Genomic DNA, 115,343 nt, shown 5'->3' with positions numbered 1-115,343 from the left:
CGCAAACAACGCTATGGGGACGCGCTCTGATGGCGTCGTGGTACCTGGAACCTTCCTATCAGCGCCTCGCCGCCGACTTTGGCAGCCTTGATGCTGTGTTCGCCCTGACCGGCGAGCGCATGACCCGCGACCCGGTGTCCGAAGTCATCCGCATCGAGCGCGACGGCGTGCGCTATTACGTCAAGCGCTACCGCAGCGCGGGCAAAGGCCTGCGCCCCTATCTGGGACGCCTGCGGGTACGCAGTGAGTGGCAGAACCTCAAGCGCTTCGCCGAGTGGGGCCTGCCCACCGCCGACGTGGTGGCCCGTGGGTACGAGCGCTGCAAGGGGGCCTTCGTGCGCGGCGCGATGATCACCCGTGAATTGCCCAATACCGATGACCTGGGGCGCATGGCCAAGAACGGTGACGCGCGCCTGCAGGACCGCGCCTGGGTAGACGGCATCAGCCGCCAACTGGCCCACGGCACGCGGACCATGCATGACCATCACTTCACCCATAACGATCTGAAGTGGCGCAACTTGCTGGTGGATGACCAGGGCAAACTGTTTTTTATCGACTGCCCCAACGGCGCGTTCTGGCGTGGTTTTGTCCTGCGCTACCGGATCATCAAAGACCTCGCCTGTCTGGACAAGGTCGCCAAGTACACGCTGTCCAGCACCCAGCGTCTGCGCTTTTATCTGCAATACAGCGGGCACGCCAGGCTCCACCCGGCGGACAAAAAACAGATCCGCAAGATCGTGAAATTCTTCGAGGGCCGGGAATGAAGGACTTTATTGCTGCCGAGGACCGCGCGATTCTGGCGGCTCACCAGCTCGATAACTTCGACGCCCTGTGGGCGTTGGAGCTGGACGCGGTGGACGAGCCCAATACCGAGCGTGGCGGCTACAGCACCGTATCGCGCCTGGTGCTGGGCGAGTCGGCGTACTACCTCAAGCGCCAGACCAACCACCTGACCCGCAGTGTGATGCACCCTTTTGGCGAGCCGACCTTTGCCCGTGAGCTGCGCAATATCGAGCGCTATCAAAAGCTCGGCATTCCGGCGCTGCACGCGGCGTTCTTTGCCCAGCGCAATGTGGACGGCAAGCACCAGGCCATTCTGCTGACCCGCGCCCTGGACGGCTGGCAAGACCTCGACCATTGGCTGCGCGACTGGGACAGCCACAGCGAGGTGCAGCGCATGGCCATTCTCAAGGCCTGTGGTGAACTGGCGCGACGCCTGCACGCGGCTCATCAGATGCACGGCTGTTTTTATCCCAAGCATATTTTCCTGCGCGAATCGGCCGAAGGCTTCGATGCGCAGTTGATCGACCTGGAGAAAACCCGGCGCCTGGTATTCGGCAAGCGTGATCGCATCAAAGACCTGGAGCCGCTGCTGCGCCGCGCCAGCAGCTGGAGTCAGGAAGAGGTCTGGCAACTGCTGCTCGCCTATGTCGGCGATAAAGGCGGCGCCAAGGGCTGGAGCCAGCGCCTGGGCGCCCGCAGCGCGCACAAGGCTTCGCGCAAATGAACCTGAGCCAACTGCGTGATGCCGGTCGATCGCCGGCCTTGCCCGTGAGCGTGCAGCTGGGGAGCGACACGGTGACGCTGCAAAGCCTGTTGCGGGTGTTGCCGGGGCAGCGTTATGTCGGCGTTGCTCAGTGGCAAGGGCGGCAGGTGCTGGCCAAGTTGCTGGTGGGCGGTAAGGCCGAGCGGCACTTTCACCGTGAGTCCAAGGGCGTGCACCTGCTCGCCGACCATGGCCTGCTGACTCCGGCACTCTTGGCCGAAGGCTTCACGGCGGGCGAGGGCGGCTGGTTGCTGTTTGACTACCTCGATGGCGCGCAGAGTCTGGGCGAAGCCTGGCGGGCAGTGGAGCATGAGGCGCCCGCGTCCGATGGCCAGCAACAGGTACTGGCTCAGGCCTTGGGCGCGATTGCCCAGTTGCACAGCAAAGGCCTGTGGCAAGCCGACCTGCATCTGGACAACTTGCTGCACCACAACGGCCAGCTGTACCTGATCGACGGCGGCGGCGTGCAGGCGCAGGTGCCTGGGCAGCCGTTGGGCCGCGATGAAGTGCTGCGCAACCTCGGGGTGTTTTTCGCCCAGTTGCCGGCCAACCTCGAGCCGTTTCTGGAAGAGTTGCTGATTCATTACCTGCTCGCCAACGGCGAGCACGCGTTGCCGCTGGAAAAGCTGCTCGGTGAAATCGCTACGGTGCGGCGCTGGCGTGTGCGCGATTACCTGAAAAAAGCCGCCCGTGAATGCAGCCTCTTCAGCGCTAAGATCGGTGCCTTTGTTTTGCGCGTAGTACGTCGCGAAGCCGAGCCACGTTTGCTAGCCTTGCTGGCTGAACCGGACGCCGCCATCGACGCCGGCCATCTGTATAAAACCGGCGGCGCCGCAACCGTGGCGCGGGTAGAGGTGGGCGGCGAGCCGTTGGTGGTCAAACGCTACAATGTGAAAAACTTCGCCCACTGGCTAAAACGCTTCTGGCGCCCCAGCCGCGCCTGGCACAGCTGGCGTGAAGGCAATCGCCTGCAGGTGCTGGGCATCGCCACGCCGCAACCGTTGGCCGTGATCGAGCGACGCTGGTGCTGGCTGCGCGGTCGCGCGTATCTGGTAACCGCCTACTGCGGCAATGAAGACCTGATTGCACGGTTTTCGCCGTTCCTGCACAGCACGCCGCCGGACAGCGAACTGCTGGCGCTGGACCAGCTGTTCGCCGCGCTGATTCGCGAGCGCATTAGCCATGGCGACTTCAAAGGCCACAACCTGTTCTGGTACCAGAACCAATGGACCCTGATTGACCTGGATGCCATGCAGCAGCACCGCAGCCAAAGCAGTTTCGCCAAGGCCTACGCACGCGATCGCGCGCGGTTCTTGCGCAACTGGCCGACAGATACGGCGCTGTTCAAACTGCTGGATCAGCGTTTGCCCACCCTCTAACGCTGTTGCGCTTCGTAGGGTGTGCTCTGCGCACCGTTGCGTTATCCCTGAGGTCGCCCGGTGCGCATAGCGCACCCTACAAAGGCTTACTCGAACTGATACGAAACCCCGGCGCCGGCATACCAGCTGCGCCCCGGCGCTGCCTCGTAGTAGCGGTTGTTGCCGTCGCCAACAATCACCGACCCCACGTATTGCCGGTCCAGCAGGTTATCCAGCCGTACGAGCTGGTGCACGGTCCACGCACCGTATTGCTGCTCAAACCGCGCCCGCCAGTTGAACACGCTATAGGCCGGGGCTGGCTTGGCGGTGTTGCTGTCTTCGACATACACCTTGCTGCGGTAAAGGCCTTCGATGGCGGTGCTGACGCCATCCGCTGGTTGCCAGTTGAGCTCGGTGAAAACCGTTGTGCGCGGCACGCCGGGAAGGTTGTTGCCGCTGTCTACGGCGCGCGTGCCGCTGACAAAGCTGGAGTCGTACTGGGCCGCCAGGTAGGTGTAGGCGAGGTTGGCAGTCCACTGTTCGCTGAGCTGGCTTTGCACGCCCAACTCGAAACCGCGCCGTTGCGTGCGCCCGGCGTTCTGGTAGCTGGTGCGGCCGTTGCTATTGGCGAACACCACGATCTCGTCGTCGGTGTTTATCTGGAACAGCGCGGCATTGACCCGCGTCGCATTACCCAGCAACGCCTTCACGCCCACCTCGTACTGGGTGCTGGTCGACGGGTCGAGGTTGTAGTTCACTCCGGCCACATTGTTCGGGGCATACGCCAGCTCGCCCTGGGTCGGCGTTTCAAAGCCGCGCCCCACGCTCACGTAGCCATTGAGCTCCGGGGTAAAGGCGTAGCCCAGGCTGACAGCCGGACTGGCCTGTTCGTAACGGCGGTTGCCGCTGTCATCGCCGTTGACCAGGTAATGGTCATCCACGTCGATTTCCACGGTGCTGTAACGCAGCCCACCTTGCAGGGTCCAGTCGCCAATTTTCCAGGTGGCCTGGGCATAGGGGTCGAGGCTGGTGGCGGTGTCTTTTTCGTCGCGGCGCAGGGCGCCTTTCACGCCGAGTTCATCGCCGACAAAGTTCTGGTAACCCTGGCGGTCGTCTTCGCTCTGGTCGTAGTCCAAGCCGAACACCAGGTCGACATCGCCCACCGGTTGCAGCCAGCGCAGGCTGCCGCCGTAGAAGCGGCGATCAAAGGCCACTACGCCGCCGCCGTTGTTGTTATTGGCCGGCGAGCCTTTGGGAATCGAGAGGTACTGAATCACGCTGCGTTTGCCGGTATACGCCGTCGCTTGCAGCGTTGAGTCACCAAAGTAACGCTCGTAATTGGCACCCACTTGCTGGTGGTCGATGCTTTTGCGCGTGTTGTAAATCTCGGCATTGGCGGTGACTGAACGCGGGTCTTGCTTGTAAGCCTCCCACGTTTGCCCGAGCGGATCCTGCGTGCCGTTCTGCTCCAGGCTGCTGTAGATAAATGCCAGCTTGCTGTCGGCATCGGGCTTCAGGTTGAGCTTGGCGAACGTCTGGTCGCGGCGGGCGGCGCTGTGGTCGCGGTAGCCGTCGGTGTCCATGCGTGAAGCGTCGAGCAGGAACCCCGCCTTTTCATTGGCACCTTCGGCGCTCAGGTGGTTTTTGTTCAGGCCGTCGCTGCCAAAAATCGTCTCGGCGTCGACCTTCGGCGGGCCTTCGGGGTCGCGAGAAAAGACCTGAACCACGCCGCCGGCATTGCTGCCATACAAGGTAGAAGCTGGGCCGCGCAGCACTTCGATGCGCTCGGCGGTATCCAGATTGAAGGTGGCGGCCTGGCCCTGGCCGTCGGCGGTGCTGGCCGGAATGCCGTCGCTGATCAGTTTGAGTCCACGCACGCCAAACGCAGAGCGGGCGCCAAAGCCACGGGACGAAATCTGCAAATCCTGGGCGTAGTTTTGGCGGTTCTGTACCACCAGACCGGGCACACGGTTAAGGGCTTCCGAGGCGTTGATGCCCAATTGCCCGTCACTGATCTGCTGACGATCTACGCTATCTATCGAGAAGGGCAGGCTGAAGCTGTCGCTGGCCTGGCGTGAGCCACTGACCACCAGTGGGTCGAGTGTCAGTGAAAGGTCGGGCGCATCGCTGGCATTGGCGTGGGTAACGGCAAGCAGAGTCAGCAGCAGGGGGAACGGGGGGAGTCGGTTCAATGAATTCATCGCCGGCGTTATACAGGTCAGTAATGCCGCTGCGGTCGCGGTGTAAGCATAGTGGGCGATTATCGACCATAAAGTCACCCCTCGCCGAGCCGCTCCAGCGCTGAGTTTGCGCCAGAGCCTTGTTAACTAAATGGTTAATGACCTACTGCTTGCCAGGTGTAAGCCGTTTGAATGCGCGGCAGAATCCGCGCCCTTATCGCGGCTGGCCGAATGCCAGCGGCTCGCGAGTACAGGTTGATTGAGCAGGAGGATATAACGCATGAATGATGCACTGGCCGTAGAACGGCGACGTCCCGGGGCTTTTGCCCGTTGGCTGCTGGTAGTGGTCGGGGTGGCGATTGCCCTGGTCGGTTTATACCTGGCCGGTGGTGGCGCCTACCTGGCGGTGCTGGGTGGCAGCTGGTATTTCGTATTGTGCGGCCTGGCTATGCTAGGCGCCGGCGTGCTGATTGCCAAAGGCAACCCTAATGGTGCGTCACTCTATGGCGTGATTCTGTTGCTCTCGGTGATCTGGGCGGTATGGGAAACCGGGTTTGAATTCTGGCCGCTGGTGTCGCGTCTGTTTGTTTTCGCGGTGATCGGTCTGGTGGTGGCGCTGCTTTATCCGACCCTGCTGCGGGTTGCCCCCGAGCCACACGACGGCGATGGCCGTGGCGCTTATGTGTTGAGCGGCCTGTTGGCGGCGGCGATTGTCGCCACCTCGGCCTATGCCTTTGTGCTGAACCCCATCGTTGCGGCCGACAGCGAGGCGGCGGTGACGCCGGTTGCCAAGGGCCAGGAGCAGAAAGACTGGAAGCACTGGGGCAACACCACCCACGGCGACCGGTTTGCCGCGCTGGACCAGATCAACAAGGACAACGTCAACCAACTACAGGTGGCCTGGACCTTCCGCAGCGGCGACTTGCCGCAAAGCACAGGCTCCGGCGCCGAAGACCAGAACACCCCGCTGCAGATCGGCGATACGCTCTATCACTGCACCGCCTACGGCAAGGTGTTTGCGATTGACGTCGACAGCGGCAAAGAACGTTGGCACTTCGACCCAAAAGGTTCGGCACCCAACTGGCAGCGTTGCCGCGGGCTGGGCTACTTTGAGGAAGCAGCGCCGGCAGCCGCGCCCGCCGATACGGCAGCCGCACCTGTGGCCTGCGCCAAGCGTATTTTTCTGCCCACCATCGATGCCCGTCTGATTGCTATCAACGCCGAAACGGGCGAACCCTGCGCCGATTTCGGCAATCAGGGTACGGTCGATCTGAAGACCGACATGGGTGAAGTGAAAGACGGTTACTACCAGCAAACTTCGACGCCGTTGGTGGCGGGCAATGTGGTGGTGGTTGGTGGCCGGGTGGCGGACAACTTCTCCACCGGTGAACCGCCAGGTGTGGTACGTGCCTTTGATGTGCACAGTGGCGAGCTGGTGTGGGCCTGGGATCCGGGCAACCCGCAAACCACCAAGCGCCCGCCCGAAGGGCAGACCTACACCCGTGGTACGCCGAACGTGTGGTCGGCCATGGCCTATGACGAAAAACTCGGCCTGATCTACCTGCCAACCGGCAACGCCACGCCCGACTTCTGGGCGGGCGAGCGCACCGAGCTGGACGATAAGTACAGCTCGTCGGTGGTTGCTGTGGAAGCCGCGACCGGCGCCATTCGCTGGCACTTCCAGATGACCCACCACGACCTCTGGGACTTTGACATTCCCGCGCAGCCGCTGCTTTACGATGTACCGGACGATGCCGGTGGCACCCAGCCGGCGCTGGCGCAGATCACCAAGCAGGGTGAAATTTTCCTGCTTAACCGCGCGACCGGCGTGCCGATTGCCAAAGTCGACGAAAAGCCCGTGCCGCAAGGCAATGTTCCGGGTGAACGCTATTCGCCGACCCAGCCGTTCTCGGTGGATATGCCGTCAATCGGCAACCAGCAGCTGTATGAGTCGGACATGTGGGGCGCCACGGTATTCGACCAGTTGCTGTGCCGCATCCAGTTCAAAGGCATGCGCCACGAAGGCGTCTACACCCCGCCGGGCCTGGACCGTGCGTTGCAGTTCCCAGGCTCGCTGGGTGGCATGAACTGGGGCAGCGTTTCGGTAGACCCGACCACCAACTATATGTTCGTCAACGACATGCGCCTGGGCCTGGCCAACTACATGATCCCGCGCGAGAAGATCGCCGCCGGTGCCAGTGGTATCGAAATGGGCGTGGTGCCGCAGGCCGGTACGCCATTCGGCGCCATGCGTGAGCGCTTCCTGTCGGTGGCCGGTATTCCGTGCCAGAAGCCGCCGTTTGGCACCATGTCCGCCATCGACCTGAAAACTCGCAAGCTGGTGTGGCAGGTGCCGGTCGGCACGGTGCAAGACACCGGTCCGCTGGGCATCAAGATGCACCTGCCGATTCCGATTGGTATGCCGACCTTGGGTGCTTCCATGGCGACGCAGTCGGGCTTGCTGTTCTTTGCCGGTACCCAGGATTTCTACCTGCGCGCCTTCGATAGCGGCAGCGGCGAGGAAGTGTGGAAAGCGCGGTTGCCGGTGGGTAGCCAGTCGGGCCCCATGACCTATGTGTCGCCCAAGACTGGCAAGCAGTACATCGTGGTAAGCGCCGGTGGCGCGCGGCAGTCGCCGGAGCGGGGGGATTACGTGATTGCGTATGCGCTGCCGGATAAGCCTTGACCGCGTATCTCCGTCGGGACGCCGGTCGTCAATTCGAGGGGCGGCGGGGTTGTCTATAGCAACCCGCAGGAGAATAATTGGCCCTTCGAAGCGACTGACCGGATGAGATCGAACGCTTCCCAGCTGGTGCAAACCAGTGCTCGCGCAAGGCGGGCCTAAGCGAAAGCTAGTGGTGTCCGGATGGCTGTACAAAAAGGCGCTTAGGCGCCTTTTTGCTTTTCAGCGTTTTGTGGCTGTCGGTTTCCTTGTGTAAATCTTCCCGCATAACAGCAAAAAGCCCATACGGCCAAATCGGCTAGGACCGCCACGCAAGTCGCCTTCAGGGTATGCGCTTTCGATCACCATGTTCAGATCTTCTCGACGGCGATTTTTCCTATCATTGCGCTTTATCTCAAAGAATACGTGGTAGGGGCCCTGATGGCCCTCTACTGTCGTTGAGTACACCCAGTTCCGCCTTTCTACCGTCTGCCAAACTTGGATTTTGGGATGGTTGAGTTCGCTGAGTAATTGGCCGAGTTGCAGCGACAGGGTGTAGCGTTTTTGGCAAAAGCTGCGTTGCCGTCCCCCTGCGTCCAACAAAATTGGTCCCGCTGGATGATCTTGGGCGTTGTAGGCCTTGGTAAAGCAGTGATTGCTAAACCGCACGCCCACCGTCAACACCTTCGCGGCCATGGCGCTATCGATGTTGAGCGTCATCGGGTCAAGGTGCGAAAGATCGTAGGTTTCGCCGTTAAGCGTGATAGGTGGGAAAAAAGGCATGACCAGCCTGACTGACGTCCGTGTCGGGCCACACAACCTATAGGGCTTCTCGGTACGCCGAAGTCCGACGCCGCAGGGCTTGAGTCCGGGCAACTCCTGCCGTTACGTGCGCAAGGTCTCAGGCCCCTTCTTTGCCCCGCGCCCACCACGCTCGCACCCAGCCCAACGCACCGGCTATAATCCCCGGCTTTATCAGACAGCCCATTGATTTCCCGGCCTGTCGTCCGACTTTTCGCGCAGGCTTGGTTCTGCGTCGTTGCAAGAGGTTTCCCGTGGCATTGACGATTCTCGGCCTTTCCGGCGCCCTCAGTCATGATCCTTCCGCTGCCCTGTATATCGACGGCAAGTTGATCGCGGCCGCCGAAGAAGAGCGCTTTGTGCGCGACAAGCACGCCAAGAACCGTATGCCCTACGAGTCGGCCAAGTTCTGTCTGGAACAGGCTGGCATCAGGCCGTCTGATGTTGATGTAGTGGCCATTCCATTTGCGCCCATCAGTCTGTTCGGCAAAGCCCGCTGGCATTACGCCAAGCGTTACTGGTATGCGCCGGACCGTTCCCTCGACGCCATTCTTATGGGCAACCGTCGCTACAAGCGCTACCGCAACAAGATTGTCTGGTGCCTGGAGCAACTGGGTTTCGACCCGAAGAAAATCAAGATCGAGCCGGTGGAGCATCACCTGGCGCACGCTTCCAGCGCTTACCACTGCTCGGGCTTTACCGAGAAGACCGCGATCATGGGCATCGACGGCAAGGGTGAGTACGCCACCACCTTTTTCGGGTACGGCGAGAACGGCAAGATCCACAAGATCAAGGAATTCTTCGACCCGGATTCCCTCGGCGGCCTGTACGGCGCGATCACCGAATTCCTCGGTTTCGAAATGCTCGATGGCGAGTTCAAGGTCATGGGCATGGCGCCTTATGGCGACGCCAGCAAATACGATTTCTCGCGGTTGGCCAAGTTTGAAAACGGCGAGCTGATCATCAACACCGAGTACGCCAACGTGATTGGCCTGCGTCGCTATAAAGAGAACGGCAAGGGCTTCTATTTCTCGCCCAAGCTGATCGAGTGGCTGGGTCCCAAACGCGAAGGCGATATCGCCGATGACCCTTACATCCACTACGCCGCCAGCATGCAAGCGCTGTTCGAGAAGCTGGCGTTGCAGATGATGGATTACTACCTGGGCGATATCCTCAAGGAAACCGGCAAGATCGCCTTCGCCGGTGGTTGCGCGCTGAACGTCAAACTCAACCAGCGCATCATCGCCCGCCCGGAAGTGAAGGAGCTGTTTGTGCAGCCGGCTTCCGGTGACGCCGGTACCGCGGTTGGCGCCGCGGCGTATATCTCGCACAAGCGCGGTGTGCCGGTGGAGAAGATGGAGCACGTGTACCTCGGCCCTTCGTATTCCAACGAAGACGTGATCGCCGCCTGCGCCCGCCACCCGAGTAAGCCGAAGTGGAAGCAGATCGAGGAAATGCCGCAGCGCATCGCCGAGATCATGGTCGCCGGCAACCCGGTCGCCTGGTTCCAGGGCCGTATGGAGTTCGGGCCGCGCGCCCTCGGTGGCCGTTCGATCATTGGTTGCCCGAGCATTGCCGGCGTGGCCAATCGCATTAACGAACAGATCAAGTTCCGTGAGCGCTGGCGCCCCTTCTGCCCGTCGATGCTGGATACCGTCGGCCCGCAGATGATCAAGGTCGACCACCCGGCACCGTTCATGACCTTCACCTTCGAAGTGGCTGAAGAGTGGAAAACCCGCGTGCCGGAAGTGGTGCACGAAGACGGTACCTCGCGTGCGCAGGTGCTCAAGCGCGAGTACAACCCGCGCTACTACGACATGATGAAGGCCCTGGAAGGCCTTACCGGCAACGGCGTGTCGTTGAACACCTCGCTCAACCGCCGTGGCGAGCCGATGATCTGCTCGCCGACTGACGCCCTGAACATGTTCTTCGGCTCGGACCTGCAGTACCTGATCATGGAAGACATTCTGGTGATCAAGGAAGGTGCGGACGGGTATGACGCACTCAACTGAACTGCGTGTTCTGCAGTTCTGCCATGGTTATGACGGGCCGTTTCTGGACTGTGCCCGTCAGTACGCCAGCCTGTTTGTTGGCACGCCGTACAAAGTCACCACGGTTTATCTGACCGGTGAACCGAGCGCCGCTGTAGAGGCGGGCTCGGGTTCCGATGAGGTGATTTTTCTCGGCTACCACAGCGCCGATGTACGCGGCCTGAAGCTGGCTGCCATTGCCGATATCAAGCGAATCGCCCGCCAACGCTCCTTTGCGTTCTGCATCGCCCACCGTTTCAAACCGGTGTATGTGGCGTTGCTCGGTACCGACCTGCCGGTGATCGGCGTGCACCATGCCTTCGGTGATTACCGCCGGCGTTCCCGCTTTCTGTTTGCCAACTGGTTCAAACGGCGCCTGAGTTTGCTCGGGGTGTCCGATGCTGTGCGCGACGATATCCGCGAGTCGTTGCCCGGTTGGCCAGCTGAACGTATCGAAACCTTGTACAACCGCGTCGATCTGGCGGCCATTCAGGCTGAATTGCTGGACCGTGAACAGGCCCGCGAGGCGCTTGGCCTGGCCAAGGACAGTTGGGTGGTGGGCAATGTCGGGCGCCTGCACCCGGATAAAGACCAGGCCACCCTGCTGCGTGGCTTTGCCCAGGCTTTGCCGCAATTGCCGCCCAACAGCCTGTTGGCAATCATGGGCAGCGGCAAGCTGGAAAGCGCGCTCAAGGCCTTGGCGCAGGAGTTGGGTGTGGCCGGGCAGGTGCGCTTTCTGGGCCAGGTGGCTCATGGGCGCCGTTATTTTCGCGCCTTTGATGTTTTTGCCCTGAGTTCCGATCACGAGCCCTTTGGCATGGTGTTGCTCGAAGCCATGGCCGCTGATGTGCCGGTGATCTGCACCGACTGTGGCGGCGGCGTCGAGGTGGTGGCTGGCGTGGGCTTGCTGTTTCCCTTGGGCGATGCCAGCGGCTTGGCTCGGCAGTTGGCCCGCCAAGCCGCCGAACTCGAACGCTTGCCAGAATGCCGCGAGCGCATGGCCGCACGCTTGCACGAGCGCTTTACTGATGAAGCGGTGCGCGAGCGGTTCTGGGCCTTGCCGCTGATGGCCGGGCGACCATGACTCCCAAGCTCTGGGCTGAACGTGCGCAGGCGCTGGACCGTTACCGTTGGCGCTTGCTGCGCGAGCGCTACGGTGTACTGGGCAGCGCCGTGCGATTCGCCCGCGAGGCCTGGGCGGACCTGCGCTTTGGTCTGCGTGCCAGGCGTTGCCTGGCCTCCCAGGTAGTTGCCGAGCCTTGCGACTTTCTGCTGTTGCAATCGGCCCCCAAAGTTATCGCCTTTGCGCGCAAGAAGTTGTTTATCCAGGCCCTGCGCGAGCGCGGCCATCATCTGCTGGAAACCGCGCTGCAAGCGCCGCCGGTGGTGTGCCGCGAGCGCATGCTGCAACAGCCACCGCAGTCTGTGCCGCTGCGTTACTTCGGTTATGCCGCCTACGCGCAATGGCTGGTCAGCCACCATCAGCCCGGCGTGCTGCTCAACGACCGCAATGGCAGCCTGTACTCCCCCTTTTTACGTCTGGCCATGCAGGCCCGTGGTCGGCCGCTGGTGCATCTGGCCCATGCGTCGACGGTGGAGCGCTCGCGGCGCCTGGGCATGAATGACTATGACTTTTACCTGCTGTTTGGCCGCAGCTCGCTGGAGGCTTTGCAGGCCCGCACCCTGCGCTTTGGCGACTCCACAGCGGTGCTGGCCGGCTCGCATATGATCGACGGCGCCTACGACTTGGCGCCGGCAGATGGCCAACAACAGCGTTTGCTGGTGCTGGGCGTGGGCCCGGACAAGGAAAAAGAGGCGGGCTACCAGCGCACCTATGACTTGTTGCGTGACTGGGCGGCGGCCAATGCCGATTGGCAGGTGCTGATCAAGCGCCACCCTCGCAGCCAGGGCAATTACTGGCAAGCCGCGGCGGGGCAGTTGGCCAATGTGCAATTGCTGGCGGCCGAGTGCACGCTGGCCGAGGCCCTTGAGCAGGCCTCGGTGGTGGTCAATATCATGTCCAACGCGGTGATCGAGGCAGGCCTGGCCGGGCGTCCGGTGCTCTATGTCAACCTCAGCGGCGACCAGGATATCTTCGCTCAGGAACGCTTCTTCGGCCCGCGCATCCACACCCTGGCAAGCCTGCAAAACGGCATTGCTGCCATCGCTGCCGATTACCCTGCGCACGTCACTGCGGCCCGCGCATTTGCCCTGTTTCATCTGTCCCATGGCTCCCATGGCCTGATGCAGAACGTGCGTGTGCTGGAGTGCCTGCTGCACGGTCAGCCGCTGCCCGACGATATCGAATGCGCCCCCTTGAATGGCTCGGATGGACCATGACCAACTTTCTGTTTTTCTCCCTGGCCAAGCACCAGAGCATCTACTTTCAGCGCCTGCTCAATGAGACCGAACTTGACGGCAAAGTGGTGGTGCCCGCACAGATGCCGTGGCCACGCCCTTGGCAGCTGGGGCAAATCCTGTCGCGCATTGACTGGGCGCACTTGGTAGAAGAAAAGTGCCAGGAGCGTCGGGTAAAGAATAAGTACCAAGGCGGCCTGTACCGGTTGTTGCTGCGCCTGGAACTGGCCTGGGTGGGGCTGCGTGCCCACGCCCTGCTCAAGCGAGAACAGCCCAAAACGCTGGCCATGTGGAACGGCTCGCACCGCTACTGCCAGCTGTTGCGCGCGCTGAAGCCAGCGGAATGTGGCACGTTCTTTTTTGAGAATGGCCTGCTGCCGGACACCACCACGCTGGACGCCAAGGGCGTCAACTTTCATAACTCGGTGCCGCGTGATCAGGCCTTCTACCTGAATTACCCCGCTGCTACCGATGACGAAAACGGCGACGTCGTGCTGATTCCGCGCAAGCCACGCCACACCAATCTCACGCCCATCGAACTGCCGCCCAGCTATATTTTCATGCCGTTCCAGGACGACCGTGATACCCAGGTGCGGCTGTTCTCGCCCTGGGTTGGCAACATGCGCGAGCTGTTTGCCCTCGGTGAGCGTATTGCCGCCCAAACCGGCAAAACCGTGGTGTTCAAGGAGCATCCCTCCAGCCGTGAGGTGTACCCGGATTTGCACCAGCGCACCCACGAGCGCCTGCTGTTCGCCAACGGCAATGCCACGCAGCAGTTGATCGAGCAGAGCGAGTTCGTCATCACCCTCAACTCGACGGTCGGCCTGGAAAGTCTGTTGTTGGCCAAGCCGGTGCTGACGCTGGGGCAGGCCTTCTTCAACGTGCCGGGTGTAGTGATGCATGCCGACTCGGCAGACGAGCTGCTGGCCGCGGTCAAAAGCTTCCCGAACTGGCCGCTGGATGCCGGGGTGAAGCGCAATTTCCTGCGTTACTTGGCCCATGACTATTGCATCAAGGGCGGTTGGCAGAAGGCCGACGCCGAGCACCTGCAGCGGGTGGCCCGGCGGATGTTAGGACAGGGCTGAGTGTGGGTGTGCAGCGCATGCCAGAGCCTGGCGTCGCATAATCCATCGCGAGTTCGCAAAAACAGACTGAACCGCAGCCGCCAAGGCCCCTCGAAAACTACAGGAATGCATCGACGGTCGATGCATCAGGATGACGAGGGACGCCTTGGATGGGCGAGTTCTACCTTTCTAATAAAACGGTGCCGTTCGAGCGTTTCGACGAGCATCGCAACAGTTGCTCCGGGCCCGTCTTTATCCTCGCCTCCGGGCCTTCCACCAAGGCCTTCGCGCTGGAACAGTACGGGCAGTACCCGATGATGGCGGTGAATGGCTCCATTTGCCGATTCACCAGCGCCGGCATGGCCCCGGACTATTACCTCTGTGACGACAGCAGTTTTGTGCGCAACCGCCTGCCCATGATGTTGCAGGCGGTAGAGCGCGCGCGCCATTTGCTGCTGTCGCTGCGGGTGATCGAAACCCTGTTGGGCACGGTGCCCGATGCGTTGGAAGGGCGTTCCGTGTTTCGTCTGGAGCGCGCCGGGCGCTGCGATGCTGCCCACCGTCATCTGAGCCCACGGCAGTTTGCGCGGTTGTCGCGCGATGATGGCGATATCGAATGCAATTATTCGTGGCTGCGGCAAAAACCCAACCGTATCGGCTTCAGTCGTAACCTGGGCAAGGGCTATTTCAACGCGCGCACGGCGCCTTATGGGGCCATCCAGTTGGCCTATCACCTGGGCTTCAATCAGGTATTTCTGGTGGGGCTGGAATTGAGCTCCGCTGCCGGGCGCTTTTACGAGCGGGAGGAGGAAGCGGTGCCCAGCCGCCTTGATGGCGATTTCGAGGAATACATTCTGCCGAGCTTTCAGCTGCTGGCTGAGCGGGTGATCAAACCGCAGTTTCAGGTGTACAACCTGACCGGCAAAAGCCGCCTGCCCGAGCGGCTGATACCGAAAGTGGACCGCGATCAGTTGGACGCATTGCTGGCGCGCGCATAGGCCGCCAGCAGTTCTTCCCAGGGGAAACCGTCCACTTTGCGCCGCTGCAAATAGCTGCGCAGGTGTTCGAAGTTGCGCCGCACCAAACGTTTGCCGAGCGGTGCGCGCTTGAAGCGCATATCGAGAAAGTCGATCAGGCCGAAGTCGCCGTCCCCGGTCAGCAAAATATTGCCCAGGTGCAGTGAGCGAAAGTAGATGCCGCGCTGGTGCAGTTGGTGGATATAGGCCCCCAGCTGTGGCAGCAAGGCCAGAAACCGGGCCTTGTCGTGGCGGAACAGACCGTCCAGCGGCTCACCGGGCAGTGGATGATAGAGGCAGGCACTTACGGCTTTGTCGCGGTCAATCCAGACGCATTCATCAATCACCGGAGTGGCAATGCCGGCCTGTTGCAGGCGTTGGGCATTGCGGCTGAAACGCTGCGCCGAGGGCAGCAGACGTGCCAGCAACGGCGTGCGCCGGCTGCGCATGATCTTCAGCAGACGGCCATCGGCCAGGCGCACCACTTTGGGGCCGAAACTGTCTTTTTCCAGAAGCTCGCCGTGGCTGAGCCAATCTTGTAATTCGTTCGCTGCTACAATCCGCATCTTTTCTCTCAAGCCAGTCGTATGAGGCGTGCCGAATGGCCAAAACCAGTGAGCAATCCAGTCTGAAAATCTACTTGCGACTGCTCAAGTATGTGCTGCCGTACTGGGGGGCGTTCGCCATCAGTATCGTCGGCTTTGTGATCTTCGCGTCCAGCCAACCGATGCTGGCCGACATGCTCAAACACTTTCTCGATGCGCTGGACCCGGCCAAAGACTCCAAGTTTTTCGGCATTTCCCTGGTGCTTGGCGTACCGATCCTGATTGTACTCATTGCGATCTACCAGGGCATAGGCTCATTTCTGGGCAACTACTACCTGGCCAAAGTCTCGCGCGGGTTGGTGCATGACCTGCGCGTGGCGCTGTTCAACAGCCTGCTGACGCTGCCCAATCGTTATTTTGACAACAACAATTCCGGGCACCTGATTTCGCGCATCACCTACAACGTGACCATGGTCACCGGGGCCGCCACTGACGCCATCAAAGTGGTAATCCGCGAAGGCCTGACCGTGGTGTTCCTGTTCGGTTACCTGGTGTACAGCAACTGGAAGCTCACCATGGTGCTGCTGGGCATCCTGCCCATCATCGCGGTGCTGGTCACCCGCGCCAGCAAGAAATTCCGCAGCCAGAGCAAGAAGATCCAGGTGGCCATGGGCGACGTCACCCACGTTGCGTCGGAAACCATCCAGGGCTACCGCGTGGTCCGCAGTTTCGGCGGCGAGACCTACGAAAAGCAGCGCTTCCTGAACGCCAGCGAAGACAACATGAACCGCAGCCTGGGCATGACGCGCACCCAGTCGATCTACACCCCGAGTCTGCAGTTGGTGATCTACATCGGCATGGCGATTCTGATGTACCTGGTGCTCTATCTTCGCGGTGATGCCTCGCCCGGTGAGCTGATCGCCTACATCACCGCCGCCGGCCTGTTGCCCAAGCCAATTCGTCAGCTGTCGGAAGTCAGCGCCACCATCCAGAAAGGGTTGGCCGGCGCCGAAAGCATTTTCGAGCAACTCGACGAAGCGCCGGAAATCGACACCGGCACCATCGAGATCGAGCGTGCCAGTGGTCACCTGGAAGTGCGCAACCTGACGTTTCAGTACCCTGGCACCGAGCGCGTGGTGCTCAACAACATCTCCTTTGTGGTCAAACCGGGGCAGATGGTGGCGCTGGTCGGGCGCTCCGGTAGCGGCAAGTCGACCCTGGCCAACCTGATTCCGCGGTTTTACCACCATGATCAGGGCGAGATTCTCCTCGATGGCCTGGAGATTGAAACCTTTACCCTGACCAACCTGCGTCGTCATATCGCCCTGGTAACTCAACACGTCACCCTGTTCAACGACACCGTGACCAACAACATCGCCTATGGCGATCTGGCCGGTGCGCCGATCGAGCTGGTGCGTCAGTCTGCCGAAGATGCCTACGCCGCCGAATTTATCGAGAAGATGCCCGAGGGCTACGACACCCTGGTGGGCGAGAACGGCGTGCTGCTATCCGGTGGCCAACGCCAACGTTTGGCCATTGCCCGTGCGCTGTTGAAAAACGCGCCAGTGCTGATTCTCGATGAAGCCACCTCGGCGCTGGATACCGAGTCCGAGCGGCATATCCAGGGCGCGTTGGACAAAGTGATGCAGGGCCGCACCACGCTGGTGATTGCCCACCGCCTGAGCACCATCGAAAAAGCCGACCTGATTCTGGTGATGGACCAGGGTGAAATTGTCGAGCGCGGCACCCACAGCGAGCTGCTGGCCCTCAACGGCTACTACTCACGCCTGCACGCCAAGCAATTCAAGGACGGCGACGAAGCCGAAGCGGAGCTGCTTCCGGCATGATCAACCGTGTGTGGCGGGGCTGGCGCGAACGCGGCTGGACCCCGATCGAGGCCGATGCCTATGCCGCCGCCTGGGCCAGGTTTGGCGGCAGCGTGGCGACGCATCCGCAGGTGATCGAGCGGTTGGCCGGTCTGGCCGCCATCCCTGTGCGTTATCTGGGTTGGTTCGCAGAGGGTGAGCTGGTCGCGGCGCTGCCGTGCTGGGGGCACCACCTGGCGCTGTCCAAGGACGTGCTCAAGGCCCGTGGCAAGCGCGGGCTGTTCGACCTGGGCAACGCCGAAATAATTCTGCCCGTGGCGCCTGGCGCGCAGGTGCCGGTGCGCCAGCGCATGCGCTATGTCTCGGAGCTGAATGCCGGGCGCATCAGCACACTCAAGGCGCAGCCCGAAGGGCTGGCGCTGGCCCGGGTGCCGGAAGAGTATTCAAAGAAATTTCGCTACAACCAACGCCGTGAACAGCGCTTGCTGGAGGAAGCGGGCGGGGTGATCCGGCCCATGCTCGAACTCACCGCCGAGGAGCAGGCCAGCATCTACGCCGATCTGTTCCAACGCCGCTGGGGCTTTGAAGCCACCGGCAAGGAGCACCTGGCCGAGGTGTTCGCCCTGATGCGTGAGTTTATGACTGGCTCGCTCATTTACCTGAACGACCTGCCCGTGGCCATTCAGGTGCTCTACCAGGTGCAGGCGCCAGAGTGGGTGAGCCTGGAATACATCAACGGCGGGGTAGATCCGCAAAACCGTGAATTCAGCCCCGGCAGCGTACTGAGCTTTATCAACACTCAAGATGCCTGGGCCACCGCCCGCGCCTTGGGCAAACCCCTGCGTTACTCCTTCGGCCGCGCCGACCGCGAGTACAAGGATCGTTGGTGCCATACGGTGCCGGTCTTTCAGGTTTAAGCCGCCATGAGTGCACGCAAACAGCAGTTGCTGAAAACCCATCGCCGTAACAAACGGCTGTTCCTGCTGGCGGCGCTGGTCGTGCTGGCCTTGCTCGGCGTGCTGGTGGCCTGGTGGCTGGTGCCGTTGCTGCTGGTGGCGGGCTGGGTTGCCCACGAAGCCTGGTTTGCCGATCATCTGTTTTATGCCCCCGGCGATGACTATCACTACCAGTTTCCCTTAGGCACTCCGACGCAAGCGGTAACGCTGACTGCCGGCAAGGCGCAGCTGAGCGCCGCGCTGGCGCCGGGAGAAACGCTGATTCTTGCCGTGCACGTGCGCGCCAACTGGTTGGGCCGCTGGCTCGACCCCTACGTGCGTGTGGGTGACGACCGCCAGGATTTCGAGCGCGGTGTCGCGGGGCGGCGCTACCTCAATCTGTCCGGCCAGGCGCTTGCCCTGGCAGAGGGGCAATTGACGATCGAAGGCCATTTCTGCCGCCTGGCAGCGCAAGCGGAACTGTTTTGCCTGAGCAATCCGGACTACGCCGAGCAGGCCGTTATGATTCTTGCGCCCCACGCCGACGACGCCGAACTGGCCGCCTTTGGTCTGTACAGCCGCAGCCGCAATGTCAGCATCGTCACCCTCACACAGGGCGAAATCGAAGCCGAACACTATCAGCGGCTGGGCCTGCCCGGCAGCGAGGCGGCCCGGCTCAAAGGCCGGCTGCGTGCATGGGACAGCCTCGCCGTGCCGCTATGGGGCGGCGTGCCGGCCAGCCGTTGCGTGCAACTGGGTTACTACTGCCTGCAACTGCCGGCCATGGCGGCTGAGCCGGACAAGGCCTTTGGCTCGCGCGAGTCGGGCGAGAGTGACGTGCGCAGCGTTCGCCAGCACAACCCGCTGCTGCTGCCTGCCGATAGCGATGGCGTGCCGAGCTGGCGCAATCTGGTGGCCGATCTGGTGCAGGCGTTGGAGCACTTTCGCCCGCAAGTGGTGGTCACCCCGCATCCCGAACTCGACCCGCATTCCGACCACGTCGCCACCACCCAGGCGCTGCACCAGGCCATTGCCCTGAGCAGTTGCAAGCCGCACACGCTGCTGCTGTACGCCAACCATCTGCACGACAACGACCGCTGGCCCATGGGGCCGGCCGGCAACGGTATTGCCCTGCCGCCAGCCATTGAAGCCTTGCCGGCGGACCCGCTGTGGAGCCCGCTGCTCAGCCCCGCCGTGCAGTTGGATAAAGCCATGGCGTTGGGCATGCAGCATGATCTGCAAGGCCGGCCGCCGCTGAAAAAGCGTGTACGCCGCCTGATTCAACAGCTCCTCGCCGGGCGCCGCTGGCCGGCCACCGGTGAGGACGAGTTTTTCCGCAAGGCGGTCCGTCGGCATGAGCTGTTCTGGGCCCGTCGTTTACCTGATTGAGGCGTCGCGCTCGGCCATGGGCCGGAGCGGGTACCTCGCTGTGCTATATTTTTTTGCCGCGTTTTTAGCGTCCCCGGAGAGTCCATGAAGTTGTCCATGCCCCGTTTTGATCAGGCTGCTGTGTTGGTGGTCGGTGATGTCATGCTCGACCGCTACTGGCATGGCGGCACCTCGCGGATTTCCCCGGAAGCCCCGGTGCCGGTGGTGCGCGTCGACCAGATCGAAGACCGCCCAGGTGGTGCCGCCAACGTCGCCCTGAACATCGCCGCACTGGGCGCGCCAGCCCGCCTGGTAGGCGTTACCGGTGAAGACGAAGCCGCCGAGAGCCTGAGCGCCAGCCTGCAGGCGGCCAAGGTGCAGGCGCACTTCCAGCGCATTGCTGGCCAGCCGACCATCGTCAAGCTGCGGGTCATGAGCCGTCATCAGCAACTGCTGCGCATGGACTTCGAAGAGCCCTTCAAGACCGACACCGTGGCGCTGACCGCGTCCGTTGAAAGTCAGCTCGAGGGTATCAAGGTGCTGGTGCTGTCGGACTACGGCAAAGGCGCTTTGCAAAACCACCAGGAGCTGATTCAGGCCGCGCGGGCGCGCAATATCCCGGTGCTTGCCGACCCCAAAGGCAAAGACTTCGCCATCTACCGAGGCGCCAGCCTGATCACCCCGAACCTGAATGAATTTGAAACCATCGTGGGCCGCTGCGCCGACGAGGCCGAGCTGGTGGCCAAAGGCGCCGAGCTGATGCGCGAACTGGAACTGGGTGCCTTGCTGGTAACCCGTGGCGAGCACGGCATGACCCTGCTGCGCCCCGGCCACCCGGCCCTGCACCTGCCGGCACGTGCCCGCGAAGTGTTCGATGTGACCGGCGCCGGCGACACCGTGATTTCTACGCTGGCTGCCTCCATCGCCGCCGGTGAAGAACTGCCGCAGGCCGTGGCCCTGGCCAACCTCGCCGCCGGCATTGTGGTCGGCAAGCTGGGTACCGCTGCCATCAGCGCCCCGGAACTGCGTCGCGCCGTGCAGCGTGAAGAAGGCTCCGAGCGTGGCGTGCTGAGCCTCGACCAACTGATCACCAGCATCGAAGACGCCCGCGCCCACGGCGAGAAAATCGTCTTTACCAATGGCTGCTTCGACATTCTGCATGCCGGCCACGTGACCTACCTGGAACAGGCGCGCGCCCAGGGCGACCGTCTGGTACTGGCCGTCAATGACGATGCGTCGGTAAGCCGCCTGAAAGGCCCGGGCCGGCCGATCAACTCGGTAGACCGGCGCATGGCCGTGCTGGCCGGTCTGGGTGCGGTGGACTGGGTGGTGAGCTTTAGCGAAGACACCCCTGAAAACCTGCTGCGTGCGGTGAAACCGGACGTGCTGGTCAAAGGCGGTGATTACGGCGTGGAGCAGGTGGTGGGCGCCGATATCGTCAAAGCCTATGGCGGTGACGTGCGGGTATTGGGGCTGGTGGAAAACAGCTCGACCACGGCCATCGTCAACAAGATCCTTGAGCGCAAATAATCCCCCACGCGAAATGCTTTTGTAGGGTGTGCTCCGCGCACCAGCGGTTGCCCGGCCAACGCCACGGTGCGCATACAAGGGGGATATGGCTGACCTGCCAGTCGCTGTTGTCGGAACGGTCATAGGCGCGGCGAAATGACGCGCGCATGCTGCGGGCATCTTCATCCTGGACGGAAAGATGCCCATGAATGCCGATGTACAAGGCCGCGCTCTGGCCATTCTCAACCGCATGGCCCAGGCCGACTGGCCGGACCGCCTGAACCTGCGCAAGCCCTTTGAAAAGCTGATTTACACCGGTAGCCGCGCGAGCTTTCGCCTGGCCGCCGACCGCGCGCAGAAGGGCGGCCTCCGCACCCCGCGTAAACCCGACCCCGATGCACTGTTCGACCTCTTCCTGAGCGACGAACAACAGATGCTGGTAGATATGCTCGCCAGCTTTGCCAGCGAAGTGCTGCGCCCGGCCGCCCATGATGCCGACGCCAACGCCGCCATTCCCGCCGAATTGCTCAATCAAGCCCAGGACCTGGGCCTTACCTTTTACGGCGTGAACGAAGTGCACGGCGGCATGGCCGGCGAGCGCACCACGGTGAGCAATGCGTTGATGGCTGAAGCCCTGGCCAAGGGCGATATGTCGCTGGCGGCGGGCCTGCTAGTGCCGCTGTCGGCGGCCAACTGCATTCGTCGTTGGGGTTCGGCCGAGCAGCAGCAACGCTGGTTGCCGGCCTTTGTCGGTGAAAGCAGCGCGCCGGTAATGGCCATTGCCGTGAACGAGCCCGACGCTTTGTTCGACCCCTTGAAATTGGCGACCAAGGCCAAGCGCAGGGGCAAGCACTACCACTTGAGCGGCGAAAAATGCCTGGTGCTGCGCGGCCTGGATGCCAGCCACCTGATCATTGCCGCCCAGGCCGAAAACGGCCCGGCGCTGTTTATCGTCGAGGCCGGCAGCAAAGGCTTGCAGCGTTTGCCGGAGCCGGGCATGGGCCTCAAGGCCGGCGCCACTGCTCGGGTCAAACTCAAGGGCGTGAAAGTGGCCGCCGACCAGCGCCTGAACGCCGAGCACTTCAACTACCAGAGCTTCCTCGACCACGCCGCCCTGGCCTGGTGTGCCCTGGCCATCGGTACCGGGCAGGCTGCGCTGGAATACGTCACCACCTACTGCAACGAACGGGTTGCCTTTGGCGAACCCATCAGCCACCGCCAAGGCGTGGCCTTTATGGTGGCCGATATCGCCATCGAGCTGGACGCCATGCGCATGCTTACCTGGCGTGCTTGCGCCCGTGCCGAGCAGGGGCTGCCGTTTCACCGCGAGGCCTATCTGGCGCGCCTGCTGTGCGCCGAGAAGGCCATGAAGATCGGCACCGATGCCGTGCAACTGCTGGGCGGCCATGGCTTTACCAAAGAACATCCAGCCGAACGCTGGTACCGCGACCTGCGCGCCGTGGCCATCATGGCCGGCGGCCTGCAGCTTTGATCGCCAGGGAGCATTGAGCATGAATCTGGAAACCCCGAAGAAATTCGCCGGCCTCAAGCACCAGGCCCATCAAGTGGCGGCCAACTATTTCCGCCCGATCTCACGCAAATACGACAAGGCCGAGCACGCCTACCCCAAGGAGCTCGATCTGCTGGCGGCCTTGCTGGACGGCATGAACGCCGGCTCGCCGGATGCCATCGGTGCTACCTCGGCGAGCAAACGCGGCGCGGCCAAGTCGCTGGAAGAGGGCGTGAAAAACGGCGGCAACCTGTCGGCACTACTGGGCGTGATGGAGTTGTGCTGGGGCGACGTCGGTCTGTTGCTGGCCATGCCGCGTCAGGGCCTGGGCAACGCGGCCATCGCGGCCGTGGCCAATGACGAGCAGTTGCAACGCTTCAGCGGCACTTGGGCAGCCATGGCCATCACCGAGCCGGGCACCGGCTCCGACTCGGCTGCCATTCGTACCACCGCGCGCAAAGACGGCGACCACTACGTGCTCAATGGCGAAAAGATCTTCGTCACTTCTGGCGAGCGCGCCGACTCCGTTGTGGTTTGGGCCACGCTGGACAAGGCCCTGGGCCGCGCGGCGATCAAGTCGTTTGTGGTGGAGCACGGCACGCCGGGCATGAGCGTTACACGTCTGGAAAAGAAACTGGGCATCAAGGCCTCCGACACCGCGTCCATCAGTTTCAGCGACTGCCGCGTGCCCGCCGCCAATCTGCTGGGTAACCCGGAAGTGGACGTGCAGAAGGGCTTTGCCGGGGTGATGGAAACCTTCGACAACACCCGGCCACTGGTGGCGGGCATGGCCATTGGCGTGGCCAAGGCTTCGCTGGACCGCACTCGTGAGCTGCTCAAAGACACATTCCGCTTCGACTATGCCAAGCCGCTGCTGGCGGTGAATCATGCCGAGGCCACGCTGTACCGTCTGGAAGCCGAGTGGGAAGCCGCGCGCTTACTGACCCTGAAGGCGGCGTGGATGGCGGACAACAAGCAGCCCAACTCCAAGGAAGCCTCCATCGCCAAAGCCAAGGCGGGCCGGGTAGCCAACGAAGTGACGCTCAAGTGCGTGGAGCTGGCGGGGGCGTTGGGTTACGGCGAGGACGAGTTGCTGGAGAAGTGGGCGCGCGATTCGAAGATTCTCGACATCTTTGAAGGCACGCAGCAGATTCAGTTGCTGATTGTGGCGCGGCGGCTCTTGGGTAAGAGCTCAAGTGAGCTGAAATAGCGGTGGGGCCCACCCTCACCCTCACCCCCGGCCCCTCTCCCGCAAGCGGGCGAGGGGAGACAAGCCGTATTGCGGTTAGATTCCCCTCTCCCGCGTGCGGGAGAGGGGCTAGGGGTGAGGGTAGAATCCAACGCGGTCTGCGTCAGCTACAGGCCACTTTTGGTTGAAGCTTTTTTGCCTCCAACCCCTGCTGGGCCACCCAGTCTTTCCAGCGAATTCGTTCTTCCTTCACCAGCCAGCCTTCCTGCGGCGCAAAGCTTTCGGCGAGGAATATTCCGCGGGTGCTCGCCGGTACCAGCGCGCCCTGTTTGAGCGTCAACAGTTCGGCGCAGGGTTTGCCCTGCTGCAGGGGAATCAGGTACAGGTCTGGTTTGCTACGGTCCAGGCGGGCCACCAGCTTGCCTTCCTCGAGCTTTTCATCGACATGAAACAGGCTCAGCTGCTTGGTGTCTTTGGGCAGTTCAAGGCGCAGGTCGTACACCAGTTGCAATGACGAGGTCGGCACATGCACATAGGCGCGCGGGCGTTCGATCAGGGTCAGGTTGCCGCAACGAATCGGCCGCGCCGCGCCCGATAGCGGGCTCAGGCTAAAACTCGCCGATTGGCGGTAGCGCAGGGCGCTCTGGTAGGGCGTTGGCAGCCAGGTGTCGCCGAAGCGGCCACCCAGCCAGCCTTCCGGGGTTTCCAGCAGGCATTCTTCGGCCACTTCCTGAATGGCGGTCAACAGCGGCAGATTGAGTTCGTGGGCCGGCACGTAGCCGGAGATCAGCTTGAGCACCACATCGCCACGGTCGGCGCGGCGCTGGCGCACCAGCACCCAGTAGTCGCGGCCTTGCCAGTTGAGGGTCAGGCGCACGGAGACGCCGAGGTTGGCCAGTTCCACCTGGAAGGTTTCGGTTTCGCTGAGGGGCAACGGCTGGCGGCGGTCCAGCACCTGGCCGAAATTCAGCGGCGGGCCGATGCCTTCATAACTGAGGCCGCTGGCATTGGCTTGGACATTGAGGGCAAGGGTCTTGAAGTCGCTGGGCGCTTTACGAGTCAGTGTTTTAGGCATTTCGGCTCCTTCGTCGTGGGCTTCATCTCTGAAGCCTCCATGGCTGGCGTAGGCCGTATTTATTCTGTTTTAGCCAGCGCGCAGGGCACGAATAACGTCGGCTGCGGTGGCGACATTGTGTGACAGGTGCAGCGGATTGATGGTTCCGACTATAGCGCTGGCCACCGCCGGGTGAGCGAAGGCCAACTCGAAGCTGGCACGTACCGGGTCGACGCCCGGTTCCAGGCACACATGCCCGCTGGCCAGGGCTTTTTTCAGCACAATGCCTTTGCCGTGCTGCAAAGCGTAGTCCAGCACCGGGCGTTCGCCTTGTTCATTGAGGTTGTAAGTGACCATGGCACAGTCGCCGCGCTCCAGGGCCAGCAAACCACCCTCCACGGTTTTGCCGGAAAAGCCGTACGCGCCGATCTTGCCCTCGGCCTTGAGGGCGGCGAGGGTTTCATACACCTCGTGCTCGCGCAGCACCGCCAGGTCGTTGCCGTCTGAATGCACCAACACCAGATCGATACGGTCTGTTTCCAGGCGGGTGAGGCTGCGCTCCACCGAGCGGCGGGTGTGGGTTGCGGAAAAGTCGTGGTGGGATAGGCCATCGGCAAATTCTTCGCCAACCTTGCTGACAATCACCCACCGGTCGCGCTGGCCGCGCAGCAGCGGGCCCAGGCGCTCCTCACTGCGCCCATAGGCCGGCGCGGTGTCGATCAGGTTGATGCCCAGTTCCTGCGCCAGGTCCAGCAGCAGGCGGGCGTCGGTGTCATCGGGGATCTGAAACCCACTGGGGTATTTGACGCCCTGGTCGCGGCCAAGCTTGACCGTGCCCAGGCCCAGCGGGGAAACCAGCAGGCCGGTGCTGCCCAGCGGGCGGTGCAGGTCGTGCAGGGTTTTCTGGCTCATGGCAGCAGGGTGTCCCAGACAGTCGGCGCCACGGGCGGCCGGGGCAGTTCGGGCAGCGGCGGGTAGGTACCGGGTGTGACGCCGTCACGGCTCAAGGCTTGCAGCACGCGGTCAGCCAAGTCCGGCGCGAGGGCCAGTTTGGTGGGCCAGCCGATCAGCAGCCGTTTGTGCTCGGCGAGAAAGGCGTTGTCCGGCCGCATCAGGCCGCTTTGCGCGGGTTCAGCGCGGTCAACGCGCAAGGTGGCCCAATGCGCCTGGCTGAAGTCCACCCAGGGCAGCAGGCTGCTCATTTCTTTCTGCGCGGCGGCAATTTGCGCCTGACCGTCACGGGCCACGCCCTCGGCTTCGGCCAGGTCGCCACCCAGGTACCACAGCCATTGGCCGTCGGCGGTCGGGTGGCTGGTAACGGTGACCCGGGGCTTGGGCCCACCGCCCAGGCAGTGGGCGTAGAGCGGCTTCAGGGTCGGGCCCTTGACCATCACCATATGCAGTGGCCGTCGTTGCATCAGTGGCTGGCTCTGGCCGAGCGCGGTGAGCAGGGCGGCATTGCCGGCCCCAGCGCTAAGCACCACGCGCTGAGCGCGAAGCTCGCGGCCGTCGACCACCAGGCCGGCCAGTTCGCCGTCTTCCAGTAAGGGCTCAATGGCTTCACCGCTCAGCAGGCTGTCGCCGGCCAGCTCGGCCAGGCGCTGGATCAGGCTGGGCACATCGAGCACCAGCTCGTTGAGGCGGTACACCTTGCCTTTGAATTTGGGGTCTTGCAGGGCGGGCGGCAGGTCGGCGCCTTTCACCTGATCAACGCGGGTGCGCACGGCCTTGCTGGCAAAAAAGCTGGTGAGGTTGCCGGCCAGGGTGCCGGGCGACCACAGGTAATGGGCCTGGGACAGCACCTTGGCGCCTCGCAGGTCCAGCTCGCCCGTGCCCGCCAGCGCTTCACGCCAGCGTCGTGGCATATCGGCGATGGCCTCGGAGGCGCCGGTCAGGGCGCCGTGCAGCGCGTACTTGGCGCCGCCATGGATAATGCCCTGGGACTTCACACTCTGGCCGCCGCCGAGGCTGGCGCTTTCCACCAACACCGTGGCAAAACCTTGCTGGCGCAGGCGCGCGTTCAGCCACAGGCCGGCGATACCGCCGCCGACGATCAGGATGTCAGTGTTAAGGGCTTGGGACATGGAGCAACGGCCTCGGAGAAAACAGGCCGGCAGTATAACGCTCTCGCGATTTGCTGCGCGTCGGCCCTACGGCGTTAAAAAGCCCTGCCCAAATGCTCATTGGCTACAGCCAACTCCGCTTTCATCAGGGCTTTTTGCCTTATAGGTCTCTAGCTCGCGAAATCGCCAACCCGAGTGGGAACAGCGAAGATCAATGCCCGGTGGTGCTCGAGAACAATTGAATAACAACAACCCCCGCCACAATCATCGCCATGCCCAACATCGCCGGCAGGTCCAGCTTCTGGCTGTAGATAATCCCGGCGGCAATGCTCACCAGCACAATCCCCAGCCCTGCCCACACGGCATACGCCACACCCACGGGAATGGTGCGTACCACCAGCGTCAGCATCCAGAAAGAGATGGCGTAGCCGACGATCACCAAGGCCAGCGGCAGCGGCTTGTTGAAGCCGTCGATGGCTTTCATGGAGGTGGTGGCGATCACTTCCGAGGCAATGGCGATGCCTAAATACAGGTAACCGGACATGGCAGGGCTCCTTCTTCGATGTACTGCGCGTCTATGGAACGGCATTCTAAGCGCTGGCGCGATGGGATAAAGTCATTACCTATCTGGTTTGAAGATGGGTTGCCGTCATGCAGTGGAATTTCGAGCAGTTGCGTCTGTTTGTCAGCGTGGCCGAGAGCCAGTCGTTTTCGGCGGTGGCGCGGCGGTTGAACCGCGCGCAGTCGGCGGTGAGCACGGCTATTGCCATGCTTGAGGCCGATCTGGGCATGTTGCTGTTTGACCGCAGCAGCGGGCGGCAGCCGCGCCTGACCGAAGCCGGGCTGGTATTGCTGGAGGATGCGCGCGAGATTCTGCGCCAGTGCGAGCGCCTCGAAGGCCGGGCCATGGGCCTGGTACGCGGTGAGGAGGCGTGTCTGCGCTTGGCTCAGGATGAAGCGATGCCGTATCAGCCGGTGCTTGATAGCCTGGAAGCGCTGGCACGGCAGTTTCCGCGCTTGGAGGTGCAGCTTTCCAGCGGCGCGCAGGGCGATGTGGCGCGCAAGCTGCTGGAGCGGCGGGCCGACCTGGGCCTGCTATTTCACCATGAAGATATGCCGCGTGCCCTGGAGCGCCAACGCCTGGGCACGATCGAGATGGTGACCGTATGCGCCGCCGGCCATGCCTTGGCCAAGACGCAATACGTGGATCGCCACGCCCTGGCCCAGCATCGGCAACTGCTCATGACCCCGCAAGACAGCCGCTACCCTGGCGGCGAGCAGATCAGCCCGGCGGTGTGGCGCACCGACAGTTTTTATTCCATGGCCGAGTTGGTGATGCGTAACCTCGGCTGGGCCTGGCTACCGCGCCATGTGGCGCAGTACCCCACTTACCTCAATCAGTTAGTGGAGCTGCGCAGCGACTGGGCGCCCCCACCCTTGGTGGTGGAGTTGGTGTGTCGGCGGGATGAAGCGTTAGGCCCGGCAGCGGTGTGGTTAGCAGATTGTTTTGCCGAGCACCTGCAGGCAATCGGTTGAGCGCCGCTGCCAAGTCAGTAAACTGCCCGGCATGAATCGAACCCTCTATACCCTGCTGTTTCACCTGGCCCTGCCGCTGATTGCGCTGCGCCTGTTTCTGCGTGGGCGCAAGGCGCCGGCCTACCGTCAGCGTATCGGCGAGCGCTTGGCCATTGGCCTGCCGGCGTTGCAACCGGGCGGGATCTGGGTGCACGCGGTGTCGGTTGGCGAAAGTATTGCCGCAGCGCCCATGATTCGCGCGTTACGCACGACTTATCCACAGCTGCCGATCACCGTGACCTGCATGACGCCAACCGGCTCCGAGCGCATTCAGGCGCTGTTTGCCAGTGATGCGCTGATTCAGCACTGTTACCTGCCATACGACCTGCCGTGGGCGGCCTCGCGATTTCTTGCCCGTCTGCAGCCCAGGCTTGCCGTCATCATGGAAACCGAATTGTGGCCCAACCATATCCACCAATGTGCCGTACGCCGCATTCCGGTGGCATTGGCCAACGGCCGGTTGTCCGAACGGTCTGCCCGTGGTTATGGCCGCTTTGCCAAGCTGACGGCGCCGATGCTGGCGCAAATGAGCCTGCTGGCGGTGCAGACCGAGGCCGAAGCCGAGCGCTTCCGAAGCCTAGGCGCCCGCCCGGAATGCGTCACGGTGACCGGCTCGATCAAGTTCGACCTGACCATTGACCCAGCGCTGCTGCAGCGTGCGGCCACGCTGCGCACTGAGTGGCAGGCAGTCGATCGGCCGGTGTGGATTGCGGCCAGTACCCATGCGGGCGAAGACGAAATTATTCTGGCGGCGCACCAGCAATTGCTCGCCCGCCATCCGGACGCTTTGCTGATTCTGGTGCCGCGTCATCCCGAGCGTTTCAATAAGGTCTTCGAGTTGTGCGGCAGCGTCGGTCTGAATACCGTGCGCCGATCCAGTGCGGCGCCGGTCAATGACACCACGCAGGTCCTGCTCGGCGACACCATGGGCGAGTTGCTGTTTCTCTACGCCTTGGCAGATATAGCCTTTGTCGGCGGTAGCCTGGTGGCCAACGGTGGGCATAACCTCCTGGAGCCGGCGGCGCTGGGCAAACCGGTGTTGAGCGGGCCACACCTGTTCAACTTCCTCGACATTGCCTCGCAATTGCGTGAGGCCGGCGCGTTACGCGAAACCGCCACGGTAGAACAGACAGTTCGCGTGGTCGATGAATTATGGCGCCAGCCGCAACAGGCCGAAAAGATGCGGGCGGCAGGGCTGGCTGTCATGCAACGCAATCAGGGGGCGTTGGCCCGTCTGCTTGCAGGATTGGCGCGTTTGTTGAACTAGGAAAAGCCGCGAGCTTAATTCGCTTTCCAGATGGGTGTCTTCGGACAAGGCTGGCCTTGGGAAATGCGGTTGTTCGCAAGGATGCAGGGATGATCCTGCATTTCGGTGGAAGGCTAGACGCTAGTGTCCAGTTCCCTTTCACTGAGATGAGAACAACGATGCTCCTCACGGGTAGACGTAACACGCCGCGCGCCCTGTTCGCGCTTTCGCTGTTTAGCCTTTGCGCACATGCGGCCACTCCACAGGCCGCCCCCTCCTTAGGTTTTATTGACGAACTCCCCATTCGTAACGACTTGATTGGCTCGCTGCAGGGCACGGTCAAGTTTGCTCAGACCCATACCATTGATGCGGCTGGCAACGCCGCCAATGAGTTACCGACCTTGGTTGCCGAGCGCGATGCGTTGGTGATGTTGATACCGCAGATGCCCATTGCCGAAGCGGAAATGGGGCAGGTGAAAGTCACCGCTAGGCTTGGCGGTAGCGTAGTGGGTGAGCGCTTGCTAGCACCGCCACGCTTGTTACCGCGCTCGGACCGCACGGCACATGATAGTCGCCCGGATGTCGAGTATTCACTGGGTGCCTGGAGTGCGCAGTTGCCTTGGGAATGGATGAAGCCAGGATTGTCGCTGAGCTTCAGTCACGGACAACGCAGCGGCGATCTGACCGAAAGCGCCATCGAATTTACCGGTCCGGCAGAACTGGTGCTGCAGAACATCAGGATCGGCATGTTGGCCGCCCCTGTCCCTGCGAGCGAAAACTGGTTGGAAACCCAAACCAGTGCCGCCGCCATTGATTACTTTCAGAAAATACCGGTCGCGCGCCTGACTGTCGGCCATTACCTGCCGATCCACCTGGAGAAGGTTGTGTTGCCTAATGGCACCACCTACACCTCTGCCAGCGCTGACCGAGGCTCCGTGTACAGCGGCGATATGCGGGAAAACATTGGCAAGGCGCTGATTTCCACCGGTATCAATCTGGCGAACTACGGCATTGTCGACAGCGCTGGCCGTTCACAAGAACAGCCGGAACATTTTCGTCAGGTCGTGGTGCATCAGAGCGTCGGCAACTATGCCAACGGGGTTGTTCGCCATGGCTTGAGTGGGGGCAATGGCATGGCCACGCTGCTTAGCACCTCGGGCAACGAGTTTGCTCACGAAATGGGGCACGCCTTTGGCCTGGAGCATTACCCCGGAGGCGGTCGGTGGTCTTCGCACCACGGGGAAAGTGGCTGGGGCTATGACGCGTTCCGCAATCGGTTGTTAGGCAACCTGCGCTGGTCGGCGGCTTCGGCTTCCAACAACGTAGAGGGCGTGGTGACGCCACCTTTCAAGGACCTTTATCGCTATCGCCAAGACCCAATGGCCGGCGGAGAGCCCGATGGCGGGATTTCTGCACTGACCCATCACACCGGTTACTCGCTCAAGCGTGTGCAGCAGGCGATGGTCGGTTCATCTCAAATCGACGCTGCCAGCCCGACCGGGTATTCGCGCTGGGATGCGGCGCGTGGAGCACTTGTGCCTGTAGCAGACCGTAAAAAGCCCGCTCAGTTTGGCGTGCCTGTGGTAACGCTGGTCGGGTTGTATGACCCCCAAGGACAGTTGCCTACCACGATGTACCCGCCCCTGTATGGCAACCATGGTTACACGTATGACTTGCCCGCGCCGCCGGCTGGCGGCGGCTGTTATTTGAAGGTCTGGAGTGATGCGGGTGAAGGGAGAGCAGCCAAACCGGTAGCGATACAACTGGCTGCGCAACGCTACTCTGCCGGCGAGATGAACAAATTCCACGTCAACCTCGCAGCCAGCAGCCAGCCGTCACGGGCCAAGCTGTATTGCTCGGTGGCCAACCAGGAACGCATGCTTGCCGAACTAAGTATCGAGAAACCGGTGCAAGCGTTGCCACAGGCGGTTCACATCGGTAAAGAAAATGGCTACCAGCACGCTGCGTTGCAATTGCCGACCATTCTGGCCAGCGTGCCTGGGCGCTTTACTCGTACCGACGAATTTGAACAGCGGTTGCGCAACGTTTATGGGGACATAAACCGCTGGAGTGATAACAGAAGCGGCCGCGTAGGTGCGTTTTACGTTTACGAGAACCGCTACACCGGGTTTCGTGAATATTTCATGCTTAAAAAACCGCGTTACGGCTATTACCCCATCAACGGTACCAGCAACGACGATTGGCGCTATATGGGACGGGCTGAGGACAGCGTGACCTGGACGCCGGAGCCTCTTCGTGCGATGGCAACACCCGGTGCCTCGCTGACCGAAAAGCTGTTGGCCTATTACCGGGTTGACGCGATCAAAGGCTGGGTCCAAAACGACACTACCCCTAAACATGGGCAGATTTACCAGTACCACAACCCATACACCAAGACCCACGAGTTCTTTATGGCTCGTTCGTCGAAGTACGGGTACTTCCCGACTCACGGTGGCTCTAACAAGGATTGGATCTACTTGGGGAGCGCGGAGAGTTTGAACGCTGTGTTTTTTCCGCGCGATGCACAGACATTTGAACGGCAGATAGCTGAGTGGCACCGGCAAGATGGCTTGCGTTCCTGGAACGGTGCGACCACTACCGGAGTGATAGGCGAGATATATCGCTACCCCCATCAAGGGCGCATCGACTACTTCAGGCTGAAAGTCGTAAGTTACTGGTACTTCCCTACCAATAAAACCAGTAACTATTGGTGGGAGTACGTAGGCAGCATGCCTTGACCAACGCTGGTCCCTGATCAAAAAAGCCGTTCGGTGTAAACCGAGCGGCTTTTTTGATAGTGCGTTGGGGTTAGAAGCGGAACACTTCGGTCTGCTGGCGCACCGGCGCTGCTTTGGGAATCTGCGGCGGCTCTGGCGTTTTGGCTGGTGCCGGTACGGCAGCCGGTTTGCGCGTTTCCTCGGCAATGGGCTGCTCTGACATCGGTTTGATCGCCGCTGCCAACTGTTCAGCCAAACGCCGCAAGATCACGCTCTGCGCCCGCACCTGGTCGGCCGAGCCGCCCTGGTGGGGTTCTTCGATATGGATCAGGCGGCTGTCACGCAGTTGCCCGCGACGGTCCAGCAGGCGCCATTGGGCATCCAGTACAGCCGGTTGTTGCGGGCCGGAATCCATGCGGCTGATGGTCAGTTCCACCTGCACATCCGGGACAAAGCCGGCGGCACCTGGGGCCATGACCAAACGCTGGGTGTTCAGGCGCGAGGCCAGCTGACGCAGCAGCACCTGGTCGATATCCGAACCCAGGGTGCCGGCCCAGCGGGCCTGGGTGTCCGGGGTCAGGCTGCCATCCTGCTGGCGCTGCAACAGGGTTTGCTGTTGCAGGTAGTCGGCGATGGAAACCGGCCCCAGTAGCACCGCTACACCTTTATTGGTGACGGGCATCTGCGGGTTGCCGCTATCGAGTTGGTACAGGGTGACCGGTTGCTGGGCGACGCAACCGACCATGCTCAGCAGACTGGTCAACACCAGCACTGAGGGAAGTCGCAACGAAATCATCTATTTCATCCAGGCAATGGCACGGGTGCCAGTTGCAGTAAATCACTGGGTCAAGGCTGGGTATCATCCGACAAAGCTGCGAATGACTCCAGCCTTGCGGCCTTACGGCATGATTCGAAGCCGCGAGGCAGAGCGTTCCAGTCTGAAAATGTGGTGCGATCTGGTCGCTAACGGCGCGCTTCAAGCGGTAAAGCGCGCCCTTCTACGCGTTTAGCTCTCAACCAGCAGCCCGTCTACCCGTTGGAAGCCGCGGGGCAATTTGTTGCCGCGACGGCCGCGTTCGCCTTTGTAGTGTTCCAGATCGTCGGCCTTGAGCGATAGTGTGCGTTTGCCCGCTTGCAGCACCAGGGTGGCGCCGGCTGGCAGTACGGCGATACCGGTGACGAACTCTTCGCGGCTGGCCACCCGATCACCCGGCACGCCGATGATCTTGTTGCCTTTACCTTTGCCCAACTGCGGCAGGTCGGCGACTTTGAACAGCAGCAGGCGACCTTCGGTGGTCACCGCCGCCAGCCAGTCTTCTTCGCGGTTGTCCACGGCTTGCGGCAGCAGCACCTTGGCGCCGTTTGGCAGGCTGAGCAGGGCCTTGCCGGCCTTGTTCTTGGCTTGCAGGTCTTCACCTTTGACCACGAAACCGTAACCGGCGTCCGAGGCGATGACGAACAGCGCGTCGTCGTCCGGCAGCAGCACGCATTCGAAGGTGGCGCCCGGCGGCGGTGTCAGGCGGCCGGTCAGCGGCTCGCCCTGGCCTCGGGCCGATGGCAGGGAGTGCGCGGCCAGCGAGTAGCTGCGCCCGGTGGAGTCGATAAATACCGCGTATTGATTCGAGCGCCCCGGTGCCGAGGCTTTGAACTCGTCGCCGGCTTTGTACGAAAGGCCGGTGGCGTCGATATCGTGGCCTTTGGCGCAGCGTACCCAGCCTTTTTCTGACACGACCACCGTCACGGGCTCGGTCGGCATCAGCTCGGTTTCCGACAGGGCTTTGGCTTCGGCGCGCGCCACAATAGGCGAGCGGCGGTTGTCGCCATAGGTTTCGGCGTCGGCGATCAGTTCGCTACGTACCAGCTTGCGCAGCTTGGTTTCGCTGCCCAGCAGGGCTTGCAGCTTGGCCTGTTCCTTTGCGAGCTCTTCCTGCTCACCACGGATTTTCATCTCTTCCAACCGCGCCAACTGACGCAGGCGGGTGTCGAGGATGTAGTCGGCCTGGGTATCGGTGAGGGCAAAACGCTCCATCAACACCGACTTGGGATGGTCCTCGGTGCGGATGATATGAATCACTTCATCCAGGTTGAGGAAGGCGATCAGCAAACCGTCCAACAGGTGCAGGCGGCGCTCGACCTTGTCCAGGCGGAACTGCAGGCGCCGGCGCACGGTGCCGATACGGAACACCAGCCACTCGCTGAGCAGGTCGCGCAGGTTCTTCACCTGCGGTTTGCCGTCCAGGCCGATGATGTTGATGTTGACCCGGTAGCTGGACTCCAGCTCGGTGGTGGCGAACAGGTGCTGCATCAGCTCGTCGGCATCCACGCGGTTGGAGCGCGGAATGATGACGATACGGCACGGGTGCTCGTGGTCCGATTCGTCGCGCAGGTCGGCAACCATCGGCAGTTTTTTCGCCTGCATTTGCCCGGCGATCTGTTCCAGCACCTTGGCGCCGGACACCTGGTGCGGCAGGGCGGTGATAACGATGTCGCCGTCTTCCACGCGGTACACGGCGCGCATGCGCACCGAGCCTTTGCCGGTTTCGTAGATTTTCAGCAGGTCGCTGCGCGGGGTGATGACTTCGGCTTCGGTCGGATAGTCCGGGCCGAGCACGTGTTCGCAGAGTTCTTCAACCGTGGCCTTGGGTTCGTCCAGCAGGCGCACGCAGGCGCTGGCCACTTCGCGCAGGTTATGCGGCGGCACGTCGGTGGCCATGCCCACGGCGATACCGGTGGTGCCGTTGAGCAGCAGGTTGGGCAGGCGCGCCGGCAGCACGGCGGGCTCGTCCAGGGTGCCGTCGAAGTTCGGTACCCAGTCGGCGGTGCCTTGGCCGAGTTCGGTGAGCAGCACTTCCGAGTAGCGCGACAGGCGCGCCTCGGTATAACGCATGGCGGCGAAGGATTTCGGATCGTCCGGCGCACCCCAGTTGCCCTGGCCATCGACCAGCGTGTAGCGGTAGCTGAACGGCTGGGCCATCAGCACCATGGCTTCGTAGCACGCCGAGTCACCGTGGGGGTGGAACTTACCCAGTACGTCGCCGACCGTACGCGCCGATTTCTTGTGCTTGGAATCCGCATCCAGGCCCAGCTCGCTCATCGCGTAGATGATGCGCCGCTGCACCGGTTTGAGGCCGTCACCAATGTGCGGCAGGGCGCGGTCCATGATCACGTACATCGAGTAGTTCAGGTAGGCCTGCTCGGTGAAGTCGGCCAGGGAGCGCCGCTCCACGCCGTCCAGGCTCAGGTCTAGAGAGTCGCTCATGCGTGCCTCATTTTAGGGTGGTCTGGCGCAGCACCAGGGTGCCGTCGCGCTGGGTGAATTCCAATTGTTTGAGTGCGCTCATGCCGAGCAACACTTCATCGCCATGCATGCCGGGGGCGACGATGCCGCGCACGTTATGCAGGACGATCTCGCCCAGTTGCAGGCTGTCGATCTGGGTGCGGTAGCCGGTGCTCATGCCGTTGGCTGTACTCAGGCTAACGGGTGCGCCGCGTTGAAGCTTGAGCGTCTCGGCGACGCCCGCCGGAATTGCCACGTCGGTGGCGCCGGTGTCGAGCATAAATAGCACGCTGGTGCCGTTGATTGCGCCGGTGGAGACAAAGTGGCCCTGGCCGTTGCCCGCCAGGCGCACTTCAATAAAGCCCTCGCCGTGGGACGACATCGGCACCTGATTGGGATTGTGTTTCTTGTCTTCCCAAATGCCGAAAAAATGCGTGGCCAGCGCCAGGCCGGCGCCCCAGAAGAGCACCCACATCACGCGCCCGGCCCGCTGGCCTGCCGTCTGCTGGGTCACGGCTTGGCGCTCCAGCCAGCCGCCGGGGCGGCAAAGCGCCAGACGATGGGGCGGTCTTCGCCATCGCCACGGGCCTTGTTGCCGTTATCCACGCCGATCCAGGCACCTTTCTCGTCGATGGTCAGCGCCTCGGCCATGCCCCAGGGTTCGTCGTACTTGCGCGCGTCGGTCAGGGCCTCGTTGGCGAACGACCAGCAATGCTCGGCTTCCCCGGTGTCGGCGGCGCGGCGGCAGATCTGGTGACTCAGGCGTTCCAGGGTATACAGGTGGCCTTTGTACAAGGCGATGTCGCTGAAGTCTTTGGGCATGGGCTTGGTGCCCATCTGCGGCGGCGGCAGTTGGTCGCCGCCTTCGCTCATCAGCACGCAACCACCGGCGCATTTCCAGCTGCCGTTGATTTTGTGCAGCACCAGCAAGCCCCGGCGTTCACGTTCGGCCGCCAGCCACAGGCGTTCGCCTTTGGCATCGATCACTACGCCTTCAAACAGGGCGTTGAAGTGCAGCAGCATGCCGCGGGCGCGCGCCTGGTTGACCAGGCTAGGCGGCAGGTTCAGCCATTCGCCGCTGCCGGCCGGTGGAATCATCAGCACCGCCGAGGTGGCTTCGCTCACCAAGTATCGATTGCCCTTGGCATCGCAGGTAATGCCTTCGAAATCCAGGTCGCCGCCACGGGTAATACCGGCGAACCAGTTTCGCACTCGAACGCCCCAGGGCAGTGGGCTCTGCGGCGGAGGCGGGGCCTGGAACACTTCCACTTCGGCGTTGAATACCGCGCCATTGGCCGTAAGCCGGTAGAGGCGGTCGTCATCGCGGTCCGACACCGTCCACAGTGCATCGCCGCACCAGGCCAGGCCCGACAGATTGCCAGTGGGCATGCCGTCCACCGCATGCTCGCTGAGCAGTTTCAGCTCTTCGAACGGGGGCTGCGGCGCGGGCGCCTGCTCGGGTTCTGCGGCATCCATGGCCGCCACCGGTTGCGGTTTGCTCGGCGCGGGCTGGGTTCCCGGCACGGTTTGGGCGAAGGCTGGAGCAGCTATCAGCAGCAGGGCCGCGAACAGCTGGCGCATCAAGTCAGAACCTCGGCCAGGTCCCCTTTGGATTCCAACCAGGTCTTGCGGTCGCCTGCGCGTTTTTTCGCCAGCAGCATGTCCATCAGCTCCTGGGTCATGTCGAAATCTTCCAGGGTCAGCTGCACCAGGCGGCGGGTGTTGGGGTCCATGGTGGTTTCGCGCAGTTGCGGCGGGTTCATTTCACCCAGGCCTTTGAAGCGCGTGACCTGTGGCTTGCCGCGTTTTTTCTCGGCCACCAGGCGGTCGAGAATGCCATCGCGTTCGCCTTCATCCAAGGCGTAGTAAATCTCTTTGCCCAGGTCTATGCGGTACAGCGGCGGCATGGCCACATACACATGGCCGGCATCGACCAGCGCGCGGAAGTGGCGCACGAACAACGCGCACAGCAAGGTCGCAATGTGCAGACCGTCGGAGTCGGCGTCGGCGAGGATGCAAATCTTGCCGTAGCGCAGTTGGCTCAGGTCGGCGGCGCCGGGGTCCACGCCAATGGCCACGGCAATGTTGTGCACTTCCTGGCTGGCCAGCACTTCGCCGCCGTCCACTTCCCAGGTGTTCAGAATCTTTCCGCGCAGCGGCAGGATGGCCTGGAATTCTTTATCGCGCGCTTGCTTGGCCGAGCCGCCGGCGGAATCACCTTCCACCAGGAACAGTTCGGAGCGCATTGGGTCCTGGCCGGCACAGTCGGCTAGCTTGCCGGGCAGGGCCGGGCCCTGGGTGATGCGTTTACGTTCAACTTTCTTGCCGGCTTTGAGGCGGCGACCGGCGTTGCTGATGGCCAGTTCGGCCAGCTGCAGGCCCAGTTCGGGGTGCTGGTTGAGCCACAGGCTGAACGCGTCTTTCACCACACCGGAGACAAAGGCCGAGGCTTCTCGCGAGGACAAGCGTTCTTTGGTCTGCCCGGAGAATTGCGGCTCCTGCATCTTCATGGACAGCACAAAAGCGATGCGTTCCCACACGTCTTCCGGTGCCAGCTTCACGCCGCGCGGCAGCAGGCTACGGAATTCGCAGAACTCGCGCATGGCATCCAGCAGGCCCTGACGCAGGCCGTTTACGTGGGTGCCGCCCTGCGCGGTGGGGATCAGGTTGACATAACTTTCCTGCACGCTTTCGCCGCCTTCGGGCAGCCACAGCAGGGCCCAATCCACGGCTTCTTTATTACCGGCAAGGCTGCCGCAGAACGGCTCATTGGGCAGGCGCTCGACCTCGGCCACCGAGTCGGCCAGGTAAGAACGCAGGCCGTCTTCGTAGTACCACTCGACCTTCTCGCCGCTGGCCTTGTCTTCAAAGCTGACCGCCAGGCCCGGGCACAGCACGGCCTTGGCCTTGAGCACGTGCTTGAGGCGGCTGACGGAGAATTTGTGCGAGTCGAAATACTTGGCATCGGGCCAGAAATGTACGGTGGTGCCGGTGTTGCGCTTGCCGACGGTGCCGATCACTTCCAGGTCGCTGGCTTTGAAGCCGTCGGCGAAGGTCATGCGGTATTCGTTGCCGTCGCGTTTGACCCGCACTTCCACGCTGGTGGACAGGGCGTTGACGACGGAGATACCCACGCCGTGCAAACCGCCGGAGAACTGGTAGTTCTTGTTGGAGAACTTACCGCCGGCGTGCAGCTTGGTCAGGATCAGCTCAACGCCCGGTACGCCTTCTTCGGGGTGGATATCCACCGGCATGCCACGGCCGTCGTCGCTGACTTCCAGGGAATTGTCTTCATGCAGAATCACCTGCACCGACTTGGCGTGACCGGCCAGGGCTTCGTCGACGCTGTTGTCGATAACTTCCTGAGCCAGGTGGTTGGGACGGCTGGTGTCGGTGTACATGCCCGGGCGCTTGCGCACCGGATCGAGGCCGGAGAGGACTTCGATGGCGTCTGCGTTGTAAGAGCTGGAACCTTGCTGGGCCATGGGGTCTCGTTCGTCAGTCGTTAAATGTCGGAAAAATCGAAATCGCGCCAGGTGCTTGAAGCAAAACCGGCAAATGCCAGCAAGGCCGGCAAGCGCTGGGCAAAGCCCTGAAAGCCATGGTCACCACCGGCCTGGATACGCAGTGCGCAGCCCCGGTAGAAGGTCTGGGCATGGCGATAATCAAGGGTTTCGTCGGCCGTCTGCAACCACACCTGATAGCGCGCGGGGTCGGCGGGGGCCGGCACTTCCAGCTCGCTCAGGGCGGTGACGTGGTCAGTGGTCAGTTCCCAGGTTTCGCCGGTGTAATGGTTGGTCTGAGTGCCCAGGTGGCCCGCAAACAGCCGGTGCGGGTTCACCGCCGGGTTGATCACCAGCGCCTTCAAGCCATAGCGCTCGGCCAGGTGGGTCGCATAGTAGCCGCCAAGGGAGCTGCCGACCAGCACCGGGCTGCCGAGCTCCACAATGGCTTGTTCCAGCTGGGCAATGGCCTGGCGCGGGTGGTGGTGCAGGGCGGGCATGCGCACTTGCTCGGCCCAGCCCAGGCGCTGCATCACGCTGATTAGCTGGCTGGCTTTTTGGGACGCCGGGGAGCTATTCAGGCCGTGTATATAAAGAAGAGTGGGTGTGTCGGTCAGCACGCAGGCAGCTCCAGAATCCGTTGCAGCGCACTCTACCAAAGATGAAAACGACTGCGCTCGCCTACTCTTCGCTCGCGATGTTTACAGAGCGGGGGGTTAGTAACCCTTGATGCTGTAATCGACCACAAAGTGAATGCCGGTCACGCGGGAAACGTCGGTTTCCAGGCGGCCATCCTCGTGCAGGCGCAACCAGCGATAGCCCGGCGCGGTGTCATCGACCTGAAACTCTTCGCTGCCTGGCGCAAATTGCACGCAGGTTGAGGGCGAGGCCAGCAGGCGCACGCCGTTGCGCATCTGGTCGAACTCCTGGTGCACATGGCCCCAGAGCACGGCGCGTACTTGCGGGAAACGGTCGAGCACGGCGAACAGTTCGTCGGGGTTGCGCAGACCGATCGGTTCCATCCAGCGGCAGCCGATGGATACCGGGTGATGGTGGAAACACACTAGGTGGTGACGTTCCGGCGCTTCGCTCAGGGCGTTGACCAGCAGATTCAGTTGCGCTTCTTCGAGGTAACCGGGCACGGCGCCGGGAATGGACGAGTCCAGCACGGTGATGCGCCAGTTGCCCAGGTCCACCACCGGCTCCAGCAGCTCGGTGCCAGCGCAGGCCTGCTGCATCATCGGCAGTTCATCGTGGTTGCCGGGGAACCAGCGCGCGAGGCCTGGCAGTACGGCGGTCATGTCGCGAAAGCGGTTGTAGGATTCCAGCGTGCCGTCCTGGGACAGGTCGCCCGTGGCGAGCATCAGGTCGATTTGCGGCTGTTCACGCTGCACGCGCTCAATCACCTTTTCCAGACTGTCGCGGGTGTCCATGCCCAGCAGCTTGCCTTCCGCTTCTGCAAAAAGATGGCTGTCGGACAGCTGCACCAGCAGCACCGACGAATCAGCAGAGGGAATGGACGAGCTCGGCAAGGCCGTCTCCTTGGGCGGTTTGGTGAGAATTATGGTTGTTTAGAGCGCTGCCGGTAAAGGCGCGATATGGGCATAGGTCACAGTTAGCGAGTCGCGATAACGAATTGGCTGGTGGCTATTTAGCAGGATTTTGCCATTAGCGCACCGGTTCCAACTCATGGCCACACGCTAGACAATGACTCAACCACTCACCCAGAAAGAGGTTGAGCTGGGTTTTTTCATCCGGCTGATGCATGGCCGCGTTGGGGTAGCTGTAGATGCTGCGAAAGCGCCTGGCATTTTCTGCGCTCACCACTTCGGCCATGCGCGCGTCGTGGTACACCCGCACTTCCAGGCGCGGAATGGGCAGCCACGGCAGGCTGTGTTCCTGGCGCACCTGCAAGGTGGTGGTGTAAGGGCAGGCTTCCAGCACGTCCAGCGCCAACACCCCGAGCAGGCGTTCGCCCTGGCTCAGCGCCACACGCCGCGAGCCGCGCTCATCGCGCATGGCTGGCAGCAGCCGCATCAGCCGCGCGTAGTTGGCCTCGCACGCGGCTTGCAGCTCGATCAGGTCGACGCGATAGCGATCACGCAGCAAGGTTACGCCCACATTCCCCTCACTTCGGCACGGTTAAGTGCCAGCCATTGAATGGCAATAATGCTTGCCGCGTTGCTGATGCGCCCATCGCGAACCGCCGCCAGGGCGTCGTCGAATGGCACGACATGCACGCGAATGTCCTCGCCTTCTTCTTCCAGGCCATGCACGCCACCGGCACCGGTGCTGTCGCAGCGACCGATGTACAGGTAGACCTTTTCATCCGAGCCGCCGGGCGAGGGGAAGTACACGGTCAAGGGCCACAAGGCCTTCAATTCCAGGTTGGCTTCTTCGATGGCCTCGCGCAGGGCGACCTCTTCGGGTTGTTCGTCTTTGTCGATCAGCCCGGCCACCAGTTCCAGCAACCAGGGATTGGCGCCCTTGGTCATGGCGCCGACACGGAATTGCTCGATCAGCACCACGTTGTCGGTCTTGGGGTCGTAAGGCAGCACGCACACCGCATCGTGGCGCACGAATAGCTCGCGGCTGATGGGGCGGCCCATCTCGCCGGAAAACAGGCGGTGGCGCAGGTGCAGGCGGTCGACTTTGTAGAAACCCTTGAAGCAGTTTTCCCGCTCAATGATTTGTACGTCATCGGGGCCTGGCGTGAAGGTCTTGGTCATCGGTTACCCATTCGTGCTGAAACGTCGATTGCTGTCATCCTAGCTTGCCTCGGCCAGCACCGCAGCCACTTTCAAGAATGCCGACGGGCTGCGAGGATAGCGGCCAGGGCAAATGCCACAAAGCCCGAACTCACAAGGCCCTCGACAGTCGAAGGCCGACACCCGCTGTATTTCACCCGCTGCAAACTACCACCGCCAAGGAATGCCATGCCTCTGTTGAAAGCCTGTACGCCGCTTGTTTTGGCCATGCTGCTGGGCGGTTGCGCCAGCCTGTTCCAGCCAGACTACACGGACAAGCTGGACGTCAAACGCACTGCCTGGGAACACACCCAGCCGGGTTGTCAGGGCAGTGACTGCCCGCTGGTGAATATCGACACCGTAAGCTTTGCCGATGAGCCGCAACTCACCGCGCTGATCGACCAACGTCTGCGGCAGATGACCATCAATACGCCAGACGCCACCTTGCCCGCGACCCTGCAAAGCTATGAAAAAAGCTTTTTGCAGAGTGCCGAGCCGGGTTGGTCGAGTTATTTGCAAGCCAAGGTACGCGAGCAGCATGACGGCCTGGTGATCATCGAGCTGTCGAGCTACCTGTTTACCGGCGGTGCTCACGGCATGCCGGGTCGCCAACTGATCAACTACGACCGCAAACTGCACAAGGTGCTGACCTTGCAGGACATGCTGGTGCCGGGCCAGGAAGCCGCGTTCTGGCAAGCCGCAGAACTTGCGCACAAAGGTTGGCTGATGGCCAACAAGCTGGACCAGGACCCTGAGTTCATCAAGACCTGGCCGTTTCAACGTACCGACAATATCGGCCTGACCTTTGGTGCGGTAAGCCTGATGTATGACGTGTACAGCATTGCGCCATACGCGTCGGGGCACCCGGAGCTGAAGATTCCGTATCCGCGTTTGAACGGGATTATCAAACCGCAATACTTCCCGGGCCGCGGCTGACCGTTGACCGTAGGACGGGTAGAGGCGGAGCCGAAACCCATCGTTACGCGAATCGCCTAGGGCTTGGCCCAGGCGATCCCGCCCAACCTACGCAGTCACTGCTTTAGCGCTGCCTAAACTGCCCAGCACAAACTGCAACACCCCCGCCAGAATCAGCGCCGGCAAGGTCGCACCCAGTTCCGGGTAGAAGTTGGCCAGCAGGTGATAGGTGGCCACACCGCCTGCCCAGGCCAACAACGCCGACCAACGCAACGCATGCGGCATGCTGATTGTGGCGCGTCGCCGCAAAATAAAGTGGTCCACCAGCACCACGCCGAATAACGGCGCAAACACCGAGCCGATCAGCAGCAGGAAGTTCTGGTACTGCGCCAGCGGCGCGAAGCAGGCGATCAGGGTGCAGACCGCGCCGATGGCCAGCGCCAGGTGCTCGACTTTCAGTTTCAGCAAGGTGCCGCTGGAAACGGCCGCCGAGTGAATGTCGGCAAAGGCGTTTTCCGATTCATCCAGCAGAATCAGCAGCAGTGGAATCCCCAGGCCCGCACCGGCCAGCGCCAGCAGCAGGGCATTGACTTCGCCACTCGGCGCGAACGCCAGGGTATACGCCACACCCAAGCCCATCAGCCACAGGTTGCCAATGAAGAAACCCAGCGCCGTGCCGGTGAATACGCTGCCGGCGCGTTTGCCGAAGCGCGAGTAGTCGGCAATCAATGGCAGCCACGACAGCGGCATGGCGATGGCGATATCAAAGCCCAGGGCAAACGGCAGCGAGCCGTCGCCACGCTGGGCCCACAGTGCCGCCAGGTCGGCTTTGGCGAACAGGTTCCAGGTGAGCCAGACGCACGCCGCCAGCAGCAGCCAGATGCCCCATTTGCGCAGGATCTGCCGTACGAAAGTCAGCGGGCCGGTGACAGCCAGCAAGGTCGCCAGGCCGCCAAACAGCAAGGTCCACAGCAGGGGCTGCGTCCAGATACTTTCTTCGCCGAAGGCGCGGGCGGCCAGCAGGCTGGCGGCGTCGCGCATCACGATGATTTCGAACGCGCCCCAGCCGATCAGCTGCAGCAGGTTCAGCACTGCCGGCAGGCTGGCGCCGTGGTTGCCGAGGCTGAGCTTGATGGCGGCCATGGAGGCCAGGCCCGTGTCGCTGCCGATGACGCCGACGGCGGCCAGCAGCAGAACACCAACGGCGGTGCCCAGGGCGATAGCCAGCAGGCCGAATGCCAAACCCAGGCCCGGGGCGAGGAGGGCACCGGTTTGCAGCACCATCAAGCCAATGCCTAGGGAGAACCACAGGGAAAACAGATCACGGGCGCCGAACACGCGCTTGCTGGCGGGGACGGCGAGGTCGGGGGAGTAGGTGCTGGGGGTGTTCACGGCTTTTTTGTTCTCGGGTGGCGTTGGTGGGATGGGTTGTTTGGCTTGCCGGCCAACCCCCTCTCCCTAGCCCTCTCCCCGCTGGGGCGAGGGGACTGATTTTTGGCGTGTCGAAAATGCTTGCTGCAACCTCGATCCACCCCCTCTCCCCTCGCGGGAGAGGGCTGGGGTGAGGGGGGATCTTGCTGCCGCGTTACACCTTCTTATAAAGCTGACTACCTTCCTGCTTGAACCGCTCTGCCTGCTCCAGCATCCCTTTTTGCACGTCCACATCCACCGCCTCAATGCGCTGGTTAGCGGCGTACTCGCGCACTTCCTGGGTGATTTTCATGGAGCAGAATTTCGGCCCGCACATGGAGCAGAAATGCGCCACCTTGGCCGAGTCCTTGGGCAGGGTTTCGTCGTGGTAGGCGCGGGCGGTGTCCGGGTCCAAGCCCAGGTTGAACTGGTCTTCCCAGCGGAATTCGAAACGCGCCTTGGACAGCGCGTTATCGCGGATCTGCGCGCCCGGGTGGCCCTTGGCAAGGTCGGCGGCATGGGCGGCGATCTTGTAGGTGATGATGCCGGTCTTCACGTCATCCTTGTTCGGCAAACCCAGGTGTTCCTTGGGCGTGACGTAGCAGAGCATGGCGCAACCGAACCAGCCGATCATGGCCGCGCCAATGCCGGAGGTGATGTGGTCGTAGCCCGGCGCAATGTCGGTGGTCAGTGGGCCGAGGGTGTAGAAGGGTGCTTCGTCGCAGCACTCGAGTTGCTTGTCCATGTTCTCTTTGATGAGCTGCATCGGTACATGGCCGGGACCTTCGATCATGCATTGCACATCGTGCTTCCAGGCGATTTTGGTCAGCTCGCCCAGGGTTTCCAGTTCGCCGAATTGCGCGGCGTCGTTGGCGTCGGCGATCGAGCCCGGGCGCAGGCCGTCGCCGAGGGAGAAGGACACGTCGTAGGCCTTCATGATTTCGCAGATGTCGTCGAAATGGGTGTAGAGGAAGTTCTCTTTATGATGCGCCAGGCACCACTTGGCCATGATCGAGCCGCCACGGGAGACGATGCCGGTGACGCGTTTGGCGGTCAGCGGTACGTAGCGCAGCAACACGCCGGCGTGGATGGTGAAGTAGTCAACGCCCTGTTCGGCCTGTTCGATCAGGGTGTCGCGGAACAGCTCCCAGGTCAGGTCTTCCGCCACGCCGCCGACTTTTTCCAGGGCCTGGTAGATAGGCACGGTGCCAATCGGCACGGGCGAATTGCGGATGATCCATTCGCGGGTTTCGTGAATGTGCTTGCCGGTGGACAGGTCCATCACCGTGTCCGAGCCCCAGCGAATGCCCCAGGTCAGCTTGGCCACTTCTTCTTCAATGGACGAGCCCAGGGCGCTGTTGCCGATATTGCCGTTGATCTTCACCAGGAAGTTGCGGCCGATGATCATCGGCTCCAGCTCCACGTGGTTGATGTTGGCCGGGATGATGGCGCGGCCGCGGGCGATTTCTTCGCGCACGAATTCAGCGGTGATTTCTTTTGGAATGCTGGCGCCAAAACTGTGGCCGGGGTGCTGCTGGTCGAGCAGGCCGGCGGCGCGGTGTTCCTGGAGTTTCATGTTCTCGCGGATGGCGACGAACTCCATCTCCGGGGTAATGATGCCCTGGCGCGCGTAGTGCATCTGACTGACGTTGGCGCCGGCCTTGGCGCGGCGCGGGTTGCGCACATGGGCAAAACGCATGGCGGTGAGTTCGGGGTTATTCAGGCGCTCCTGGCCGAAATGCGAGCTCAGGCCCGGCAGGCGCTCGGTGTCGCCACGGGCGTCGATCCACGGCGAGCGGATATCGGCCAGGCCTTTGCGCACATCAATTTGCACATTGGGGTCGGTGTAGGGGCCGGAGGTGTCGTACACCAATACGGGGGCGTTGATCTCGCCGCCGAAGTCCGTCGGGGTGACGTCGAGGCTGATCTCGCGCATCGGCACGCGGATGTCAGGGCGTGAACCGGGCACGTAAATCTTTTGCGAGCGGGTGAAGGGTTGTACCGATTGCTGATCGACCTGAGCACTTTCGCTCAAATTTTTTAGTTGTTTTGTGGTGCTCATCGAGGCTCTCCAACGTCATCCTGAACGGGATTGTCGGAGCGAACCTGATACGGGCAGAGGTGCACCGGGACCGGTGCCAGAGGGCTCGCACACGAACAGCAGGCGAGCAATCTTGTTCCCTACGCAGGCGTTAACCTGATCAGGTTCAACGGGATCCGGATTAACCGATCTCAGCCTTTCACTCAAGGCACCCCGACAAGAACCCGGCCACTGTAAACAAGGGATCGGGGAAAACCAACCCCAAAGTCAAAAAAGCCCGACTCGCGCGTCGGAAAATGACGGCAAGCGCAACGGCGCAAGGCGATTGTTGCGCGCAGGCAACATAGCTTGCCGCAAACTACACTCACGGCGCTGTCAGGGCGCTTGACCCCTACCACGGCGCCCCTTAGCCTTGCCCATCACCGCCCCACTGCCGCAGGTTCAGGGGCCACACAATTAGGATGATTAGCATGCTGCGCAGACTTTCCCTGGCACTTGCCGTGGCTTCAGCCTCAAGCGGCGCTGCCTGGGCAGCGGAAGCTCCTCTGTCGACCAAGACCGATCTGGTGAGTGTTTACCAGGAAGCGGTGAACAATAACGCCGATCTGGCCGCCGCCCGCGCCGATTACCAAGCCCGCAAGGAAATCGTTCCGCAAGCCCGTGCCGGGCTGCTGCCCAATATTTCCGGCGGCGCCAATATGAGCGACAGCGAAACCAAGGTGCGCACCAATATGGGCGACCCTACCCTGAGCCGCAGCGGCATTCTGTATCAGGCCACCTTGAGCCAGCCGGTGTTCCGCGCTGACCGCTGGTTCCAGCTAAAAGCGGCTGAAGCCACCAATGAACAAGCCATTCTTGAACTGTCGGCCACCGAGCAGAATTTGATTCTGCAGAGCGCCGAAGCCTACTTCGCCGTGCTGCGTGCGCAAGACAACCTGGCCTCGACCAAGGCTGAAGAAGCCGCCTTCAAACGTCAGCTCGACCAGGCCAATGAGCGCTTTGATGTCGGCCTTTCCGATAAAACCGACGTGCTCGAAGCGCAAGCCAGCTTCGACACCGCCCGCGCCAACCGCATTTTGGCTCAGCGTTCGGTAGACGACGCCTTCCAGGCTTTGATTACCCTGACAAACCGCGACTACAACTCGGTTGAAGGCATCAAGCACACCCTGCCCGTACTGGCACCAACGCCCAATGATGCCAAGGCTTGGGTGGATACCGCCGCGCAGCAGAACCTCAATCTGCAAGCCAGCAACTTCGCAGTGGACGCCGCCGAAGAAACCCTGCGCCAACGCAAGGCCGGTCACGCCCCGACCGTGGATGCCGTGGCGCAATACCAGCGCGGCGACAACGACAACCTCGGCTACGTGAACACCGGCACGCCGGGTACGCCGCGTTACAACGGTGACGTTGAGCAGCGCAGCATCGGTTTGCAGCTGAATATCCCGATTTTCAGCGGCGGCCTCACCAGTTCCCAGGTGCGCGAGTCGTACCAGCGCCTGAACCAGATCGAGCAGCAACGCGAAGGCCTGCGTCGCCAAGTGGTGGAAAATACCCGCAATCTGCACCGCGCGGTGAACACCGATGTGGAAACCGTGCAGGCGCGCAAGCAGTCGATCATCTCCAACCAGAGCGCCTTGGAAGCGACCGAAATCGGTTATCAGGTGGGTACGCGTAACATCGTTGACGTACTCGATGCCCAGCGTCAGCTCTACAGCTCGGTGCGTAACTACAACAACGCCCGTTACGACTACATCCTCGACAACCTGCGTTTGAAGCAAGCGGCTGGCACCTTGAGCCCGGCGGACCTGGAAACCCTGGCGCGCTTCCTCAAGCCCGACTACAACCCGGACAAAGACTTTCTGCCACCAGATCTGGCCAAGTCGGCAGAGCAGAACCTGAGCGCCAAACCCGATTATTAATTAGTTGTGCAATAAAAAGCCCCGCCAAGTGCGGGGCTTTTTATTACCTGAAAAATCCCATTAATGCCTCGTCATTCCCGCGCAGGCGGGAATCCAGAATCACGGATAGGACCGCACTGCCGAGCCCGACTCAACATTCTGGGTCCCCGCCTGCGCGGGGACGACGTGTTGGGGGGTAACGTTTGATTAGCCTTCGAAGGGCGGTGCCAGTTAGGGCAATGGCGGCGCACGGCAGCCACACCCACTTCGCTTCTGAGGCCAACACCGCCAACCCACGCTCGCTGAAGAAGCCGTTTATAAACGGCGACACGGCAATCGGTCGCCACGGCAAGAAGAACCGCTGTTCGCTCCACGGCCACAACCAGGCCACGCCCAGCCCGCCATTGGTGAGCGCATCCAATACGCTGTGGGAAGCGGCCGCCAGGCTCAGCCAGATAAACGCTTTGATTCGCCCACTGTTCAGCCATGGCGCAAACAGCACCCCGAGCACGCCCATCAGGGCGGCGAACAGCAAGGAATGGCTGGCACCGCGATGGCCAAAGCTATCGGCATAGGCCACGCCAAATTTAAAGGCCAGTACATCGGCATCGGGCAAACAGGCGGCCAACATGCCGGCGATCAGCAAACGCGGCGGAATCACCCCGCTGCCCAATGCCAGGCCAATGGCCAACACGGGCAGCGGATGGGTGATTAAGGTGGTCAAGGGCGGGCGGGTTGTTCGTGCATGCGCGCCAGTTGGCGCTCCAGCAGCGACGGATAGGGTTCCAGAAGACGCTCGACACAGCAGGCGCCTTCGGGGCTGGCAATTGGGCGAATACGTACGCGCTGGCGCAGCAGCAGGTCGTCGCCAATGCTGCGTTCTACCAGCAGCAGGTTGCGGCTGTGTTGCGACAGGGCCAGGGCGTCCAGCGCGGTGTCGCTGAGCAGCAGATCGCCCTGGCTGAGGTCGCCGAGGTTTTCGCCCGCGGTGAGGCCCAGCTGCAGTTGCAGGGTGATGCCGCTGTCGGCCACTTCAATTTGCAAGGCATGGCCCAAGGCGCGCATCAGCTCGCCACAGCAGATGGCGTGGGTGAGGTAGTCGTCGCCGCTGTCGTCACTGTTGAACAGCATCAGGCTGCTGCCGTCTTTGAGTGTGTGCAGCACGCCGTTGTACAGCGCGGCGGCCTGGTCCAGGCAATCGCGGTAGCGTTGCAGCAGGTCCATCAATCGGGCGCGCGGCAGGCGGCGTAGTTGTTCCTGGGCGCCAAGCTGTATGGCCAGTACGGCACTCTTTTCAGGTTGGTCCTGCGCGGGTTCGTAGTCGTCTTCTTCAATGTCGAGCACTGGCTCTTGCAGGTCGGCAAACGGGTCGTCTTCGTCCAGGGGCGCCTGGATGGGTTTTACCCGCAGCGGCGACTGCGTGCGCCGTGGCGGCTCCGGCCTGTCGTCATCATCGCTGTCGTAGCTGTTGTCACGCAGGTCGCGTACTTCGAATTCAGGCTCTTCTTCGCTTTCTTCGCCCTCTTCGAAATACCGATCTTCGTCTTCAGCGAAGGGCTGCTCGTCGTCTTCGTACTCGTCTTCGGCGTATTCGGGCTCAGGCGGTGCGACAGGTTTGGGCTTTTCCGGCACCAGGCGCGATTGCAGCTGGCGGGCCAGATCACCGATTTCGTCATTGCGACCCGCACCGGGGGCCGGGTCATCCGGGTCGCGCAGCCAAACGCGCAGTTGCATCAGCGGCGTAGAAATATACCGGCCCAGACGCAGGCTCAGGCTCAGGGTCAGTGCTAGCAGAATCAGGCTGAGCAAGCCCATGCTCTGTAGGCTGATGGTCATTGGCTGCTGGAATTGCTGCATATCCAGGCTGATACGCAGGTGCCCGGCGATCACTTCCTGGAAGGTAATGGGGGTGGAATACAGGCCTTCGGTTTCGCCCAGCATGCTTTGCGTCGGGCGCGAGCCGGCTTCGGCGAGGATGCGGTTATCCACGCTATAGATGGCGGCGTGGGCCACCAACGGGTTTTTCACCAGGTTATTGAGCAGCACGTTGAGGCTGAGGATGTCATTGGACACCAATAGCTCAGTGGCCGAGGCCGCCGTCTGTGTGGTCAGGCTCTGGCCCAGGGCATCGGCCTGCTGCTGCATGGCCTGCTTGAACTGCATGCCCATTACCAAGGCGTAAATCACCAGGGCGGCGGCCACCAGAAACAGGCTATGGCTGGCAATACGCAAAGCCAGCGGCACGCGACGCTGACGCAGCGCGTGGAAGATGAGCAGGAAGAAATTGTCGGGTTTTACGGGCGCGGGCCGGTTCACAGAGCTCGGCTCTTCTCGAATGGAATTGCCGCGCAGTATAACGAGGGCATGGGGGTGGGCAAAGCGCGCGCATGCCCGTATGGCGGTGAAAGTGGTTAGAATGTGCGCCTTTTCATCACCCCCGGCGCTGCGCCTGGGCCGTGTTAGCCAGCGGCCAGGCGATGCACCGCTGCTTTTGCCGTGCCTTGTGGAGGTCCGCCTTGCGCGAAATCGTTCTGATCAATATCACCGGCGAAGACCGCCCGGGCCTTACCGCCGCCATTACCGGCGTGTTGGCGCAAGGCGGGGTGAATATCCTCGACATCGGCCAGGCCGTTATCCACAACACCCTCTCGTTCGGCATTCTGGTGGAAATTCCCGGTACCGAGCAGGGCTCCGTGGTGCTCAAGGACGTGTTGTTCACCGCCTACAAGCTCGACCAGCAGGTACGTTTTACCCCCATTTCTGAAGCGGATTACCAGCACTGGGTAAGCGGGCAAGGCAAGTCCCGCCATATCGTGACCCTGCTGACCCGCCGCGTGACCGCCGAGCAATTGCAGCGCGTGAGCTCGATCACCGCCAAGTACGGCCTGAATATCGATCATATCGACCGCCTTTCCGGCCGTATGCCGCTGGACACCCCGGCCGATCAGAGCAAAGGCTGCATCGAGTTTTCCGTGCGCGGCGAGCCCGCCGATCCGGTGGCCCTGCGTGCCGAGTTTCTTAGCGTGGCGCAGGAGCTGAACGTCGATATCGCTTTCCAGCAAGATTCGGTGTTCCGCCGCAACCGTCGCCTGGCGGTGTTCGATATGGACTCGACGCTGATTGAAGCCGAAGTGATCGACGAGCTGGCCAAGGTGGCCGGCGTGGGGGAGAAAGTCTCGGAAATTACCGAGCGCGCCATGCGCGGCGAACTGGATTTTCGCGCCAGCTTCAAAGAGCGCCTGGCGCTGCTCAAAGGCCTGCCGGAAAGCGAACTGGCGGCCATCGGCGCCGCGCTGCGCCTGACCGAAGGGGCCGAAACCCTGTTCGTCGAACTCAAACGCCTGGGTTACAAGACCGCGATTCTGTCGGGCGGCTTCAGCTACTTCGCCAAGCAGCTGCAGGCCAAGTTGGGCATCGACTATGTGTTTGCCAACGAGCTGCAGATTGAAGACGGCAAGCTGACCGGAGTGGCCATCGAGCCGATTGTGGATGCGCAGCGCAAAGCTGACCTGTTGCGCCAATTGGCCGAGCAAGAGGGCGTGAGCCTGGAGCAGACCATTGCCGTGGGCGACGGTGCCAATGACTTGCCGATGTTGGCCATTGCCGGTTTGGGCGTGGCATTCCGCGCCAAACCGTTGGTGAAGCAGTCGGCCAAGCAGGCGATTTCCACGCTGGGCCTGGATGGCGTGCTTTATCTACTCGGTTACCGCGACCGGGATGGGCAGGCGTAGTTTCTCGTAGGAGCCAGCTTGCTGGCGAACCCTGGAAACGAGGTTTGCAGCGTTCGCCAGCAAGCTGGCTCCTACTAAAGAAACCGCAATAAAAAACCGGGCACATGGCCCGGTTTTTTATTGCCTGAACATCAGGCCTTGTCGCGTTCCAGCAACGGCTTGAGGAAATGCCCGGTGTGAGATTGCTTCATCTCGGCCACTTCTTCCGGCGTGCCGGTGGCAATGATCTGCCCGCCGCGCGAACCGCCTTCCGGCCCCAGGTCCACCAACCAGTCGGCGGTCTTGATCACATCCAGGTTGTGCTCAATCACCACTACGGTGTTGCCGTGGTCGCGCAGACGGTGGAGCACGTCGAGCAGTTGCTGGATATCGGCAAAGTGCAGGCCGGTGGTGGGTTCGTCGAGGATATACAGGGTTTTGCCGGTGTCGCGCTTGGACAGCTCGCGCGACAGCTTGACCCGCTGCGCCTCACCGCCCGAAAGCGTGGTGGCCGACTGGCCCAGCTTGATATACGAAAGCCCCACATCCACCAGGGTTTGCAGCTTGCGCGACAGCGCTGGCACGGCATCGAAGAACGGACGCGCTTCTTCAATGGTCATTTCCAGCACTTCGTGAATGCTCTTGCCCTTGTATTTGATTTCCAGGGTTTCGCGGTTGTAGCGCTTGCTCTTGCACACGTCGCACGGCACGTAGATGTCCGGCAGAAAGTGCATTTCCACCTTGATCAGGCCATCGCCTTGGCACGCTTCGCAGCGCCCGCCTTTAACGTTGAAGGAGAAACGCCCCGGCCCGTAGCCGCGCGAACGGGCTTCCGGTACGCCAGCAAACAGTTCGCGGATCGGGGTGAACAGGCCGGTGTAGGTCGCCGGGTTGGAGCGCGGAGTGCGACCGATGGGGCTCTGGTCGATATCCACCACTTTATCCAAGTGCTGCAGGCCGTCGAGGCTGTCGTGGGGTGCTGCTTCCAGCGTAGTGGCGCCGTTCAGGGCGGTGGCGCTGAGCGGGAACAGGGTGTTGTTGATCAGCGTCGATTTGCCCGAGCCCGACACCCCGGTAATGCAGGTGAGCAGGCCAATCGGGATTTCCAGGTCAACGTTGCGCAGGTTGTTGCCGCGCGCGCCCTTGAGCTTGAGCGAGAGCTTCTTGTCGCGCGGGGTGCGTTTGGCCGGGTACTGGATTTTCGTGCGCCCGGACAGGTACTTGCCGGTCAGCGAATCCGGGTGGGCCATGACTTCTTCGGCGGTGCCTTCGGCGACGATTCGACCGCCATGTACGCCGGCGCCGGGGCCGATATCGACCACGTAGTCGGCCATGCGAATGGCGTCTTCGTCGTGTTCGACCACGATTACCGTGTTGCCGATATCGCGCAGGTGACGGAGCGTGGCCAGCAGGCGCTCGTTGTCGCGCTGGTGCAGACCGATGGACGGTTCGTCGAGGATATACATCACGCCCACCAGACCCGCGCCGATCTGGCTGGCCAGGCGGATACGCTGGGCTTCACCGCCTGACAGGGTGTCGGCGCTGCGGTCCAGGGTCAGGTAGTCGAGGCCGACGTTGACCAGAAACTGCAGGCGCTCGCGAATTTCCTTGAGGATTTTTTCTGCGATCTCGCCCTTGCGGCCGGTGAGCGCGAGGCTGCCGAAGTACTCGGTGGCATCGCCAATCGGCAGGCCGCTGACGGCCGGCAGGTTGCGCTCGCCTACAAACACATGGCGGGCTTCGCGGCGCAAACGGGTGCCACGGCAGTCCGGGCATGGCTGGGTGCTGAGGAACTTGGCCAGCTCTTCGCGAACGGTGGTCGACTCGGTTTCCCGGTAACGACGCTCCAGGTTGGGCACGATGCCTTCGAACGGGTGGGCGCGTTTGACGATATCGCCGCGGTCGTTCAGGTAGCGGAAATCGACGTTGGCGCTGCCGCTGCCGGTGAGAATGACCTTTTTATGCTCGGCGCTGAGGCTGTCGAACGGCTCGTCCAGGCTGAAGCCAAAGTGCGCGGCCAGCGAGCCGAGCATCTGGAAGTAATAGACGTTACGCCGGTCCCAGCCGCGGATCGCGCCTTCGGCCAGGGTTAGCTCGCCGTTGACCAGGCGCTTGGTGTCGAAAAACTGTTTAACGCCCAAGCCGTCGCAGGTCGGGCAGGCGCCAGCCGGGTTGTTAAAGGAAAAGAGCTTGGGTTCCAACTCGCTGATGGAGTGGCCGCACACCGGGCAGGCAAAGCGTGCGGAAAACACCATTTCCTCGCCTTCTTCGTCGTCCATCGGCGCCACGAACGCCAGGCCGTCGGCCAGCTTCAGGGCGGTTTCGAAGGACTCGGCCAGGCGCTGCTGCAAATCGCCACGGGCCTTGAAACGGTCGACCACGGCGTCGATGGAGTGCTTCTTCTGTTTATCCAGTTTGGGCAGTTCGTCCAGCTCATAGAGTTTGCCGTTGACTCGCACCCGCACAAAACCCTGGGCGCGCAGCTCGTCGAACACGGCCAAGTGCTCGCCTTTGCGCTCGCGAATGATCGGCGCCAACAGCATCAGCTTCTTGCCCTCTGGCAGGGCCAATACCTGGTCGACCATCTGACTGACGGTCTGCGCTTCCAGCGGCAGGTCGTGGTCCGGGCAACGCGGCGTACCCACACGAGCGTAGAGCAGGCGCAGGTAGTCGTAGATTTCGGTGATGGTGCCGACGGTGGAGCGCGGGTTGTGCGAGGTGGATTTCTGCTCGATGGAAATCGCTGGCGACAGACCTTCGATGGTGTCGACGTCGGGCTTTTCCATCATCGACAGGAACTGCCGGGCATAGGCCGACAGCGACTCTACGTAACGGCGCTGGCCTTCGGCGTACAGCGTGTCGAATGCCAGGGAAGATTTGCCGGAACCGGACAGGCCGGTGATAACGATCAGTTTGTCCCGTGGCAGGGTCAGGTCGATGTTCTTCAGGTTGTGGGTTCGTGCCCCACGAATCAGGATCTTGTCCACTGCGGCCTCGCATGGCGGGCGAAAACCGATGAGTATACGGGCCTTGTCAAGCCAGCGGCAAAGCTCCGGGTCGTGCGGCGCTGAATGGGGGCTGCTAGAATCGGCGCGCATTTTCTTGAGGTACTTCCATGCACGATCCGCACAGCGAACGCATGAGTGGCAGTGAAACCCGCGCAGCCAGCGGGCTTTCGCTAGTCTTCGCGTTCCGAATGCTTGGTATGTTCATGGTCCTGCCGGTGCTGGCCACCTACGGCATGGACCTGGCTGGCGCGACGCCAGCGCTGATCGGCCTGGCCATCGGCGCCTACGGGCTCACCCAGGCCTTGCTGCAAATTCCCTTTGGCGTCATCTCCGACCGCATTGGCCGGCGGCCGGTTATCTATGTCGGCCTGATCATTTTTGCTGCGGGCAGCCTGCTCGCTGCCAATGCCGATTCGATCTGGGGCGTGATTGCCGGGCGTGTGCTGCAAGGCGCCGGGGCGATTTCTGCCGCCGTCATGGCGCTTCTTTCCGATCTCACCCGCGAGCAACACCGCACCAAGGCCATGGCCATGATTGGCATGAGCATTGGGCTGTCGTTTGCCGTGGCGATGGTGGTGGGGCCGCTGCTGACGCGCGCCTTTGGTCTTTCCGGCTTGTTTATCGCGACGGCTGCCATGGCGCTGGTAGGCATTGCCCTGGTGGCGTGGTGGGTGCCGCGTTCGGCCGGGCCGCTGGCGCACCGTGAGTCGGGAGTGGCCAAGGAGGCTTTGGGCCGCACCCTGCGTCACCCGGACTTGTTGCGCCTTAACGTGGGCATCTTCGTGCTGCATGCGGTATTGATGTCCAGTTTTGTTGCCTTGCCGCTGGCCTTGGTGGAGCGCGGTGGGCTGGCGAAGGAGCAGCACTGGTGGGTGTACCTGACTGCGTTGCTGGTCGGGTTCTTCGCCATGATCCCCTTCATTATCTATGCCGAGAAAAAGCGGCAGATGAAACGTGTGCTGGCTGGTGCGGTTGCCGTGCTGCTGGGCTGCGAAGTTTTCTTCTGGCTGACGGACGGCACCCTGCATGAGCTGGTGCTGGGCACCATCGTGTTTTTCACCGCGTTCAACCTGCTGGAAGCCTCGTTGCCGTCGTTGATCAGCAAGGTTTCACCAGCCGGCGGAAAGGGCACGGCCATGGGGGTTTACTCCACCAGCCAGTTCCTCGGCGCCGCGCTGGGCGGCATTCTGGGTGGCTGGTTGTTCCAGCATGGCGGCCTCAATACCGTCTTTCTGGGATGTGCGGCGCTCTGTGGGCTCTGGCTGATTATTGCTGTTACTATGCGCGAACCTCCATATGTCACGAGCCTGCGCTTGCCTCTTTCACCCGCCGCGGTGCGTGATGCGGGCTTGGTAGAGCGCCTTTTGGCAGTGGCCGGAGTGACAGATGCAGTGGTGGTGGCCGACGAAGCCGCCATCTATATCAAATTGGATTCCGAAAAATTGGATCGCCCAGCGCTCGACGCCTTGCTCGAAGCGCGTGCTGATACCTAGGAGAACGTTATGGCCCGTGGGGTTAACAAAGTCATTCTGGTCGGAACCTGCGGCCAGGACCCGGAAACACGCTACATGCCCAACGGCAATGCGGTCACCAACCTGAGCCTGGCTACCAGCGAGCAGTGGACCGACAAGCAGAGCGGCCAGAAAGTCGAAAAAACCGAATGGCACCGTGTGGCCTTGTTCGGCAAAGTCGCTGAAATTGCCGGCGAATACCTGCGCAAAGGTTCGCAGGTGTACATCGAAGGCAAGCTGCAAACCCGCGAGTGGGAAAAAGACGGCGTAAAACGCTACACCACCGAAATCGTCGTGGACATCAACGGCACCATGCAATTGCTCGGTGGCCGTCCTGATAACAGCGGCGGTGATTCCGCGCCCCGTCAGCAACGCCCAGCACCTCAGCAGCGCGAGCAGCAAGCGCCCCGTGAGTCGCGCCCGGCACCGCAACCTGCGGCCCAGCCTGCGCCGAACTACGACAGCTTCGACGACGATATTCCCTTCTGATCGGGCATTCCTGACGTATGCAAATGCGCCTGATGCTTCTGGGCGGCGGCAATGCACTTGGGCAGGCGCTGATCCGTCTGGGAGCCGAAGATGACATCGGCTTCCTCGCCCCACGCCCTCCCGAGGGCGGCTGGGACGCCACGAGCCTCACCCTGTTGCTGGATGAAACCCGCCCCGACGTGGTGGTGAATCTCGCCTACTACTTCGACTGGTTTCAGGCGGAGTCCGTTAGTGCCGAGCGATTTGCCCCGCAGGAACGCGCGGTTGAACGCCTCGCCGAACTCTGCCAACACCATTCCATTCGCCTGGTTCAACCTTCCAGCTACCGCGTATTCGATGGCTCGCGGGCCACTGCCTATAGCGAAAAGGAAGAGCAGGTGCCACTGGGCCTGCGCGGCCAGGCGCTGTGGCGCATCGAGCAGAGCGTACGCGCGGCGTGCCCGCGCCATGTGCTGATTCGTTTTGGCTGGTTGCTGGACGCCAGCGCCGAGGGGTTGCTGGGCCGTTTTCTCAACCGTGCCGAGCATGAGGCCGAGCTGTTCCTGGCCGATGACCGCCGGGGCAACCCGACGCCTATCGACGATGCCGCCCGCGTGTTGATCGCTGTGCTCAAGCAACTGGATTGCCAGGCGCCGCTGTGGGGCACGTATCACTACGGTGGCTACGAGGCGACCACATCCCTGGCGCTTGGCCAGGCGGTGCTGACCGAAGCAAAAGCGTTCCGCCAGCTAGCGGTACAGGAAGTTGGCGCCCAGGCCCATGCCGCGCGCCCCGATGTCGCGGACGAGCCGCAACACGCGGTGCTGGCTTGCAAGAAAATCCTCCATACCTTCGGCATCAAACCGCGCGCCTGGCGTGCCGGCTTGCCAAGTCTTCTGGATCGTTATTACCGCCATGCCTGATCTCCCCATTCTGGTTACCGGGGGTGCCGGCTTTATCGGCTCCAACCTGGTGGATTCCCTATTGGCCAAAGGCCATGCCGTGCGTGTGCTGGACGATCTGTCCATGGGCAAACGCAGTAACCTGCCACTGGATAATCCACGTTTGCAGCTATTGGTGGGTTCTGTGGCTGACGCAGCGTTGGTCTCCCAGGCGGTGGCCGGCTCCCAGGCCGTTGTGCATCTGGCGGCGGTGGCGTCTGTGCAGGCGTCGGTGGATGACCCGGTCGGCACGCATCAGGCCAATTTTGTCGGCACCTTGAATGTGTGCGAGGCCATGCGGGAGCACGGCGTAAAACGGGTGTTGTTTGCCTCCAGTGCGGCGGTGTACGGCAACAACGGGGATGGTCAGGCTGTCGACGAGGACACGCCAAAAGCGCCGCTGACGCCCTACGCGGTGGATAAGTTGGCCAGCGAGCAATACCTGGAGTTCTACCGGCGCCAGCATGGTCTGGAGCCGGCGATATTCCGCTTCTTCAATATCTTTGGCCCGCGTCAGGATCCCTCGTCTCCTTATTCGGGCGTGATCAGCATCTTTATTCAGCGAGCCCAGCAGGGGCTGCCGATTACCGTGTTTGGCGACGGCGAGCAAACGCGCGACTTTTTCTACGTGGGCGACTTGATTGATCTGCTGGAGCAGGCGTTGGCATTACCAGTCGCACCAGAGGGCGCGGCCAACGTGGGGCTGAGTCGAGCTACCAGTCTTAACCAGTTGCTGCAGCATATTGGGGATGTGGTGGGAAGTTTGCCGGCCATCACTTACGGCCCGGCTCGCGATGGTGACATCCGCCATTCATGTGCCAATAACCAGCGTTTATTAGGCCGCTATCGGGTGGGCGAGCCTACGCCAATTGCGGTTGGGCTGGCGGCGTTGCTTGGTAAGTAAATGCGGGCAGTAAAAAAGGCGCCTTCGTTAGGCGCCTTTTTTATTTTTCGTTGATCAAGGCGTTCTGGCTCTAGCCCGGAAGGCCGAAGCCGAACGCTAGAATTTGTAGCCAAGGCCCACCATGTAGACCCACGGATCAACGTCTACATCCACTTTCACCTTGTTACCAGCCAGGGAAGTGGTGCCGGTGGTATCGATATCGATGTAGCGCACCTGGGCGTTGAGCATGATCTTGTCGGTCAGCATGTAGTCCATACCCACCTGAGCGGCCAGACCCCACGAGTCCTTCATATCCAGGCCGCGAAAGCCTTTGCTTTCAGCTTCGCTGCTGAGTTTGTCGTCGAAGAACCAGGTGTAGTTGATGCCCGCGCCGACATAGGGCTGGAATGCCGACTTGGATTCCATGGGGTAGTAAACCAGGCTCAAGGTGGGTGGCAGGTGCTTGAGGCTGCCGAGCTTGCCGTTCAAGCCGGCAAAGGCGCCTGGCATGCCTTTAACGCCCACGTCGTGGCTGAAAGGCGTAGCGGCCAGCAGTTCGATGCCCCAGTTGCTGGTGAGCATGTAAGCGAAGTTCAAGCCCAACTGAGTGTCGCTATCCAGAGTAGCCTTGCTGCCGTCGACTTTGCCCAGCACGGAGTGATTGATCCGGCCGCTGTTTTCGTGCGGGTCAACGGTAATGGCGCCAGCACGCATGATGATATCGCCTGCCTCGTGGGCATGTGCTACGGGGGCGATTAGCGCGACCGCCAGCAGAGAGGCGGCGAACAGTGCCTTGGACATGAGGGTACTCCTTCAGTACTAACGGTTTGGATGGCGTCAGTATCGAAGGATGAAGAGCTGGCTATCTTGATCTGCGGCAATGGAATGACTCATGCCATTGCACACCTAAAAGAACGACCCTGCTTAATTCTCGGGCGCTTCGTACGGATAAATCTTTTCGGCGTCCATCTGGTAACCCGCGTCGGCGAGTTCGCTGGTGCTGTTTTTCACCTGCAGCGGGCCTTCAACCCAGAACGGCTGGTACAGCGCGTCCATCAGCACGCCCAATTCGCTTTTGACATGCACGATCTGGTTGGACGGTGGTGGCGGCACGTGAATGCAGGCGCCAAAGTAGGGCACCAGCAAGAACTCGGTGACGCGCCCGGCCTCGCTCACTTCCAGCGGCACGATATAGCCGGGCAATTTCACCGCCTGCCCATCCAGCGCCGGCACCACCGGCGCCGCGGGCGATTGCTGTTTGGCCGCCGGCGCCGACTCTGCCGCGAGCGCATCGGCCAGCTGCGACAGATCATGCATCGGCGCCTGTGGCTGGCTGGCCACCGGTGCATCCGGCGGCACCATTTCCGACCAGGTCAGTTCGCGCACATCGGCGGCCCAGGCGCTCATGGATAAACAAGGCGCCAACAACAGGGCAGTGAGAAGCGTGCGCAACATGATCAAGGTCCTTAACGGTTCAAAACGAATGGCTTACACGCGGATGGACAACCCGTCCGCCAGCGATTGCCGGTAAGCGCGCCAGGCCGGAATGGCGCCCATCAGCAGCGCGGCGCCAAGAATGCCGCCCAGCAACGTCCACTCATACGGGCTGGGCAATGCCAGTGGCAGAAAGATGCCGTAGTTGGCCTGCACATAAGCCTGTGCACTGGCGATACCGACATACAGCAGCACAGTGCCGAGCACGACGCCGGAGCATGCCAGAGCAAAGGCCTCCAGCACCAGCAGACTGGCGATGTGCCAAGGCCGCGCGCCTACCGAACGTAGAATCGCCATTTCCCGACGGCGCTCGTTGAGGCTGGTGAGAATGGCCGTGAGCATGCCGATCAAGCCGGTAATCACCACAAACAGCGACACCACGAACAGCGCCTGTTCGGCCGTACCCATCAAGCTCCACAGCTCCTGCAGTGCCACGCCCGGCAAAATCGCCAGCAGCGGTTCGCCGCGGTATTCGTTGATTTCGCGCTGCATGCTGAAGGTAGCGATCTTGCTGTTCAGGCCCACCATAAAGGCGGTAATCGCCTGCGGTGTCAGGTCCATATTGCGCGCCTGATCCGCCGAAATACGCCCGGCGCCGCGAGCAGGCACGCCGTTTTTCCAGTCGATATGCAGCGCCTCCATGCCGCCCAGGCTGATATGCAGCGTTCGGTCCACCGGCGTGCCGGTGCGTTGCAGAATGCCGACTACGGTGAACGGTTTGTCGTCATGTTTGACCAGGCTGATGCTGGCCACGCCATGGGCCAGCACGATCTTGTCGCCCAGCTTGTACTTCAGCGCGTCAGCCACTTCAGCGCCCAGCACCACTTCAAACGGGTCGGTTTCGAAGGCGCGGCCGCCAGCCAATTGCAGGGCCTGGCCTCGGCCATAGTGGTAGTGCTCGAAATAGGCGCCCGTGGTGCCCATCACCCGGTAGCCACGGTGCGAGTCACCCAGCGACATGGGAATGGCCCACTTCACCTGCTTGCTGTTGGCAAAGTGTTCGAAGCTGTCCCAGCGAATATTGTTGGTGGCGTTGCCAATACGAAACACCGAATACAGCAGCAGGTTGATCGAGCCCGAACGCGCGCCCACCACCAGGTCGGTGCCGCTGATGGTGCTGGCAAAACTGGCGCGGGCTTCAGTGCGCACACGCTCCACGGCTAGCAGCAGGCAAACGGAAAGGGCGATGGCGAATACGGTCAGCAGCGCGGTAAAGCGGCGGTTGGCAAGGCTGGCCAGCGCGAGACGGAACAAATACATCTCAAACCTCCGCAGCGGGCGTGGCCGCGCGATTGAGTTCTGCCAGCGACAGGTGGCGGTCGAACAGCGGGGCCAGGCTCTGGTCGTGGCTGACAAACAGCAGGCTGGAACCGGCCGCACGGCATTCGGCAAACAGCAGCTGCAAAAAGGCCTCGCGAGCGTCGGCATCCAGTGCCGACGTCGGCTCGTCGGCGATCACCAATTCCGGCTGGCCGATCAAGGCGCGGGCGGCGGCAACGCGCTGCTGTTGGCCGATGGACAACGCATCGGCGCGACGCTCAAGCAGGTCGTCCTTCAAGCCCAGATGGGCGAGCAGCGCACTGGCTGCCTGCTGCACGCTGCCGTGGCGTTGCTTGGCGCGGCGGGTGCGCAGCTTGGAAAAGTGGCACGGCAACTCGACGTTTTCGCGTACCGACAGAAACGGCAGCAGGTTGAACTGCTGGAAGATATAGCCGGTGTGGTCGACGCGAAAATGGTCGCGGGCACCGGCCGACAGCGTGGTCAACTCCTGCCCGAGCAGGGCGATGCTGCCGCGACTGGGTTTCTGCACGCCGCCGAGCAAGCCCAGCAGCGTGGTCTTGCCGCTGCCGCTGGGGCCTTTGAGAAACAGGGTTTCGCCCTGAGCCAGATGAAACGCGGGAATATCCAGCAGTTCGGCGTGGCCAGGCCAGGCGAAACCGAGGTCACTAAGGGTCAGAAGTGGCGCAGTCATGGTGGGCATCTTGGAGGAGGGCGAGGGCAATTCGCCGCCCAAGGGTACGTTGATACCGGCTTGGGCGACTACGGCTGGCTGTTAGAGCATGGCGAAATCAAAAGTTCAAACGGGGGCTTTTGGCCGTCAACTCGCCGCCTTGCTGGCCATTGGGGCCGATCAGTTGCGCCTGTACCTGATGCAGCGACGGGAAGCGTTTGAACAGCGGTGTCAGGTCCAGGCTGGTCAGTGCAGCCGGTTCTGCACAGGTCAGTTGGTAGCTGGCGTGGATCTCGCTGTGGTGGTGTTCGTGCTCGTGTTCTTCGCCATTGTCTTTGCCGTGGTCGTCATGGTCGTGATCGTGGTCTTCATCGGCATCGGCTTTGTCGCCGAACAACGGGCTATGCAGTTCCACCTTGGCCACACTGCACTTGGCGGCTGCCGGCACGGCGAACAGGCTCAACGGGTTTTCCAGGTCGGTTTTGGCGCCCGCGACCGTGGCTTGGTCGACGGCGGATTTCGCCGCGTGCTCAAAACCCACCAGGTTCATCGACGGATTTTCCAGCTCCAATTCCAGCGTGTTGCCATCCAGCGCCGCATTTAAACGGCCTACGCCATGTTCATGCGTGCCGAGGCTTGCGTGTTCTTCTACAGGGTCCGCGGCCTGGGCGATGGCCAGCGGCAACAGGGCAAAGGGCAGAGCGAGCAGCAAAGGGCGCATGAAAGGTGACTCCGGGTAGGGCGGCTGAAATGAGATGTTATGTTATAACTCATGATGGCGCTTGCCTAGCCTGCTTGGAGAAGTCGCTGGCCCATGGGAGCATGGCCGACTTTAGGTAGCGGAGACCACGTTATGGTGCGTATCAAGGGAACAATCGGCGCGTGGCCGGTCGATCTGGCGATTGAACTGGACGCAGCCGACTGGGCGCACTTGGCCACTCATTTGCCGACACCGGCCGTCGCCGAGCCCGCCAAACCAAATGCGCCGGTCGCGTCGCCGTCGCAGGACGACAAACAGTGGCTGGTCGTACAGGAGTTGATTCGCAGCGCCGGCAAGATCGAGGGCCCAACCCTGCTCGGCGAATTGCAGGCCCTGACCGGCAATGCCAGCGCAGCCAAACGCTTGCTGGTGCGTTTGCGGCATTCGGCGCTGGTGGAAGTGGAGGCCGGCGCGGATGCGCCGGTGTATCGCTGGGTGGGTTAACGCCTGCCGATCAATACAGCGCCTGATACAGCTTGCGGCGGAACACCGTCACCAGCGGGTGTTCGTTGCCCAACAGCTCAAATACCTGCAGCAACGTCTTGTGCGGCAGGCCGTCGGCGTACGTGCGGTTGCGGACAAACAACTTCAGCAACGCATCCAGTGCTGGCTCGTACTGCTGACGGGCAAGCTGCTGAATCGCTAGTTGGTACACCGCTTCATCGTCGCTGGCGTCCTGCGCCAGGCGCGCTTTCAGGGCCGCGGCATCGGGCATATCGGCGGCCTGGCGCACAAAGGTGATCTGCGCGCGGGCACTGGCCAGGTCTTGTTTGTGGCTATCGCCTTTCACCGCATCGAGCACAGTTTGCGCTTCGCCCAGTTCGCCGCGCTCGGCCAGGCAGCGGGCGTACAAAATCAGCGCGGCAGGTTTTTCGCTGTCGGCGGCGAGAATCTCGCGCAGCAGGTTTTCCGCATCGCCAATCCGCCCTTCGGCGAATAACGCCACGGCCGTTTCCAGCGGGTCGGCGGCCAGCGGTGGCGGGGTGGCAACATGGGGTTCGAGAATGGCGCGAATCGCCGATTCCGGTTGCGCGCCCTGGAAGCCGTCCACCGGTTGACCATCCTTGAACAGCACCACGGTTGGTAGGCTGCGAATGCCGAAGCGGGCCACCACATCCGGTTCCAGGTCGCAGTTGAGCTTGGCCAGCAGCAGTTCGCCGCGGTAGCCCTCGGCAATCTGCGCCAGCATCGGCATCAGGGCCTTGCACGGCGCGCACCACTCGGCCCAGAAATCCACCAGTACGGGTTTGTGGAAGGAATTCTGGATCACCAGCTGGTCGAAGTTGGCCGTGCTGACGTCGAAGATATAGGGCGTGTCCTGGCTCATGCTTGTTCTCGAAACGCGAAATTGGGGTATGCCGACATCCGGCATGGCTCGCCACTATAGGTGGGGACGCCCCCAACTGAAAACCAGGGCCGCTGGCCGATTCTTCACCGTTGCAATGCCATCTGCCGCTGAATGCCGCGCGGCGTCAGGCTGGCAGCCAGTTGGCCGGGGGAGATGCCGTTGGCCACCCGCAGAATATCGGCGATCACGGCGATGGCGATTTCCGCCGGGGTTTTACTGCCCAGGTGCAGGCCGATGGGCGCATGTAAGCGTTGCAGTGCCGGCTCGGCCAGGCCGCCAACCCGGGCCAGGCGCTCGCGGCGTTTGTCGCTGGTGCGGTGCGAACCCATGGCGCCGATATAAAACGCCTCGGTGCGCACTGCCTCCATCAGCGTCAAGTCATCCAAACGCGGGTCGTGGGTGAGGGCAACTACCGCCGTCGCCCGGTGGCAGCCGCCATTGGCGATATACACGGCCGGCAGCACCTCGATCACCTCAACACCCGGCAACTCCACGGTTTCCAGCACCTCGCTGCGTGGCTCGCACAGCACCACCTCAAACCCCAACGCCAGGGCAAAGGTGGCGCAGTACTCGGCCACCGGCGACCAACCGGCCAGTAGCAGCTTTTGCACCGCGCCCAAGCGAATCAACACCTGCGCCCCGTCGCGCTGCACCCGTTCCTGGCCCATGCTGCCCGGGGAAATGTGGCGCTGCTGACCGCCGAGGGTGACGCTGCGGGTGAGCAGTTCGCCGCCATCCAATGCCTGTTCCAAGGCAGCCAGGTGCGTATTGGCCTCGCCGCCGGCGGGCAGGTACTCCAGCAGAATGTCCAGCACCCCACCGCAGGGCAGGGCACGCGTCGGCGCCAGCCCGCCATCGCCGTAGCGCACCACCTGATTCACCGGGTCGAATCCGCCGGCCATCAGTCGGGCAATAAAATCCTCCTCCACACAGCCCCCCGACAGTGAGCCTTTCAGCTCGCCCGAGGCCAGCGCCACCAGCATCGCCCCCGGCCCGCGCGGCGCCGAGCCAAAGGTGTGGAGCACCGTGCACAGCCACACACCCTGACCCTCCCACAGCCAGTCGCGCGCCTGTCGGCACACCTGTAAATCCAGTGATTGCATACTCACGCCATTAACTTCTCTTTGGTGATGGGCAGGCTGCGGATACGTTTACCCGTGGCGTGGTACACCGCGTTGGCCACAGCCGCCGCGAGGCCCGTCACGCCGATTTCGCCCATGCCACGGGCGCCGAATTCATTGAGGTTGTAGTCGGGGTAGTCGAGCAGAATCACCTCGATCTCCGGCATGTCCGCATGCACCGGCACCACGTATTCGGCGTAGTTGTTATTGGCCGGCAAACCACTGCGCGGGTCGAACTCGCCGGCTTCGAACAGCGCCATGCCCAGGCCCATGACGATGGCGCCTTCCACCTGATTTCGCCCGGCCAGCGGGTTGACCACCTTGCCAACGTCAATCGCGCTGACCACCCGTGCCACGCGCAAACGCGAGATGCCCGGGTCCCAGCGCACCTCGACAAAATGCGCGCCAAAAGAGCGGAACGAATGGGTGGGGTTCACCGGCATCCCGCTCTGAAAGCGGCCTTCGGCACGCGCGAGCTTCTGGCTCTTGAGCACGTCGGCAAAACTCACCCGCTGCTCGCCGTTTACCAAGGCGCCGCCTTCAATCGTCAATGCTTGGACATCGCCATCGGCGAACGGCCCGCTGGCCGCCACGGCATAACCGCGCAAGCGTTCCAGGGCCTGGCGGGTGGCACCGGCGAGCGCTGGCATGATGCTCGAGGTCACCCAGGAGCCACCGGACACCGGTCCCGGCGGAAACGCCGAACTGCCCAGCTCCACTTCAATTTTATCCACCGGCAGGCCAGTCAGTTGCGCGACGGTCTGGGCCACGATGGTGTACGTGCCGGTGCCCACATCCTGCACCGCGCACTGCACCAGCGCCGAGCCGTCCGAACGCAGCGTCACCCGCGCTTCGGCCGGCACCTGAAAGGCATCCCAGTTACACGCACCCATGCCATAACCGATCAGCTCGTCACCCTCGCGCATGGCGCCCACCCTGGGGTCGCGCTGGTGCCAGCCGAACCGCTCGGCGGCGGTGTTGATGGCCTCGGGCAGATGATTGCTCGACCACGGCAGTTGCACGCTTTCGTCCGTGGTGGAGAGGTTGAGCTGGCGAAATTTCAGCGGGTCCATGCCGACCGCCAAGGCCATTTCATCGATGGCGCTTTCCAGGGCAAACAACCCGGGTGCCGCGCCCGGTGCGCGCATGGACGTGGGCGTGCCGCGGTTAACCGCCGCAATGCTGTGGGACACCAGCACATTGGGGCAGGAGTAGAGGTTCTTCGTCACCACGCCGCAGGCTTCGGTGTAGGGGTCCAGGGTCGAAGTGCTGTTGAATGACTCATGCCGAATCGACACCAGTTTGCCGTTGGCATCGGTGGCCATGCGCATGCGCTGGATGGTGTCGGGGCGATGGCCAACGGTGGTGAACATTTGCGCTCTTGGAAGCACAAGCTGGACCGGTTTGCCAGTCACTTTGGCGGCAGCGCAAGCCGCAATCGCATGGGGCCAAGGCCAGAGTTTGGAGCCGAAGCCCGAACCGATAAACGGTGCGCGCACCTCCACTCTCTCCGGCGGTAGATCGAACACATTGGCCAGCAGGTTGCGGTGGTTGAGCACGCCCTGGCTGCTCTCGTACACGTACAGACGGCCGTCTTCCCACCAGGCGGTGGTGGCATGCATTTCCATTGGGTTATGCACTTCGACCGGTGTGGTGTAGGTGACATCGATACGTTGGGTGCCGACCTCGGCATTCGGGTCACCGCGCTTGTGGCCACGACCACCGTCGCGCGCGCCTTTGGTTTTCAAACCCTGCGCCAGTGAGCGTACGGCGTCCTTGGCTTGGTACTCGACCTTTACCTTATGGGCAGCGGCGCGGGCTTGCTCGAAGGTGTTGGCCACCACCAGCGCAACAAACTGGCCGGGGTAATACACGCCGTCGTCCTCGAAGGGCAGCCGGTGCTCGTCGACACGGCTGGCGTGAAGAATTTCCTTCACGTTCAGGGGCGCGTTGGGCGTGCGGTGCAGCGTCGGCAGGTTGCCGTGGTGCAGCACGGTGACGACGCCCGGCATGGCTTTCGCTGCCTGGTCATCAATGCGCACGATCTTGCCGCTGGCCACCGTGCTGTACACGCCATAGGCGTACAGCATGCCCGGCAACGGGTGGTCGGCAGCGTACTTGGCGGCGCCGGTGACTTTCTGTCGGCCGTCGATACGGCGCATGGCGGTACCAATCAATTGCTCGCTCATGCCGAGGCCTCCTGCAACGTCAGATCGCGCAAATTGCGCACCAGCACCTGTTGGCCCAATGGCACCTTGAAGGCGTTGTGTTCGGTGGTGACTGCTCCGCGCATGGCCAACTCGCCGGCCTGGTTGAACAGCGCAAGCGACGGCCTTTTACCCATTAGAAACCGCTCGGCTTCGGTGGCGCGCCACGGCTTGGTGGCGACCCCGCCGAGGGCCAGACGCGCCTCGGCGATACGGCCGCTTTCCAGGCGCACGATCACGGCGCTTGAGGCCAACGCAAACTGATACGAAGCACGGTCGCGCAGCTTCAGGTAGGCCGACTGGCTGCCGGCCAACGGCGCATCAAGGGTGATATGGGTGATCAGTTCATGGGGCTGCAACGCGTGCTCACGCCAGGGCGAATCTCCCGGTAGCAGATGGAAGTCGGCAAAGGGAATGTCGCGCAGCCCGTTCGGCCCCTGCACGGTTACCTGCGCACCGATGGCCGCCATGGCCACGCACATATCCGAAGGGTGGGTGGCGATGCACTGCTCGCTGGTGCCCAGCACCGCATGCACGCTGCGGCTCAAGCCGCCGATGGCAGCGCAACCGCTACCGGGTTCGCGCTTGTTGCAGGCCGAAATGCCGTCACGAAAATAATTGCAGCGCACCCGCTGCATCACATTGCCGCCGGTGGTGGCCTTGTTGCGCAACTGGGTCGAGGCGCCGGCCAGCAGGGCTTGCGAGAGCAGCGGATAACGCTCACGTACCAGCGGGTGGGTAGCCAATTCGGTATTGCTCACCAGCGTGCCGATGCGCAGACGGCCGTCGCTCAGGGGTTCGATCTGCTTAAGCGGCAAGCGGTTGATATCGACGATCTGCTCGACTTTCATCACATCGAGTTTGACCAGATCGAGCAAGGTGGTGCCGCCGGCCAGAAACACCTCGGCGCCCTGGCTCGAGCCCTGTTTGGCGGCCTGCGCCGAGGAGTCGGCCCGCACGTAATCGAACGTACGCATCAGCCGACCCTCGCCATTTTGCCGCGCGCCGATTGCACCGCCGCGAGGATGTTTTTATAGGCGCCGCAGCGGCAGATATTGCCGCTCATGGCCTCGCGCACACTGGCGTCGTCGCGGCCAATGGCCGGGTCTTGCAGAATCGCCACCGCGCTCATGATCTGACCCGAGGTGCAGTAACCGCACTGGTACGCATCGTGTTCCCAGAAGGCTTCCTGCACCGGGTGCAGCGTGCCGTTCTGGGCAAGGCCTTCGATGGTGGTGATGGCGTCACCGTCGTGCTGCACGGCAATCGACAGGCAGGAATTGATCGCCACGCCATTGACCAGCAAGGTGCAGGCGCCGCATTGGCCGTGGTCGCAGCCCTTTTTGGTGCCGGTGAGTTGCAGGCGGTCGCGCAGAACATCTAGGAGGATGGCGTTGGTCGCCACGTTGAGTTCCTGGGCTACGCCGTTGACGGTCAGACGGATGCGGCGCTCACCGGCCTTGGGTGTGTGCGCGTCGATCACCGCAGGTTGCGCCAGCGCCTGGGCGGCCATGCCGGGCAGTACGCCGGACAAGGTAACGGCCGCTGCGCCCGATGCGCCGAATTTGAGAAAGTTGCGCCGCGAGGTTTCGATGGCCTCCACGGTTGGCGTAAAGGTGTTCACGGTTTTGCTGGAGTCAGTCATGGTCTGTCCCTGCCTCTCGTTTTTTAAGGATGTTGCACAACACCTGGGCAAGCGCTTGGCTTGATAAGCCACCGATGTCGTGGGCAGATGGCTCGCTAAACGAGCGGAACCGCAATGTCGGTCTGGTGCCAACTCTGGAAGGAGGCGCAACACCCTGGAAGTTATGAGCGGGGCAGCGCCGGATCGGTTCGATATAAAACGCGGGCTATGCCGCGTGGCAGAAGGGGTTGAAAGGATGGCCCGGGGCCACGGACAAAAGACGGTAGCAGAGCACCGGGCGGAGCATTAATGGCAATCGGCTCATAGGCTTTATAACCTCAGCTCATCAATTGAAGTGTTGCCGGATACGTCGGAAAAAATGTGGGCGGCGAGGAAGAATATGAGCGAAGTAAACGTGGTCGGACTGATGCTGGCGGCCGGCCGTTCCCGTCGCTTTGGGGCGGACAAGCGTCAGATTGAATTGGCGCCCGGCGCGAGCCTGTTGGTAACCAGCCTGGACGTGGCAAGGGCGTGCCTGGCCGAGCTCTGGCTAGTGCTGCGGCTTGACGATAAACCGCAAGCGCTCGGCGTGCCGGCCGGCGTTGAGGTGGTGTTCAGCGCCGGGGCCGAGCAGGGCATGGGCCACAGCCTGGCCGATGGCATGGTTGCGCTGTCGGCACAGTCGAGTGCGGACGCGGTGGCGATTCTGCTTGGGGATATGCCGTGGATTGCCCCGGCGACCTTTGGCCAATTGCTGAGCCAGGCCAGCGCCGACCATATCGTGGTGCCCACGTGTGATGGCGAACCCGGTCACCCGGTTATTTTCGGTCGCCGCTTCTGGCCCGAGTTACTGCGCGTGGGCGGCGACAGTGGCGCCAAATCCGTGCTGCTCGCCAACCCAGCCGCCGTGCGCAGGGTGGCGGTGGCCGATTCCGGCATTCTGCGCGATGTGGATACGCCGGCAGCGTTGCTCGGCTAAGCCGCGATGTTACCGGTGCGCGTGGTACAGGCTGACGTAACGGAACTCCGCCGGCTCGGCCAGATCCGGCCAGGTGCAGGCCTCGATAATGTCCAGGCGTTGGTACAGCGGGTGGTTGAAGTCACGCACTCGTGAGTCAGCTACCAGAGCTTGCTGGCCACGGCTCAGAAAGTGGTCCAGCAGCGGCAGGTTGGCCCGGTCGTAGAGCACATCGGCCACCACGATCAAGTCGAAGCGGTCGGCTTCGGCGAAGAAGTCCTCGGAGTAACTTAGCGTCACGCCATTCAACTCGGCATTGGCGCGGCACGAGGCGAGGGCCAATGGGTCCAGGTCGCAGGCCACTACCTCACTGGCACCGGCTTTGGCGGCGGCAATCGCTGCCACTCCGGAGCCTGCGCCAAAATCCAGCACGCGCTTGCCGGCCACCCACTCAGGGTTGGCAGCAAACCAGCGCGCCAGCACCAAGCCGCTGGCCCAGCAGAAACACCAGTAGGGCGGCTCTTCGAGAATGCGCCGGGTTTCTTCCGGGCTGAAGGCGCGGTCCATATTGTTGGCGTCGATCAGCCATAGCTTGATGTCGGTATCGGGCAGCGTTTCGGCGACCAGTTGCGCATCGCCCAGCAGTTCGCCGAGCGCTGTTTGCAGGGCTAGCGGTGGCGTCATGGCGCGGCGTCGAACCGCAGGTTGCCGACCAGTTGGGTGGTGGGCGAGGTAATGCGTACCGGGCTCAAACGCAGAATCAGCTGCGCCGACTGGGTTACCCGGGCATGCAGTTCCACGCGGGCGTCAGTGGGGAAGGAGTCCGGGTTGAACGGCAGGTGAAAGGGCAGCAAATTGCCTGTGCCCTGCAAGGTGATATTGCCCAGCAACTGTTGCGGGCGGTCGCGCTCGTCGATAACCAGCAGGGCCATTTCTACACTGGCGCCGGCCGGCACATTGACCAGGTTGCCGGTCAGCTCGCGCAAATTGGCGGGCAGCGGGGCTGGGGCGGGTACAGCGGCGGCGACAGGTTTGGTAGCAACCGGGGCGACGGGTGCCGGAGCTTCACTGGCACAGGCGGCGAGCAAACCAACGGCACAAAACAGAACGAATGGGCGAAACATAGGAAATTCCATCGGCAGTGCAGCGAATGTGAGGCGGCGCTTGTATACCGCAAAGTAGCTGGGTTGTCTTGGCAGTCGGATGCGCTACCATGGCCGCTCCTTCATTTTGTTGCCATTTATTTTATGCACTGTCCCTTCTGCGGCGCCAATGACACCAAGGTTATCGATTCGCGATTGGTCGCCGAAGGCGAGCAGGTTCGCCGCCGCCGCGAATGCCTGGCATGCGAAGAACGGTTCACCACCTTTGAAACCGCCGAACTGGTGATGCCACGCCTGATCAAGCAGGACGGCAGCCGCCAGCCCTTCGATGAAGAAAAACTGCGCGCCGGCATGCAGCGGGCGCTGGAAAAGCGCCCCGTGAGCATCGAGCGCCTGGAAGCGGCCATTGCCCATATCAAGCACAAGATGCGCGCCACCGGTGAGCGCGAGATCAAGTCGCGGGTGCTCGGTGAGCTGGTGATGACCGAGCTGCAGAAGCTTGATGAAGTGGCCTACATCCGTTTCGCTTCTGTGTACCGGCGCTTCCAGGACCTTAACGAGTTCCGCGAGGAAATCGACCGCTTGTCCCGCGAGCCGGCGCAAGACTGAGTATGCCGAGCCTCGAACACGCTGCCGCCGACCCGCAATTTATGGCCCGCGCGCTGGAACTGGCGCGCAAAGGCATCTATTCCACACACCCCAACCCTCGCGTCGGTTGCGTGATCGTCGCCGACGGCAAGATTGTCGGCGAAGGCTGGCACGCCCGTGCCGGCGAACCCCACGCTGAAGTGCACGCCCTGCGCCAGGCCGGTGCCAAGGCCCGCGGCGCTACCGCCTATGTCACCCTCGAGCCGTGCAGCCACCATGGCCGCACGCCGCCCTGCGCCGAGGCGCTGGTGGACGCGGGCGTGGCGCGGGTGGTGGCCGCCATGCAAGACCCTAATCCGCAAGTGGCCGGCCGTGGCCTGCTGCGCCTGATGCAGGCGGGTATCACCGTGCAGAGCGGTGTGCTGGAAGCCGAAGCCCGCGCGTTGAACGCCGGCTTTATCAAACGCATGGAAAAAGGCCTGCCGTTTGTGCGGGTGAAGTTGGCCATGAGCTTGGACGGGCGCACCGCCATGGCCAGCGGCGAAAGCCAGTGGATCACCGGGCCCGCTGCCCGCGCCGCGGTGCAGCGTTTGCGCGCCCAGGCCAGCGTGGTGCTGACTGGCGCCGATACCGTGCTGGCCGACGCTGCGCGCCTGACCGTGCGCCCCGACGAACTGGGCCTGAATGCCGAACTCACTGCACTGGCCATGACTCGCCCGCCGCTGCGCGTGCTGGTGGATGGGCGGCTGCGGGTGCCGCTCAGTACGCCGTTCTATCAGGCCGGCGCGGCGCTGGTTGCCACCTGTGCAGCGGCATCGGCGCGCGACCGTTTTCTTGAAGAAGGCCACACCTTGCTGGCCATTCCCGGCAGCAACGGCCACGTCGATTTGCGCAAGCTGTTGACCGAACTGGCCAGCCAGGGCGCCAATGAAGTGCTGGTCGAGGCCGGTCCGCGTCTGGCTGGCGCCTTTGCCCGCCTGGGCCTGGTGGATGAATACCAGCTGTTTGTCGCCGCCAAATTCCTCGGCTCCAGCGCCCGGCCGTTGCTGGATATGCCGCTGGCGCGCATGGCCGAAGCCACGCCGCTGAAAATCACGGAGATGCGCGCAGTTGGCGACGATTGGCGGATTATTGCTGTTCCTGACACGGCCAGATGAATACGCCTACATAGATGCAATCAAACGGCTACTTGTGGTAAAAACGCACCCCAGCCATGCAGATGGCTGAACGTTCTCAGGGCGGGGTGCGATTCCCCACCGGCGGTAATGGCGCGCAATGCGCTTAGCCCGCGAGCGCTTGCAGCGGTCGTAAACGACGGCGGCAAGGTCAGCAGACTCGGTGTGATTCCGAGGCCGACGGTCATAGTCCGGATGAAGAGAGAACGGGATTGCCTGCCAGGGCCCACGCGTGCGTGCGCTCGCTCGACACATCCCCTTCGATCCAACACGCCCTGTTTTTCATTAAACAGGAGTTCGATCCATGCTCTACCGCATCAAGTTAGCGGCACCTTCTGCCAAGGAGGCCGCATGTTCACCGGAATAATCGAAGCCCTCGGCACCATTCGCGCCCTCAGCCCCAAAGGCGGCGATGTTCGCGTGTATGTGGAAACCGGCAAGCTGGACCTGGCCGACGTCAAACTGGGCGACAGCATTGCCGTCAACGGCGTGTGCCTCACGGCCGTGGAATTGCCTGGCGACGGCTTCTGGGCTGATGTCAGCCGCGAAACCCTGGCTTGCAGCGCCTTTATCGATTTGAAAACCGGCAGCAAGGTCAACCTCGAAAAAGCCCTGACCCCCAGCAGCCGCCTCGGTGGCCATCTGGTCAGCGGCCATGTCGATGGCGTTGGCGAAGTGATTGCCCGCGAGGACAACGCCCGCGCCGTGCAATTTCGCATCCGCGCCCCGCGCGAGCTGGCCAAGTACATCGCCCTCAAGGGCTCGATCACCGTCGACGGCACGAGCCTCACGGTCAATGGCGTCAATGGCGCCGAGTTCGAGCTGACCATCGTGCCGCACACCCTGGGTGAAACCATCATGGCCGACTACCGGCCGGGTCGGCAGGTCAACCTTGAAGTCGATCTGCTGGCGCGCTACCTCGAGCGCCTGCTGCTCGGCGACAAGGCCGCCGAGCCGAAAGCGTCGGGTATCACTGAAAGTTTCCTCGCCGAACACGGCTACCGCTAATTACGTAAGGCATGACCCATGGCTCTTAACAGCATCGAAGAATTGGTTGCCGATATCCGTGCCGGCAAAATGGTCATCCTCATGGATGACGAAGACCGCGAGAACGAAGGCGACCTGATCATCGCCTCCGAATGCATCACCGCTGAACACATCAACTTTATGGCCAAGCACGCCCGCGGGCTGATCTGCATGCCCATGAGTCGCGAGCGTTGCGAAACCCTGAAGCTGCCGCTGATGGCACCGCGCAATGGTTCGGGCTTTGGCACCAAGTTCACCGTGTCCATCGAAGCGGCCACCGGCGTGACCACCGGCATCTCCGCCGCCGACCGCGCCCGCACCGTACAGGCCGCTGCCGCCAAGGATGCTGTGGCCGACGATATCGTCAGCCCCGGCCATATCTTCCCGCTGATGGCCCAGCCGGGCGGCGTGTTGGCCCGTGCCGGCCACACCGAAGCGGCCTGCGATCTGGCGCGCCTCGGTGGGTTTGAACCGAGCGGCGTGATCTGCGAAATCATGAACGACGACGGCACCATGAGCCGCCGCGCCGAACTGGAAGTGTTTGCCGAGACCCACGGCATCAAGATCGGCACCATCGCCGACCTGATCCACTACCGTCTGATGCACGAACACACCGTTGAGCGGATTGCCGAGCAGCCGCTGGACACCGAGGTCGGCCACTTCAACCTGGTGACCTACCGTGATTCGGTAGAAGGCGACGTGCACATGGCCCTGACGCTGGGCGCCATTAATCCGGAACAGCCAACGCTGGTACGGGTGCACAACATGGAGCCTTTGCGCGATCTGTTGATGGTCAAGCAGGCGGGCCGCTGGAGCCTGCGCGCTGCCATGACCAAGGTGGCGGAGGCGGGCAGTGGGGTGGTGCTGTTGCTTGGCCATCAACTGACCGGCCCGGACCTGTTGGCGCACCTGCAGCAACGGCCCAGCGGCGATCCGAAAGCGGCGGCCACCAACACTTACAGCACCGTGGGTGCCGGTTCGCAGATTCTGCGCGACCTGGGCGTGCGCAAAATGCGCCTGCTCAGCTCGCCCATGAAGTTCAACGCGATATCCGGCTTCGACCTGGAAGTTGTAGAATATCTGCCCTCTGAATAAGGGCCGAGCCTGCCGTGTTGCTGGCGGCAGGCCAAAATCGAACGTTTTATGCCCAGCTGCGCGCAGAAGTCGCAGCTGGGTCTTTACTCTAATTTGCTCTTTCAAGACGAGAACGCCATGACCCTGAAGACCATCGAAGGTACTTTCATTGCCCCCAAAGGCCGCTATGCATTGGTGGTTGGCCGCTTCAACAGCTTCGTGGTCGAAAGCCTGGTGAGCGGTGCCGTTGACGCCCTGGTGCGTCACGGCGTGAGCGAAAGCGACATCACCATCATCCGTGCTCCTGGCGCATTCGAAATTCCCCTGGTTGCCCAGAAAGTTGCCCAGCGCAGCGAATACGCCGCCATCATCGCCCTCGGCGCCGTGATTCGTGGCGGTACTCCGCATTTCGAATACGTGGCCGGCGAATGCACCAAGGGCCTGGCCCAGGTGTCCATGGAATTCGGCGTACCGGTTTCCTTCGGCGTGCTGACGGTAGATTCCATCGAGCAAGCCATCGAACGTTCCGGCACCAAAGCCGGTAACAAAGGTGCCGAAGCAGCCCTTTCCGCCCTGGAAATGGTCAGCCTGCTGGCGCAGTTGGAGGCCAAGTGATTAACGACGAAGACGACACCTTCAACCCGCCCGCAGAAAAAGGCCCGAACGCGCCCACCGGCAAGATCGCGGCCCGTCGCCAGGCGCGTAGCCTGGCCATGCAGGCGTTGTATCAGTGGCATTTGGCCGGTCAGTCGGTAAATGAAATCGAGGCGCAGTTTCGCGTCGACAACGATTTCAGCAGCGTCGATGGCGCGTACTTCCGTGAGATTCTGCACGGCGTACCCGCCAACAAGACCGAGATCGACGCCGCGTTTGCGCCGTGCCTGGACCGCGCTCAGGAAGAGCTCGACCCGGTAGAGCTGGCCATCCTGCGCCTGTCCACTTTCGAGATGCTCAAACGCGTGGACGTGCCGTACCGCGTAGTGATCAACGAAGGTATCGAGCTGGCCAAAGTGTTCGGCGCTACCGACGGGCACAAGTTCGTCAACGGTGTGTTGGACAAGTTGGCGCCGCGCTTGCGCGCTGCCGAAGTCAACGCCAACAAGCGTTGACCGGAGCCGTGGGTGAGTTTGAACTGATCCGCCGCTACTTCGCCGCTGCGCCTTGCGCGCAGCCGGGCGAGGGTGTGGTGCAGGGTATCGGCGACGATTGTGCCCTGCTGGCTCTGGCCGCTGGCGAACAGCTGGCGGTTTCCACCGACACACTCGTGATCGGTGTGCATTTTCCCCATACCTGTGACGCCTTTCTGCTCGGCCAGCGTGCCTTGGCCGTGGCCACCAGCGACCTGGCTGCCATGGGCGCCGCGCCCATCGGCTTCACGCTGGCGCTGACCTTGCCGCAAGCTGATGCCGACTGGCTGCAAGCGTTTGCCACGGGCCTCAATCAGATGGCGCAGGCGTGCGATATGCGCCTGATTGGCGGCGACACCACCCGTGGCCCGCTGACCCTCACCGTCACGGTGTTCGGCCGGGTGCCAGCCGGCCAGGCGCTGACCCGTGCCGGTGCCCAGGTGGGCGACGTGCTCTGTGTGGGCGGGCCGTTGGGTGATGCGGCCGCGGCCTTGCCGCTGGTGCTGAACCAGTGCACGGCGCCGGCCGCCATTGCCGAGCCGCTACTGGCCCGGTACTGGGCGCCGGAGCCGCAGTTGGCTTTCGGTCAGGCACTGCGGGGCAAAGCCACGGCAGCGCTGGATATCTCCGATGGGCTGCTGGCCGATTGTGGCCATATCGCCCTGGCTTCCAAGGTGGCCCTGCATATCGAGCGCGAGCGCCTGCCGCTGTCGCCGGCAGTGGCGGCCTGGCTGCCCCAGGAAAAAGCCTGGGAGTGCGCGCTGAGCGGTGGTGATGATTACGTGCTGGCCTTTACCGTGGCGCAGGCGCACGTGGCCCAACTGCAACGAGACGGCTGGCCGGTGACGGTCATCGGTCGCGTGGTGGCCGGAAATGGGGTGCACTTATTGGATTCGGCCGGTCATAGCCTTGCGCCTTCTTCGCGCGGCTATCTACATTTTGGGGGCGCGGGTGACTCAACCAAGCAAGAAAACGGTACCTGACGCGCCGCCGTCGGTGTGGCGCAACCCGTGGCATTTTCTGGCCTTCGGCTTTGGCTCCGGCACCTTGCCCAAAGCCCCAGGCACCTGGGGTTCGCTGGTGGCGCTGCCGTTTATTCCGCTGTGGCAGATGCTGCCCGACTGGGGCTACTGGCTGATGCTGGGCATCACCATGCTGTTCGGCTTCTGGCTGTGCGGCAAGGTGGCCGATGATTTGCGTGTGCACGACCACGAAGGCATCGTCTGGGACGAGATGGTCGGCATGTGGATCACCCTATGGCTGGTGCCCGAGGGCTGGGGGTGGTTACTGCTAGGCTTTGTGATGTTCCGGATTTTCGACATTCTCAAACCCTGGCCGATCCGCTGGATCGACCGGCATGTTCACGGCGGCGTCGGCATCATGCTCGACGACCTGCTGGCCGGCGTCTTCGCCTGGCTGGCCATGCAGTTGGTGGTGTGGGGGTGGGCCCAGCACTGGTTTGGCTAGTGGGGCCGTTTAGGGATGCACGGCGGCGCCTGAGGAAAACGGCTTATGCGTGGCATGTGGTTAGCGGTCGTCATCAGTGCCCAATTATTCTGCGCGCAATGGGCATCGGCAGCAGTACCGACGCAAATCCGCCTGGCCAGTGAAGTGTGGGCCGGGCATACCAATGCCGATGGCAGCGGCATTGCCTGGGATGTACTGCGCGCGGTGTTCGAGCCGGCCGGCATCAGCCTGAAGATTCACAGCGTGCCCTACACCCGCTCGGTGGGCCTGGTGCAACGCGGCGGTGCCGATGCGTGGGTGGGCTCGTACCTGAATGAAATCCAGGAAGGCGTGTTCTATCCCCGCTGGAACTACGACGCCGACGACATCACCGCGCTTAGCCTGGTCGATGCCCCGCCCATCAATTTGCAAAACGCCGGCAGCTTTCGCCTGGCCTGGGTACGCGGTTACGCCTACGAAAAATATCTGCCGCATTTGAACCACTACCAAGAAGTTTATCGGCGCGACGGTATCCTCTCGATGCTGGAAATGAAGCATGTCGATTTTTACCTCGATGCCCTGACTGAAGTGCAGGACGTGCTCAAAGAAGCCGACGACCCCACGCAGTTTCGCACCACCGAGTTGACCAAACTGCCGTTGTACCTTGGCTTTGCCGACACCCCCGATGGCCATGCGCTGGCACAGGTGTTCGACACGCGCATGGAGCAACTGGTGAAAGACGGCAGCTTGCGGCCGATATTCGAGCGTTGGCAGCAACCCTATCCCTTTGACTGAAACCCCACGCAATGAGCATGACGCTATGACAAAGCACAGGACGTACGCGCTGGTCGCCGGGCTGTTGAGCCTCTGGGCCATCGGTTCGGTTGGCGCCGCCGAACAGGTGATGGTGGTGGGGCTGTTTCCGGGCGCGGCAGTGATCAATGTCGATGGCGTTCGCAAACTGGTGAAAGTCGGCAATACCGGCCCCGACGGCGTAGTGGTGGTCAGTGCCGACAGCCGCAGCGCGGTATTGCGCGTCAACGGCGTGCAGCGCACCTATACGCTGGAACGTGAATACAGCCAGGGCTTTGCCGTCCCCACCAAGAACCAGGTGAGCATCGCCAAGGGCCTGGGTGGCCACTACTGGATTGCCGGTTCGGCCAACGGCCAGCAAGTGCAGTTTCTGGTGGATACCGGCGCCACCACCATCGCCATGAACGGCTCCCAGGCACAGCAGTTGGGCATCGACTACCGCGCCACCGGCAAACCCACGGTCGTCAGCACCGCCAGCGGAACCGCCGCTGCCTGGCGTGTGACGCTGGATAAAGTGAAGGTCGGCACCATTGAATTGTTGGGTGTGGAGGCTATGGTGCTGGACGGTCCGTCGCCCACCGAAGCCTTACTGGGCATGAGTTTTCTCAGCCGGGTACGCTGGCGAGAAGACCAGGGTGTGCTGATTCTGGAATCAAAAAACTAGCCCTATGACCTATTCGTTCAACCGTCGAACCTTTCTGCTCGCCGCCGCTGCGTTGCCCTTGCTGCCAGCGTGGGCTGCCACTGCCAGCGACCCGCTGCAGCGCCTCACGCAACTGGAAAGCAGTTTTGCCGGGCGCCTCGGGGTGGTTGCCCTGAACACCGGCAACGGCCAGGTGCTGAGTTTCCGTGGCGATGAGCGCTTCCCCCTGTGCAGCACCTTCAAGGCCATGCTGGCGGGCGCCATTTTGCAGCGCAGCACCCTGACGCCAGGCTTGCTGCAAAAGCGCATCACCTACCGAAAAAGCGACCTTGTGAGCCACTCGCCCATCAGCGAGCAGCATGTGCAAGACGGCATGACCGTCGCCGAGCTGTGCGCCGCCACCATTCAATACAGCGACAACGGCGCCGCCAACCTGCTGATGAAGCTGCTCGACGGCCCCGAGGGCGTCACCACCTTTGCCCGCTCCATTGGCGACCACCACTTTCGCCTGGAGCGCTGGGAAACCGAACTGAACACAGCCATCCCCGGTGACCTGCGCGACACCACCACGCCGCTGGCCATGGCCCATAGCCTGCAAAAGCTGGTGCTGGGTGAGGCGCTGCAACCGCCTGCGCGTCAGCAACTGCAAGACTGGCTACGTGGCAACACCACCGGTGGGGCGCGTATTCGTGCCGGCGTACCGGCCAGCTGGCAGGTGGGCGACAAGACCGGCACCGGCGACTACGGCACCACGAACGATGTGGCGGTGCTCTGGCCGGCGGGAAAACCACCTGTGGTGCTGGCGCTGTACCTGACGCAAAACGCCAAGGACGCTGCGCCGCGCAACGAAACCCTGGCCCAGGCCTCGCGCATCGTCGTGGACTGGCTCGGGTGAGCGGTTGACGGTGCCTTATAATTTTTACGTGTATGCATCGACTGCTTTGATCTTTATGGCCAGCAATTCAGGCTGACCGGGCTTTCAAACCTGCTGTTACAATGCCGCCCCCGTGCGATTAATCCGCCTTTTTATCAGGAGCATTCGGTGTCTGTCGTCTTCGTCGCCGCCTCCCAGCTGCCCACTCCCTTTGCCGTTTTCACCATGCATGGCTTTCTCGAAGAAGCCACCGGCCGTGAACATGTGGCACTGACCCTCGGTGATGTCGCCGATGGCGCGCCGGTGCTGGGTCGCCTGCATTCGGAATGCCTCACCGGTGATGCCCTGTTCAGCCTGCGCTGCGACTGCGGTTTTCAACTGGAAGCGGCCCTGGCCGCCATCGCCAAAGAAGGCCGTGGCGTGCTGCTGTACTTGCGCCAGGAAGGCCGCGGCATTGGCCTGATGAACAAGATCCGCGCCTACGAGCTGCAAGATGGTGGCGCCGATACGGTAGAAGCCAACGAGCGCCTGGGTTTTGCCGCTGACCAGCGTGATTACGCCATCTGCCTGCCGATGCTTAATCACCTGGGCATCACCTCGCTGAAGTTGATGACCAACAACCCGCGCAAACTCAAAGCGCTGGCCGACATGGGCATTCCGGTTGCCGAGCGCATGCCGCTGCAGATCGAGCACAACCCGCACAACAAATACTACCTGGCCACCAAGTCCGGCAAGCTGGGGCACTTGCTCGGCAACCAGCACCAGGGCGAGGCTGAGGAAAGTCTGTGACCCGTGCTGACGTGCGCAAGCGCCTGGGCCTTTTGTGGTGGCGGCAACTGGCGCTGACCCTGGCGCCGGTGTTTATCGTCAACCTGCTGTTCGGCGCCGGTAAAACCGTGTCGGTGCTGGCGATGCCGCTGTTTGTCGGGGGCCTGGCCTCGATGTTTGTCAGCCTGCCGCTGTTTTCCGCCTTCAAGCGCGGCCTGATCGCCACCGAACAAGCGCTCGACACCCCGGAAGAACCCGCCGCCTGGCTGGACCTGGCCGCCCGCCGGCGCCAGGCTTTCCTCGGTGCCGGTTTGCCGGCCTGGATTGCCGCCATCGCGGTGTTCGCAGGCTTGGAAGCCATTCCGCTGATTCTGCTCGCCGTGTCCAGTGTCGTACTGCTGGCCCTCTACCGTATTCCTCGCCAGCTCGGCTAATGCGCCTGCTGCTTGCCTGCCTGTTGGGTCTGCTGGCGTGGCCAGCGGCAGCGCAGTTGCGGGTGGTGACGCTGGCACCTTCGCTCTCTGAAATCATGCTGGAGCTCGATGCCGGCGATTTGCTCGTGGGCGTGCTCGACGGCGGCGAGCGGCCTCAGGCCCTGGCGCACCTGCCCTCGGTGGGGCGTTACGGCCAACTGGAAATGGAAGGGCTGCTGGCCCTCAAACCCGACCTGTTACTGCTCTGGCCCGACAGCATCAGCGCGGCGCAACGCCAGCAACTGATCGGTTTTGGCATTCCCCTGTACGAAGCAGAGCCCCATAGCCTGGAACAATTGGCCGAGCAATTTGCCGCCATCGGTGTGCGGGTTGGGCGGGCGGAGCAGGGGCGGATGCGCGCCGCTGAGTTTGGCCAGCGGCTGGCTGCGCTTAAACAACGGTTTCACCGCAGCAAGCCGTTGCCGGTGTTCTACCAGATCTGGAATTCGCCGCTGTACACCGTGGGCGGCGGGCAGATTATCAGTGATGCGCTCGGTGTCTGTGGGGCCAGGAATGTGTTTGCCGACCTGAGCCTGCCGGCGCCGCAGGTCAGCATTGAAGCCGTGTTGCAACGCGACCCCCATGTGATCGTTGGCGGCGATCAACCGCAATTGGACAGCTGGGCCCGTTGGCCGCAGCTCAAGGCCGTGCACCGCCAGCAATTGCTGGTGCTGCCGGATAAAGGCCTGGAGCGGCCGAGCTTGCAGATGCTCGATGCTACCGAGCGGCTGTGTGCCGCGCTCGCGCCGATGCGGTAGCGTTCAGTATGGGTTTCGACTGCGCCTCGCCTAGGCGGCCCCACCTTTCCTGCGGCCTGGCTCAAACCTCCACCGTCGTCCCCGCGAAGGCGGGGACCCAGAATGCAGCAGGGGAATGTGATCGCTGAGCAAGCCTGGATCCCCGCCTGCGCGGGGATGACGGTGGTCTGGATTAAATCGCCGGCGTCCACACAAAGCCGATGGTCGCGCTACGCCCTTGCTCGCGGTAGCCGTAGTTCTCGCCATCATGGCTGTACAGTGCGCGGCTGTAGTCTTTGTCCAGCAGGTTATCGACTTTGAATTCCAACTTCAGCTCGGCACTCGCCTGCCAACTGCTGCGCACGCCCAGCAGGCCGTAGCCGGCCAGTTCCTGGGTGTTGGCGACGTCGTTGTAGCTGCTGCTAACCGCCTGCCAGTTGGCGCCCAAGCCCAGCTTGCCGAAGGTGCGGTCGATATCCAGGTTCAGCGTACGCTTGGCGCGGCGCGGCAAGGCGTGGCCGGTGTCGCGGTCACGGGCGTCCAGCCAGTTGGCGGCGGCCGAGGCCTGCCAACCCAGCACCTCGCGCGCCAGGCTCAGCTCGATGCCCTGCAGGCGCGCCTGGTTGAGGTTCACCGTGCGGAAGGTGTCAGGGTTGTACTGGGTCGTGCTGATCAGGTCGCGCACTTTGTTGCGGTAAGCGGCCAGGCTCCAGCGGGTGCCCAGCTGCTCGCCGCGCAGTTGCAGTTCGTAGTTCTTCGAATGCTCCGGCGACAGGTCCGGGTTGCCGATGTAGCCCTGGCCGTCATTCGGCCAATACAGCTCGTTAAAGGCTGGCGCGCGGAAGCCTTCGCTGTAGGAGGCAATTAACGATGTCGAATCGCCCAGCGGCACGGTAATGGCGCCGTTCCAAGTGTTCTCGCTGCCGAACTGCTCGTTCTTGTCGTGGCGCAGCCCAAGCTCGGTGGAGAACCAGTCGCCCTGGAACCGATGCTGCACAAAGGCGGCCTGGTTCCAACGGGTCTGCTGGTCGTAGTTGGTGGTGCTGTGCAGCTCGTCTTCGTACCAGTCGGCGCCCAGCAACAGGCTGTGTTGCTCGGTCAGTTGCAGGGTGTTGAGCCAGTTGGCCGAGTCGCGGTAGGTGTTAAACACGCTGACCTCGTCGCTGAGCTTGTCCTCGGTTTTCTGCCGGCTCTCGCTGTGGCCCAGTTCCAGGCGGCTGTTCCATATGTCGGTGAGTTGCGCATCGATAAAGCTGCTGGCGCTGCTGAGGCTGAAGTCGGTGTACGGCTGCTGAGGGAAGACGTTGTAGTTCTCGTCGTAGCGACCGAACGGGTTGTCGTACTCGCTGCGCCCACGCTGGTCCAGCACGCTGACGCCGGCTTCCACCTGCTCGCTGAATCGATGGCTGAGGTTGAAGCTCAGCGCCTTGTTGCGATAGGCGTCGTGGTCGCTGTCCGAGGCGTAGGAGGGCCCGGTGCGGTCGATACCGGCGGTTTCATCCAGGCTGCCGTTGAGGCTGAACCGGGTGTTTTCATCGCCGCCGCTGAGGCCCATGCTGCGCTCAAACGTCTGGTTGCTGCCGGCGCTGATAGCCAGGCGCGGGTGCAGGCCGCTGCTGCCACGGCGGGTGAAAATCTGCACCACGCCGCCGATGGCATCGCTGCCGTACAGCGCCGAGCGCGAGCCGCGAATCACTTCAATGCGCTCGATCTGCTCGACGCTCAGGTACTGCAAGCTGGCGCCGCCGTCGGAGGCTGAACCGATGCGTTGGCCGTCCACCAGAATCAGGCTCTGGGTGTTGCTACTGCCGCGAATGAAGAGCGAAGTGTTGCTGCCGCGTCCGCCGTTCTGCACCAGTTGCACGCCGGGCACGCGGGTTAGCAGGTCGGTGATGGAGCTGGGTTGCAGGCGCTCGATATCGGCGCGGGTAAAAACGGTAGCGGCGGCGGTGGCCTGGTCGAGCGGTTCGGCAATACGGCCGGAGGTGATCACCATCTCTGGTAGTTTCAGCGAGTCGTCATTGCTTTGCGCCTGGGCCAGCAGCGGCAACAACAATGCCGGCAGGGCGATGTGGATGTACTTCATCGGGAGAATCCTCAAAAGAAAAATTTTGAGGAGGGCATAGGCAAGCACGGCGCATGGAGCGCACGCCTGTGCTTGATGGTGCTGCCCTCCGCAACACCAGTCGATTCCGCACAGGCCGGTCTCCGGGCTTTCGACCTTTTCAGGGCGCGTGAGAACGTAGCGAGCGAAGGTTTAGCAGGGCTAAACCGAGCGCAGTAGTTTTCACGCCACCTGCTCTTGCCGCGATCACCTTCCCAGGTAAACCCAGTGGTGTGTCGATCGGGCATGCAGCCAGGCTGCGGTCGATTACCGTTGCGGGGGCAGCGCCGGCATGGCTCTTGGAGCGCACCGGCTTCCCGTTTAACGCCAGGCTCTTTTGAGCCGGGCGCACCTGTTTGGATAAACGCCGCGCACCCTAACGGGGGCGGGGAGGTGGGTCAAGGGTTGTGGGGGCGTGCGGGTAGGGCGAATACGCCTAAGGCGTATCCGCCGTTTCGCTGGTATCGAGCAACGGCGTATGCCCGCGAGCGGGAATCCGCCCTACGCCGTCGTTTCGGCCTGGCCGAGCCGGCTGGCGGCTTTGTGCAGGTCCAACACCAACCGTTCAAGCGCTCGCGCCGCCATCTGGGTCTGGTCCGCGGCCTGGGCGCTTTGGCCGGCGCCCTGGCTGATGGTTTGCGCTTGCCGGTTGGCAGCCTGCGCCTGGTCGCGCTGGGATTGCATGGCGCGGCTGATCTGGCCGAGCTGCGCCTGCATGCCCGCCACTTCACTATGAATGCGCTGCAAGGCCTGATTGGCCATGCTTGCCTGTTGCACGCTGGTGCCGGCGCTGGCCTGGCATTGCTGCATGGAGCCGACGGCCTGCACCGCTTGCTGGCGCATGCTGTCCAGGCTCTGGGCGATGGCCTGGGTGGCTTCGCTGGTGCGCTGTGCCAGGTTGCGCACCTCCTCGGCAACCACGGCAAAGCCGCGCCCGGATTCGCCCGCACGCGCCGCTTCAATGGCCGCATTGAGGGCCAGCAGGTTGGTCTGGTCGGCGATGCCGCGAATGGTGTCGCTGATGGTTTGCACGGCCAGGGTGTGCTGGTTCAGGCCTTCGATGGTGGCCGTGGCGTCGGTGACCAACTGGGCCAGACGATTTATTTCGGCGGTGGTCTGCTGCACCACTCGCGCGCCTTCGTCGGCCAGTTGCAGTGCCTGCTGCGAGGCCTGTTCACTGCCCAGAATATGCTCGGTCATGGCGCTGATGCTGTGGCTGACGCCTTCGGTGGCTTCGGCGGTAGCCTGGGCGGCGCTGTTCTGTTGGTTGGCGCATTGGCTGACGGTGCCGGAGGTGTGGTTCAGCGCCGCGCTAGTGTGATTGAGGGCGCTGCCGGCAGAGACGATGCTCTGCATGGTGTCGTCCATCTTGTCGACGAAGCTGTTGACCCAGCCGGCCAGCGAACCGGTTTCATCGGCCTGCAAGCGCTCGGCGCTGAAGCGGTTGCTTAATGGCGCACCGCATTCGGCGGTGTCGAGGAAGAAGTCGCACAGCGCCTGCAACTTCTGGCTGCGCGGGCGCAGGCTGAAGTACCAGAAGCTCAGCAGCACCAACGGGGAACTAGCGGCCATGGCCCAGGCCAGTTGCTCGCCCGTCCAGTCCAGCCCCTGGTGCGCGCCAGCCAGCAGCGCGGCGGCGCCGGCCACATTCACCAGCAAGGCTTTGAGCAGGGTGTAGCTGAGGCTGCGCTGGCGGTACACCTCTTCCAGGTCGCCTTCGCACATCATGCCCCAGGTGTCGGGGGAGCCCGGCAGGTTGAGGGTCAGGCCGGCGCCCACCACCGGCACGCGGCGGTAATCCGGGTAGCCGGGGTAGAGCACAAACAGGTTGCTGCCGCAGCGCATGGTTTCCCGCACGCCGGGGTGCAGTTCTTTGGTGGCCGGGTCGGTAAAGCGCAGTTCGAATTCGGTGTGCTGGCGCACGCGTACGGTACCGAAGGGCGTGTGCACGCCGTCCTTGAGGTTTTCGCCGGCGGTGAAGGTGCTGTCTTCAAAGCGCGAACGCGACAGCGCCGTGCCGGGGGCAATGGCGGGGTCGTACACCGACTTGATCATAAAGAGGTAGTTGTCGCCCGAGTCGCGGTACACGTGGCCGGCTTCACGCTGGATCAGGTCGCTCATCACGTCATTGGGGATGCGTGCGCACAGGCAGCCTACGGTTTTCCCGGCGACCACCAGCGGCTGATGGAACATGAGCGTGACGGCGTCGTGGAAGCGCGAGGTGGTGGCGCCCAGCTCGCGGGTCACGTCGTCGCGGTACGGGCCCAGCAGAAACGGCTTCAGCAGGCCGCTGGCCAGTGCCTTGTCATCGTGGCGCTGGCCGATTCGCGCGCCGTGGGTGGAAGCCAGAACCTTGCCGCTTACGTCCACCACGAACAGTTCCGACACCTCGTGCATGGGCTCGGCGATGCTCTGGAGTTGCGCGGGGTCCAGGCGTGGCCATTGGTCACTGAGGGTGCTGGCGACCTGATGCAGTTGTTGCCAGTGCTGGTGCGTCCAGCCCAGCAGCAGCTGCGCACGGGTGTGGGCCATGCCGGTAAAGGTTTTTTCCAGGCGGGCCGCTTGGCTGCGGTTGATAAGGCTGGCCCAGCGCAGGGCCCATTTATTGTGCGTGCCGAACCACGGCAACCAGCGCTTTTCCTGGCCGTTCAAGGCCATTTGATGACTTTTAAGCTGCATATCCGTGCTCGCAAAGGGCTGTGCGTGGCCTAGCGTGAGGGGCGGATATTGCAAAAAGGAGACCGTTTCTCCTCGGTACTGGCACGTTAATGGCGCGATGACGCAATTTGCCAGGTTGATGTCGCTTTTCTAATTGGAACGGGCGTTCTGCGCGCAGCCGTTTCGCGGGGGGCTGTTTTTTCGCGGTTGTCGATGCTCCGTTGTGGTGCGCTACTGAACGAAAAGCGATGTAGGGATTTTCCTTGGCGTTGCGTCAAGTCAAGAACCGCTTTGTCGCAGGTACCTAGACTGGCCGCCCATGCTCCTCTCGGACCGCCGCCATGCTTGAAGCCATTCACTGGGATGCCGACCTCATTCGCCGCTACGACCACCCCGGTCCGCGCTACACCTCTTACCCCACCGCCTTGCAGTTCAGCGACAAGGTCGCCGGCAATGCCTTGGTGCACGCTCTGGCCGAAAGTCGCAAAGCGCTGCGGCCGCTGTCGGTATACGTGCACGTGCCGTTCTGCGCCAACATTTGCTACTACTGCGGCTGCAACAAAGTCATCACCAAAGACCGCGGCCGCGCCGTGCCCTACCTGCAGCGCCTGCATGAAGAAATCAGCCGCATCGCCAGCCAGCTCGATCGTCGCCAGGTGGTGGAGCAGCTGCATTTCGGCGGCGGTACGCCCACCTTTCTGGGCCACACCGAACTGCGCGAGCTGATGCGTCAGCTGCGGGAAAACTTCACCCTGCTTGACGGCGACAGCGGCGACTACGGTATCGAGATCGACCCCCGCGAAGCCGACTGGTCGACCATGGGCCTGCTCCGTGAGCTGGGCTTCAACCGCGTCAGCCTGGGCGTGCAGGACCTCGATCCGCAGGTGCAGCAAGCGGTTAACCGCCTGCAAAGTTTCGAGCAGACCCGCGCCATCGTCGAGGCGGCCTGGACCTTGCAATTTCGCTCGGTAAACATCGACCTGATCTACGGCCTGCCCAAGCAAACTCCCGACCGGTTTGCCCAAACCGTGGAAAAAGTCATCGAGCTGCAGCCTGATCGTCTGTCGTTGTTCAACTACGCGCACCTGCCGGAACGTTTTATGCCGCAGCGGCGCATCAGTGCCGAGGACCTGCCAAGCCCGGTGGCCAAGCTGGAAATGCTCCAGCGCAGCATCGAACAACTGACCGACGCCGGTTACGTGTACATCGGCATGGACCACTTTGCCCTGCCCGACGACGAGTTGGCTGTGGCGCAGGAAGACGGCATGCTGCGGCGCAACTTCCAGGGGTACACCACCCACGGCCACTGCGATCTGGTGGGCCTTGGGGTATCGGCCATCAGCCAGCTGGGCGACTTGTACTGCCAGAACAGCAGCGACTTGTCGCGTTATATCGCCGCCATCGACGAAGGGCATTCGGCAGTGGAGCGCGGGCTGCTGTGCAACGAAGATGACCGCATTCGCCGCGCCGTGATCCAGCACCTTATCTGTGCCTTTAGGCTGGATTTCAGCCTGATCGAGAGCACCTTCAACATCGAGTTTCGCGGCTACTTCTCCGAAGTTTGGCCGCAGTTGCAGCAGTTCGCCCGCGACGGTTTGATCAGCCTGAATGACAAAGGCATTGAGGTATTGCCCGCCGGGCGGCTGCTGGTGCGTTCGGTATGCATGCTGTTTGACCACTACCTCAGCGAGCAGAACAGCCAGCGTTTTTCCCGGGTGATCTAAACCGTAGAAACAAAAAGGCCGGTCAAGTGACCGGCCTTTTTGTTCGAGCAGAACGCTTACGCGGTGATGGTCGGCGCCAGGCTGAGCGGTGTCAGCAGGGCCAGTCGTTCATTGATGGCCGCCTCGATACCCGCCGCATCCAGCCCGCATTCAGCCAGCATGGTGGCAGGCTTGGCGTGTTCCACGTAGACATCCGGCAAGCCCAGGTGCAGCAGCGGCTTGAGCAAACTCTCGCGGGTCAGGAACTCACTGACCGCGCTGCCAGCGCCGCCCATGATGGCGTTTTCCTCGATGGTCACCAGCAGGCCATGCTCGGCGGCCATCTGGCGAATCAGCGCTTCGTCCAGCGGTTTGACGAAACGCATATCCACCACCGTGGCATCGAGCTTTTCGGCGACCAGCAGGGCGTCGGCCAATTGCACGCCAAACACCAGCATCGCCACGCCCTGGCCTTTGCGACGCACCACGCCTTTACCGATCTCCAGCGGCACCAACGCTTCGTCGATGCTGGCATTGGGGCCGGAACCGCGTGGATAACGCACCGCCGCCGGGCCGTTGAACAGGTAACCGGTGGTCAGCATGCGGCGCAGCTCGTTTTCATCGCTCGGCGCCATTACCACGATGCCCGGGATGCAGCGCAGGTAAGACAAATCGAAGCTGCCGGCGTGAGTCGGGCCGTCTTCGCCCACCAGACCGGCACGGTCGATGGCGAACAACACATCAAGGTGCTGCACCGCCACGTCGTGAATCAGTTGGTCGTAGCCGCGCTGCAAAAAGGTGGAGTAAATCGCCACCACCGGCTTGGCCCCTTCGCAGGCCATACCGGCCGCCAGGGTGACTGCGTGCTGCTCGGCAATCGCCACATCGAAATAGCGTTTCGGGAAGCGCTCGCTAAACGCCACCAGGTCGGAGCCTTCTTTCATCGCCGGGGTAATGCCCATCAGCCGCGCATCGGCCTCAGCCATGTCGCACAGCCACTGGCCAAACACCGCCGAGTATTTCGGCCCGCTCGGTTTTTTCGGCACCGCCGGAGCGTTTACCGGTTCCAACTTGGTAATGGCGTGGTAACCAATCGGGTCCAGCTCGGCCGGAGCGAAGCCTTTGCCTTTCTTGGTAATCACATGCAGAAACTGCGGACCTTCCAGCTCGCGCATATTGCGCAAGGTGGTGATCAGCGTGGGTAGGTCGTGGCCATCGATGGGGCCGATATAGTTCCAGCCCAGCTCTTCGAACAAGGTGCCCGATACCAGCATGCCCTTGGCGTGTTCTTCGGTTTTACGGGCAATTTCCCAGGCGCCTGGCAGGCGCGACAGCACCTTTTTGCTGCCTTCGCGCATATTGGCGTAGGTGCGGCTGGAAAGAATCTTGGCCAGGTGATTGGACAGACCGCCGACGTTTTTGGAGATCGACATGTCGTTGTCGTTAAGCACGACAAGCATATTGGCCTTGACGTCGGAAGCGTGGTTCAACGCCTCGAAAGCCATGCCTGCGGTCAGCGCGCCATCACCGATCACTGCCACCGACTTGCGCTTGCTGCCTTGCAACTGAGCGGCGATCGCCATGCCCAGCGCGGCGCTGATGGAGGTGCTGGAATGGCCGACGCCAAAGGTGTCGTACTCACTCTCGCTGCGACGCGGAAAGGCGGCGATGCCGTCTTTCTGCCGCAGGGTGTGCATAAGCTCGCGACGGCCCGTGAGGATCTTGTGCGGGTAGGCCTGATGGCCCACGTCCCACACCAGGCGGTCATCCGGCGTGTCGAAGACATAGTGCAGGGCGATAGTCAGCTCGATGACACCCAGGCCGGCACCGAAGTGCCCACCGGTCTTGCCAACGGTATAGAGCAGCTCCTGGCGCAGCTCGTCAGCGAGGATTTCCAGCTCGGCCTCGCCCAGACGACGCAGACCAACAGGCGTCTCTGCACGGTCGAGCAGCGGCGTAGCGGGGCGTTCGCGGGGGAACTCGTGAAACGTCGTGGGCATCAGGCAATCGTTATAGGTATAAAAGATGGCGCAGTTTACCTGATGAAGTAGGGATTTTCGTAGGGTGCGCGTGACGCGCTCGGGCAAATACCGATGTCCGGAGGGTTTGTGGGGGATTTCCTTCTCTGTTCCTTGCCTTAGAGATGAGGTGATCTGCATTGGCGCGTGTGCTGAACGTTTTGTTTCGCGCCTTACGCGCGAGTTTCTTTTTCCAGTCGATGAAAAAGAAACCAAAAAATCTTGCCCCCACCTTGGGTTTTCACTGCGTGAAAACTTCCCTCGTTCCATCGCCGCTCCGGGGGCACGCCACGACGGGGCGTCCCTGGCCCATCGTGCCTCTCGCGGCATCCATGCCGCTCAACCCCCTACGCGACGACTCCACTCGGCCTGCGCTCAAGGGGCGGGTAGATCAAAAGCCAGATCAAGTGCCCCTCACCCCAGCCCTCTCCCGCACGCGGGAGAGGGGGCAGACCGGAGTGAGGCGGCTGGCATACGTCACCCCTCGCCCGCTTGCGGGAGAGGGGCCGGGGGAGAGGGGCAGTTGACCTTGATCCGGCTTGTGATCTACCGCTTGTGATCCACCCGCCCCTTGAGCGCAGGCCGAGTGGAGTCGTTGCGTAAGGGTTTGTAGCGGCCGGGAGCCGCGCAGAGGGATGAGGGCCATGGATGGCCCTTCAGCCCGGCCCCTGGAGCGACGACGTAGCGAGGGGACCCGAAGCGCAGCGTAGGGCCCAGGTAGGGGCAAGATTTTTTGGTTTCTTTTTTATGGTGCGGCATTCCGACGGCTGGAAAAAGAAACTCGCGCGTAAGGCGCGAAACAAAACGTCCAGCCCACGCGCCAATGAATACCTACACAATCCCAGCGCGCGGATAGTGTCTCCCCAAAAACTCCAGAAGCAACTCATTAACCCGCCCAGCCCGCTCATTCTGAATCCAATGCCCACACTCACTCAGCACATGGGACTCCAGCCTGGGCACCAGCTCCCCCATCTTCTTCACCGTATAAGCCTCCAACTTGCCCACCGGATCATCCTCGCCCAGCAAAAACAACGTCGGCTGCAACACCTGCCGCCCTGCGAGAAACTCCGTGCTCTGCCAGTTCACCTCGAAATTGCGATACCAATTCAGCGGCCCATGAAACCCATGCTTGTTCAGCGTGCGCAGGTACACGGCAAAGTCCTGCTCGTTGCACCACTCAGGATAGGTCGTCGGCACGTCCAGCCCCGCGAGAAACTGCGCATCCGCCGGTTTGGGATGCAGGAACACATCGCTATTGCCGCCAATCAACAACCGCATGCTGCGCTCGATATCCGCGTTCAACTCGGCCTCGGCAACCCCCGGCTCCTGGAAGTACACGATGTAGTTGAACCGCCCCACATTGGCTTCGCGCATGATGTCGATGGCCGGCCGCTTGGGCCGTCCGCCGAAGGGTACCGACATCGCGCCCAGCACGCTCACCCGCTCGGGCTCCAGCAAGCCCAGGTGCCAGGCCACCGGCGCGCCCCAGTCATGGCCGATCATGCAGACATCGGTATGCCCCAGCGCATCCATGGCGCCTTGAATGTCCGCGCACAGGGTCAGTATCTGGTAAGCCGCCACGTCTTCCGGCGCGCTGCTGTCGCCGTAGCCGCGCATTTCCGGCGCGTACACGCGATACCCGGCCTCGGCCAGCGCGGTCATCTGGCTGCGCCAGGAGTACCAGCATTCCGGAAAACCGTGCAGTAGCCACACCGGCCTGCCGCTGTCAGGGCCGGCGCTGTAAATACTCAAGGTGATGCCGTTGACGTCGAGGAGTTGCTGTTGGAAGGCTGTCATTGGGGTCACCAGGTATCCACGAAAGAACGTTTTTTGCCGTCACGCTTGGGCGCGCGCGGCGCGGCGTTGAAGCCTCGGACCAGCCAGCTGCGGGTTTCTATTGGATCTATCACAGCGTCGATTTCCAGGAAGCTGGCCATGTTGATGCCTTTGCCGTTCTGGTAGGCCTTGGCCACCAGTTTGTCGAACAGCGCCTGGCGCTCGGCCGGGTCTTCAAGTGCTGCCAGCTCTTTGGAAAAGCCCAGACGCACCGCACCTTCCAGCCCCATGGCGCCAAATTCGGCGCTGGGCCAGGCGATGGTGAACAGCGGCGAATGGAAGCTGCCGGCAGCCATGGCCTGGGCGCCGAGGCCGTAGCCTTTGCGCAGCACCACGGTAAAGAACGGCACGCTGAGGCTGGCGGCGGTGACGAACATGCGCGACACATGGCGCACGGTCGCCTGCTTTTCGGCGTCCGGGCCGACCATAAAACCGGGGGTGTCGCACAGCGATACCAGCGGAATATCGAAGGCATCACACAGCTGCATAAAACGCGCGGCCTTGTCGCCGGCCACGGCGTCGATGGCGCCGCCCAGGTGCGCGGGGTTGTTGGCGATCAGGCCGAACGGTTGGCCTTCGATGCGAATAAACGCGGTGATCAAACCGGGCGCAAAGCGGCGGCGCAACTCCAGCACCGAGTCCTGGTCGGCCAGGGTGGCGATCACCTGGCGGATGTCGTACACCCGCAGGCGATTTTCCGGGATCAGTTGGCGCAGTTCGCGCTGGTCGGCGCACTGCCAGGCACTGAGCGGGCCCTGGAAGTAAGACAGGTATCGCTTGGCGGCGGCAACGGCTTCGGCTTCGTCAGCCACTTCCACGTCGATTACGCCGTTGGGGCCCTGCACGCTCACCGGGCCGACCTGCTCCGGGGTAAAGGTGCCCAGCCCGCCGCCTTCGATCATCGCCGGCCCGGCCATGCCGATGCTGGCGTTCGCTGTGGCAATAATTACATCGCAGCAACCGAGCAGCGCTGCGTTACCAGCGAAGCAGCGCCCGGACACCACGCCCACCAGCGGCACCAACCCGGAAAGCTTGGCCATGCCGATAAACGTGTGGCAGTCCAAGCCAGCGACGCCAACGAAGTCGCTATCGCCGGGGCGGCCACCGCCGCCTTCGGCAAACAGCACCAGCGGCAGGCGCCATTGTTCGGCCAGTTGCAGCATGCGGTCGGTTTTCTTGTGGTTCATCGCCCCCTGGGTGCCGGCGAATACCGTGTAGTCGTACGAGATGGCCATGCAGCGCGCACGCTCGGCGCCAAACTGCTCGGCGTTGACCGTGCCAATGCCGCTGACCAGGCCATCAGCCGGGCTTTGCACGATCAGATCTTCCACCGAATTACGTCGGCGCCGCGCCGCCAGTGCCAGGGCGCCGTATTCGATAAAGCTGTCGGCATCGAGCAGGTCATCGAGGTTTTCGCGGGCGGTGCGCTGGCCGGTTTTGCGCCGCTTGGCCACGGCCTGCGGGCGGCGTTCGTCGCGGGTCAGGGCGTTGCGTTCGAGCACCTCGGCAAGGTCGGCGCGGATATGGTCCAGGTCGATGCTTTCTTCGCTGTGTTGATGCTGCTGTGCCACTTCGGCGGGCTGAATAAACAGCAGCGGCTGGGCGGCAAACAGGTTGTCGCCCGGGCCTACGGCCAGGCTGTGAACAATGCCGCTGTGGGCCGCCTTGACCACAAACTCCATCTTCATCGCTTCCAGCACGGCAATACTCTGGCCGACCGCCACCGCATCGCCTACCTGCACATCAACGCTGACCACCACGCCGGCGCTCGGTGCTTGCAGGGCGATGCAGCCGACTGGCGTGTCGGCATGTTGCTGCTGTTGTGCGGCGCCGGCGGCCTGCGGGAAGAACAAATGGCGGTGTGCCTGCTCCTGCGGGGCGAGCAATTGGCCGATCTGCTCTTCGACAAAGCGAGTGGTGACCTGATTGTTCTGCACCTGTGGGTGGCGCAGCAGGTTCTGCAGAAAATGGATATTGCTCGCCACACCCTCCAGGCGGAATTCGCACAGGGCACGGTAGGCGCGGCGCAGCACGCCGGGGAAGTCGTCGTTGGCCTGCACGATCAGCTTGGCCAGCAGCGAGTCATAACTGCTGCTGGTGGCATAGCCGCTGTAACCGCAGCCATCCACGCGAATACCAGCGCCGCTTGGCGGCTCGTAGGCGCTGAGCAAGCCGGCAGCGGGCTGTACGCTGCCATCGGCGTTCATGCTTTCCAGGTTGACCCGCAGCTGCACGGCAAAACCACGGGGCGCCGCAATCTGTTCCTGCTGCAAACCCAGCTCGACCAAGCTGGCGCCGCCGGCTACGCGCAATTGCGCCTGCACCAGATCAATGCCGGTGACCGCTTCGGTCACGGTGTGCTCCACCTGCAAACGGGGGTTGGCTTCCATAAACACGAAGTCGCCGTTATCCACATCCAGCAAAAACTCGAAGGTGCCCAGTGTGCGGTAGCCCACGGCACTGGCCAGCTTCAGTGCGGCGGCGAACATGGCCTCGCGCACGGTCGGGTCGAGGTTGGGGCTGGGGGCAATTTCCACCAGTTTCTGATTACGCCGTTGCAGGGTGCAGTCGCGCTCCCACAGGTGCACCACCTGCTCGCCATCGCCGAGCACCTGCACTTCGATATGCCGGGCGTTGCGGATCAGCCGCTCCACATACAGGTCGCCATTGCCAAAGGCCGCCATGGCTTCGGACTGGCAACGGGCGTAGGCCTGGGCCACGTCTTCGGCGGCAAACACCGCGCGCATGCCACGGCCACCGCCGCCGGCCAGGGCTTTGATCATCATGGCGCCGCCATCAAGCTCGGCCATGAACGACTGGGCGCGAGCCAGGCTGGTGGGCTGGTTGGTGCCTGCGGTCAACGGCACGCCGCAGCGCATGGCCAGGGTGCGCGCCTGGGTTTTGTCGCCGAACTGTTCCAACACATCGGCGCTGGGTCCGACGAAAATCAGCCCGGCGCTTTTGCACCGGCGCGCGAATTCGGCGTTTTCCGCCAGAAAGCCGTAACCGGGGTGCACCGCATCGCAGCCCTGGGCCTGGGCGATGGCGATCAGTTGGTCCATATCCAGATAGGCGCTTACGCCACGGCCCTTGAGGCCCACCGCCACATCAGCCTTGCGTGTGTGCAGGGCGGCTGCTTCATCTTCGGCAAACACTGCCACGCTGCGCATATCCAGTTCGGCGGCGGCACGGGCGATACGGATGGCGATTTCGCCACGGTTGGCGATAAGCAGATTGCGGATGGGCATGGGTGCTCCCTGGTTTTTCTTGATGTTATGGCGGGCCGATCAGGGAGTAGAGCTTAGGCGGCCCAGAGCAGCCAGCGGAAGCTTGCTGGCTGGGGCGAATGGCGGCAAAGAGGTGAGGGTGATGATGGGGGTAGATGCAACAGCTCGAGGCTGAAGCCTCGAGCTTTTTGACGTTTGAATCAGCTGCGGCGCTCGACGATATACCGCGCCAGATCGCGCAACGGCTCAGCCGCTTCACCAAAGGGGCGCAAGGCATGCAGCGCCAGGTCGCGCAATTCCAAGGCATAGGCCTTGGCCGCGTCCAGCCCAAGCAAGGCCGGGTACGTGGGTTTGTGGTTGGCTTCGTCTTTACCCTGGGTTTTGCCCAGCGTGGCCGTGTCGCTCTCCACGTCGAGAATATCGTCCTGCACCTGGAAGGCCAGGCCCACGGCCTGGGCATATTCCTGCAGGGCGCGCAGGCTCAGGCTGTCGGCTTCGCCACTGGCCAGGGCGCCCAAGCGCACGCTGGCTTCAATCAGGGCGCCGGTCTTGTGCCGGTGCATGATTTCCAGTGCGCCCTGGTCCAGCCATTGGCCGACCGAGCCGAGGTCGATGGCTTGGCCCCCTACCATTCCGGCAGGACCCGCGGCTTTGCCCAGGGTGCTGATCATGTCCAGGCGCACCTCGGCCGGCAGCGGATTGCGCACGGTGTCGGCAAGCACTTCGAAAGCCAGGCTTTGCAGACCGTCACCGGCAAGGATGGCGCTGGCTTCGTCGAAAGCCTTGTGAGTGGTCGGCTGGCCGCGGCGCAGGTCGTCATCGTCCATGGCCGGCAGGTCGTCGTGCACCAGGGAGTAGGCGTGAATCAGCTCTACGGCGCAGGCGGCGGCGTCGGCGCGCTCCGGGTTGCCGCCCAAGGCTTCACAGGCGGCGTAAACCAGCAATGGGCGCACGCGCTTGCCGCCGTTGATGACGCTGTAGCGCATGGCCTGATAAATAAGGGCGAGTTCGGGGCGTGGGGCGTGAAACAGTTCGTCCAGCTTGCTATCAACGCGGGTCTGACAGGTTTTCTGGTACGCCGCGATCATGCTTGTTCGTCCGCGTCGAAGGGGGCTTCCTCCAGCTCGCCATCGCGCTCCAGCAGAATCTGCACTTTCTGTTCAGCCTGGGCCAGGGCGCCCTGGCAGTCGCGGGTCAGGCGAATGCCCTGTTCGAAAGCAGTGAGGGAGTCCTCAAGCGACAGCTCGCCGTTCTCCAAGCGCTCGACCAGGGTCTGCAGCTCGGCAAGGGATTGTTCAAAATCGACGGCGGCTTTTTTGCGGGCCATGGGCAGGGTCTCGGCAGGTTGGAACGGGCGCGAGGCTAGCAGAGCAGGGCGAGGGGGGCAAACCGCATGCAGTTGTCTGAAGGCGCCTTAGCTTGCAGACTGTCGGCCACTGCCCCAGGCCCATGCCGCGATGAATATCGATACCCGCATCAAATTCCGCCATCTGGTGTGCTTCCTTGAGGTAGCACGTCAGGGCACCTTGGCGCGTGCGGCGGACAAGCTGGCCGTCAGCCAGCCGGCAATTTCCAAAACCCTTAAAGAGCTTGAAGAACTGCTCGGCGCAACCTTGTTCGAACGCAGCAAAACTGGCGTGGCGCTTACCGACGCCGGCGTTGCCTTTATGCGTTATGCCGGCCCTTGCGTGCAGGCGCTGCGTGATGGCGTGAACAGCTTGCGCAGCGGCGAGCATGAGTCCGGTGCGGTGCGCCTGGGTGTGCTGTCCACGGTGGAGAGTCTGCTGGTTCCCGAGGTGGTACGCCGTCTGCACGAGCGTCATCCGGCGCTGGTGGCCAGCGTGGTGACCGGGCCCAGCGCTTATTTATTGTCGCAGTTGCATGTGGGCGAGTTGGACCTGGTGGTCGGCCGCATGACCGACAGCCCGCAAATCCAAGGCCTGACGTTTGAGCATTTGTATAGCGAGTCGATGACCCTGGTGGTTCGCGCCGGCCATCCGCTGCTGGCCGTGGCGCAGGCTCAGCAATTGTTGCAGGACTACCCGCTGGTGCTGCCGCTGGCCGGCACCACCATCCGCAAATATGCCGACGCGCTGTTTGTTCAATGCGGCATTGCCCAGCCGCGCCAGCGCCTGGAAACCCTGTCGCTCACACTCAGCCGTCGTTATGTGCAAAGCAGCGACGCGGTGTGGATTGCACCCTTTGATGCTGTGCAGTTGGACCTGGCCAATGGCGACCTGGCCGAGTTGCAACTGGGCATCAAGGAGCCGGGGGGCTCGGTGGGGATATGCAGCAATGCGGCGTTGCCGCTTTCGCTCGCTGCGCATTGGAGTGTCGAGGTACTGCGCGAAGTAGGGCAGGCGTATCGCGAAGGCCGATTTCCGTAAAGGGTTATCCATAACTATTTGGTTATGGATGGCGGGCTAATTTTCAGTTTTCGCTACAGCGTTGTGTAAGCAGACTGCGCCTCTGTTCGCCCGATAAATCCAAAAAAAGGAGAACGACATGTCTGATGCAGACAGCAGTCGCTTCGTCATCCGTGATCGTAACTGGCACCCCAAAGCCCTGACGCCTGATTACAAAACCTCCATTCCCCGTTCGCCGCGCCAAGCGCTGGTGAGCATTCCGCAGTCCGTTTCGGAAACCACCGGCCCGGATTTCTCGCACCTGAAGCTGGGCCAGTACGACAACGATCTGTTGCTCAACTTCAACAACGGCGGGTTGCCGGTGGGCGAGCGCATCATCGTCGCCGGCCGTGTGTGTGACCAATACGGCAAGCCGATTCCCCACACGCTGGTGGAAATGTGGCAAGCCAACGCCGGTGGCCGTTATCGCCACAAGAATGACCGCTACCTGGCGCCGCTAGACCCCAACTTCGGCGGCGTCGGCCGTGCCCTCACCGATCGTGACGGTTACTACAGCTTCCGCACCATCAAGCCCGGCCCGTACCCATGGCGTAACGGCCCGAACGATTGGCGTCCGGCGCATATCCATTTCTCCATCAGTGGCCCGTCGATCTCCACGCGCCTGATCACCCAGCTGTATTTCGAAGGCGACCCGCTGATTCCGATGTGCCCCATCGTTAAATCCATCGCCAACCCGGAAGCGGTGCAAAGCCTGATTGCCAAGCTGGATATGAGCGCGGCCAATCCGATGGATTGCCTGGCTTATCGGTTCGACATTGTTCTGCGTGGTCAGCGCAGAACTCATTTTGAAAACCGCTAAGAACCTGCCCGTAGGCTGCTGCGCGTCGGCCATCCGGCGTTAAGAATGGTTTCGGAATGCTCATTGGCTACAGCCAACTCCGCTTCCTCAACCATTTTTGCCTTGGCTGGCTCTAGCTCGCGAGCCTACAAGCACGTTCTAGGAGTGACCTATGCCAATCGAATTACTTAAAGAAACCCCCTCGCAAACCGCCGGCCCTTATGTGCATATCGGCCTGGCGCTAAGCGCTGCCGGCAACCCGCCCCGTGACCAGGAGATCTGGAACGAGATGGCCAAACCCGGCGCGCCGGGCGAGCACATTCTGCTGCTGGGCAATGTGTATGACGGCAATGGCCATCTGGTGCGCGACTCCTTTCTGGAGTTCTGGCAGGCCAACCACGAAGGCCAGTACGACGCCGATTTCAATCTGGAAAAGCCGTTCAACAGCTTCGGCCGTACCGCCACCACGTTTGATGCCGGTGAGTGGACGCTGCATACCATCAAGCCCGGTGTGGTGAAAAACGCCGCTGGCGTGCTGATGGCGCCACATATCAACGTGTCGCTGTTTGCCCGTGGCATCAACATTCACCTGCATACCCGCCTGTACTTTGATGATGAGGCCCAGGCCAACAAAGCCTGCCCGGTGTTGAACCTGATCGAGCAGCCGCAACGGCGTGAAACCCTCGTGGCTACGCGCTGCGAGGTTGACGGCAAGCTGGCTTACCGCTTCGATATTCGTATCCAGGGCGAGGGCGAGACCGTTTTCTTTGACTTCTAAGCAAGACGCAGAAGGCCTGGTCGAACCGGTCGACCAGCGCATTCACCGGCGCTTCAACGATGCACTCGAGGCCCGCGGTTACCGGGCCGACAGCGCGCAACAGGCCGCTATCGACACCCTCGCCAACTGGCTCGACGCCTGGTTGGTGGGGCGTCGTGGCTGGCTGCGCAAACCCGTGGCCGGGATTTACCTGTGGGGTGGCGTGGGGCGTGGCAAAAGTTTTGTGATGGATACCTTCTTTGCTGCCGCGCCGGTGCAGGCCAAACGCCGGGTGCATTTCCATGCATTTTTGCAGGAAGTGCAGCAGCGCATGGGCGCCTTCACCGGGCAGAACGAGCCGCTGGTGCGGGTAGCCCGTGAGGTAGCGCAAGAGGCGCGTTTGCTCTGTTTCGATGAATTCCATGTGCACGACATTGCCGATGCCATGCTGCTCGGCCGTCTGCTCAAGGTGCTGGTGGACGAAGGCGTGGGGCTGGTGTGCACCTCCAATTATGCGCCCGCCAACCTGTGCCCTAACCCGCTGTACCGCGACCGCTTCAAACCGGCCATCGATCTTCTCGAATCGCGCTTCACCGTGCTCAATCTGGATGCCGGCGAAGACTACCGCGAGCGTGCCGGCGCGCAGGAAGCCTGGGGGTTTTACGCCTGGCCGCTGTGCCCGCCGATGGCAGACTGGCTGCACCAGCAGCTGGCGTTTACCGAGGCGGTGGAGCGCGACGTGGTGCTGGAGGTCAATCATCACCCGCTGAGGGTGCTCGCCCGCGAAGGCACGCGCGCCTTGCTGGATTTTGACGAACTGTGCCGCCATCCGCATTCCAGCGCCGATTTTCTCTGGCTGTGTCAGCGCTTTCGGCACATTGCCATTTACGGTGTGCCGCGCCTGGATAGCGAAGGCATCGATGTGCAGCAGCGCATTCTCAACTTCGTCGATATTGCCTACGACAGTGGCGTGTATTTGCTGCTGGGTTGCGAGGCCGAGTTGGATGAGGTGTGCCGACCGGGTTCGCACCTGGACTTTGTGCGTACACGCAGTCGCTTGCGCCAGCTCACGACTCAGGTGTTTGCCTGTGAGTAATTGAGCCGGCCTGCCGACGTGCGGATAGCACGGCGGTGGCAGGGCTCGGACAGGTAGAAGGAAACACAGCAACGCATTTCCAAGAGAGCGCCTTGTGGGCGCGCCCTTACTGCGGCCGGTTACGGCAGCGGGGCGGCCAAGGTAGGCGCCATGCCCGAGAGGGTCAATTGCGATTATCGAACTTCGGTTCGATAATCGGCCATACCGAGCCGTGCACGAGACAATAACAAGATGACTGACGAAGCCCGTATCACCCTGCCACCGCTGGCGCCGCCGATTATTGCCTCGCCGGCCAAACGCATCGAAGCCTTCACGGGCGATCCCAACTTCATGACTTCGCTGGCCCGTGGGCTGGCGGTGATTCATGCCTTTCAGGAGCGCAAACGCCACCTGACCATCGCGCAGATCAGCCACCGCACCGAAATCCCACGTGCCGCCGTGCGCCGCTGCCTGCACACGCTGATGAACCTGGGGTATGTAACGACCGATGGCCGCACCTACTCGCTGCTGCCCAAGGTGCTGACGCTGGGGCATGCCTACTTGTCGTCGACGCCGCTGGCGGTGACGGCCCAGCCGATTCTGGATCGCCTGAGCGAGCAACTGCACGAAGCGTGTTCCATGGCCACGCTGGAAGGCGACGAGATTCTCTATATCGCCCGCTCGGCCACGCCGCAGCGCTTGATCTCGGTGGATCTGAGCGTGGGCAGCCGGCTGCCGGCTTACTGCACCTCCATGGGCCGCATTCTGCTCGCGGCACTCGATGACGCGGCGCTGGACGAGTACATCGACCACGCCGAGATGCAGATCAAGACCAGCCGCACCGTGCACACCCCCGACGCACTGCGCGCCAGCATTGCCGAAATTCGTCAGCAAGGCTGGGTGATCATCGACCAGGAGCTGGAAGTGGGGCTGCGCTCGATTGCCGTGCCGTTGAAAGACTCGGCCGGGCAGGTGCTGGCAGCGCTTAACGTGGGCACGCACGCGGGGCGCATTTCGCGACAGGAACTGGAGACGCGGTTTTTGCCGGTGTTGCTGGAAGCCAGCAAAGAGTTGAGTACGCGGTTGTTTCATTGAGCTTCAATCACCCGCATTGAGCTTTTCGTAGGAGCAAGCTTGCTCCTACGACCACCAGCCAACGCCCTTACTGTTCGATAAACGCCCAGTTAGTCGATTATCGGATTGAAGCGCCCCCCTGCCGCTGCGTACTGTTCCCCAGTCGCCCTCGCGACCCCAAGCTACGACTCCAATAAAAACAAATGAGAGCCAGCCATGGACATGCGTTTGCCGCAGCGCGCCCGCGCTTCGCGTACACCTGCTGCGCAGCGTCTGCCTAGCCCGTCCCTCATTCCTGTTCCATTCGCCTGCAACGGTGCGGCGAAGAAAAACTCACAGGAATTTCTTGCATGACCAGCCCAGCTCACGTGCCCACTACGGGCACACTCGATGTTCAAGGTTTTATCAACGCTCAGCCGCTTTCGCGTTACCAGTGGAAGATTGTGCTGCTGTGCTTTCTGATCGTATTTCTCGACGGCCTGGATACGGCTGCGATGGGCTTTATCGCCCCGGCGCTGACCCAGGACTGGGGCGTGGACCGCGCCAGCCTTGGCCCGGTGATGAGCGCCGCGCTGATCGGTATGGTGTTCGGCGCCCTGGGCTCCGGCCCGATTGCCGACCGTTTCGGGCGCAAGGTGGTGCTGGTGGCCGCCGTCGGCCTGTTCGGGTTCTTCAGCCTGCTGTCGGCCTTCAGTACCAGCCTCGACCAACTGCTGGTGCTGCGCCTGTTGACCGGCCTGGGGCTCGGCGCGGCCATGCCGAACGCCACCACGCTGCTCTCCGAGTACACCCCCGAGCGCCTCAAGTCCTTGCTGGTCACCAGCATGTTCTGCGGCTTTAACCTGGGCATGGCCGGTGGTGGTTTTATATCCGCCAAGATGATTCCAGCGTTCGGCTGGCACAGCCTGTTGCTACTGGGCGGCATTCTGCCGTTGCTGCTGGCAGTGGTGCTGCTGGTGTGGCTGCCGGAGTCGGCGCGTTACCTGGTGGTGCGCAATCGCGGTGCCGACAAGGTGCGCAAGGTGCTAGCGCCTATCGCCCCTGCCGAAGTTGCCGTGGCCACCGATTTCAGCGTGCCGGAGCAGAAAACCGTGCAGAGCCGCAACGTGCTCAAGGTAGTGTTTTCCGGTACCTACAGCGCCGGCACCCTGCTGCTCTGGCTGACCTATTTCATGGGCCTGGTGATCGTGTACCTGCTCACCAGCTGGCTGCCGACCCTGATGCGTGACAGCGGCGCGAGCATGGAGCAGGCCGCCTTTATCGGTGCGCTCTTCCAGTTCGGCGGCGTACTGAGCGCGGTGGGCGTGGGCTGGGCCATGGATAAATTCAACCCGCACAAAGTCATCGGCATCTTCTACTTACTGGCCGGCGTGTTCGCCTATTTCGTGGGTCAGAGCCTGGGCAAAGTGACGGTGCTCGCCACCCTCGTGCTGCTGGCCGGCATGTGCATCAACGGCGCGCAATCGGCGATGCCGTCCCTGGCCGCACGCTTCTACCCCACCCAAGGCCGCGCCACCGGCGTGTCGTGGATGCTGGGCATCGGCCGCTTTGGCGCCATCCTCGGAGCCTGGATCGGTGCCACCCTGCTGGGCCTGGGCTGGAACTTCGAACAGGTGCTGACTGCGCTGGTGGTGCCAGCCGCGGTGGCCAGTGTGGCGGTGGTGATCAAGGGGTTGGTGAGTCACGCTGACGCGACGTAAAGCGGATAGACCCACATTGCTGCGCTCAGCCTGGCCTGGTTGACCCCGTGGGTTACCACGGTCGGCGCACCTGCTCCTGAATCCAGTCGATAAAGTGCAGTTGCTTCTGACTCAGGCTGTCGCGTGGCTGCCACACCAACCAGTAAGGGTAGGGGTAAGGCACGGTCAGGGGCGACAGTTGCACCAGCTCGCCGCGCGCCAGCAGCCCAGCCACCAGGCTGCGCCGTTCAAGCGCGATGCCATGGCCGGCCACCGCAGCGGCAAGAATCACGTTTGAGTCATTGGCCGTTAGCGCGGGTGATTGCAGCGCCTGCGGCGCAATGCCGGCAATCGCGCACCACTCTGCCCACGGCGCGTCGGTGCTGTGTAGTAACGGGCTGGCCACCAGCTGAGCCGGCGTGGGCTGGTGTGGACCGCAGATAAAGCGTGGCGCTGCCACCACGAGCAGCTCATCGCTGAAGAGTTTTTTCTGGGTCAGTTCCGGCCAATGCCCGCGGCCCATGCGAATGCCGATGTCGGCGAAGCCTTGCCGCAGGTCCTGCAGTTCAAGGCTGGTGTGCAGGCGCACGCGGTAGTGCGGGTAGTGGCGGCGGAAATCGGGCAGGCGCGGTGTTAGCCAATGCACGGCAAAGGAGGCCAACGTCGCGATCACCAGTTCATCGTCTTCGGGCCGGCCCTGCGCCTGGTGCGTGGCGCTGCTGAGGGCGTGCAGTGCGGTGCGAATTTCCAGGGCGTACAGGCGCCCGGCTTCGGTCAGCCGCAACCCGCGTGCTTCGCGCACAAACAGGGCGATACCGATGGTGTTTTCCAGGCTGCTGAGCTGCTGGCTGACGGCGGAGTGAGTGACGTGCAACTCCCGAGCGGCGAGCGTCACGCTGCCCAAGCGCGCGGCTGCTTCGAAGCACTTAAGGGTGGTGAGCGGCGGGATATTTTTCATGTTAGGAAATCTAACGCATCGCGTTGAAATTTGTCGCTACTTGCCTTTATCCCGAGTGGCTATGGTGCGCTTACCTGGTTAAGTGTTGGTAACGGAGTGAGTATGAAACTGATCGGAATGTTGGATTCTCCCTATGTTCGCCGCGTCGCGATTGCCATGAAGGTGCTCAAGGTTGGGTTTGTGCATGAATCGGTATCGGTGTTCAGCTCCTATGAACAGTTTCGCCAAATCAACCCGGTGGTTAAGGCGCCCACTCTGGTGCTGGTCGACGGCCTGGTGTTGATGGATTCGAGTTTGTTGCTCTCGTTCGTCGACCCTGAGGGGCGGCTCTGGCCTAGCAACGGCGCAGCCCGGGCGCGGGCGTTTCGGTTGGCCGGGCTGGCGTTGGCCGCTTGCGAGAAGGCGGTGCAGGTGGTGTACGAGCACAATCTGCGCCCGGCGGAGAAACTGCACGAGCCTTGGTTGCAGCGTGTGCATGGCCAGTTGGCGGCCGCGTGGAGCGAGTTGGAGCGTGAGCTCAGCCGCCAGCCTTTGAGCACCGATGAAGCCAAGTTGGGCCAGGCCGAAATCTGTATCGCCGTCGCCTGGTCGTTTGCGCGAATGATGGTGCCAGCGTTGGCCCAGCCTGATGCTTATCCGGCCTTGGCGAACTTTGCCCAAACCCTGGAACAGCTGCCGGTGTTTGTGCAGACGCCGGCCCTGTAGCCGTTGAGGCAATCGTCTTCGAGGCAGCGCGTACTAATATTTAGGGAGAAACCTACAGATCTGAAATGCCTGGCCAACGATGCTGACCGCTCTTTTTGGTGTAGGTGTTTCTTATGGGCCTTTTCCCGTTGGTGAGTATCTTCAAGCGCCCGGCGTGGCGTATCAGTTCCATGGCGTTACTTGTCCCCTGCCTTGTTTCCACTGTCCATGCGCGAATGCATGACTTGGGTGTGCTGCCCGAAGGCCAGTTCTCCCAAGCGTCTGCCATTAGCGGTGACGGCACCGTGGTTGCAGGTATAGGGAGCGATGCGCTGAATCAGAACTGGTTGTTTTATTGGTCGGCCGAGGAAGGGATGGTGAAAATCACCAGTTTTTCCGGGGTTGCTGCTGCCCGTGGCCTCAACGGTGACGGCAGTGTGCTGGTGGGATCGTTGCGTATTAACGGGTTTCAGCGGGCCTTCCGGTGGGACGCTGTTTCCGGGGTGGTCGACCTTGGCACACTGGGCGGGGCCAATAGCAGATCCTGGGGCGTCAGCAGCGATGGCAACGTGGTTATTGGCGATGCGGCCGATGCCTCGGATGTGCGACGGGCTTTTCGCTGGACTGCCGAACAGGGTATGCAAGACCTGGGTGCCCTCACTGCCAACGGTATGAGTATCGCCTATGCCATTAGTGGCAATGGCGCGGTGATTGTAGGGACCTCAGCCAGTAGCAGCAGTGGAAACCGCGCGGTTATCTGGGAAAACGGCTCGATTCTCGACCTTGGTAGCCTGGACGGCAACGCCGGCAGTGGTGCGCTTGCGGTAAACGCTGACGGCACGGTGGTAGTAGGGGCCAGCGGCATTTATGCGTTCCGTTGGACCGCCGCTGGCGGCATGGTGGACCTGGGCAATCTGGGCGGCGATTTCGCTGCTGCTCAGGGGGTAAGTGCCGATGGCGCTGTGGTAGTGGGTTCTGCTGCTGTGGCCGATGGCACCGAGCGCGCGTTTCGCTGGACGGAACAAACCGGCATGACCAACCTCGGCCTGCTCAACGGCGGCACGTGGAGCCAGGCATTGGGTGTGAGTGCCGACGGTAGCGTTGTTGTCGGCACCGCGGACACCCCACAGGGCGATCGGGCGTTTATCTGGAAGGAGTTTGTACTTCAGGATCTGGGGCATGTGCAGCAGTCTGTCCTGGGCAGTGCCGACACCAGCGCGCAGTTGATCAACAGCCAAGTGCACAGAACCCGCGGCCTGACCCAGAAGCACTGCATTCCAGCGCCAGGGCGAGACTACTGCCTGAGCCTTGGCGGCGGGCTGAGCGTTGGCGAAGGTGATGAAAGCAGTCGCCAGGCAAACGGCATAGCCGGTGCCGGTGTACACCTCACTCCGCACACGTCGGTGGGTGTCAGCCTGGGCGTTGCCCGCAACAACGGGCAGGCAAACCACGCGCGGCAAAGTAACGAGTTGGGTGTTGGTGCTTGGGTGGCCTATCAACAAAACCCGCAAACGCGCACCGGCTGGAACGGCGCTTTTAGCGTGGCGACCAATGGCGGCGACAGCCAATTCAAACGTGGCGACCGCGCCGAAAACGTCGAGCAAGCCTCTACCCGCGTGGGTATCCGCTCCAATGCACAACGCCTGGCGCTGGGCTACGGCGTTCAGGTTGAGCACGCGCTGCTGACGCCAGAGGTGGCTATCAGTCATGTGCACAGCCGGCGCCAAGGCTTTGCGGAGCGCAATGTGGTGTTGCCGATGCACGTGCAGGGCACCCGCAGCACCGATACCTACGCCACCCTGGCGGTGCGCGGTGAAGCGCCGGTGAGTGAGCGCGGCAGCCTGAACTGGAGCACCTCGCTGGACACGTTGCTGGGTGAAACCAAACCGGGTTTCGAAGGCCAGTCCGACATTCCTGGTCTGGATCGGTTTGCCGTACGCAGCAGCCTGGAAAAGCGCAGCCTGGTGCCCGCTGCAACGGCGGGCTATCGCTACGCCCTGAGTCAAAACACCAGCCTGGGTGGGCAGGCGCAGGTGTCCGCTTCTACGTTTGAACAGCAGCGTCCGGTGTACGGGGTGGAGTTGGAGTACCGCTACTCCTTCTAGCGCCATACAGGCTCGTTGCGAGGTGAATAGGGCGACGTCAGCCCTGGAAAAAATCGCCGGTGTTTTTGCAGACACCGGCCCCATAGCCGCTGAGCCAGGCGTTGTGGAAGGAGCGCTTACATAGCTTTAGAGAAACGCCTACAGAGTTGAAGCGCCCGGTCAAAGATGCTTGCCGCTCCTTTTTATGACGTAGGTGTTTCTCATGAGCTTTTCGCCGTTGGTGAGTATTTTGAAGCGGCCGGCGTGGCGTATCAGTTTCATTGGTTTGCTTGCCCCCTTGTTTGTTTCCACAGCCCAAGCGCGAGTGCTGGATCAGCTACCCGGAGACGGATCCCTCACTTCGATTGCCATTAGCGCTGACGGTACCGTGGTTGTAGGCTCGGGATTCGAATTAGGCAACTGGTGGTTTTTTCACTGGTCTGCCGAGCAAGGGAGAGTGGAAAGCCCGGCTCCTGGCGATGGTATCTCCAGCCTCAGTTGTAGTGTGGACTGCCGTGAGCAAGCTGGAACGGTTGATACGGGCACTCAATCCCTTGCGTTTCATCGCAGTCTGGCTGGAGGTGTCATTTACCTCGGCACGCTGGGCGGGCTAGACAGCTACGGCATGGGTATTAGTGGCGATGGCCTCGTGGTTGTTGGCTCTTCGCTAAACGCCTCGGATGTAGAACGGGCTTTTCGCTGGAGCATCGCACAGGGTATGGAAGACCTGGGTGGCCTGACTGCCACGGGTGCGAGCTTCGCCAATGCCATTAGTCGCAACGGCGCCGTAATAGTGGGCGGGGCCCTGGCTGGCGATGGTACCTACCGCCCGGTCATCTGGGAAAACGGTTCGATTCTCGAGCTTGGAAGCGACGGCGGTATTGCTCATGGGGTAAACGCTGACGGCACGATGGTAGTGGGGCGCAGCGACGAGACTGCCTTCCGATGGACCGCCGCAGGCGGCCTGGTAAATCTGGGTACTTTGCGCGGTGGCGATAGCAGTGTGGCCCGTGCGGTAAGTGACGATGGCTCTGTGGTGGTGGGTTCTGCAAATGTTGCGGATTTGACCGAGCGCGCGTTTCGCTGGACGGAAAAAACCGGCATGACCAGTCTTGGGCTGCTCAATGGCGGTTCCTGGAGCGAAGCAACCGGCGTTAGTGCAGACGGTACCGTCATTGTCGGCCTCGGGGATATCCGGAATTTCGAGGTGCGGGGGTTTATCTGGAAAGGGGGGGTACTCCAGGATCTGGGGCATGTGCAGCAGTCTGTCGTGGGCAGTGCCGACACCAGCGCGCAGTTGATCAACAGCCAGGTGCGCAGAACCCGCGGCCTGACCCAGAAGCAGTGCATTCCAGCGCCAGGGCGAGACTATTGCCTGAGCCTTGGCGGCGGCCTGAGCGTTGGCGAAGGTGATGAAAGCAGTCGCCAGTCCAACGGCATAGCCGGTGCCGGTGTACACCTCACCCCGCACACGTCGGTGGGTCTCAGCCTGGGCGTTGGCGCCAACAGTGGGCAAGCAAACCAGGCGCGGCAAGATAACGAGCTCGGTTTCGGTGCCTGGGTGGCCTACCAGCAAAACCCGCAAACGCGCACCGGCTGGAACGGCGCTTTTAGCGTGGCGACCAATGGCGGCGACAGCCAATTCAAACGTGGCGACCGCGCCGACGATGTCGAGCAGGCTTCCACCCGCGTGGGTGTCCGCTCCAATGCACAACGCCTGGCGCTGGGCTACGGCGTTCAGGTTGAGCGCGCGCTGCTGACGCCCGAGGTGGCTATTACTCACGTGCACAGCCGGCGCCAAGGCTTTGAGGAGCGCAATGTTGTGTTGCCGATGAACGTGCAGGGCACCCGCAGCACCGATACCTACGCCACCCTGGCGCTGCGCGGTGAAGCGCCGGTGAGCGAGCGCGGCAGCCTGAACTGGAGCACCTCGCTGGACACGTTGCTGGGTGAAACCAAGCCTGGTTTCGAAGGCCAGTCCGACATTCCTGGCCTTGATCGGTTTGCCGTACGCAGCAGCCTGGAAAAGCGCAGCCTGGTGCCCGCTGCGACGGCGGGCTATCGCTACGCCCTGAGCGAAAACACCAGCTTGGGCGGGCAGGCGCAGGTGTCCGCTTCCACGTTTGAACAGCAGCGCCCGGTCTACGGGCTGGAAATGGAGTACCGCTACTCGTTCTAAGGCCGCACAGGTTCGGAGAGAGGAAAAAGGCGACGCTGGTAATGCTGTGCTTTACTTGTATATACAAGTGGTGCAGCATGCCGGCGTCGCCTTTTTATTTTCCGTCCGTTCGCATCAGGGAGCCTGTTATGAGCACATCCAATCGTCACCGTGACACGGTGGTTCGCGCCGCCCGTGGCACGCAGCTCACCGCCAAGAGTTGGCTCACCGAAGCGCCGTTGCGCATGTTGATGAACAATCTCGACCCGGACGTGGCGGAAAACCCCAACGAGTTGGTGGTGTATGGCGGCATCGGCCGTGCAGCGCGCAACTGGGACTGCTATGACGCCATCGTCAGAGCCCTGACCGCGCTGGAAGAGGATGAAACCCTGCTGGTGCAATCGGGCAAGCCGGTCGGTGTTTTCAAAACCCACAGCAACGCGCCTCGCGTGCTGATCGCCAACTCCAACCTGGTGCCGCACTGGGCCACCTGGGAGCACTTCAACGAGCTGGATGCCAAGGGCCTGGCCATGTACGGGCAGATGACGGCCGGCAGCTGGATCTACATTGGCAGCCAAGGCATCGTGCAGGGCACCTACGAAACGTTCGTTGAGGCCGGTCGCCAGCATTACAACGGCAACCTCACCGGCAAGTGGGTGCTTACCGCCGGCCTTGGCGGCATGGGCGGGGCGCAGCCGTTGGCGGCCGGCATGGCCGGTGCCTGTTCGCTAAATATCGAGTGCCAGCAGAGCCGCATCGACTTCCGCTTGAAAACCCGTTACGTCGACGAGCAAGCAACCGACCTCGACGACGCTCTGGCCCGTATCGCCCAATACACCGGCGAGGGCAAAGCTGTCTCCATCGCCCTGTGCGGTAACGCTGCCGATATCCTGCCGGAGTTGGTACGCCGTGGCGTACGGCCGGATATGGTCACCGACCAGACCAGCGCCCACGACCCGCTCAACGGCTACCTGCCCAGCGGCTGGACCTGGGACGACTACCGCGCCAAGGCCCAGACTCAACCGGCCGAAGTGGTCAAGGCGGCGAAGCGCTCCATGGCCGTGCATGTAGAAGCGATGCTGGCTTTCCAGAAAATGGGCGTGCCGACCTTCGACTACGGCAACAACATCCGCCAGATGGCCAAGGACGAAGGCGTGGCCAATGCCTTCGACTTCCCAGGCTTCGTGCCGGCCTATATTCGTCCGTTGTTCTGCCGTGGCGTGGGGCCGTTCCGCTGGGCCGCGCTGTCGGGCAACGCCGAGGACATCTACAAGACCGACGCCAAGGTCAAAGAGCTGATCCCCGACGACGCCCACCTGCACCGCTGGCTCGACATGGCGCGCGAGCGCATTGCCTTTCAGGGGTTGCCGGCGCGGATCTGCTGGGTAGGCCTGGGGCAACGCGCCAAGCTCGGCCTGGCGTTCAACGAAATGGTGCGTAGCGGCGAGCTGTCCGCGCCTATCGTGATTGGTCGTGATCATCTGGACTCGGGATCGGTGGCCAGCCCGAATCGTGAAACTGAAGCGATGCGCGATGGGTCCGATGCTGTGTCGGACTGGCCGCTGCTCAACGCGCTGCTCAACACCGCCAGTGGCGCTACCTGGGTGTCGTTGCACCATGGTGGCGGCGTAGGCATGGGGTTTTCCCAACATTCGGGGATGGTGATTGTGTGTGACGGTACCGATGAGGCGGCGGCGCGGATCGCTCGCGTGCTGCACAACGACCCGGCTACCGGAGTGATGCGTCATGCTGACGCCGGGTATGAGATTGCTATCGATTGCGCGCAGGAACAGGGTTTGAATTTGCCGATGGTAAACGGCAGATAAATGCAACTGCCGTTCACCCCTCTCCCGCTTGCGGGAGAGGGGCTGGGGGTGAGGGCGAGGTGTTACGCAAATTTTGCGTCCGCCACACAACTGCTCCCTCACCCTAACCCTCTCCCACAAGTGGGAGAGGGGACTCAAAAGCCCTGCTCCTCCCGCTTGCGGGAGAGGGTACTCGAACTTCGAACCACTCAGCGCTAGGAGGGCCTCCATGCAGCACCTATGGTTCAACTGCCACGCCGCCACCCTCGCCGGCGGTCGCTACGCCAGCATTGAAGACGCCGCCATCGTCACTGCCGGTGGCCATATCCAATGGATTGGCCCCTACGCCGACGCCCCCGACGGTAACTACGCCCAACGCCACGACCTCCATGGCGCCTGGGTGACGCCGGGCCTGATCGACTGCCACACCCACGCTGTGTTCGGCGGCAACCGCAGTGCCGAATTCGAACAGCGTCTGCAATGCGTGAGCTACGCCGAGATTGCGGCCGCCGGTGGCGGTATCGCCAGCACCGTGCGCGCCACCCGCGCGGCCAGTGAAGACGAACTGCTGGCCAGCGCCAGCCAACGCGTGCGGGCGTTGCTGCGCGACGGCGTGACCACGCTCGAAATCAAATCCGGCTACGGCCTGGACCTGGCCAACGAACGCAAAATGCTGCGGGTGATCCGCCGGCTTGGCGACACCTTGCCGGTTACGGTGCGTGCCACCTGTCTGGCCGCCCATGCCTTGCCGCCTGAGTTCGCCGGTCGCAGCGAGGCCTATATCGATCTGGTGTGCGACGAAATGCTGCCGACGCTGGCACGTGAGGAGCTGGTGGATGCGGTGGATGCCTTCTGCGAGCACCTGGCGTTTTCCCCGGCCCAGGTGGAGCGAGTGTTTATCGCCGCGCAGCAATTGGGCCTGCCGGTAAAGCTGCATGCCGAGCAACTGTCGGCGTTGGCCGGTTCCAGCCTGGCGGCGCGTTACCAGGCGCTGTCCGCCGACCACCTGGAATTCATGACCCTGGCCGACGCCCAGGCCATGGCCGCTGCCGGCACCGTTGCCGTGCTGTTGCCCGGCGCCTTCTACTTTCTGCGCGAAACCCAGTTGCCGCCGGTGCAGATGTTGCGTGAACAGGGCGTGGCCATGGCGATTGCCAGCGACCTCAACCCCGGTACCTCGCCAGCGTTGTCGCTGCGCTTGATGCTGAACATGGCGTGCACCTTGTTTCGGCTCACGCCTGAAGAGGCACTGGCCGGTGTCACCCTCAACGCCGCCAAGGCCTTGGGGCTGGGCGCCAGCCACGGCAGCCTGGAAGTTGGCAAGGTTGCTGACTTTGTCGCCTGGCAAATCGCGCAGCCGGCTGAGCTGGCCTATTGGCTGGGTGGTGAACTGCACAAACGGGTCATTCGCCATGGCCGGGAGTTGATTGATGTCTGATCTGATCGAAAACCCGTTGGCTTTTTTCCAAGGCCGTGTGCCATTGCTCATCAGCATGCCGCACGCCGGCCTGCAGCTGACTCCAGCGGTGCAGGCCGGCCTGGTTCCCCAGGCGCAAGGGTTGCCCGACACCGATTGGCATATACCACTGCTTTACGCCTTTGCCGCTGAGCTGGGTGCCAGCACGCTGGCGGGTAACTATTCGCGCTATGTGGTCGACCTCAATCGCCCGGCCGACGACCGCCCGCTGTACGCCACCGCCACCACCGGCCTGTACCCCGACACGCTGTTCGACGGCGAGCCGCTGTTTATCGAGGGCGGCCAGCCGTCGGCGTTTGAGCGCGAGCGCTATCTGCAGGAGATCTGGACCCCGTACCACCAGACGCTGGCCAGCGAGCTGGAACGGCTCAAGGCCGAGTTTGGTTACGCACTGCTGTTCGATGCCCATTCCATCGCGTCACGGGTGCCCCGGCTGTTCGACGGCAAACTGCCGGACTTCAACCTAGGCACCAATGACGGTGCCAGTTGTGCCCCGGAGCTGGCCCAGCAACTGATGCAGGTATGCGCCAACGCACCGGATTTCAGCCATGTGCTCAATGGGCGGTTCAAGGGCGGGTATATCACCCGTCACTACGGCCAGCCTGCCGATAATGTGCAAGCGGTGCAACTGGAAATCTGCCAGTGCATTTACATGGATGAACAGGCGCCATTTACTTATCGGCCGGCGTTGGCGGCGAAGGCGCAGTTGGTATTGAGAGACCTGCTGGAAACCCTGTTGGCCTGGCGACCCACGAAATCGTAGGGCGAATATCGCGCAGCGATATCCGCCGATTCGCGGTGTTGGCGTTACTTCCAATCAATCCGCGCCAGCTTCCACTCACTGCCTTCCAGCCACCATTCCAGCTTCACGCTATAAGCGTTGGCGCTGTCGGGAATCAGCCCCTCGGCACCCGTTACTGCCACCTGGGCTTCGGTGTAGCCCTTGGTGGTAGACGTCGGGTCGAGCGTGCTGCTCTTGCTCAATGCAATCACCTTCACATTGTTGAAACGCAAAAACAGGCCAAGCATGGTGCGCTTGGCCCACTGACTGTCGTATTGCTGCTGGGCGCGAAACTCCGGGTGCAACTGTTCCACCACGGCGCTGCTGCGCTTGGCTTCGAGGTTGTCCTGCAATTGCTGCACAGCCGCTTCCAGGGCCGCTTGTTGGTTGCCGGGCGAGCAGCCGCTGAGCAACGTCAACGCCAAGGCGACAATCCACAGGCGGGCAAGGGGAATTATCCGGTCTGACATGCTCAACTCCGTTTTCATGGTTATGATGCCCGGCAGAGCTCAGGCGCGTTGCCCGGAATCTACCCTAACTATCGGGGCGTCCGCGTAGCACCGTCTTCATTAACAAGGGAGTGCAGCATGCAGACTTTGTATCCGGAGATTAAGCCCTACGCGCGCCACGAACTGGCCGTACAGGCACCGCACGTTCTGTATGTCGACGAAAGCGGTACACCGGACGGTCTGCCCGTGGTGTTTATCCATGGCGGCCCCGGGGCCGGTTGTGATGGCGCCAGCCGGCGCTACTTCGACCCCAATCAATACCGCATCATCACCTTCGACCAACGCGGCTGCGGGCGCTCAACGCCCCACGCCAGCCTGGAAAACAACACCACCTGGGACCTGGTCGCCGACCTCGAATTGATCCGTCAGCACCTGGGCATCGAAAAGTGGGTGTTGTTCGGGGGCTCTTGGGGTTCGACCCTTTCCCTGGCGTATGCCCAAACCCACCCAGAGCGTGTGCATGCGCTGATTTTGCGCGGCATCTTTCTGTGCCGGCCGCAGGAGATCAAGTGGTTTTACCAGGAAGGCGCCAGCCGGATGTTCCCGGACTACTGGCAGGACTATATAGCGCCGATTCCGCCCGAAGAGCGCGATGATCTGGTCTCGGCCTTCTACAAACGCCTGAGCGGCAGCGACCAGATTGCGCAGATGCATGCCGCCAAAGCCTGGTCGACCTGGGAAGGGCGCACCGCCACGCTGCGGCCCAACACCCAGGTGGTCGAGCGCTTCAGCGAACCGCAGCGGGCGTTGTCCATCGCCCGCGTGGAATGCCACTACTTTATGAACAACGCCTTCCTCGAGCCCAATCAACTGGTGCGCGACATGCACAAGATCGCCCACCTGCCGGGCATCATCGTGCACGGCCGCTACGACGTCATCTGCCCCTTGGATAACGCCTGGGAATTGCACCAGGCCTGGCCCAACAGCGAGCTGCAGATTATCCGTGACGCCGGACATGCTGCTGCCGAGCCGGGCATTACCGATGCGCTGGTGCGGGCCGCCGAGCAGATCGCCCGCCGTCTGCTCAACCTGGCGCCCGAAGAGGCATGAAGGGGCTGATTCAACGCGTCACCCAGGCGAAGGTGGATGTGGCTGGGGAAACCATCGGCGCCATTGATCAAGGCTTGCTGGTGCTGGTCGGCGTTGAGCCGCAAGACACCCCGGCCAGTGCCGACAAGCTGCTGCACAAACTCCTCAATTATCGGGTATTCAGCGATGCCGAGGGCAAGATGAACCTGTCGCTGAGCGATGTCGGCGGTGGTCTGCTGCTGGTGTCGCAATGTAAGCGCTCCATAAACCCCACCTCCCGCTGGTGGGGTTTTGCGTTTTAAAGTGGCGTTGTGGGTTTGCAGTTCCACGGCAGCAGCGCTTCGTAGCC

At 62.4% G+C, this 115,343-nt stretch carries 97 protein-coding genes, 2 pseudogenes and 3 riboswitches (1 of these 102 running past the window's edge); of the genes and pseudogenes, 57 read left to right on the top strand and 42 right to left on the bottom strand.

Going from position 1 to position 115,343, the window contains the following annotated elements; genetic code table 11:
- The 4 genes in view from rfaP to PKE98_RS18005 are tightly spaced (each overlapping or abutting the next) and all read left to right on the top strand, a layout consistent with a single transcriptional unit that may run on beyond the window.
- Window positions 1–30, top strand: the 3' portion of a protein-coding gene (gene rfaP, locus PKE98_RS18020) for a lipopolysaccharide core heptose(I) kinase RfaP (RefSeq protein WP_271196707.1). 792 nt of this gene lie to the left of the window's left edge; only the last 30 of its 822 coding nucleotides appear in the window; its start codon lies off the left edge, out of view; the stop codon is at window positions 28–30.
- Window positions 30–764 (top strand): lipopolysaccharide kinase InaA family protein, encoded by a 735-nt coding sequence (locus tag PKE98_RS18015; protein WP_271196706.1) that lies wholly within the window; start codon window positions 30–32, stop codon window positions 762–764. Before rfaP ends, PKE98_RS18015 begins: the two co-directional genes overlap by 1 nt.
- Window positions 761–1,507, top strand: coding sequence for a lipopolysaccharide kinase InaA family protein (locus PKE98_RS18010; RefSeq protein WP_271196705.1), 747 nt, complete (start codon window positions 761–763; stop codon window positions 1,505–1,507). Before PKE98_RS18015 ends, PKE98_RS18010 begins: the two co-directional genes overlap by 4 nt.
- The gene (locus PKE98_RS18005; RefSeq protein WP_271196704.1) at window positions 1,504–2,925 is read left to right on the top strand and encodes a lipopolysaccharide kinase InaA family protein; all 1,422 of its coding nucleotides are present in this window, start codon (window positions 1,504–1,506) and stop codon (window positions 2,923–2,925) included. The genes PKE98_RS18010 and PKE98_RS18005 overlap by 4 nt, the downstream gene beginning before the upstream one ends.
- A gap of 86 nt (window positions 2,926–3,011) precedes the next feature.
- Here the strand turns inward: PKE98_RS18005 and PKE98_RS18000 are convergent, their stop codons facing one another.
- Window positions 3,012–5,105, bottom strand: coding sequence for a TonB-dependent receptor family protein (locus PKE98_RS18000; RefSeq protein ID WP_271196703.1), 2,094 nt, complete (start codon window positions 5,103–5,105; stop codon window positions 3,012–3,014).
- Window positions 5,106–5,364: 259 nt separating this feature from the next.
- Here PKE98_RS18000 and PKE98_RS17995 point away from each other — a divergent pair, with 259 nt between their 5' ends.
- The gene (locus PKE98_RS17995; RefSeq protein ID WP_271196702.1) at window positions 5,365–7,770 is read left to right on the top strand and encodes a glucose/quinate/shikimate family membrane-bound PQQ-dependent dehydrogenase; all 2,406 of its coding nucleotides are present in this window, start codon (window positions 5,365–5,367) and stop codon (window positions 7,768–7,770) included.
- Between the two features lie 219 nt (window positions 7,771–7,989).
- Here the strand turns inward: PKE98_RS17995 and PKE98_RS17990 are convergent, their stop codons facing one another.
- Complete coding sequence (locus PKE98_RS17990) at window positions 7,990–8,529, bottom strand: YjaZ family protein (RefSeq protein WP_271196701.1); 540 nt, start codon at window positions 8,527–8,529, stop codon at window positions 7,990–7,992.
- A gap of 272 nt (window positions 8,530–8,801) precedes the next feature.
- Between PKE98_RS17990 and PKE98_RS17985 the strand changes: the two genes are divergently transcribed.
- From PKE98_RS17985 to PKE98_RS17965, 5 genes are all read left to right on the top strand, one after another.
- A complete protein-coding gene (locus PKE98_RS17985; RefSeq protein WP_271196700.1) occupies window positions 8,802–10,559 on the top strand; it encodes a carbamoyltransferase family protein in 1,758 nt (585 codons plus the stop codon).
- Complete coding sequence (locus tag PKE98_RS17980; RefSeq protein WP_271196699.1) at window positions 10,543–11,661, top strand: glycosyltransferase; 1,119 nt, start codon at window positions 10,543–10,545, stop codon at window positions 11,659–11,661. Before PKE98_RS17985 ends, PKE98_RS17980 begins: the two co-directional genes overlap by 17 nt.
- Window positions 11,658–12,917 (top strand): CDP-glycerol glycerophosphotransferase family protein, encoded by a 1,260-nt coding sequence (locus PKE98_RS17975; protein ID WP_271196698.1) that lies wholly within the window; start codon window positions 11,658–11,660, stop codon window positions 12,915–12,917. Before PKE98_RS17980 ends, PKE98_RS17975 begins: the two co-directional genes overlap by 4 nt.
- Window positions 12,914–14,020, top strand: a complete 1,107-nt coding sequence (locus PKE98_RS17970; RefSeq protein ID WP_271196697.1) for a capsular polysaccharide export protein, LipB/KpsS family — start codon at window positions 12,914–12,916, stop codon at window positions 14,018–14,020. Before PKE98_RS17975 ends, PKE98_RS17970 begins: the two co-directional genes overlap by 4 nt.
- 149 nt (window positions 14,021–14,169) lie before the next feature.
- Window positions 14,170–14,997, top strand: coding sequence for a WaaZ-like lipopolysaccharide core biosynthesis protein (locus PKE98_RS17965; protein ID WP_271196696.1), 828 nt, complete (start codon window positions 14,170–14,172; stop codon window positions 14,995–14,997).
- Here the strand turns inward: PKE98_RS17965 and PKE98_RS17960 are convergent.
- Window positions 14,967–15,581 (bottom strand): lipopolysaccharide kinase InaA family protein, encoded by a 615-nt coding sequence (locus tag PKE98_RS17960; RefSeq protein ID WP_271196695.1) that lies wholly within the window; start codon window positions 15,579–15,581, stop codon window positions 14,967–14,969. The genes PKE98_RS17965 and PKE98_RS17960 overlap by 31 nt on opposite strands.
- A gap of 35 nt (window positions 15,582–15,616) precedes the next feature.
- Here PKE98_RS17960 and msbA point away from each other — a divergent pair, with 35 nt between their 5' ends.
- The 6 genes from msbA to PKE98_RS17930 all read left to right on the top strand — a co-directional run bounded on the left by msbA (window position 15,617) and on the right by PKE98_RS17930 (window position 23,918).
- Complete coding sequence (gene msbA / locus PKE98_RS17955) at window positions 15,617–17,407, top strand: lipid A export permease/ATP-binding protein MsbA (protein WP_271196694.1); 1,791 nt, start codon at window positions 15,617–15,619, stop codon at window positions 17,405–17,407.
- On the top strand, window positions 17,404–18,303 hold the full coding sequence (locus tag PKE98_RS17950) for a GNAT family N-acetyltransferase (protein ID WP_271196693.1): 900 nt from the start codon (window positions 17,404–17,406) through the stop codon (window positions 18,301–18,303). The genes msbA and PKE98_RS17950 overlap by 4 nt, the downstream gene beginning before the upstream one ends.
- 6 nt (window positions 18,304–18,309) lie before the next feature.
- Window positions 18,310–19,710, top strand: coding sequence for a PIG-L deacetylase family protein (locus tag PKE98_RS17945; protein ID WP_271196692.1), 1,401 nt, complete (start codon window positions 18,310–18,312; stop codon window positions 19,708–19,710).
- An 84-nt stretch (window positions 19,711–19,794) separates the two neighbouring features.
- Window positions 19,795–21,219, top strand: coding sequence for a bifunctional D-glycero-beta-D-manno-heptose-7-phosphate kinase/D-glycero-beta-D-manno-heptose 1-phosphate adenylyltransferase HldE (hldE, locus tag PKE98_RS17940; protein ID WP_271196691.1), 1,425 nt, complete (start codon window positions 19,795–19,797; stop codon window positions 21,217–21,219).
- 178 nt (window positions 21,220–21,397) lie between these two features.
- Window positions 21,398–22,690 carry an acyl-CoA dehydrogenase family protein gene (locus PKE98_RS17935; RefSeq protein WP_271196690.1) on the top strand — a complete coding sequence of 431 codons (1,293 nt, stop codon included), beginning with the start codon at window positions 21,398–21,400 and terminating at the stop codon, window positions 22,688–22,690.
- 19 nt (window positions 22,691–22,709) lie between these two features.
- A complete protein-coding gene (locus PKE98_RS17930; RefSeq protein ID WP_271196689.1) occupies window positions 22,710–23,918 on the top strand; it encodes an acyl-CoA dehydrogenase family protein in 1,209 nt (402 codons plus the stop codon).
- A 142-nt stretch (window positions 23,919–24,060) separates the two neighbouring features.
- Here PKE98_RS17930 and PKE98_RS17925 read toward each other — a convergent pair whose 3' ends face one another.
- From PKE98_RS17925 to PKE98_RS17910, 4 genes are all read right to left on the bottom strand, one after another.
- Window positions 24,061–24,972 (bottom strand): metal ABC transporter ATPase, encoded by a 912-nt coding sequence (locus tag PKE98_RS17925; RefSeq protein WP_271196688.1) that lies wholly within the window; start codon window positions 24,970–24,972, stop codon window positions 24,061–24,063.
- 69 nt (window positions 24,973–25,041) lie between these two features.
- A complete protein-coding gene (locus PKE98_RS17920) occupies window positions 25,042–25,863 on the bottom strand; it encodes an aldo/keto reductase (protein WP_271196687.1) in 822 nt (273 codons plus the stop codon).
- Window positions 25,860–27,035: an NAD(P)/FAD-dependent oxidoreductase gene (locus PKE98_RS17915; RefSeq protein WP_271196686.1), complete on the bottom strand. Its 1,176-nt coding sequence runs from the start codon at window positions 27,033–27,035 to the stop codon at window positions 25,860–25,862. The genes PKE98_RS17920 and PKE98_RS17915 overlap by 4 nt, the downstream gene beginning before the upstream one ends.
- A gap of 190 nt (window positions 27,036–27,225) precedes the next feature.
- Window positions 27,226–27,558, bottom strand: a complete 333-nt coding sequence (locus tag PKE98_RS17910; RefSeq protein WP_271196685.1) for a DMT family transporter — start codon at window positions 27,556–27,558, stop codon at window positions 27,226–27,228.
- A 107-nt stretch (window positions 27,559–27,665) separates the two neighbouring features.
- Between PKE98_RS17910 and PKE98_RS17905 the strand changes: the two genes are divergently transcribed.
- From PKE98_RS17905 to PKE98_RS17895, 3 genes are all read left to right on the top strand, one after another.
- Window positions 27,666–28,550 (top strand): LysR family transcriptional regulator, encoded by an 885-nt coding sequence (locus tag PKE98_RS17905; RefSeq protein WP_271196684.1) that lies wholly within the window; start codon window positions 27,666–27,668, stop codon window positions 28,548–28,550.
- 31 nt (window positions 28,551–28,581) lie between these two features.
- A complete protein-coding gene (gene waaA, locus PKE98_RS17900; protein WP_271196683.1) occupies window positions 28,582–29,856 on the top strand; it encodes a lipid IV(A) 3-deoxy-D-manno-octulosonic acid transferase in 1,275 nt (424 codons plus the stop codon).
- A gap of 89 nt (window positions 29,857–29,945) precedes the next feature.
- Window positions 29,946–32,573, top strand: coding sequence for a M66 family metalloprotease (locus tag PKE98_RS17895; RefSeq protein WP_271196682.1), 2,628 nt, complete (start codon window positions 29,946–29,948; stop codon window positions 32,571–32,573).
- A gap of 70 nt (window positions 32,574–32,643) precedes the next feature.
- On the opposite strand, the gene PKE98_RS17890 is transcribed toward PKE98_RS17895, so the two are convergent.
- The 9 genes from PKE98_RS17890 to PKE98_RS17850 form a co-directional block, all read right to left on the bottom strand.
- Window positions 32,644–33,348, bottom strand: coding sequence for a PqiC family protein (locus tag PKE98_RS17890; RefSeq protein WP_271196681.1), 705 nt, complete (start codon window positions 33,346–33,348; stop codon window positions 32,644–32,646).
- Window positions 33,349–33,558: 210 nt separating this feature from the next.
- Window positions 33,559–35,811 (bottom strand): DNA topoisomerase IV subunit A, encoded by a 2,253-nt coding sequence (gene parC, locus PKE98_RS17885; RefSeq protein WP_271196680.1) that lies wholly within the window; start codon window positions 35,809–35,811, stop codon window positions 33,559–33,561.
- A 7-nt stretch (window positions 35,812–35,818) separates the two neighbouring features.
- Complete coding sequence (locus PKE98_RS17880; RefSeq protein WP_271196679.1) at window positions 35,819–36,343, bottom strand: retropepsin-like aspartic protease family protein; 525 nt, start codon at window positions 36,341–36,343, stop codon at window positions 35,819–35,821.
- Window positions 36,340–37,305, bottom strand: a complete 966-nt coding sequence (locus PKE98_RS17875) for an esterase-like activity of phytase family protein (RefSeq protein WP_271196744.1) — start codon at window positions 37,303–37,305, stop codon at window positions 36,340–36,342. Before PKE98_RS17875 ends, PKE98_RS17880 begins: the two co-directional genes overlap by 4 nt.
- A gap of 104 nt (window positions 37,306–37,409) precedes the next feature.
- Entirely contained in the window at window positions 37,410–39,314 is a 1,905-nt protein-coding gene (gene parE / locus PKE98_RS17870) for a DNA topoisomerase IV subunit B (RefSeq protein WP_271196678.1), read from the bottom strand.
- A gap of 20 nt (window positions 39,315–39,334) precedes the next feature.
- Window positions 39,335–39,952, bottom strand: coding sequence for a YqiA/YcfP family alpha/beta fold hydrolase (locus tag PKE98_RS17865; protein ID WP_271196677.1), 618 nt, complete (start codon window positions 39,950–39,952; stop codon window positions 39,335–39,337).
- A 96-nt stretch (window positions 39,953–40,048) separates the two neighbouring features.
- The gene (cpdA, locus tag PKE98_RS17860; protein WP_271196676.1) at window positions 40,049–40,864 is read right to left on the bottom strand and encodes a 3',5'-cyclic-AMP phosphodiesterase; all 816 of its coding nucleotides are present in this window, start codon (window positions 40,862–40,864) and stop codon (window positions 40,049–40,051) included.
- 136 nt (window positions 40,865–41,000) lie between these two features.
- Window positions 41,001–41,453 carry a DUF1249 domain-containing protein gene (locus tag PKE98_RS17855; RefSeq protein WP_271196675.1) on the bottom strand — a complete coding sequence of 151 codons (453 nt, stop codon included), beginning with the start codon at window positions 41,451–41,453 and terminating at the stop codon, window positions 41,001–41,003.
- Window positions 41,444–42,061, bottom strand: coding sequence for an NUDIX domain-containing protein (locus tag PKE98_RS17850; RefSeq protein ID WP_271196674.1), 618 nt, complete (start codon window positions 42,059–42,061; stop codon window positions 41,444–41,446). Before PKE98_RS17850 ends, PKE98_RS17855 begins: the two co-directional genes overlap by 10 nt.
- Window positions 42,062–42,268: 207 nt before the next feature.
- Here PKE98_RS17850 and PKE98_RS17845 point away from each other — a divergent pair, with 207 nt between their 5' ends.
- Window positions 42,269–43,015 carry an RsiV family protein gene (locus PKE98_RS17845; protein WP_271196673.1) on the top strand — a complete coding sequence of 249 codons (747 nt, stop codon included), beginning with the start codon at window positions 42,269–42,271 and terminating at the stop codon, window positions 43,013–43,015.
- Window positions 43,016–43,102: 87 nt separating this feature from the next.
- Here the strand turns inward: PKE98_RS17845 and cytX are convergent, their stop codons facing one another.
- On the bottom strand, window positions 43,103–44,386 hold the full coding sequence (cytX, locus tag PKE98_RS17840; RefSeq protein ID WP_271196672.1) for a putative hydroxymethylpyrimidine transporter CytX: 1,284 nt from the start codon (window positions 44,384–44,386) through the stop codon (window positions 43,103–43,105).
- 193 nt (window positions 44,387–44,579) lie between these two features.
- Complete coding sequence (gene thiC, locus PKE98_RS17835; RefSeq protein ID WP_271196671.1) at window positions 44,580–46,466, bottom strand: phosphomethylpyrimidine synthase ThiC; 1,887 nt, start codon at window positions 46,464–46,466, stop codon at window positions 44,580–44,582.
- Window positions 46,467–46,565: 99 nt separating this feature from the next.
- Window positions 46,566–46,671, bottom strand: a riboswitch (TPP riboswitch).
- A gap of 244 nt (window positions 46,672–46,915) precedes the next feature.
- Between thiC and PKE98_RS17830 the strand changes: the two genes are divergently transcribed.
- Entirely contained in the window at window positions 46,916–48,364 is a 1,449-nt protein-coding gene (locus PKE98_RS17830) for a TolC family outer membrane protein (RefSeq protein WP_271196670.1), read from the top strand.
- 130 nt (window positions 48,365–48,494) lie between these two features.
- Here PKE98_RS17830 and PKE98_RS17825 read toward each other — a convergent pair whose 3' ends face one another.
- Window positions 48,495–49,067, bottom strand: coding sequence for a metal-dependent hydrolase (locus tag PKE98_RS17825; protein WP_271196669.1), 573 nt, complete (start codon window positions 49,065–49,067; stop codon window positions 48,495–48,497).
- Window positions 49,064–50,659, bottom strand: coding sequence for an AhpA/YtjB family protein (locus PKE98_RS17820; RefSeq protein WP_271196668.1), 1,596 nt, complete (start codon window positions 50,657–50,659; stop codon window positions 49,064–49,066). Before PKE98_RS17820 ends, PKE98_RS17825 begins: the two co-directional genes overlap by 4 nt.
- Window positions 50,660–50,859: 200 nt before the next feature.
- Here PKE98_RS17820 and serB point away from each other — a divergent pair, with 200 nt between their 5' ends.
- Complete coding sequence (serB, locus tag PKE98_RS17815; protein WP_271196667.1) at window positions 50,860–52,074, top strand: phosphoserine phosphatase SerB; 1,215 nt, start codon at window positions 50,860–50,862, stop codon at window positions 52,072–52,074.
- A 131-nt stretch (window positions 52,075–52,205) separates the two neighbouring features.
- Here serB and uvrA read toward each other — a convergent pair whose 3' ends face one another.
- Window positions 52,206–55,040: an excinuclease ABC subunit UvrA gene (gene uvrA, locus PKE98_RS17810; protein ID WP_271196666.1), complete on the bottom strand. Its 2,835-nt coding sequence runs from the start codon at window positions 55,038–55,040 to the stop codon at window positions 52,206–52,208.
- Between the two features lie 128 nt (window positions 55,041–55,168).
- Between uvrA and PKE98_RS17805 the strand changes: the two genes are divergently transcribed.
- Genes PKE98_RS17805 through PKE98_RS17790 form a run of 4 tightly spaced genes read left to right on the top strand, consistent with a single transcriptional unit; the run spans window position 55,169 to window position 58,885 of the window.
- On the top strand, window positions 55,169–56,554 hold the full coding sequence (locus PKE98_RS17805) for an MFS transporter (RefSeq protein ID WP_271196665.1): 1,386 nt from the start codon (window positions 55,169–55,171) through the stop codon (window positions 56,552–56,554).
- Window positions 56,555–56,563: 9 nt separating this feature from the next.
- On the top strand, window positions 56,564–57,061 hold the full coding sequence (locus PKE98_RS17800) for a single-stranded DNA-binding protein (protein ID WP_271196664.1): 498 nt from the start codon (window positions 56,564–56,566) through the stop codon (window positions 57,059–57,061).
- A gap of 17 nt (window positions 57,062–57,078) precedes the next feature.
- Complete coding sequence (locus PKE98_RS17795) at window positions 57,079–57,963, top strand: sugar nucleotide-binding protein (protein ID WP_271196663.1); 885 nt, start codon at window positions 57,079–57,081, stop codon at window positions 57,961–57,963.
- Window positions 57,956–58,885, top strand: coding sequence for an NAD-dependent epimerase/dehydratase family protein (locus PKE98_RS17790; RefSeq protein WP_271196662.1), 930 nt, complete (start codon window positions 57,956–57,958; stop codon window positions 58,883–58,885). Before PKE98_RS17795 ends, PKE98_RS17790 begins: the two co-directional genes overlap by 8 nt.
- A gap of 96 nt (window positions 58,886–58,981) precedes the next feature.
- Here PKE98_RS17790 and PKE98_RS17785 read toward each other — a convergent pair whose 3' ends face one another.
- From PKE98_RS17785 to PKE98_RS17765, 5 genes are all read right to left on the bottom strand, one after another.
- Window positions 58,982–59,665 carry an OmpW/AlkL family protein gene (locus PKE98_RS17785; protein WP_271196661.1) on the bottom strand — a complete coding sequence of 228 codons (684 nt, stop codon included), beginning with the start codon at window positions 59,663–59,665 and terminating at the stop codon, window positions 58,982–58,984.
- 123 nt (window positions 59,666–59,788) lie between these two features.
- Window positions 59,789–60,319, bottom strand: a complete 531-nt coding sequence (locus PKE98_RS17780; RefSeq protein WP_271196660.1) for a DUF3299 domain-containing protein — start codon at window positions 60,317–60,319, stop codon at window positions 59,789–59,791.
- A gap of 33 nt (window positions 60,320–60,352) precedes the next feature.
- Entirely contained in the window at window positions 60,353–61,618 is a 1,266-nt protein-coding gene (locus PKE98_RS17775; protein ID WP_271196659.1) for an ABC transporter permease, read from the bottom strand.
- A 1-nt stretch (window position 61,619) separates the two neighbouring features.
- Window positions 61,620–62,330 carry an ABC transporter ATP-binding protein gene (locus PKE98_RS17770; RefSeq protein ID WP_271196658.1) on the bottom strand — a complete coding sequence of 237 codons (711 nt, stop codon included), beginning with the start codon at window positions 62,328–62,330 and terminating at the stop codon, window positions 61,620–61,622.
- 97 nt (window positions 62,331–62,427) lie between these two features.
- A complete protein-coding gene (locus tag PKE98_RS17765) occupies window positions 62,428–63,030 on the bottom strand; it encodes a DUF2796 domain-containing protein (RefSeq protein ID WP_271196657.1) in 603 nt (200 codons plus the stop codon).
- 132 nt (window positions 63,031–63,162) lie between these two features.
- On the opposite strand from PKE98_RS17765, the gene PKE98_RS17760 reads away from it, so the two are divergent.
- Window positions 63,163–63,513: a hypothetical protein gene (locus PKE98_RS17760; protein ID WP_271196656.1), complete on the top strand. Its 351-nt coding sequence runs from the start codon at window positions 63,163–63,165 to the stop codon at window positions 63,511–63,513.
- 10 nt (window positions 63,514–63,523) lie between these two features.
- Here PKE98_RS17760 and trxA read toward each other — a convergent pair whose 3' ends face one another.
- From trxA to PKE98_RS17735, 5 genes are all read right to left on the bottom strand, one after another.
- A complete protein-coding gene (gene trxA / locus PKE98_RS17755; RefSeq protein WP_271196655.1) occupies window positions 63,524–64,396 on the bottom strand; it encodes a thioredoxin in 873 nt (290 codons plus the stop codon).
- Window positions 64,397–64,500: 104 nt separating this feature from the next.
- A complete protein-coding gene (locus PKE98_RS17750) occupies window positions 64,501–65,520 on the bottom strand; it encodes an XdhC family protein (protein ID WP_271196743.1) in 1,020 nt (339 codons plus the stop codon).
- Between the two features lie 2 nt (window positions 65,521–65,522).
- Entirely contained in the window at window positions 65,523–67,727 is a 2,205-nt protein-coding gene (locus PKE98_RS17745; protein WP_271196654.1) for a xanthine dehydrogenase family protein molybdopterin-binding subunit, read from the bottom strand.
- Window positions 67,724–68,722, bottom strand: a complete 999-nt coding sequence (locus PKE98_RS17740) for an FAD binding domain-containing protein (protein ID WP_271196653.1) — start codon at window positions 68,720–68,722, stop codon at window positions 67,724–67,726. The genes PKE98_RS17745 and PKE98_RS17740 overlap by 4 nt, the downstream gene beginning before the upstream one ends.
- Window positions 68,722–69,390: a (2Fe-2S)-binding protein gene (locus tag PKE98_RS17735; RefSeq protein ID WP_271196652.1), complete on the bottom strand. Its 669-nt coding sequence runs from the start codon at window positions 69,388–69,390 to the stop codon at window positions 68,722–68,724. Before PKE98_RS17735 ends, PKE98_RS17740 begins: the two co-directional genes overlap by 1 nt.
- A gap of 379 nt (window positions 69,391–69,769) precedes the next feature.
- Here PKE98_RS17735 and PKE98_RS17730 point away from each other — a divergent pair, with 379 nt between their 5' ends.
- Entirely contained in the window at window positions 69,770–70,348 is a 579-nt protein-coding gene (locus PKE98_RS17730) for a nucleotidyltransferase family protein (RefSeq protein WP_271196651.1), read from the top strand.
- Window positions 70,349–70,357: 9 nt separating this feature from the next.
- Here the strand turns inward: PKE98_RS17730 and PKE98_RS17725 are convergent, their stop codons facing one another.
- Together PKE98_RS17725 and PKE98_RS17720 are read right to left on the bottom strand one after the other, a co-directional pair.
- The gene (locus PKE98_RS17725) at window positions 70,358–71,011 is read right to left on the bottom strand and encodes a class I SAM-dependent methyltransferase (RefSeq protein WP_271196650.1); all 654 of its coding nucleotides are present in this window, start codon (window positions 71,009–71,011) and stop codon (window positions 70,358–70,360) included.
- Window positions 71,008–71,451: a YbaY family lipoprotein gene (locus PKE98_RS17720; RefSeq protein ID WP_271196649.1), complete on the bottom strand. Its 444-nt coding sequence runs from the start codon at window positions 71,449–71,451 to the stop codon at window positions 71,008–71,010. Before PKE98_RS17720 ends, PKE98_RS17725 begins: the two co-directional genes overlap by 4 nt.
- A 123-nt stretch (window positions 71,452–71,574) precedes the next feature.
- Between PKE98_RS17720 and nrdR the strand changes: the two genes are divergently transcribed.
- From nrdR to PKE98_RS17650, 14 genes are all read left to right on the top strand, one after another.
- A complete protein-coding gene (gene nrdR, locus PKE98_RS17715) occupies window positions 71,575–72,039 on the top strand; it encodes a transcriptional regulator NrdR (RefSeq protein WP_162998791.1) in 465 nt (154 codons plus the stop codon).
- Between the two features lie 2 nt (window positions 72,040–72,041).
- A complete protein-coding gene (ribD, locus tag PKE98_RS17710; RefSeq protein WP_271196648.1) occupies window positions 72,042–73,175 on the top strand; it encodes a bifunctional diaminohydroxyphosphoribosylaminopyrimidine deaminase/5-amino-6-(5-phosphoribosylamino)uracil reductase RibD in 1,134 nt (377 codons plus the stop codon).
- Between the two features lie 68 nt (window positions 73,176–73,243).
- Window positions 73,244–73,405, top strand: a riboswitch (FMN riboswitch).
- Between the two features lie 139 nt (window positions 73,406–73,544).
- Entirely contained in the window at window positions 73,545–74,201 is a 657-nt protein-coding gene (locus tag PKE98_RS17705; RefSeq protein WP_271196647.1) for a riboflavin synthase, read from the top strand.
- 18 nt (window positions 74,202–74,219) lie between these two features.
- On the top strand, window positions 74,220–75,314 hold the full coding sequence (gene ribBA, locus PKE98_RS17700) for a bifunctional 3,4-dihydroxy-2-butanone-4-phosphate synthase/GTP cyclohydrolase II (RefSeq protein ID WP_271196646.1): 1,095 nt from the start codon (window positions 74,220–74,222) through the stop codon (window positions 75,312–75,314).
- A gap of 117 nt (window positions 75,315–75,431) precedes the next feature.
- The gene (gene ribH / locus PKE98_RS17695) at window positions 75,432–75,908 is read left to right on the top strand and encodes a 6,7-dimethyl-8-ribityllumazine synthase (RefSeq protein WP_108096324.1); all 477 of its coding nucleotides are present in this window, start codon (window positions 75,432–75,434) and stop codon (window positions 75,906–75,908) included.
- Window positions 75,905–76,402 (top strand): transcription antitermination factor NusB, encoded by a 498-nt coding sequence (nusB, locus tag PKE98_RS17690; RefSeq protein WP_108096323.1) that lies wholly within the window; start codon window positions 75,905–75,907, stop codon window positions 76,400–76,402. Before ribH ends, nusB begins: the two co-directional genes overlap by 4 nt.
- An 8-nt stretch (window positions 76,403–76,410) precedes the next feature.
- Entirely contained in the window at window positions 76,411–77,403 is a 993-nt protein-coding gene (gene thiL / locus PKE98_RS17685; RefSeq protein WP_271196645.1) for a thiamine-phosphate kinase, read from the top strand.
- On the top strand, window positions 77,372–77,887 hold the full coding sequence (locus PKE98_RS17680; protein WP_271196644.1) for a phosphatidylglycerophosphatase A family protein: 516 nt from the start codon (window positions 77,372–77,374) through the stop codon (window positions 77,885–77,887). Before thiL ends, PKE98_RS17680 begins: the two co-directional genes overlap by 32 nt.
- A gap of 45 nt (window positions 77,888–77,932) precedes the next feature.
- Complete coding sequence (locus PKE98_RS17675; protein WP_271196643.1) at window positions 77,933–78,661, top strand: substrate-binding periplasmic protein; 729 nt, start codon at window positions 77,933–77,935, stop codon at window positions 78,659–78,661.
- 25 nt (window positions 78,662–78,686) lie between these two features.
- On the top strand, window positions 78,687–79,343 hold the full coding sequence (locus PKE98_RS17670) for a retropepsin-like aspartic protease family protein (RefSeq protein ID WP_271196642.1): 657 nt from the start codon (window positions 78,687–78,689) through the stop codon (window positions 79,341–79,343).
- A 4-nt stretch (window positions 79,344–79,347) separates the two neighbouring features.
- The gene (bla, locus tag PKE98_RS17665; RefSeq protein WP_271196641.1) at window positions 79,348–80,217 is read left to right on the top strand and encodes a class A beta-lactamase; all 870 of its coding nucleotides are present in this window, start codon (window positions 79,348–79,350) and stop codon (window positions 80,215–80,217) included.
- 147 nt (window positions 80,218–80,364) lie between these two features.
- Window positions 80,365–80,985: a GTP cyclohydrolase II gene (gene ribA, locus PKE98_RS17660; protein WP_271196640.1), complete on the top strand. Its 621-nt coding sequence runs from the start codon at window positions 80,365–80,367 to the stop codon at window positions 80,983–80,985.
- The gene (locus tag PKE98_RS17655; protein WP_271196639.1) at window positions 80,982–81,398 is read left to right on the top strand and encodes an MFS transporter; all 417 of its coding nucleotides are present in this window, start codon (window positions 80,982–80,984) and stop codon (window positions 81,396–81,398) included. Before ribA ends, PKE98_RS17655 begins: the two co-directional genes overlap by 4 nt.
- Window positions 81,398–82,195, top strand: coding sequence for a helical backbone metal receptor (locus PKE98_RS17650; protein WP_271196638.1), 798 nt, complete (start codon window positions 81,398–81,400; stop codon window positions 82,193–82,195). The genes PKE98_RS17655 and PKE98_RS17650 overlap by 1 nt, the downstream gene beginning before the upstream one ends.
- Before the next feature lie 172 nt (window positions 82,196–82,367).
- Here PKE98_RS17650 and PKE98_RS17645 read toward each other — a convergent pair whose 3' ends face one another.
- Together PKE98_RS17645 and PKE98_RS27190 are read right to left on the bottom strand one after the other, a co-directional pair.
- The gene (locus PKE98_RS17645; RefSeq protein WP_271196637.1) at window positions 82,368–84,260 is read right to left on the bottom strand and encodes a TonB-dependent receptor domain-containing protein; all 1,893 of its coding nucleotides are present in this window, start codon (window positions 84,258–84,260) and stop codon (window positions 82,368–82,370) included.
- A 96-nt stretch (window positions 84,261–84,356) separates the two neighbouring features.
- Window positions 84,357–84,649: riboswitch (cobalamin riboswitch) on the bottom strand.
- A gap of 130 nt (window positions 84,650–84,779) precedes the next feature.
- The gene (locus tag PKE98_RS27190) at window positions 84,780–85,478 is read right to left on the bottom strand and encodes a methyl-accepting chemotaxis protein (RefSeq protein WP_373877882.1); all 699 of its coding nucleotides are present in this window, start codon (window positions 85,476–85,478) and stop codon (window positions 84,780–84,782) included.
- 1,799 nt (window positions 85,479–87,277) lie between these two features.
- Between PKE98_RS27190 and hemN the strand changes: the two genes are divergently transcribed.
- Window positions 87,278–88,660 carry an oxygen-independent coproporphyrinogen III oxidase gene (gene hemN / locus PKE98_RS17635; RefSeq protein ID WP_271196635.1) on the top strand — a complete coding sequence of 461 codons (1,383 nt, stop codon included), beginning with the start codon at window positions 87,278–87,280 and terminating at the stop codon, window positions 88,658–88,660.
- A 56-nt stretch (window positions 88,661–88,716) separates the two neighbouring features.
- Here hemN and dxs read toward each other — a convergent pair whose 3' ends face one another.
- From dxs to PKE98_RS17610, 5 genes are all read right to left on the bottom strand, one after another.
- The gene (gene dxs, locus PKE98_RS17630; protein ID WP_271196634.1) at window positions 88,717–90,639 is read right to left on the bottom strand and encodes a 1-deoxy-D-xylulose-5-phosphate synthase; all 1,923 of its coding nucleotides are present in this window, start codon (window positions 90,637–90,639) and stop codon (window positions 88,717–88,719) included.
- Window positions 90,640–91,488: 849 nt separating this feature from the next.
- Complete coding sequence (locus PKE98_RS17625) at window positions 91,489–92,454, bottom strand: alpha/beta fold hydrolase (RefSeq protein ID WP_271196633.1); 966 nt, start codon at window positions 92,452–92,454, stop codon at window positions 91,489–91,491.
- A 5-nt stretch (window positions 92,455–92,459) separates the two neighbouring features.
- Window positions 92,460–95,741, bottom strand: a complete 3,282-nt coding sequence (locus PKE98_RS17620) for a carboxyl transferase domain-containing protein (RefSeq protein WP_271196632.1) — start codon at window positions 95,739–95,741, stop codon at window positions 92,460–92,462.
- A 179-nt stretch (window positions 95,742–95,920) separates the two neighbouring features.
- Window positions 95,921–96,808, bottom strand: coding sequence for a (2E,6E)-farnesyl diphosphate synthase (ispA, locus tag PKE98_RS17615; protein WP_271196631.1), 888 nt, complete (start codon window positions 96,806–96,808; stop codon window positions 95,921–95,923).
- On the bottom strand, window positions 96,805–97,047 hold the full coding sequence (locus tag PKE98_RS17610; protein WP_271196630.1) for an exodeoxyribonuclease VII small subunit: 243 nt from the start codon (window positions 97,045–97,047) through the stop codon (window positions 96,805–96,807). Before PKE98_RS17610 ends, ispA begins: the two co-directional genes overlap by 4 nt.
- A 130-nt stretch (window positions 97,048–97,177) precedes the next feature.
- Between PKE98_RS17610 and pcaQ the strand changes: the two genes are divergently transcribed.
- From pcaQ to pcaK, 6 genes and pseudogenes are all read left to right on the top strand, one after another.
- Window positions 97,178–98,107 carry a pca operon transcription factor PcaQ gene (gene pcaQ / locus PKE98_RS17605; protein WP_271196629.1) on the top strand — a complete coding sequence of 310 codons (930 nt, stop codon included), beginning with the start codon at window positions 97,178–97,180 and terminating at the stop codon, window positions 98,105–98,107.
- Window positions 98,108–98,225: 118 nt separating this feature from the next.
- On the top strand, window positions 98,226–98,945 hold the full coding sequence (gene pcaH / locus PKE98_RS17600) for a protocatechuate 3,4-dioxygenase subunit beta (protein ID WP_271196628.1): 720 nt from the start codon (window positions 98,226–98,228) through the stop codon (window positions 98,943–98,945).
- Window positions 98,946–99,096: 151 nt separating this feature from the next.
- On the top strand, window positions 99,097–99,702 hold the full coding sequence (pcaG, locus tag PKE98_RS17595; RefSeq protein ID WP_271196627.1) for a protocatechuate 3,4-dioxygenase subunit alpha: 606 nt from the start codon (window positions 99,097–99,099) through the stop codon (window positions 99,700–99,702).
- Window positions 99,692–100,777: a cell division protein ZapE gene (gene zapE / locus PKE98_RS17590; RefSeq protein ID WP_271196626.1), complete on the top strand. Its 1,086-nt coding sequence runs from the start codon at window positions 99,692–99,694 to the stop codon at window positions 100,775–100,777. The genes pcaG and zapE overlap by 11 nt, the downstream gene beginning before the upstream one ends.
- Window positions 100,778–101,022: 245 nt before the next feature.
- Window positions 101,023–101,851 (top strand): annotated as a pseudogene (locus PKE98_RS17585) (IclR family transcriptional regulator domain-containing protein); the annotation flags it as partial.
- A 329-nt stretch (window positions 101,852–102,180) separates the two neighbouring features.
- Window positions 102,181–103,530: a 4-hydroxybenzoate transporter PcaK gene (gene pcaK / locus PKE98_RS17580; protein WP_271196624.1), complete on the top strand. Its 1,350-nt coding sequence runs from the start codon at window positions 102,181–102,183 to the stop codon at window positions 103,528–103,530.
- A 52-nt stretch (window positions 103,531–103,582) separates the two neighbouring features.
- Here pcaK and PKE98_RS17575 read toward each other — a convergent pair whose 3' ends face one another.
- Complete coding sequence (locus PKE98_RS17575; RefSeq protein WP_271196623.1) at window positions 103,583–104,467, bottom strand: LysR substrate-binding domain-containing protein; 885 nt, start codon at window positions 104,465–104,467, stop codon at window positions 103,583–103,585.
- Window positions 104,468–104,569: 102 nt separating this feature from the next.
- On the opposite strand from PKE98_RS17575, the gene PKE98_RS17570 reads away from it, so the two are divergent.
- The 6 genes from PKE98_RS17570 to hutG all read left to right on the top strand — a co-directional run bounded on the left by PKE98_RS17570 (window position 104,570) and on the right by hutG (window position 113,438).
- Complete coding sequence (locus tag PKE98_RS17570; protein ID WP_271196622.1) at window positions 104,570–105,172, top strand: glutathione S-transferase; 603 nt, start codon at window positions 104,570–104,572, stop codon at window positions 105,170–105,172.
- Between the two features lie 215 nt (window positions 105,173–105,387).
- The gene (locus tag PKE98_RS17565; RefSeq protein WP_271196621.1) at window positions 105,388–107,256 is read left to right on the top strand and encodes an autotransporter domain-containing protein; all 1,869 of its coding nucleotides are present in this window, start codon (window positions 105,388–105,390) and stop codon (window positions 107,254–107,256) included.
- A 202-nt stretch (window positions 107,257–107,458) separates the two neighbouring features.
- Entirely contained in the window at window positions 107,459–109,414 is a 1,956-nt protein-coding gene (locus tag PKE98_RS17560; protein ID WP_309298764.1) for an autotransporter domain-containing protein, read from the top strand.
- Between the two features lie 128 nt (window positions 109,415–109,542).
- Window positions 109,543–111,219: a urocanate hydratase gene (gene hutU, locus PKE98_RS17555; protein ID WP_271196619.1), complete on the top strand. Its 1,677-nt coding sequence runs from the start codon at window positions 109,543–109,545 to the stop codon at window positions 111,217–111,219.
- Window positions 111,220–111,427: 208 nt separating this feature from the next.
- Complete coding sequence (gene hutI, locus PKE98_RS17550) at window positions 111,428–112,636, top strand: imidazolonepropionase (RefSeq protein WP_271196618.1); 1,209 nt, start codon at window positions 111,428–111,430, stop codon at window positions 112,634–112,636.
- Window positions 112,629–113,438, top strand: a complete 810-nt coding sequence (gene hutG, locus PKE98_RS17545; RefSeq protein ID WP_373877881.1) for an N-formylglutamate deformylase — start codon at window positions 112,629–112,631, stop codon at window positions 113,436–113,438. Before hutI ends, hutG begins: the two co-directional genes overlap by 8 nt.
- Before the next feature lie 44 nt (window positions 113,439–113,482).
- On the opposite strand, the gene PKE98_RS17540 is transcribed toward hutG, so the two are convergent.
- A complete protein-coding gene (locus PKE98_RS17540) occupies window positions 113,483–113,926 on the bottom strand; it encodes a hypothetical protein (protein ID WP_271196617.1) in 444 nt (147 codons plus the stop codon).
- A 117-nt stretch (window positions 113,927–114,043) separates the two neighbouring features.
- On the opposite strand from PKE98_RS17540, the gene pip reads away from it, so the two are divergent.
- Together pip and PKE98_RS17530 are read left to right on the top strand one after the other, a co-directional pair.
- Window positions 114,044–115,015, top strand: a complete 972-nt coding sequence (gene pip / locus PKE98_RS17535) for a prolyl aminopeptidase (protein ID WP_271196616.1) — start codon at window positions 114,044–114,046, stop codon at window positions 115,013–115,015.
- Window positions 115,012–115,245: pseudogene (locus tag PKE98_RS17530) on the top strand (D-aminoacyl-tRNA deacylase); the annotation flags it as partial. The gene pip and the pseudogene PKE98_RS17530, both read left to right, overlap by 4 nt.
- Window positions 115,246–115,343: the final 98 nt, after the last annotated feature.

This window comes from Pseudomonas turukhanskensis, assembly GCF_027922365.1.
Taxonomy (GTDB): Bacteria; Pseudomonadota; Gammaproteobacteria; order Pseudomonadales; family Pseudomonadaceae; genus Aquipseudomonas; species Aquipseudomonas turukhanskensis.
This window is presented reverse-complemented; position numbering and strand designations above follow the sequence as displayed.

Bases quoted from the DNA above. Each gene is read 5' to 3' on its own strand.
- PKE98_RS17760 (WP_271196656.1), top strand. From the start codon at position 63,163: ATGGTGCGTATCAAGGGAACAATCGGCGCGTGGCCGGTCGATCTGGCG.
- PKE98_RS17915 (WP_271196686.1), bottom strand. From the start codon at position 27,035: ATGTCCCAAGCCCTTAACACTGACATCCTGATCGTCGGCGGCGGTATC.
- pcaH (WP_271196628.1), top strand. From the start codon at position 98,226: ATGTCTGATGCAGACAGCAGTCGCTTCGTCATCCGTGATCGTAACTGG.
- PKE98_RS17705 (WP_271196647.1), top strand. From the start codon at position 73,545: ATGTTCACCGGAATAATCGAAGCCCTCGGCACCATTCGCGCCCTCAGC.
- PKE98_RS17805 (WP_271196665.1), top strand. From the start codon at position 55,169: ATGCACGATCCGCACAGCGAACGCATGAGTGGCAGTGAAACCCGCGCA.
- PKE98_RS17565 (WP_271196621.1), top strand. From the start codon at position 105,388: ATGCATGACTTGGGTGTGCTGCCCGAAGGCCAGTTCTCCCAAGCGTCT.
- PKE98_RS17790 (WP_271196662.1), top strand. From the start codon at position 57,956: ATGCCTGATCTCCCCATTCTGGTTACCGGGGGTGCCGGCTTTATCGGC.
- PKE98_RS17625 (WP_271196633.1), bottom strand. From the start codon at position 92,454: ATGACAGCCTTCCAACAGCAACTCCTCGACGTCAACGGCATCACCTTG.
- PKE98_RS17650 (WP_271196638.1), top strand. From the start codon at position 81,398: ATGCGCCTGCTGCTTGCCTGCCTGTTGGGTCTGCTGGCGTGGCCAGCG.
- PKE98_RS17850 (WP_271196674.1), bottom strand. From the start codon at position 42,061: ATGACCAAGACCTTCACGCCAGGCCCCGATGACGTACAAATCATTGAG.
- PKE98_RS17670 (WP_271196642.1), top strand. From the start codon at position 78,687: ATGACAAAGCACAGGACGTACGCGCTGGTCGCCGGGCTGTTGAGCCTC.
- PKE98_RS17990 (WP_271196701.1), bottom strand. From the start codon at position 8,529: ATGCCTTTTTTCCCACCTATCACGCTTAACGGCGAAACCTACGATCTT.
- PKE98_RS17845 (WP_271196673.1), top strand. From the start codon at position 42,269: ATGCCTCTGTTGAAAGCCTGTACGCCGCTTGTTTTGGCCATGCTGCTG.
- PKE98_RS17610 (WP_271196630.1), bottom strand. From the start codon at position 97,047: ATGGCCCGCAAAAAAGCCGCCGTCGATTTTGAACAATCCCTTGCCGAG.
- PKE98_RS17775 (WP_271196659.1), bottom strand. From the start codon at position 61,618: ATGTATTTGTTCCGTCTCGCGCTGGCCAGCCTTGCCAACCGCCGCTTT.
- hemN (WP_271196635.1), top strand. From the start codon at position 87,278: ATGCTTGAAGCCATTCACTGGGATGCCGACCTCATTCGCCGCTACGAC.
- PKE98_RS18005 (WP_271196704.1), top strand. From the start codon at position 1,504: ATGAACCTGAGCCAACTGCGTGATGCCGGTCGATCGCCGGCCTTGCCC.
- PKE98_RS17895 (WP_271196682.1), top strand. From the start codon at position 29,946: ATGATCCTGCATTTCGGTGGAAGGCTAGACGCTAGTGTCCAGTTCCCT.
- PKE98_RS17770 (WP_271196658.1), bottom strand. From the start codon at position 62,330: ATGACTGCGCCACTTCTGACCCTTAGTGACCTCGGTTTCGCCTGGCCT.
- parE (WP_271196678.1), bottom strand. From the start codon at position 39,314: ATGGCCCAGCAAGGTTCCAGCTCTTACAACGCAGACGCCATCGAAGTC.
- PKE98_RS17795 (WP_271196663.1), top strand. From the start codon at position 57,079: ATGCAAATGCGCCTGATGCTTCTGGGCGGCGGCAATGCACTTGGGCAG.
- PKE98_RS27190 (WP_373877882.1), bottom strand. From the start codon at position 85,478: ATGACCGAGCATATTCTGGGCAGTGAACAGGCCTCGCAGCAGGCACTG.
- PKE98_RS17745 (WP_271196654.1), bottom strand. From the start codon at position 67,727: ATGAGCGAGCAATTGATTGGTACCGCCATGCGCCGTATCGACGGCCGA.
- PKE98_RS17935 (WP_271196690.1), top strand. From the start codon at position 21,398: ATGCCCATGAATGCCGATGTACAAGGCCGCGCTCTGGCCATTCTCAAC.
- PKE98_RS17875 (WP_271196744.1), bottom strand. From the start codon at position 37,305: ATGGATGCCGCAGAACCCGAGCAGGCGCCCGCGCCGCAGCCCCCGTTC.
- PKE98_RS17890 (WP_271196681.1), bottom strand. From the start codon at position 33,348: ATGATTTCGTTGCGACTTCCCTCAGTGCTGGTGTTGACCAGTCTGCTG.
- bla (WP_271196641.1), top strand. From the start codon at position 79,348: ATGACCTATTCGTTCAACCGTCGAACCTTTCTGCTCGCCGCCGCTGCG.
- PKE98_RS17945 (WP_271196692.1), top strand. From the start codon at position 18,310: ATGAGTGCACGCAAACAGCAGTTGCTGAAAACCCATCGCCGTAACAAA.
- PKE98_RS17575 (WP_271196623.1), bottom strand. From the start codon at position 104,467: ATGAAAAATATCCCGCCGCTCACCACCCTTAAGTGCTTCGAAGCAGCC.
- PKE98_RS17980 (WP_271196699.1), top strand. From the start codon at position 10,543: ATGACGCACTCAACTGAACTGCGTGTTCTGCAGTTCTGCCATGGTTAT.
- PKE98_RS17740 (WP_271196653.1), bottom strand. From the start codon at position 68,722: ATGCGTACGTTCGATTACGTGCGGGCCGACTCCTCGGCGCAGGCCGCC.
- pcaG (WP_271196627.1), top strand. From the start codon at position 99,097: ATGCCAATCGAATTACTTAAAGAAACCCCCTCGCAAACCGCCGGCCCT.
- PKE98_RS17910 (WP_271196685.1), bottom strand. From the start codon at position 27,558: ATGTCCGGTTACCTGTATTTAGGCATCGCCATTGCCTCGGAAGTGATC.
- PKE98_RS17905 (WP_271196684.1), top strand. From the start codon at position 27,666: ATGCAGTGGAATTTCGAGCAGTTGCGTCTGTTTGTCAGCGTGGCCGAG.
- hldE (WP_271196691.1), top strand. From the start codon at position 19,795: ATGAAGTTGTCCATGCCCCGTTTTGATCAGGCTGCTGTGTTGGTGGTC.
- PKE98_RS17735 (WP_271196652.1), bottom strand. From the start codon at position 69,390: ATGACTGACTCCAGCAAAACCGTGAACACCTTTACGCCAACCGTGGAG.
- ispA (WP_271196631.1), bottom strand. From the start codon at position 96,808: ATGATCGCGGCGTACCAGAAAACCTGTCAGACCCGCGTTGATAGCAAG.
- nrdR (WP_162998791.1), top strand. From the start codon at position 71,575: ATGCACTGTCCCTTCTGCGGCGCCAATGACACCAAGGTTATCGATTCG.
- PKE98_RS17765 (WP_271196657.1), bottom strand. From the start codon at position 63,030: ATGCGCCCTTTGCTGCTCGCTCTGCCCTTTGCCCTGTTGCCGCTGGCC.
- thiC (WP_271196671.1), bottom strand. From the start codon at position 46,466: ATGAGCACCACAAAACAACTAAAAAATTTGAGCGAAAGTGCTCAGGTC.
- PKE98_RS18000 (WP_271196703.1), bottom strand. From the start codon at position 5,105: ATGAATTCATTGAACCGACTCCCCCCGTTCCCCCTGCTGCTGACTCTG.
- ribD (WP_271196648.1), top strand. From the start codon at position 72,042: ATGCCGAGCCTCGAACACGCTGCCGCCGACCCGCAATTTATGGCCCGC.
- PKE98_RS17995 (WP_271196702.1), top strand. From the start codon at position 5,365: ATGAATGATGCACTGGCCGTAGAACGGCGACGTCCCGGGGCTTTTGCC.
- PKE98_RS17725 (WP_271196650.1), bottom strand. From the start codon at position 71,011: ATGACGCCACCGCTAGCCCTGCAAACAGCGCTCGGCGAACTGCTGGGC.
- PKE98_RS17965 (WP_271196696.1), top strand. From the start codon at position 14,170: ATGGGCGAGTTCTACCTTTCTAATAAAACGGTGCCGTTCGAGCGTTTC.
- PKE98_RS17950 (WP_271196693.1), top strand. From the start codon at position 17,404: ATGATCAACCGTGTGTGGCGGGGCTGGCGCGAACGCGGCTGGACCCCG.
- parC (WP_271196680.1), bottom strand. From the start codon at position 35,811: ATGAGCGACTCTCTAGACCTGAGCCTGGACGGCGTGGAGCGGCGCTCC.
- PKE98_RS17750 (WP_271196743.1), bottom strand. From the start codon at position 65,520: ATGCAATCACTGGATTTACAGGTGTGCCGACAGGCGCGCGACTGGCTG.
- PKE98_RS18010 (WP_271196705.1), top strand. From the start codon at position 761: ATGAAGGACTTTATTGCTGCCGAGGACCGCGCGATTCTGGCGGCTCAC.
- PKE98_RS17925 (WP_271196688.1), bottom strand. From the start codon at position 24,972: ATGCCTAAAACACTGACTCGTAAAGCGCCCAGCGACTTCAAGACCCTT.
- pip (WP_271196616.1), top strand. From the start codon at position 114,044: ATGCAGACTTTGTATCCGGAGATTAAGCCCTACGCGCGCCACGAACTG.
- hutU (WP_271196619.1), top strand. From the start codon at position 109,543: ATGAGCACATCCAATCGTCACCGTGACACGGTGGTTCGCGCCGCCCGT.
- PKE98_RS17620 (WP_271196632.1), bottom strand. From the start codon at position 95,741: ATGCCCATCCGCAATCTGCTTATCGCCAACCGTGGCGAAATCGCCATC.
- PKE98_RS17970 (WP_271196697.1), top strand. From the start codon at position 12,914: ATGACCAACTTTCTGTTTTTCTCCCTGGCCAAGCACCAGAGCATCTAC.
- PKE98_RS18015 (WP_271196706.1), top strand. From the start codon at position 30: ATGGCGTCGTGGTACCTGGAACCTTCCTATCAGCGCCTCGCCGCCGAC.
- trxA (WP_271196655.1), bottom strand. From the start codon at position 64,396: ATGAGCCAGGACACGCCCTATATCTTCGACGTCAGCACGGCCAACTTC.
- PKE98_RS17960 (WP_271196695.1), bottom strand. From the start codon at position 15,581: ATGCGGATTGTAGCAGCGAACGAATTACAAGATTGGCTCAGCCACGGC.
- hutG (WP_373877881.1), top strand. From the start codon at position 112,629: ATGTCTGATCTGATCGAAAACCCGTTGGCTTTTTTCCAAGGCCGTGTG.
- pcaQ (WP_271196629.1), top strand. From the start codon at position 97,178: ATGAATATCGATACCCGCATCAAATTCCGCCATCTGGTGTGCTTCCTT.
- PKE98_RS17720 (WP_271196649.1), bottom strand. From the start codon at position 71,451: ATGTTTCGCCCATTCGTTCTGTTTTGTGCCGTTGGTTTGCTCGCCGCC.
- dxs (WP_271196634.1), bottom strand. From the start codon at position 90,639: ATGCCCACGACGTTTCACGAGTTCCCCCGCGAACGCCCCGCTACGCCG.
- ribBA (WP_271196646.1), top strand. From the start codon at position 74,220: ATGGCTCTTAACAGCATCGAAGAATTGGTTGCCGATATCCGTGCCGGC.
- PKE98_RS17785 (WP_271196661.1), bottom strand. From the start codon at position 59,665: ATGTCCAAGGCACTGTTCGCCGCCTCTCTGCTGGCGGTCGCGCTAATC.
- PKE98_RS17675 (WP_271196643.1), top strand. From the start codon at position 77,933: ATGCGTGGCATGTGGTTAGCGGTCGTCATCAGTGCCCAATTATTCTGC.
- PKE98_RS17975 (WP_271196698.1), top strand. From the start codon at position 11,658: ATGACTCCCAAGCTCTGGGCTGAACGTGCGCAGGCGCTGGACCGTTAC.
- PKE98_RS17920 (WP_271196687.1), bottom strand. From the start codon at position 25,863: ATGAGCCAGAAAACCCTGCACGACCTGCACCGCCCGCTGGGCAGCACC.
- PKE98_RS17540 (WP_271196617.1), bottom strand. From the start codon at position 113,926: ATGTCAGACCGGATAATTCCCCTTGCCCGCCTGTGGATTGTCGCCTTG.
- ribH (WP_108096324.1), top strand. From the start codon at position 75,432: ATGACCCTGAAGACCATCGAAGGTACTTTCATTGCCCCCAAAGGCCGC.
- hutI (WP_271196618.1), top strand. From the start codon at position 111,428: ATGCAGCACCTATGGTTCAACTGCCACGCCGCCACCCTCGCCGGCGGT.
- pcaK (WP_271196624.1), top strand. From the start codon at position 102,181: ATGACCAGCCCAGCTCACGTGCCCACTACGGGCACACTCGATGTTCAA.
- msbA (WP_271196694.1), top strand. From the start codon at position 15,617: ATGGCCAAAACCAGTGAGCAATCCAGTCTGAAAATCTACTTGCGACTG.
- PKE98_RS17800 (WP_271196664.1), top strand. From the start codon at position 56,564: ATGGCCCGTGGGGTTAACAAAGTCATTCTGGTCGGAACCTGCGGCCAG.
- PKE98_RS17830 (WP_271196670.1), top strand. From the start codon at position 46,916: ATGCTGCGCAGACTTTCCCTGGCACTTGCCGTGGCTTCAGCCTCAAGC.
- PKE98_RS17645 (WP_271196637.1), bottom strand. From the start codon at position 84,260: ATGAAGTACATCCACATCGCCCTGCCGGCATTGTTGTTGCCGCTGCTG.
- PKE98_RS17560 (WP_309298764.1), top strand. From the start codon at position 107,459: ATGAGCTTTTCGCCGTTGGTGAGTATTTTGAAGCGGCCGGCGTGGCGT.
- PKE98_RS17930 (WP_271196689.1), top strand. From the start codon at position 22,710: ATGAATCTGGAAACCCCGAAGAAATTCGCCGGCCTCAAGCACCAGGCC.
- PKE98_RS17730 (WP_271196651.1), top strand. From the start codon at position 69,770: ATGAGCGAAGTAAACGTGGTCGGACTGATGCTGGCGGCCGGCCGTTCC.
- PKE98_RS17780 (WP_271196660.1), bottom strand. From the start codon at position 60,319: ATGTTGCGCACGCTTCTCACTGCCCTGTTGTTGGCGCCTTGTTTATCC.
- waaA (WP_271196683.1), top strand. From the start codon at position 28,582: ATGAATCGAACCCTCTATACCCTGCTGTTTCACCTGGCCCTGCCGCTG.
- PKE98_RS17570 (WP_271196622.1), top strand. From the start codon at position 104,570: ATGAAACTGATCGGAATGTTGGATTCTCCCTATGTTCGCCGCGTCGCG.